Genomic DNA, 113,928 nt, shown 5'->3' with positions numbered 1-113,928 from the left:
CACTGTTCCATCGAACTTTCGGGAACGGCCACCCAATCGCGGAACGGCCTTCCCTGTCCGGAGGGGTCGAAAAGCTCCGCGCCGGGGCACTCCATGCCCCTGGCCATGGCCTTGCTGTCGCGGCCGACCTTGAACGCCATCCGGTCTTCCTGCAGGCATGCAATGGCCTTCGATTCGAACTTCAGGGCATCCTTGCCGAACATCTTTCCCGGCGTCACCCCTTCGCCGAGCAGGGCGCGGGCGATCCGCTGGTACTCGGCCATGGCCTCGGGTGTTGGAAATTGCATACTCATGACCCCATCAAACCCCGCTTTGGTCGTTTCGTCGAGGGATCGCGAACGGCTCTTTTCCCCGACGGTGCTTTGCCATGGGTTTTCCCTAGGCATCAGGTGCGGCAGTGCGTGCCCGGCGCTTCTCGCGCAGCCACCAGAACGGCAACAGGAAGGTCCCCAGGGCGCTGACCAGCCAAACCACCAACGTGCCAAGCACCCAGGTGCCCACGCCCGACAGGGAAAGGCCGCCCGGGAAAAGCTGGGCGACATACAGCGCCAGTGCCGTGGCGATCAGCCCCACCCCGCCCAGGAATGCCGAAGCGTAGCGCTTGGCCATGGTAGCCACGAAAGGCGTGATGACAGCCTGCACCACGGTGAACACCAGGACCGCGACGATGAACCCGGAAACGTGGATATTGAACCCGTCCAGGATCCAGCTCGCCACCAGCAGGCCGAGCACCGACGAGACGACGAAAATGGCAATCCGAATCAAGAAGCGAATCATGGTTCCGAGTGTACGGCCAACACTGTGACTTGGGGCGGCAGGACGGGAACCAGTTATTCCCGGGGCCGCCCTAGACTGGATCCCATGGCCCTGACCCGCGAACAACTCATCGACACCGCAGTGGACGTGCTTTCGAAATTCGGCCTGGCCGACCTCTCGATGCGCCGCCTCGCCCGGGAACTCGAGGTTCAGGTAGGGGCCCTGTACTGGCACGTGAAATCCAAGCAGGAACTGCTGGTGGATGTGGCGGCGAAATTGCTGGGATCCGTGCCGCGGCCGCAGACCCCGGACCCGGCCATGGCTCCGCTGGCCATCGCCTCGTTGTTGGAGCAGTTGCGCGCAGCGCTGATCACGGTCCCGGACTCCGCCGAGGTGATCCAGCTGGCGCAGTCCATGCGCCCCGACGCGTTGGCGCCGCTGGGCTGGCTGCTGGAGTTCCTCGAGCTGGCCGGGATCCCCCGTGACCAGGCGCCGTACGCCAGGCACTTGATGCTCAACCACCTGCTCGGCTCCATTGCCGCCCACCAGGAGGCCCAGGCGCTGGCCGGCTCGCCGGAAGCGGAAGGAACCGGCGGGGGCCTCGGGCCGGAGGCCTTCGAGTACGGTGTCCGGGTCATCCTGCAGGGGCTTTCGGTCGAACATGCCCCCGCCGGGGCCTAATCGCCTAGGCGGCCCCCGGAGGCCTCGAGGTAGCAGGCTCCGCACAGCGACTCGTACCAGACCTCGTCGCCGTCGATCGCCACCTGGTCTCCCGCGAAGATGATCTGCTCGCCCACCCTGCGCGTGTTGAACACGGCCTTGCGGCCGCACCGGCAAATGGTCTTGAGCTCCTCAAGCGAATGCGCGATTTCCAAAAGCCGCCGCGAACCGGGGAACGCGTGGGTGCGGAAGTCGGAACGGATTCCGTAGGCGAGCACCGGGACCCCGTCGAGCACCGCGATGCGGAACAGGTCATCGACCTGGCCGGCGGTCAGGAACTGGGCCTCGTCGACCAGCAGGCAGGCCACCGGCGGCGCGTCGACGTGTTGCAGGATCGCCGCGGGATCGTCCCCCGCCGCGTGCGAGGCGAAGAGCCCGCGCAGGTCCGCATTCGGCGGGATCAGGAAATCGACGTCGCGATTCATGCCCAGGCGCGAAACGATGCCGGAGTCTCCCTTGGTGTCGATGCCCGGCTTGGCCAGCAGCACCCGCTGGCCGCGCTCCTCGTAGTTGAACGCCGCCTGCAACAAGCCCGTCGACTTGCCCGAATTCATTGCACCATAGCGGAAATACAGCTTCGCCACATCGTTCCTTTCGTGTTGGACACCGTGGACGATTCTATGTGCTGGAGCCGAACCGGCGTCCCGTGGCCTTCGGGCGGCTGCCGTCAACGCCGATGGCCGCCGGGGTGCCGGCGGCCATCGGGTGGTTGGAGCTCGGTGTTTCGGAACCGGCTTAGGTAACGGCGTTGCGGGACTTGAACGCCGGGGCGTCCCAGGCGCGGGTTTCAAGGATGTCCCGCAGGATTTCCACCGCGTCCCAAATGTCCGTGCGGGACAGGTAGAGCGGGGTGACGCCGAAGCGCAGGACCTCCGGCTCGCGGTAGTCGCCGATGACGCCGCGGGCGATCAGCGCCTGGATGATTGCATAGCCCTCCGGGTGCCGGAAGCTGACGTGGCTGCCACGTTCCGCATGGTTTTCCGGGGTGATCAGCTCGAGGCCGAATTCACCGCACCGTTCCCGGACCAGCTCGATGAAGAGGTCGGTCAAGGCAAGCGACTTAGCCCGGACCTGTTCCATGTCGGCCTCGAGCGAGACATCGAGCCCGCATTCGACCATCGCCATGGAGGTGATCGGCTGGGTTCCGCAGAGGAACCGGCGGACGTCGTTGGCGGCGGTGTAGCTGTCGGCCATCGCGAACGGCGCGGCGTGGGACCACCAGCCCGTCAGCGGCTGCCAGAAGCGGCCCTGGTGGCGGGCGTTGACCCAGATGAAGGCCGGGGAGCCCGGTCCGCCGTTGAGGTACTTGTAGGTGCAACCCACCGCGTAGTCGGCGTTGGCGCCGTTCAGGTCCACCGGGACGGCACCCGCAGCATGTGCGAGGTCCCAGATCACCAGGGCGCCCGCCGCGTGGGCTGCTGCGGTGACCTTGTCCATGTCCCACATGGCACCGGTGCGGTAGTTCACGTGGGACAGGGCCAGGACGGCAACCGAGTCGTCGAGAGCTTCCTCGAGACCAAGGTTTTCGTCGATCAGGCGGACCTCGTAGTGCTCACCGGTTTCGGCGTTGACCGAGTTGAGGAAATCGCTGATGCCTTCAGCGATGTAGATGTCGGTGGGGAAGTTGTCGCGTTCCGTCAGGATGACGCGGCGACCCGGGGCGTCCTGCTGCTGGATGCGGACGGCGGAGGCAAGCGCCTTGAAGAGGTTGAGGCTCGTGGTGTCGGTGACGACGGTTTCGCCGTCATTGCCACCGATGAGCTTCGACAGCTTGTCCCCCAGCCGGGACGGCAGATCGAACCAACCGGCAGTGTTCCATGAGCGGATCAGTCCGTGCGCCCATTCGTTGTTGATGACTTCGGCCGCACGCTCCGCTGCACCCAGCGGGAGCGGGCCCAGTGAGTTGCCATCAAGGTAGATCAACCCCTCCGGCAGCGAGAACCGCTCACGAAAACGAGCCAAGCTGTCGTTGTTGTCGGCCGCCTGCAAGCTTGCACGATCGGTGCGAAGGGTGGGGATGCTCATGGAATTTGGTGCCTTTCTTGACGTGCCGAGAGCGCGTGGCGCGATCCACGAACCCTCAATGCCTGTTGGGCAATCATAGAATTATCCAGCAAACCATTGGTAGCTTGGTGAATAAGTGCTCAAAATACTAGGAGAAATTCGTGCTGAATTCGGGAAGTATCAGAAACCACCACCGGCAACAGAATCCAGTTCGACTCGACGACGCCGATCTGGTCATCCTCCGGGAACTCAGCAAGGACGCCCGGACCCCGAACAACCTGCTGGCTTCCCGGGCAGGGATTGCCGCCTCGACGTGTCTGGGTCGAGTGCGAGCCCTCCAGGACGCCGGCGTCATTCGGGGATTCCATGCCGACATAGACCCCAGGCTGCTGGGATTGCAGGTCACTGCGATGGTGTCTGTCACTGTTCGTCCCGATGCGCGAAACGAAATGCTCGAAGCTGCCAGGGAGCTACAAGCGCTACCCGAGGTTCAGGACGTCTTCGTCCTTGGTGGAACTCCGGACATCCTTGTCCACGTGATTTGCCAGTCGGTCGAGGCCTTGAGGGACTTCGTGGCCCAGAATTTCGGGGCCAAGGCAGTGTTTGCCTCAACCCAAACCAATCTCGTTTTTGAGCACCTTTCCCCGGAAGGATGACTGGCCACCGGCAAGAGTCAGGATGCCCAAGGCTTTATGGCGCGGCTTCCGCGTAGATTCTCAGTGCTTTGAGGGTCCCGGACTCCGAGTCCGCAATCGCGGCAAGCAATTCCCCGACCTCTTCTTCGAGCTCGGCAGCGGCAGAAACACTCACCATGAGTCGAACCGTGGTTTGTCCCGGCCCCTCAGAAAGCTCGTAGCTGTACAGAACGCTGATGTCCCCGCCGCCGGTCGAGAGCGTAATCGACCGCCCATCTTGCAGCTCACTAATCACCAGCTGGCGTTCGTGGGGCCCGGAGCGATAGTCAATGACCGCCCCAAGGCTCGTGAGCTGCTCGGCCTCCATGGAGTCAACGCCGGGCATCCATTTCGGTGCGGCTACCCAATCCGTGAGTAAGTCCCAGACCCTCGCGACGGGAACATGAATCGATTCCTGAACGTCCAACGCCTGAAAACGTGTCATGGCCGAATCGTGCCACGAAGCGGCCGGCAATGAAATGCTTACAGGAACCTCCAAGGGGCCCTCTGCAAACTCCGACAGCTCGACAATGCCTTCCGGCAGGCCATCGAACAGGCCATGGCGCACGACCCTGGAGCTGCTCTCTACAATGGGAAACTAGGTGACGAGCGACGTTCATCGGGGATCACGAAGCCAGCGGCCGTCGTTCGTATACGTCCTTCGAGGCGTACCATGTCAGATCAGGAGCCGCTTTCCCTGCTGCCGCGAAGTGGCGGGCCGTCACCACCGCGGAATCCACGGTGGTCGTCTCCCAGTTCGCAAATACTCCCTCCAGATCCCCGATCACGACGTCAACCTGCCCGTGTTCCGCTCCCGGCGTCGACAACATGCACCACAGCTTGTCATCCGATGTGTCCGGGGAGAAATAGACAACCATCGCCCCATTCGCATCCCCACAGCAATCCATCCTCGCGGTGCCCCTCAACGCACTGACCACGGACCGCTTGGACCCGTCAAGGGCACCGATCTTCTGCTCAAGTGTGGCTCCGGCTCCAGCGCTCTCCTCGAATTGCCTGCGCCCCACCTGCCACTGGACACGCAGTCCCGACGATCCTGCGCGCGCCTCATCCCCGGCATTTTTGCGGTCCGCAAGATACCGGAAATGGGCGCCGACAATGGACCCGCTGACTCCGCTAGGCAGCCATGTCGGCAGGCCAAGAACAAGCGCGCTCTTCATCGAAATGAGCACGGCCACCCCCACAAGGAAGCCAAGCACCAAGACCGCCCGGGCGGCATTCGGTGGCAGCACATAAAAGGCGGCGACTCCGTACACGAGCCCAACAATCAAAGCGAGCAAGACGACGGGGAGGGCTGGCATTCCTGTCGTACTCAACGTCAATGCGACAGCCGCCACCGGGGCAACGGCAACCACACCCCATTGAACTGGGTCAGCACCCGTCGCGTAGGGAGGTTTTTTCATCTCGCGATCCATCATTCACAGCTAGGCCAACTGCCTCGCGTTTCACCGGCGAAATCCGTGAAAGAAGCGAGCAGTCTTTTTCCTGTGAAGATTCGAGCGGGCAAACTTACGAAGTTCATCAATCAAGGCGTAGTAGTTATCAGTCTCAGCGCTGTCAGGTGAACCGTCTGGTTTCGTAATGTACCTGTCGCCGATGGTCATCGGCCCAGCCCGTAGTGACGACAACACATCATTGCAAATGTCATTTAAGCGGTCGTCGGTGACCCCTCTTTCGAGCTGACGCGCAAAATCCTCGAAGGCTTCCGCGGCCTGTGGTAAATGCACACTGTAAAGGTATCGAGCGAAAAGAAGCATCTTTCGAGAAATGTCCGCGAAGGAAATAGTCCTTGCCGAACCATTCATGAATCAACCTCCCTTTCTTCCATGATTCTCATATATCCGACTGACTCGAACGAAAAGAGCAGCAGGTAGCACCCTGGCCAGTCTGCTATCCAGAGACGAGTTGACTTAGTTCAATATGCACTCCGGCATCCACGATCCATAAAACCGCAAGCATCGAATTTTGTTCAATCCGCACTGTTGCCATGTTTATCGTTCTCATAATTCTTGGGCCCATGACTGGCTACTGGCATTTTGGGTTAGTCGTTTCGGAACGGTTCAGTCGTTGGCGATCTCGGCGATGAGCACCGGATTAAGTCAGACCGAATTGCCTCTCCCGGACCAGGCAAGATCGCGCGAACGCCAACCGGTCACCGCGAAGTGGCGTGCCGCCACATGCGCCCGACGCAACGATTCACCCCCCCCCCCACATGGTCCGGCGAAGCTGCAGCGGACATCTCGGGGCCCAACATCGTTCGCCCCGAGGCAACGAGCGTGTGCCACTCGGGCGATCCAACGTCATTCGTCTCATATACTTCGACGGCATCCGGTGCGATACCAACGGCATCCATCCGAGCCAAACCACGCCTCAGGGTAAGGACCGAGAAATGGCCATCAAGTTGCCCGAGTAACTCGTCGAGTCTCTCCCCACTGGGGTCCAGCTCTTCGAAACGGTCCTTGCCGATGGCCCACGTCGCCACCGTCGAGCCCGGCACCGCCATCGGGTCCGTCTCCGGAGCGGGAGGAACTTCAGCCCCCTCCCGCGCCGCCCGGCGTGCACGCCCGAGCGTCATTCCGAGAACGGCGCAACCCGACAACGCCGTGATCGTCCAGGTGATCGGCCCGAAATTGATCAACAACGCCAGAGAGAGGACGATCACCAGCGGATAGGTCATCTTGCGCTTGTAGGGGTCCTGCCGTGCGCCGGAAACGAATGAGAGCAGCAGAACTACTAGGTAAAAAATAGTACTAGAACCGGAAACGAACCCACCCCAAGCGGAATTGCCAGGCCAACCACGGCCGCAGCGAATGCAAGGACATACTGTAGTAGCGCAGGCGCCACCACTCGTGCAACCGGCGTCAATCGGCGCGCATCGGGGATCACGAAGCCAGCGGACGTCGCTCGTATACATCCTTCGACGCATACCATGTCAGATCAGGAGCCGCTTTCCCTGCTGCCGCGAAGTGGCGGGCCGCAACCACCGCGGAATCCACGGTGGTCGTCTCCCAGTTCGCAAACGATCCCTCCAGATCCCCGATCACGACGTCAACCTGCCCGTGTTCCGCTCCCGGCGTCGACAACATGCACCACAGCTTGTTATCCGATGGATCCGGGGAGAAGTGGACAACCATCGCACCATACGCATCCCCACAGAAATCCATCCGCGCAGAGCCACGCAGTGCGCGGACAAGCGCCCGCTTCTTGCCATCCAGAGACCTTACGCGTTTTTCAAGTGCCTCGACGGTAGCGGATTCGTCTTCGAACGACCTCCTCCCGCCCTTACCCATTACCACGAGTCCACGCGAAGCTGTTTACTTCGCCTTTTGCTTTTGGTCCGGGCGAAAATTCGCACCAATAATGGTTCCGGAAATTACGAGCATGAACCACGTCAGGCCGATGCCACCGGTTCCGCCCTGTATGTTCTGAAAACCTCGAATCCAAAGAAGAACCCCGATAAAAGCCACGAAAAAGAGCAAAATCTGCAATCGGCCCTTGGCAAACATGAACGTGCAGCCGCCAAACATGAACCCACTCAAGGCAACGGCGAGGACTGTAAAAACTCGTGCATCCCACCAGATAGTGGGAATCAAGATCCCCCCTGCGATGGCTAGCGCCGCGACTGTGATTCCTACGAAATCGGTACTCTTAGTGGAACTACGCACCATCATTGAATTCTCCTCCACGATCCACATGCACCTTTCGACGCACCGAAAGCGATTGACGCCAAGGTCTCTGCAAGAAAAACTGTGCCATGAATCGTCCCGGACAGAAGCACCATGTCATGCTGGCCACCAACGAGCTGGCCTCCGATCGAAATGGCAAGCACGGTCAGAACAAGCAGGCTCTACGCGACAAAATCCGACGCCCCAACGGCGGATATCGCCATGCCTTTGCATGCGGACTCGCTCCCATTTGAACTTCATCTCTGATCGAGTCCTGCAACTGCCTACCGTCGCCGGTCGCGGCAAACCGCAGATTGGCAGCCCCTTCTGCGGCAGAACCGTGCAATGCGCACCCGCCGTTTGCCTAACGGCTCCGAAGCAGCATCGACCCGTTAGATGAGGTCCTCCGCGCACAGTGACTGCCATTTGTACAACCCTCCGTCGTACTCCCTGAGAACCGCCCGCTTGAGTTCACCTTGAAACTCTGTTCCCAACAGCGGCTCGGTGAGTTTCGGGCTATCGTTCACGCGCTTCGTCCACTCCGGCCATCGCACCCCCAGAGGCGTGAATTCAACCTCCATGAACCGATGCTCCTGGCCTTGTTCCTTGGTAAGCCATCGCTGGCGCACCTTCGGCAGGTTCAAAGTATGCGCCCACGCCCACGCCTGATCGTCTTCCGGAACCCGCTCATAGACGGATTCCAACACCAGTGCGTCAACCCCATGCAGGCCGCCCAGACGCTCAAGGGCAAATGCGTGCCTCCGGGGAACCTCAACTTCCTCGAGGCAAACCGCGCGAGCCAATGCCTCCAACGCGGAGCGTGGGTCACCCGCCCCGATCAACGCATAAACCCGATGCAACGTATCGACGGCGACCAACTCCCGGAACCATTGGGCAAGCCACTGGACATCCATCAGCGCGCGCCGGGCTTCCGCGCCGTCAACCGGCCAGTGCTGCCCATCGTCGTTTGGCGTGGATGCGACCCACCCACCGACCCGGGACCCTTCGCCGCTTCTGGCCCAACGCAGCCGGTCAGCACGTGCGACAAGCTGGCGTGCTTCCTTGGCATCCATTCGAGGCTCGTTCGTCAGCAACACCGATGGCCATGACGTTGCGCTCATCAGCCCGATCGGGCTCTGCTCACGCACACGGAACGCTGGAATCATTGCGCCGGCGGGAGTGGCTTCCATGTCGTAGATGCGCCCCCTCAACATGTTGGAGGGACCATTGTTGATCCGGCGAACCCTGTATCGGGGAACCGCTTCGCTGGACGACGGCGTGTTTTCAGGCAACCCACTCATGGTGTGGTCCTCAGGTAGCTGTTGGGTTGGAAGTCTTGAACAAAGGACGGGTATACCCCGCCTTCCGGGCACTCAAATTGTTGGACAAGCGGCGCACCCCGGCGCACCCCGACTGCATCAACCCACCTCGCTCAGGAGGGCAAGGGGCGGCGGTCAAAGACCTCGGGGGAGGTTACCCACGTGAATTTGGGGTCCGCTCCCCCGGTCGCCGCAAAGTGCCGCGCAGCAGCCACCGCCGACGCTGCGTCCGTGCACTCCTCAAACGAGAACGATCCCTTGAGATCACCGATCACGACATCCGACCGGCCGGAATCCGCGCCAGGCGTCGTCAAGAAACTCCACCGCTCTTCACTCCTCGTGTCCGGGGAGAAGTAGACAACCATTGCACCGCGGGCATCACCGCAGAAATCCATCCGCGCAGTGCCCCGCAGCGCACTGACCACGGACTGCTTGGAACCGTCCAGGGCACCGATCCGTTGTTCAAGGGAGGCTGCAGTTCCGTCGCCCTCCTCGAATTGCTTGCGGCCCACCTGCCACTGGACACGCAGCCCCGACCCGCCCGTGCTTGGCTGGACAGCGGTTCCCTTGCGGTCTGCGAGATACCGGAGATGGGCGCCGACAATCGAGCCTGCTATGGAGCTGAGCAACAATGTCGGCAGCCCGACCACGAGTTCGTTCCGGCTGGAAGCCAGGACACCCACCGCGGCCAGGAAGCCCAACACCAGGACTGCACGGGCAGCATTCGGAGGCAGGACGAAGAACGTGACGATTCCGAAGACGAGCCCCACGCCAACTGCTGCCAAGGCAATGGGTAATGCTCCGGACCCAGCGGTTCCCCATGTCAGAGCAACGGCAGCGACTGGGCCGAGCACAGCGACACCCCACTGGACCGGGTCTGCACCCTTTGCGTAGCGGGGCTTTTGTGAAGCTTTCCCGGCCATTTTCCTATCCACCTGTTCCTTGTTCGACAAGCCAACGTGTCATATCGGCACCCGATCCGACGCCCGCGCCGACACCTGCGGAGGACCACAAGGCATGGCCGTTGGCTCCCGAGAATGCGCCGCTCAGCGTGCTGGGCTGGAAGTACGGCATCTGGCGCAGCGTAGTCATCTGGGTCGGTCCGCCAGGCAGTTGAGTGAATGCTCCGCCCGTCGCAGCGCCCCAGCCAAGATCCGCCAGAGTCAGTTCCTTGCCAGAGACGAGACTATCAACGGTAGTTCCCGACATGCCTCCGCTGGCTCCGACAGCGATGGTCGACAAGCGAGCCGTAACGCTTGTGGCCGTGGAACCCGTGAGCTTCGCGATAGATCCTCCGGCGGGCCCGGCCAACCCTCCAATGGCTCCGGCCGTGCCGCCACCGAGCATTGCACCGGCAAATTCCCGCGGGTTCTTGATTTGGAAGTCGTTCTTTGCCAGATACACAAATCCGCCACCGGCCGCGCCGACGCTTGCGTTCACGCCGACATTGATGGCCAGGCTTCCGGCGATCCGCGCGGCCGGTGTGGCCGCGGAGAATGCGGTCTTACCCAGCATGGCTGCACCGCCACCGACGCCACCAAGCACGGCTACGCCCGCCGTTTGCACCCAGTTGACCTTCCCGGTCGTTGCCTTTTGGATGATGGCATCGGCACCGCCAGCGACAAGCATCATGCCGGCCGGCCCACCCACACCCGTGGCCATCAATACTCCACCGGCGACAACCATCGCACCGCCGGCGACATACTCCCAGTTGTCGGCCATCCAGTCGCCGGCGGCGGCAAGCGCGCCGTTGTTGGCGTCCCGGTAGGCCTGCAGGTCCGCCTCGGTGACAGGGCTCAAACCCAGCGGGTCGATGGCATGCAGCGGGTCGTTTCCGGCATACGAATACGGGTTGCCCGCCCAGCCGGCGCCAATCACCGGATCCAGGGGGTCCACCGACAGGAACCCGCGCGTCAGCGGGTCGTAGGCGCGGGCACCGAACCAGTCCAGCCCCGCAACCTGCACGCCGCCGGACGCGCTGACGGACAACCCCGCGGGCAATCCCGAAACGGCGCCGGCGGACATGCCCCACGGGCTTCCCGCGTCTGTCGCGTGGCCGCTGCGCCAGCCGGCGTCAAGCACCGTCTGGCCCACGGCTGTCACACCGCCGGGCAGCGCCGCCACGGACTTGCCGCCCAGTGCCAACACGCGCGGGGCAACCTCGGCCGAATCCCACCAAACCTCGGTGCCGTTGACATCCCCCAGCTCGCCGAGGGCGTCAACCCACAGCTCGCTGCGCGAGGAGGCCCCGTCGGATGCCTCCGCGACAACGGCGCTCAGCCAGCCACGCTCGGACCACTCGAAGCCCCGGGCCGAACCGTCGGCCTCCACGACGGCGGTCCGCCGGCCCAACCCGTCATAGGCATAGGTGGTGGTCCCGGCAGCGCCGGTGCGCGAGCGCAGCTGCCCCGCCGCATCGTAGGAAAACTCGGTGGCGACGCCCCCGATGGACTCTGCCACCAGACGCCCGGCCAGGTCGAAACGCCACTGCGAGGCCTCGGCGTCGCCGCGCAGGGCGCGCTCCAGCTGGCACGCCGAATCATAGGCGAAGCGGGTCTCGGTGCCGTTGGCGAGGATCGCGGCGATGCGCCCGTCCTCGTCGCGGCGGATCACCGTCTCGTCGACGCCGTCGACGGTTGTCGTTGCGTGGCGCACCAGGGCGCCCTCTGCGTAGTCCCAACGCTGGACCGTGTCGCTGGCGACGGCCCCCACCAGGCGGCCGGCGGCATCGTGCTCGTAGGCGATGCGCCCGAAGACCGGGTGCTCTACTGTGGCGACGCGCCCTGCGGCATCGCGCCCGAATTCGGTGCGCACGCCCAACGGATCGACCATCGCGGTGCGGTTCCCGTCGACGTCGTACTCCCAGGACGGGCCGACGCCGTTGCGCAGCCGCTGGAGCATCTGTCCGCGGCGGTTGAAGCGCAGCAGGTGCTCGACCTCCACGACATCGGCGCGCGTGTGGTCCGCGACGACCATGGTCCGCGCGCGGGCATCCCGGGACATGCGCATCACCACGCGCCCGTTGACCACCAGCGAGGTCTGGCGACCCGCCTCGTCGTAGGTCCATTCGCTGCGCCGGCCCTCCGGGTCGCACTGCCAGAGCTGGCGGCCGGCCTCGTCGTAGCCCGCGGTGGTGGTCCGGCCCAGCGGGTCGGTTTCCGCGACGACCTGGTCCGCGTCGTTGTATTCGCGCAGCGTGGTGGCGCCCAGCGGGTCGGTGATGCCGATGACCCGTCCGCGGGAGTCGTAGGCGTAGCGGGTCTTGCCGCCCAGGCCGTTGACGGCCTCGATCAGTTGCCCGGCCGCGTCGTAGCGGAAGCTGCGCCGCCCGAAGGACGGGTCCTTGGCGCGCACCATCCGCCCGGCGAGGTCGTACTCGTAGCTGGAGGTGCCGCGCCCGGGGGTGTAGCGGGAGAGCACGCGGCCGACGGCGTCGTACCGCACGCGCTCGGTGTCCCCGCCCGGGAAGACGCGGGCGACGACGCGGGAGTCTGCGTCGTATTCAAGGGTGGTGCGCGCCCCCGAGGGGTCGGTGCTTGCCGTGGGGCGGCCCGCGGCATCGAACTCGAAGTGCGTGGCGGCCCCGCCCGGGGTCCGGTGTTCCACGACCCGGCCCGCGGCATCGCGGCGCAGCAGGGTCAGCCCGCCCTCGGCGTCGACGAGTTCCACCGGGCGGCCGCACCTGTCATAGGTGACAAGCTCGGTGCCGCCGTCGGCACGCTCAGCCGCCACGGGGCGGCCGAACTCGTCGAAGCGCATGCTGCTGCGCTCGAAGGCGTCCTGCACGGTGGCGGTTCCGGCCACGGCGTCCACCGCGTAGGCCTGGCGCACCCCGGTGGGGTCCGTGGTGGCGGTGAGCTCGCCGTTGCCGCCGTATTCGCGCGCCCAGGAGTGCCCGGCCGGATCCGTGATGCCTGTCAGCCGGGAGAGCGCGTCGTGCGTGAAGCGCCACTCGGCGCCGTCCGGGAGCTCGATGCCCGCCAGGTTGCCGAGGTCGTCGAGTGTGCGCGTCACCGCGCGACCCAGCGGGTCGACGGTGCCGGCGAGCTGGCCGTGGGAGCCGTAGGTCATCTCGGTGCGGGCGCCCAGCGGGTCAGTGACGACGGCCAGGGCGCCGCCGGGTGCGTATTCGAAGCTCCACAGGGCGCCGTCGGCGTCCCGGCGGGAGCGCAGCAGCCCGGCGGAGTCGTAGAGGTAGGCCGTGCGGGCCCCGCCCGGGGACACCGCCGCGGTGACCCGGCCGGCGTCGTCGCGTTCCAGGGTTGCGGTGTTGCCCACGGCATTGGTGATGGTGACAAGGTCGCCGAAGGAGTCGTAGCCGAAACGCACGCGCACCCCGACGGGGTCGGTGACCTCGGTGAGCCGGCAGTCCTGCCAGGTGAGCTCGGTGCGCCCGCCCTCGGGGTCGATGATGAGCGAGGGGTTGCGCGATGCGTCGTCGGAGTACTCGTACTGCACGATCCCGCCGGACTCGGTCACCACGGTGACCGGGCGGTCGGCGTCGTCGTAGCCGTAACCGATGTCCGCGCCGGAGGGGGTCACCGTGCGGGTCCTGCGGCCGCGCCGGTCGTAGGCATGGACAGTGACGGTGCCGTCGCGCTCGGTCACGGAGACGAGGTTGCCGTGCCTGTCGTAGCTCATGTTCTGCCGGTTGTCGTCGGCGTCGACGACCCCGACCAGGCGGCCCTTGGCGTCGGCCACCCAGGTGTTGGAGCGGGTTCCGTCCTGGTCGGAGATCACCGTCAGGCGGTTGGGAAGGTAGGCGAAGCGGGTGAGGCGGCCGAAGGCCGAGACCTGCGTGTACACGCGGCGGTGGTCGTCGTAGGTGTTTACAGCTTCCCTGACTCCGGCCGCGTCGGTGACGACGTCGATCAGCCCGTCATCGTTCCAGCCGTAGTTGCGCACGCCGGCGGGTCCGGCGGCGGAGACCAGCTGCCCGCGCCCGTCGTACTCGAAGCCGATGCGGCGCCCGTCCGAAGCCACGAGGGCCGTGATGCGTTCCCCCGACCATTCGGCACGGATCCCGCGCCCATGTTCGTGGACCAGTTCGGTGACGGCGCCTGCCGCATTCCTGCGGGCGGATACCGCGGTGCCCGGACCGGTGTCGCTCGAAAGCCAGGTTCCCGCGGGGGTGAAAACCCAGCGGGAGCCGGCGTTGTCGCGTGCCACCAGGACCTCGGCCGGGGCGGCACCGGTTCCGCCCTCCGGGATGGTGCCGGCGGCGGTTTCGCGGTCCAGCCAGAAGTTTTCACCGTCGGCCCGGTCCCACCCGGCGCCGAGCCGCGGGAAGCGCACGTGGCGGCCGTCGGCCAGGACCATCGAGGCACCCTCGTCGTCGAGTTCCAGGCGGGTTTCAAACACGGAGGCCCATCCGGGGCCGAAGGCGCTCACGCGCTCGTCCATCGAGTTGTAGGTGCGCGCCGCCGAAAGCGACGACGCGGCACCGGCAAAGCCGAGGTCGACCTCGGTTTCCAGGAAGTTTCCGGTGGAGGTGTTGACCGGGTCGTTCGAGTACCCGGTGGTCGGGGGCGCGCCAAGGGTCTGCGGCAGGTCGATCGTGAGGTCCTGCCGCTCCGCGTCGATCCCCTGCGAGGCAAGGGCCGCCAGGAGGGCGGCGTCGGAGACCTGCGAGACGTTTCCCTCGCCGCCGGCCGCGGCAAAGGCATCGGCAATGGTCCGCGCCCAGGCTGCGTCCTGGTCGTTGGCGGCCAGCCACCTGTCGAATCCGGTGACCACGCCATCGGCGTTAAGGGATCCGTGGGTGCAGCGCGCCGCGAAATCGGCAAGCTTGCCGCGCAGGGCACCGGGCTTGCCGGAAAGTTCCGCATTAAGCGTCGCCGAGCCGGTGGCGAAGGACCGCAGGTCGCTGGGGCGTGCGGCGGACACTCCGCCACCACCGCCACCGCTGCCCGGGGCCGGGGTCTGGCGCACGCCGGAACGCGGCGCGGCCGTTTCCACCCGCACCTCGGCGGCGGGCGGCCCGACGGGGGGATCCTCCGCACCGATGAACCAGTCAACCGCGCTGTCGAGCCAGTTCGCTTCGCGTTCGTCCCGGCGCTGTTTCCATTCCCGGGCCAACCGGCGTCGCTCGTTTTCCTTGCGGGCTTCTTCCTTCAGCCTGCGGGCACCTGTGGCAACCTCGCGCAACCTGTCGGAAAGCTCCAGTGCGTCGGCCGAAGCCACCCGGGCGTTGTCCGCGAACAGCTCCGAGAAGCGGCCCTTGAACTCGGTGCCCGCTGTCGCGACGTATGAGGCACGCGATCCCGCTTGCGACTCGATGGCCGACGCCGCGGTGGAGAAAGCCGATATCAGGGCATCGGCTGTCCCGTCGTCGAACGTAACATCGTGCGCAAAGACTCCCAGATCGGTCACGCGTGCATCTCCCTCATCAACAGCGAGGACCTCGCGGTCCTCTTATATAGCCACCCGAGAAGCCAAGTGGCCTCGAAAGAAACAAAATCGCCCCCGCCATCGGACCGGCGCCGTGCCGGCGACAACGGGGGCGATTGCAGAAAAGACTAGTTTCCGCCGCCCGCGGAGAAGATGTTCTGCGAGATCTGGTTCAGCTGGGTGCGCAGCTGCTCCAACTCCGTGCGGGCCTTGTCCAGTGCTGCCTTGGTTTCCGGCCAGGTCGCACCGCGGAACTGTGCAGCCAGCGGACCGTCCCAGACGTTGGGGTCGGAAAGGACGCGGCCCTGGGCGTCAAGCTGGCTGATCTGGTCGGTGAAGCCACCGTTGATGATCGCCTGCAATTGCTGAATAGCCGTCTTGGCCTGCTCCGTTGACAAAACACGAGACATGGGAAATCCTCCAGGAATCTTGATACGGCCCCCGTACGGACGTACTCCCGAGGGACTTGGACTGAATAACCCTAACAAGATGAATAGGTCCGTACCAAGATTTCGCGAACTACATTTCGCGAGGTCCCGCCTGAATTGCCTGATGCTCCACCACCGCTCCCCTCAGGCAGGTGCGGGCAACATTTTTCGATTCACGTCCCCCGCCCCCTATTATTCAATGGGATATTTGAACACGACAGGGGAATCAGTGACCGACACGCGCTCACGCCAGCACAACGCAGTTCAACGGACGCGCAGTCCGTATTTGGTCCGTACGGCGGGAGTGATCCTCACCGTTGCCGCGCTGGCGCTCACCACGTCGTGCACGAACACGCCCCAGGCGATCGGCACGCCCTCGCGCGTTCTTCAATCGGTCAACGTGTCGCTGGCCCCCAACGGGGCAATCACCACGGTCAACGGCACCGCGGTCTCGGTAGACGATGCGACGGGGAACTCCTCCAGCGTCGATACCGTCTACGAAACCGAAAAAGTGGCAAATGACCTCCCCGTCCGCGTGAGCACCCAGTACCGCACGGCGGAAAAGACCGGGTCGAACCTCGAGGAGCTTGCCGGCTACAACGGCAGGGTCGAGATCGAGCTGACCGTCGAGAACCTCACCGTTTCCTCGCAGGAGCTGACCTTCGATGTGGCGGGCGAGTCGCGCACGGCTCCGACCCTCGTGGGCGCACCCATGAGCATCGCGGCCTCCACGGTCCTCCCCAACGTCGCGCCCAGCCGGATCGTCGGGGAATCGGGCGACCAGGCCGCCGGCACCAACGGCATCGTCAGCGCCTCACCCGACGGCGAGACCATCGTTCAGTGGGCCACGCTCCTGGCTCCGCCGAGCGCCGCGGCCAGCACCACGCTGCGGCTCGTTGCGGACGTCACCGACTTCAAGACCCCGCAGATCGACCTTGCGGTGCAGCCCGGCATGGCCACCGACCTTTCCGTCGACGGCGTCCTGGATTCTGCATTCAACACCAGCCCGACCTCGGAACTTGCGCTCCAGCGCCGGACCATCGACCTCATCGCCGACGTCAACGACGTGCTCGGCCGCGCCGGCGCCACCATCACCGACGTGCGCACCAACCTCGAGAGCACCTCGAAGACCCTCGGTGTCAGCACCGCCGCGCACCTGAAGGAAAGCACCGAATCGCTCGCCGGGACCATGTCCGGTTTGAAGGACCAGCTCGGCTCGCTCAAGGGCGACCTCGACGCCACGGTATCGGGAACCGAATCAACCACCATCGCCCAGTTGAGCCAAACCGTCGGCACCGTCGACGCCATGCTCGGCGACACCAAAGCGGCACCGCCCCGCCCGGTACTCAACGGCAATGGCTGCTCCACGGTTGTCGCGCCGACGGACGAGTCTTCGACCGTTTATTCGAGCCTGGTGCTCATGTCGGCCCAGCTCGACGGATTCGCCCAGTCGACGGCAAGCTGCCGCGACGAGGTGGCGGAGTCGCTGAAGCGCACCGTCGGCCCCAATAAGCCGACTGCCGAGACCTGCACCGAGCCCTCGATGACGTGTGCTTTCTATGCTTCATCGGTTTCCGTTGTGGGAGCGCTCGTCAGCCTCGTCCAGCAGGGCGACGAACTGGTCGCCGCACTGGAACCGGAAATCCTTGCCGGCGCCCTGGCACGCCATGAGGATGTATCGGCCGGAATCGACGATCTGGCCGCCGCACTGGAGGAACTGGACAAGACCGCGTCAAAGAAGGACGTCAACCAGGCAATCGTCGCGCTCCGGACCTCGACTGACGAGGCGGACGCCGCGCTGGAGGACCTGGGTTCCGAGATCGACGAAACCCTGGATGACCTGCAGGACAACTTCGATTCGATCCACGGGCTGGCCGCTAAGAACAGCAAGAAGATCGGCGACAAGGACACCCGCGGATCGCTCGCCAAGCAGAATGCGAAACTCGCCGACGACCTGTGTGAACTTGTCAATGACGAGAAGATTGAGCTCAAGGACGCCGAGAAGGTCCTTCGCTACATGACCGATGCTCCGTGCGTCACCGATCAAGAAACCGAACCGGCCAAAGCCGCACTGTCCCTCGGGGAATTCCCGGCACCGATGGACGAACGCCTGCAGGAGCAGGGGGAAGCCTGGGATGACGTGGCATCGCTGGCCGGTATTTCCATCCCCAAGACCCCGGTGAACAAGGCCATCAAGAAAGCCGAGGCGAGCCTGGCGACGATCGATGAAAAGATCAACGACCTGGCAAAGGCTGTGAAGGGCGGCAGCGACAACGTCGGGGCCGGCATCACCGAACTCAAGACCCTCGCAACGGCCGCACAGAAAAACCGCGACGAGATGGGCGCGGGTCTCCTGGCCCTGGAGAAGCAGCAGTCCGAGCTCGAAAAGGGCATCAAGGACGCGCTGCGCAACACCACCGCAGAGGCGGCCTCTGACATCACCGATCTCATCGACAGCCAGATCCGGGTGGTAGCCGACCAGGCCACGCAGGGCACCAGCGCAGTGGTCGACTCCTTCGACCGCTCCGTCTCCGGCCTGACCACCACGGCAGCCGACGTGGCCAAGGGTGCCAAGGAATCCGTGGATGCCCAGCACGATGCCCTGGCCAAGGAAGGCGAGGCCCTGGCCACCGCCATCAGCGAGCAGACGGCAACCTCCCTCAAGGGAATCGAACAGAGCACCTCCGCTTCGACCCGTGATGTCGCGGGCGCCTCGACCCTGCTGGCCGCGGACCTCACCAAGGTCATGCTCGACCTCGGCGACCGCACCGTGAACGGTTCGGGCCTGCTCGGCTCGATGGCCACCAGCGCCGCCAAGGCCGACACAGCCGACTACCAGTTGGCGCTGGCCACCCAAAACGCGCAGGGCTACGCGAACATCCGCTCCGAGGACGTTGCCGGCATCCTGCAGCGCCAGGCACAGTTCAAGGCCTCCATGGAAGCCGCGACAACCCTGCCGAGCTTCCACCTGGAGGTCCCGTCCGGGGCTGCGTCGCAGACGCTCTATGCCTTCCGGATCGGAGGCCAGAAGTGAACCGCCGCAAGGCCCTGACCTTGGGCGCCGGCGCACTCGTGGCAATCGCCGCCGTCGTTGCACTTGTCGTTTTCCTCGTGCGCCCCGGCGCTCCCGTGGCGACGGACCCGGTGGCCACCAGCGTGCCCGTGGCCCTGAGCGCCACGGACGTCCCGGCCGGAACCCTCATCGGCGTCGTGGTGACGCTCGGCTCGGAAACCGGTGAAGGCGCACAGTGGAAGGATGCGGCACAGGGTGCCGCAGTCGCCGAGCGCCGCTTCGACATGGGCGGGACGCCCGTGGACATCGCCACCCGCAACGACAAGGGCTCGGCTGCCGGCGCCCGCGCCGCGGTCCAGGAGCTTGTCGCGGAGGGTGCCGCGGGAATCATCGTGGCAACCGACGGCAAACACGTGGGCGGAGCCCTCGAGGCGGCCCGCGACGCGGGTGTCCCGCTGGTGTTGCCCTACCTGTCCGGCGAGCTGGACACCGAGGCGCAGGCCTGGCGGACCGCCCCGGCGCCCGACCAGGTGTCCACGGCACTCACCTCCATGCTGGCCGGGTCCGAGCGGACCCTGCTGATCGATGCCGGCGGCGCCCCCGAAGGCGTCCGCGTCGCCTCCACCCTGGAAGTGGGCCCGGGCGAGGACGCCACGGCTGTTGCCGCGGAGGCCGCCCGCCTCACCGGCACTCCGTCCACGGAAGACGCCGGGGACACCGGGGACGGGAAGCCGGCGAAGACCGTTAGGAACCCCGCCGACGCGATCCTGCTCAGCGGCAGCGCCTGGCAGCAGGGGCTCCTGGTGCAGGCGCTGCAGGCGGCCAACGTCGCGGTCCCGGTCGTGCTGACCCCCTCGGCAACCAGCCCGGCGTTCGCCAGTTCCCTGCAGCAGGCCGGCGGCACGCTGTCCGGCCGCCTGCTCACCGTGGGCACCGACGCCGGGGATGCGGTGGCCCTGCGCTCGGACGCCTCCGGACGCGGCATGTCCGCCTTCCTGGCCGGGCTCCGCATGCACGCCAGCGACCCGCAGGCCCGCAACCTCACCGGCGACCAGGAGTTCGCCGCCGTGGCGGAGTCCGCGGATTCGCGCAGCCATGATGCAATGGTTGCCATGGTGCGCGCCGTCTCCGCGGCGGGCAGCAACGACCCGAAGCTGGTGGGCGCCGCGCTTGGTGGCCTGTCGGTCGGCCCGGCCGACGGGATCGCCGGCCCCGCGTTGGACTTCTCCAATCGCGAGGCCCTGACCGGCGAGCCGGTGCGGCTCAACGCCTCGGAACAGGACCTCGGGTTGCGCCCGGCCCCCGAAGGCGGCAAGAACGCCACCGGCACGGCCATCTGGTTCGCGGGAAACACCGCGGACTGAACCGGCGCACCGGCAGTGGCCAACAGGCCGTTGCCAACAGGTCCTGGCCCCACCGGCCCCGCGCGCCGCGCGAACCTCGACGAAAGGAGCGCGCGGTGCGCGTGCTGATCCAGCTGGGCGACCAGCGATTTGACCGGGAGCTCGAAAGCCACTCCCCCGCCACGACACTCGGCGAGCTGCTGGCCGCCGCCGGAGCACCGCTGCCCCCGGCCGGAACCACGCTGTACGTCGATGAAAGCCCGGCGCAGGCGGACACCCCGCTGGGCGAGCTGCTCCTTCTGGAGGGCAGCACCGTTTCGCTCTCCCCCTCCGAACCGCCGCACGCCCTGCGCCAGTGGAGCGTCACCGTCTCCGGCGGACTCGACGCCGGGGCCGTCCACCCGGTGCCGGCCCACCGCCCGCTGGTCCTGGGCCGTTCCCCGCAGGCGGACGTGGTGCTGGGCACCGAAAGCGCCTCCTGGAACCACGCCGGAATCGAGCTTGAGGGCGAGGGAGTCCGGGTCCGCGACGCGCACTCCACCAACGGCACCATGCTCGACGGGGCCCCTGTCGACGCCGACGGGACGCTGGTGACGGCCGCGGGCACGCTGGTGGTCGGCGGGACCACGCTGCTGCTGCGGCCCTCCCTCACCGAGAGCCCGGCCCCAAAACCCGGGTCGCTGAACAACCTCACCCCTGCGGGGACGGCCCCCTTCAACAGGCCGCCGCGCCCCGGCCGGCCGCCGGCCGCGGACCCGGTGGCCGCCCCGGTGCGCAAGGACGTCCCGCCGGCCTCCAAGTTCAGTTTCATCACGGTGTTGGCCCCGCTGGTGCTGGCCGGTGCCATGGTGATGATCCTGGGCGACGCCCGGTTCGCCATGTTCGCCGCACTGAGCCCGGTGATGGCGATCGGCATGTGGTTCGAGCAAAAGCACCGCCGCGCCCGGAACCTCAAGGAGGAGGAGGCCCGCTTCGAGGCGGCGCTCGAGGCCCTGGCCGGCGAGGTGGCGGAGGCGGCTGCGGCGGAGGTGGAGCGCCGGCGCACCGAGATCCCCGACCCGGCCACGGTGCTGCGGCGCGCCGCGATGCCCACCACGCTGCTCTGGCAACGCCGGGCCGGCACCGAGGGCTTCCTGGCGCTCAATGCCGGGGTCGGCGACGTGCCGTGGCGCCCGGAGCTCGACGAGCGTTCCGGCACCTTGCTGGATCCCCGGGTGCGCGAGGTGCTGGAGGCCGGCGTGCTGCCCGCCGCGCCGGTGCTCGTGGACCTGGACAACGCCGGGGTGGTGGGCATCGTCGGGAACCGCGAGGCGGCCCTGGCGCTGGCCCGCAGCCTGGTGGTCCAGGCGAGCGTGCACGCCGGACCCGCCGACCTGACGGTGGGCGTCTTCTGCGACGCCGGGCGGGCCGCCGAGTGGGCGTGGACCTCCTGGCTGCCACACACCCGGCAGCCGGGCTCGGGCACCGGGGAACGCTGGGTTTCCGACGACCGCGCCCGCAGTTCAACCCTGCTGCGCACGCTGCGCGAAAACATCGACGCGCACCCGACCCCCGCACTGCTCCTGGTGCTGGACTCCGAAGCCCTCACCGAGGGCCGCGACGCACCTGCCCGCGCCCTGCTGGGCCACGGGCGGATCCCCGAGGGAGGCACCACGCACGCTGCAGGCAACCGGGTCGGGGTCTCCGGCATCGTGATCGCCGGCTCCGAGGAGCAGCTTCCGGCCTCCTGCACCACGGTCATCACCCTCGGCCAGGACGCCGCGGGAACCGTGCACGAACCCGGAGACCTCTCCCACGTGGAGGACGTGGTGGTCGCCGGCCTCGGCCACGACCGCGCCGAACGCTGCGCCATGGACCTGGCCCGCTTCGAGGACCCGGAGCTCAGCGTGCCCGGCGCGGCGCTGCCGCCGCTGGTCAGGCTGCCGGAGCTGCTGGGCCTCGGAACGCCGGACGCCGCGGCGATCCGGGCCCTGTGGTCCTCCGCGAAGGGCTTCTCCACCCCGATCGGCACCTCCGAGTCCGGGCCGTTGAGCCTGGACCTGGTGGCCGACGGCCCGCACGGCCTGGTCGGCGGCACCACCGGCTCGGGCAAGAGCGAGTTCCTGCGTTCCCTGGTGGCGGGCCTCGCGGCCCGCAACGACCCGACCCGGCTGAACTTCATCCTCATCGACTTCAAGGGCGGCGCCGCGTTCGCCGCCTGCGAGCGGCTGCCGCATACCATCGGCACCATCTCCAACCTCGACGAGCAGCTCGCCGACCGGGCGCTGCGCTCGCTCGAGGCGGAGATGCAGCGCCGCCAGCGGGTCTTCGCCGCGGCCGGCGAGGACATCGACAACCTCGACGCCTACCTGGCCACGCACCCCGCCGAGCCCATGCCGCGCCTGCTGCTGGTGGTGGACGAGTTCGCGATGCTCGCCAAGGACTTCCCCGAGGTGCTCTCCTCACTGGTCTCCGTGGCAGCCGTGGGCCGCACGCTCGGGGTGCACATGGTCCTGGCGACCCAGCGCCCGGCCGGCGTCGTGAACGACGACATCCTGGCCAACACCAACTTGCGGGTGGCGCTGCGCGTGCAGAGCCGCGACGACTCCTCGAACGTGATCGGCGTGCCGGCCGCCGCGGGCATCGGTCGCGCGCAGACCGGGCGGGCCTTCATCAAGCTGGGCCAGGACGACATCACCCCGGTGCAGACGGCCCTTGTCACGGGCCGCGCAACGGGCCGGGAGGCCAGCGCGCTGGAACTGCTGGAGATCGGCCCGCTGGGTGTGCCGGTGCCGCGCCGGCGTATGTCCGGCGCCCCCGAGCCGGAGGCCAGCGACCTGGACCTGCTCATCGACGCCATCCGCGCGGCCCATGGCGATGCCGGGTTCGGCGCCCCGCGGCCCATCTGGCCCGAGGCGCTCGGCGCCCGCGTGGACCTGGCCGGCTTCACCGCGCCTGAGGCCATGGGGGCCGACGCGGTTGCCGATGCCGATACCGCACTGGACGGCCCCGCGGTGCCGCACGTCGGCGGCGTGCACGACGGCACCATCCGGGTGGCACTGGCCGACGAGCCCGAGCTGCAGCGGCAGTCCCCGGCCGGCTGGGACCTGGCGCAGGGGAACCTCATGCTGCTGGGCATCCCCGGCAGCGGCACCAGCACCACGCTGGCCAGCCTCGCCCTGGCCGCCACCGCGGAGACCGACCCCGGGGAGCTGGACCTGCTGGTGCTGGATGCGGGCTCGCGCGCCCTCGCCCCGCTCGCGGACCTGCCGCACACCCTGGCCTACGTGGGCTCCGACCCCGGCGCCGCGGAGCAGCAGGCCAGGTTCCTGCGCCACCTGCGCACCGAACTGGACAAGCGCCGCGCCGACCCCGCACACCGGCGCCCCACCCTGGTGCTGATCGACGGGCTTGCCACGCTGCGCGACGAGTTCCAGGACTACGACGGCCTGGCCCTGCTCGACGCCCTCCACCGCGCGTATGCCGACGGCCCGGCCCTGAACCTGTGGTTCGCCGTCTCCACCACGCGCGCCAAGGCCGTGCCCTCCGCCATGGACGAGGTCACCACGCAGAAGTGGCTCTACCGGCTGGCCGACCCGTACGACTACTCGGCGCTGGGGGTCCGCGGGCAGAACATCCCCGCCCCGGTGCCGGGCCGCTGCGTCGATGCCGGAACCCTGCGCCAGATGCACATCGCCTCCCCCGCCACGGACCTGCCCACGGCGGTGGCCCGCGTCGCGGCGCGCTGGCCGTTGGAGGCCCCCAAGGCGGCGGCCATCGGGCGCCTGCCCCAGGACCTGTCCGTGGCCGAGGTCGGTGCGGCGGCAGAGCTGGGTGCCGAGCCGTGGCGGATCCCCGTGGGCCTGCGCGAGGAGGACCTGGCCCCGGCCCTGCTGGAACTCTACGACGGCGAGCACGTGCTCATCGCCGGGCCGGCGCGCAGCGGGAAGTCCACGCTGCTGCTGGCCCTGGCGCAGTCGCTGCGCGCGGCAGGCGATGCGGGAAACCCCGTCGCCGTCTGGGGTGCCTGCGACAGGCGCTCCCCGCTGGCCGGCGCCGACCTCGACCGGGTGGCCGTGGGGCCCGAGGACCTTCCGGCGCTGCTGGCGGGCCTGCGGCTGGAACGCGGCCCGGTGGTGCTGCTCATCGACGACGCCGAGCGCTTCGAGGACACCGACCAGTCGCTGGCCGGCCTGCTGGCCGCCTCCCACGGGCAGCTGCGCGTGATCGCCGCCGGCCGCTCGGCGGACCTGCGCGGGTTGTACGCGCACTGGACCAAGACCGTGCGCAAGTCCCGCTGCGGCGTGCTGCTGCAGCCGGACGTCGACTACGACGGGGAACTGCTGGGCACCACGCTGCCGCGCCGTGCCCCGGTGGCGCTCACCCCGGGCCGCGGGTACCTGTGCGTCGGAGGCACAAGCAGCTTCGTGCAGACCATGAGCCCCGGGCGCGGCTAGTCGCGGGTGGTGATGCCGAAGGGCTCGCTGGCCAGGTCGGTGAAGTTGCCGACCACGGCGCGCAGCACGCAGCTCGGGGCCACGGACAGGGCCGTCACCACGAGCCCGTCGGAGGAGACGGCCAGCCCGCCGGAGCAGCCGTCGGAGAACCTGACGCCCTGCTCGCCGCCGGCCACGGCCGTGAGCATCTCGGAGGGTTTGCCGGTGGCAGGGCTCTTGTAGAGCGGCCCCAGCATGTCCGGCCCGCCGGGCCAGATGGGCACGAGCGTGACGGGCAGCGCCGTCTGGCTCACCGTGCGCGCCGGGGTCTGCACCTGGATGCCGCGCAGCCGCTGCACCGGGTAGGCAGAGCCCTCCACGCTTTGATCCATGACGGCCCCGGTGGTTGCCGCGGATGCAGCCTGGAGCCACCCGTCCAGGGCGTTCTCCCCGGTCAGGGCCACCGGGATCGTCGCAACGACCTGCACGCTGCCCTGCGCGGGGACGCTGAGGCCGCCCAGGCTCCAGCCGCACGCGGCCGACACGCCCGAGAGGCTCGGCTGGTTCCGCGTGGCGTCCGTGTTCTCCCAGGCCACCGGCGGGCACGCCGGGGAACCCGGTGCGCCGGGCAGGACCTCCAGGAACGGCCCGCGCAGCGGCGCCTTCTGGGCCGCGTAGGTGATGGTGAGCTTCACTTCGCCGGCGGCAGCGTCGTAGCTCGCCGCGCGGCTGACCGTCAGGCCGCTGGGCAGCGGGGCATCCTGCTGGCTGGCGGTGGCGCTGGCGGCCGGTGGCGCCGCATCGGGGGCGGCCTGGGGCAGCGTCGCGATGATTCCGGCCACCAGCCCGGCGGCCAGGACGATTCCCGCGGCCCCCAGCACGAGGGCCTTCGTGCCCAGCCAGGCGGGCCGGCGGGAGGCAGGCTTGTCCGGCGCCGCGACTTCTGCGGGGCGGGCGGCCTCGCGCCGGGGCATCGGCCGCACCACGGTGCGGGACCCCGCGGGGCCAAGTTCCGGGTGCGGCGATTCCGGGGCCCGGGTGAGCACCGTCGGCTCCTGCTCGGCCACGGCCCCGCGCAGCACCGTCGCCGGGCGGTCCATGGCCTCGAATTCCCCGGGGTCCAGGGAACGCGCCAGCGCCGGGAGTTCCTTGTACCGGCGGGCGAGTCGGCGGAACTGTGCGGCCGCCTGCGCGGCGCCGGGCCGTTCCCGCGGGTTCTTGGACAGGGTCTTTTCCAGTGCTTCCCAGAGCTCCCCGGGCACCTCCAGGCGCGGCGGGAGCGTCGTCACGTGGCGGTAGGCCAGCGTGAAGTCGGTGCCTGCGCCGGCAAACGGCGTCCGCCCCGCCATCAGCTCGTAGAGCATGATGCCCGTGGCGTAGACGTCCGACGCCGGCCCGACCTCGCCCTGGCTGAGCAGTTCGGGCGGCATGTATTGCGGGGTGCCCACCATGCCCGTGGTGTGCCGGGTGCGTTCCCCGACGACGGAGGCGATCCCGAAGTCGGAGACCTTCACGGCCCCCTGGCGCCCCGGCCGCCAGGGTTCGGCAAGCAGCACGTTGTCGGGCTTGATGTCCCGGTGCGTCGTCGATTCCGCATGGGCGCACGCCAGGGCGTCGAGCACCTCGGCGCACAGGGCCAGCGCCTCGCCCGGCGGAAGCGTCAGGCGGGATTCGAGCAGGTCGCGGACGGATCCGCCGGGCACGTAGTCCATGACGATCGCCAGCCTGTCGCCCTCGACGACGAGGTCCCTGACCGCCACGATGTTCGGGTGCCGCAGGGCGAGCAGCACCGAGCGTTCCCGCACGAACCGCTCGACGAGGGTGGGATCCTGCGCGTGTTCCGGACGCAGCAGCTTCGCGGCGAGGTCCGGTCCCCCGGAGGCGGAGCTGACCCGCCACACCTCGCCGACCGCACCGGAACCGAGGGGTTCCTCGAGGCGGTAGGAGGCCCCAAGCGCCTCGCCGGACTGCACGTGTGCCATTGTTTTCCTTTGCTCCTGCCTCGCGCCAGGGGTGACCTGTGGCGGGGCCCTTAAACGTTGATTGTTCGCGCCGACGCGGTGTCGGCACGAACAATCAACTGTCAAAACCGGTCTTGTTTCCCGGGTTACTCGGCCTCGAGGGCGGCAACCGCCAGGGGATCCGAGTCATTGAGGAAACGACCGATCCGCTCGACTTCCTCGGTTTCGCCGATAGCGGCCGCCGCGCGCTGCAGCGCATAGAGCGAACGCAGGAAACCGCGGTTGGGCTCGTGGCGCCACGGCACCGGACCCTGTCCGCGCCATCCCGACTTCCGCAGCGCGTCAAGGCCGCGGTGGTAGCCCACGCGGGAGTACGCGTAGGACTCGACCCAGCGGCCCTCGGCATGCGCCTCGTTGGCCAGCAGCGCCCAGCCCAGCGAAGACGCCGGGAAGGCTGCGGCGATGTCCACCGCCTCGTCGCCGGCGGCCAGGCGTGCGTTCACCTCAACCTCTTCGGGCAGCAGGGTTTCCGGGATGCCCAGCAGGTTTGCTCCAAGATCGGCCATGGCTACTTCAGGCTCTTTCCTGCGGAACCCAGCTGGACCGCGGCGGCGGCGATGCGCTGCGCCATCGATTCCTCGGCCTTGGCACCCCAGACGCGCGGGTCGTAGGTCTTCTTGTTGCCGATTTCGCCGTCGACCTTCAGCACGCCGTCGTAGTTGGCGAGCATGTGGCCGGCCACCGGGCGGGTGAAGGCGTACTGGGTGTCGGTGTCGATGTTCATCTTGATGACACCGTAGGCCACCGCGTCGGCGATTTCCTGGTCGGTGGAACCCGATCCGCCGTGGAAGACGAGGTCGAACGGGTTGGCCTTGCCGAGCTTGGCACCGACCTGCTCCTGGATGTCCTTGAGGATCTCCGGGCGCAGCTTCACGTTGCCCGGCTTGTACACGCCGTGCACGTTGCCGAAGGTCAGTGCGGTGATGTAGCGGCCGTTCTCGCCCGAGCCGAGTGCGGCAACGGTCGCGAGGGCGTCCTCGACGGTCGAGTACAGCTTGTCGTTGATGGCGTTCTCGACACCGTCCTCTTCGCCGCCGACGGCGCCGATCTCGACCTCGAGGATCTGCTTGGCCGCAGCGGTGCGCGGCAGCAGCTCCGCGGCGATGCGCAGGTTCTCTTCGAGGGTTTCGGCGGAACCGTCCCACATGTGGGAGTTGAAGAACGGGTTGCGGCCGGCGGCGACCTCTGCCTCGGATGCGGCAAGCAGCGGGAGCACGAACTCGTCGAGCTTGTCCGCCGGGCAGTGGTCGGTGTGCAGGGCGATGTTTACGTCGTAGCTCTTGGCGACTTCGCGGGCGAAGGCTGCGAAGGCCAGCGAACCGGTGACCATGTTCTTGATGGAGGCGCCCGACCAGTAGGCTGCGCCACCGGTGGAGACCTGGATGATTCCGTCGGATCCTGCTTCGGCGAAGCCGCGGATGGCGGCGTTCAGGGTCTGCGACGACGTCACGTTGACAGCCGGGAAGGCGTATCCGCCAGCCTTGGCGGAGTCAATCATGGCGTTGTACTGTTCCGGGGTTGCGATGGGCATACTGACTCCTGTGTAGATAAGGAATTGTGGGGAGTAGACCTCGTTGGCTACTCCCATCCTATCGACACGTGACGTTGATCGCTTGCGACATGACGGAGGGCGGCCCTGCGGGTGTCGGGCGGCCCGGACTCCGCAGGGCCGCAAGGGTCGGTTCTAGCCCTCCGCCGCGTCGTTGTCCTTTGCGTCCGGGGCATCCGACTTGCCGGCTCGGGCAGCTGCGTCCGTGTCCTTGCCCGCGGGCTCATCGCCCTTGGCGGTCGCGGGCTTGGCATCCTGCTCTGCGGCCTTCTCTTCCGGCTTTTCGGCCGGCTTTTCGGCCGGTTTCTCCGCCGGCTCCTCAGCTGGCTTTGGTTCGCTGGCAGGCGCTTCCGGAACAGTCTGCTTCTCGGGCACTGCCGCAGCAGTTGCCGTCGGCGGCTGTGCCGGGGTTGTATGTTCGGTGTCCGGGGTGGTGGCGGTAGTCGGAGGCGTTGAAGGCCCCGCCGGCTTGGGAGCTGGGGCCGACGTCGTTGGACTTGGCGCCGCCGGTTTCGGGGACTGCGTCGTCGGTTTCGGGGACGGTGCCGTGGGCTTCGGGGAAGGCGTCGCGGGCTTGGATGGTTCCGTCGGCTTGGTGGTTGGCGTAGTTGGCTTGGGCGTCTGGACCGGCTTTGGTTTTGGAACGGGATTCTTCTCAGGTTTGTCCGCAGGCTTCTTCCCCGGGTTCTTAACCTCCTCCTTCTTTGGGGGCTTCGGCTTCGAGCCGCTGTCCGATGAAGCCTCCTGGGCTTTCTTGGACGGTTTGTGTTCTGCAGGCTTTGGGGGCAAATCGATTTCCAGGTCATGCCCGGTCTCGATCACGTACTGAGGGGCGCCGGTGTTGCGGATCGGTTCGGCCGTGATCCTCGTGTCGCGAGAGTCAATCATCGGGTTCGGCTGCCCCGGGATGCCGGGCAGGAAATTGCGGGGGTCGTTCCATTTGCCGTTCACGATGACTTCGAAGTGCACATGGCAGCCAGTGGAGTTTCCGGTTGTTCCGCTCAGGGCAATGATCTGGCCTTGCTTGACTTGATCGCCCACCTTTGCGATCAGCTTCGAATTGTGGCTATAGCCGGTTCTCACGGAATTGCCATGGTCGATTGTCACTCTCATGCCGGAGTGGCCCGCCCATGCGGATTGAATGACAGTACCGTCGGCCGTCGCATACACCGGCGACCCGCATGGGATCGCGTAGTCCTGACCGATATGGACCTGGGTGCCCGCACCCGTCGGGTTGTTCCGCCATCCGTATGGACTCGTAATGTGCCGTGATGTCACCGGGTGGATCAGTTGGATCTGGCCGGGTAGCGCACCTCGCACGCCAAGGCGTTGGCCCGCCAGCATGAGAGCGCCCTGCCTATTACCCTCGAGGCCCGGATTCTCCGGCGAACCGGCGATCGACCCGCCGGTATTGATTTCATCAGCCAACCCAGACCCTGCGGGGGTACTCGTGAACTCCAGAGATTCCCAGCTGACGGCGTCGACATCGCTTAGGAGGGACACGCTAACGGGCTGTACGTAGACAGCTGGTGCAACCACCGCGGGCGGGATGACTTCAGCATCCAACGATCCACTCGCCAAGCCGAGTCCTGGTGAACCCGAAAGAGTGACCGCCGCGGCAACAACGATGCCAAGGCCGGAAATCCTGGATACCCGCTTTTTTGCTTGGCGTTTCCGGTGACCACCCCCACCACGGTTCACCTGGTGCTTCTTCACGATGAAATCCCCCATCCACATGTGAAACGTCATGCCCAGCAGCAATGCAAAAAGAGGATGGTTCTACGGTCGGAACCAGCCATTCGATCCAGTTACCCCAAGAACTGAACACTTAGGCTTCACCGTAGCCGACGTGGGTGGATGAGAGAATAGCCAGCCAGCCACTCTTTTGGGGTTTATCGGATGGGCAAGGTTTTTCCAAGCTTTAGCTGACTTTTTGGTTGAACACGTGGCGTCGGATCCAAGCGTGCATTGCAATGCCTGCGGCAGAGGCGGCGTTGATCGAACGGGTAGAGCCAAATTGTTCAATGGACAGCGTGGCTTCTGCCGCTTGGTGGACTTCCTCGCTCAGCCCGGGTCCTTCCTGCCCGAAGACAAGGACACAGTTTCGCGGCAGTTCGTAGGTCTCAAGCTGCACGGAGTCTGGGAAGATGTCGATTCCGATGATCGCGAGGCCTTCACTTTTCGCCCATGCCACGAAGTCCTCAACGGTGGGATGGTGACGGACATGCTGGTAGCGGTCGGTCACCATGGCACCACGGCGGTTCCAACGACGACGCCCGATGATGTGGACTTCCTTGGCCAAGAACGCATTTGCGGTTCGCACCACCGTGCCGATGTTCATATCGTGCTGCCAGTTCTCGATGGCAATGTGGAAATCATGCCGCCGTTCGTCCAGGTCGGCGATGATCGCGTCCATGCTCCAGTACCGGTACTTGTCGGCAACGTTTCTCCGGTCTCCCGTTTCTAGAAGCTCTCGGTCGTAGTGCTCTTCGGTCGGCCATTCGCCTTCCCAAGGGCCGACGCCCACTTCGGGGCGTTCCTCGAACTCGGGAACTAGTTCAGCGGGCACGACGGCGTTGTTTTCAGCGGAGGAAGTCACCATTCAAGGGTAGTCGCTCACTGTCACGCGGCGGCATTGAAGGCGTGCATGGTACTCGTCGGAAGCAGCGACCAATGGGAAATCAATGCATGCCGCGGGCGGGGATTTGGCTGCAGTGGTGGCAAACTGGCGAAAGGACCGAAATAGCGCCGGGCATCCATCCGGCCACTGTATCCGGAGGACTTATGCCCATCATTGACAATGCGATCTATGTGCAGGGCAAACGGGTCATCCACCCGCCGGACTTGAGCTCTACCTTCGAATCGATGAAGGAAACCGGGGGCATGGGATGGCTCGGGCTCTACCGACCGAACGCCCAGGAGATGCGAGAAGTCTCCGACGAACTGGGGCTCCACGAACTGGCCGTTGAGGACACCTTGGCCGGCCACCAGCGCCCGAAACTTGAACACTACGGCGACCACCTCTTTGTCGTCTTGCGCCCGGCCCGCTACCTCGACGATGTTGAGAAGGTGGAGTTCGGTGAGCTTCACGTATATGTCGGAGCCGATTTCGTCGTCACCGTCCGGCATGCCGAATCACCCAAGATCGGGAACGTCCGCAAGCGAATGGAAGATGAACGGGAACTCCTCGCCATGGGTCCGGAGGCCGTCCTCTACGCCGTCATCGACCAAGTCGTGGACGAGTACGAGCCCGTCGCCGCAGGACTGAGCAACGACATCGACGAGATCGAGGAACAGTTGTTTTCCGGCCAAGACAACGTTTCCCGTCGCATCTACGAGTTGTCCCGCGAAGTCATCGATTTCCAGCGTGCCGTGGCCCCGCTGGAGTCCGTGATCGAGCGCCTGCGCAAGGACCTCAAGCTCACGCATCTGGCCCCCGAAGACTCGTTGGAACTGGACAGGAAACTCATCGACGTACAGGACCACTCCATTCGACTGGCCGAACGCGTCGCGTCATTCAGGGCCGTGCTGGCGAATGCACTCTCACTCTCTTCAACCCTCGCTTCACAGCGGGCGACGGAGACGGGAGTCACCCAGAACGAACAGATGAAGAAGATCTCGTCTTGGGCCGCGATCCTGTTTGCGCCAAGCCTGATTGGCAGTGTGTACGGGATGAACTTTTCCAATATGCCCGAGCTCCATTTCGGGTGGGGCTACCCTGCAGCGCTGGGTCTCATGGTTTCGCTGAGTCTCGGCCTCTTCTTGGTCTTCAAGAAAAACAATTGGCTTTGACACATTCGCTTCACCCCTAAGTTGGAACCTGAAAGACTTGTCACCTCAGGTATCTGGAAATCCTCGAAAGGAACCCACAAGTGCCAACGCATGAACCTCGCACGGTGAATGACATTAACTGCTGGCTCACGGACATGGATGGGGTGCTGGTTCACGAGAACCAGGCAATCCCGGGCGCAGCCGACCTGATCAGGCATTGGGTAGAAACCGGCAAACGTTTCCTAGTGCTGACCAACAACTCGATCTACACACCTCGCGACCTGCGGGCGCGGCTTCTTTCTTCGGGGTTGGACGTTCCGGAAAAGAACATCTGGACCTCGGCCATGGCTACCGCTGAGTTCCTGCGTCGCCAGCGGCCCGGGGGCCGTGCCTTCGTGATTGGTGAAGCAGGGTTGACCACTGCTCTGCACGATGCGGGCTTCATCCTCACGGACCAGGACCCCGACTACGTTGTTCTTGGCGAGACCCGGACCTACTCCTTTGAAGCCATCACCAAAGCCATTCGCCTGATCAGCGACGGGGCCCGGTTCATCACCACCAACCCGGACGCCACAGGACCCTCGCCCGAGGGCTTGCTCCCGGCCACGGGTGCCGTGGCGGCGCTCATCACCCAAGCGACGTCTCGCGTTCCTTACGTGGTGGGCAAGCCCAACCCGATGATGTTCCGCTCCGCCTTGAACCGGATCGATGCCCACTCGGAGACCACGGCCATGATCGGTGATCGCATGGACACTGACATTATTGCGGGCATGGAGGCCGGCCTGCTGACCGTCCTCGTCCATTCGGGAATCACCTCGGCAAACGACGTCGCCTCGTTCCCGTTCCGCCCGGATCTGGAATATCCGTCCGTGGCCGAACTGCGCGCCGAACTTGTCCAGGGAGCCCAAGACGACGGATCCGGGTTCAACGAGGACTCCATCGAGGATTAGGACACCGTATACGGCACCAATATCAGTGAAGGGCCAGGGAAAATATCCCTGGCCCTTCACTGATATTCAAGCTAGCGCATGGACGCGCGGTAACCCTTGGCACGGGCCGCCGCTTCACTGGCAAAGCATTCTTCCGGGTTGGTCCTGCCGTAGAAGGAACCACCTGGCACGTGGTAGATCATGCTGCTGGCGTTGCCTTTGATCGGGTAGCCCGAAGGGCAGTTCCAGTTGGAGTCGCTGTATACCCAGCTCGGCTTCTTCTTGGTCTTTACCAAGAGCTCCTGGGTCCTTACCGAAGTCTTAGTGGCCTTCGTCCCGGGCACCTTGAACTTGACCGTCGTGGTGACCTTGTATTTGCCGGCCTTCAGCGCCACCGACTTCTTGTTTTTCGCAATAGTCTTTTTGCCCTGCTTGACAGTGAGAACCTGCGAGCTGATTTTGGTGCTTCGCTTCTTTTTGACCACCGGCTTGACGGTTGCCTTGGCGCCGGCCTTGACGTATTTGGTCGGGATCGTCTTGATCGTGACCGGCCCCACCGCCTTGGTCGATGCACCGACAGCCACCGAACCTATGGCCGTTGGCTGTGGTGAAGCGGTTGCAGCTACACCGCCACTCAGCACAAGTGATGAAGCTGCAATTAATGCGGCCAAGCCGCGCCCCCATGAAGTTTTCAAGATACTCCCATTTCGAAAATTGATTGCGAAACTTCAAGTTACCACCAACGGCATCCAGCCTGGCCGTGCAACAGGTACGTTACATGGCTCGCCTCGAAAGCCGAAAGCCGGATTCAGGGCACCGGCGCACGGCGTTCCGCGACTACGCCGCAGCTGCAATTCCCCCGCTCGCTCCGCCAAAGCTGCTCCCTGGAAAGTCCCCCACAGGACTTCCCTGGCTAGTCACTCTTGCCAAAAGTGAAGCCCAGGGCAAGCTCTGCATAGGAACGGACGTTTGCCCGCTTTTCCGGGCCTGACAGGCTCACACCCACCACGGCATAGAGGTCGTAGGCGTCTTCAAGGGCAATCAGGTTCTGTGCGATGCGCACGGAATCGGATTTCGGGAAGAACTCGCCGTTCTCCACTCCCACGTCGATGATTGCCGAATACAAGGTCACCTGGCGGTGGAAAATTGATTCCTGCAGGGTTTGCGCCTCGGGGCTTGCCGGTTTCAACGCCAGGCTCTCATACAACCGTGAAAGGTCTTCGCCGATGTCATCGGGTACACCCATCGCAATGAGTCGGGCAAGTCGGTCTGTGGCGGTTCCTTCGGAGGCCACGATGCGCAGACGCTGGGCGTAGTAGCGGTCGAGCACGCTTTCGAGCGTCCGGTAAAGCAACTCCTCGATTCCGGAGAAGTAGTAAAGAACCGATCCGACGCTTATTTGGGCTTCTTGCGCGACGGCCCTGACGCTGGCTGCTGCCAAGCCGTCGCGCACGACAACCCTTGTTGACGCCTCAATGAGCTCGGCGCGTTTTGATTCGGCCTTGCTACTGCGAGATGGCGACTTCATCGGCTACCTGCCGCTTGCCAAGGTTTGCGTAGGTCTCGGGTGAGCGGCGCTTGAGCCAACGCGTATAGAGGAATCCGCCTCCGAAGAGCAACGGGGTGGGAGCCAGCAGAACCCAATTGATGGCTCCTTCCATACCAGTGGTGATTTCGAAGTTCGTTACGATCATAGTAAAGCCGACGACCAAACCCAATGCACCCAACACCGGGGCGATGGTCACGCGCCAGATTCCGTGCCCCTTGCGGTCACGAAGGAAGTACACGACCACGGCGATGGCCGCCATTGCCTGCCCGAAGACCAGCCCCTGGACGCCCGTTGCATAAGTCCACATGGCCAATCCCATGTAGGCGTCGACGACCGTAAAGGCCGCAATTCCCACCGCCGCTGCACAGATGACACTGAGCGTGAGCGAGGCATTGGCCGGCGAACCGGACTTCTCGTTTGTGCGAGCAAATGATGCAGGAAGAATGCGCTCACGTCCCAACGAGAACATGTACCTTGTTGCCGCGTTGTGGAAGGCCAGGATGCAGGCGAAGAAGCTCGTCACGATCAGGATCTGGATCAGCGTTGCCGCCCACTGGCCCAGGTACTCCGCGCCGGCTACCAACACCATGCCTTCGAATTCGTCGCCCGTCGCAAAGGCAATAATGCCATCTACACCGAAGGCAACGGTGAGAACCCAGAACGTGAACGCGTAGAAGCAAGCCAGCGCCGCTACTGCGATGTAAGTCGCCGCCGGGATGGTTCGCTTTGCATCGCGGGCCTCCTCGGCGTAGATCGCGGTTCCCTCAAAGCCGAGGTATGCACCGAATCCGATCACCAGCAGGCCACTCACTCCACCGGTGAAGAAGATGTTGTATGGGTTGAAACCGGCACCCGAGATCGGCTCCGGGCCGCCCGAAAGCAGAACCGCGATGGAGATAGCCAACAGAATGGCTACTTCGGCGGTGACGATCACTGCCAGCAACTTCGCCCCAACGTCCACCTGGCGCACGCCCAGGAAGGCGATGATGAGCACGGCAACGCCTGCCCAGACCCACCACGGCAGGTCAATGCCGAACAGTTCGGACATCGTCAGTTGTGCGAAGAACCCCAGGAACGCGTAAAAGCTCACGCACAGGAACGCGTAGGCGAAGAGCGTGACGAAGGCCAGCCCCACGCCCGCCCCGCGACCCAAGCCATGCAATGCGTACGCGTAGAACGCTCCGGCATTCGGCACGTGCGCCGACATCGCGGTGAAGCCCACCGCGAAGAAGCCCAAGACCAAGCCGCAGAACATCAGGGCCCCTGGCGCACCGATGCCGCCCAACCTGAAGCTCATGGGCGCGGCCGAGACTACCACGGTCAACGGGGCCGCCGCAGATACAACCAAGAAAACGATTCCCCAGATTCCCAGGCGTGCACTCGAGAGTTTCCCCGCAGTGGAGGACGATTGCTGTTGTTGCGGCATGGCTCAGGCTCCGTTATGTTAGTGACACAGATCATGTTTGAACACTGATTCAAATGTATGGTTGGCACAGATGTCAATGGTCTAGGAGTTAATAGGGAGAATTATGAACACCCGTTCAGAAGCCACGGCCACCCGTCAAATTCGCGCTCGCGACTTGGGCATTCGTCTCGATGGAACCCCGGGAAAACACAACGCAGTGACGGATGTTCCCGGTCTTACTGTTGGATATGTGACGCTCAACCCGGGCGATGGATCCGCCTGCACCGGGGTGACCGCCATCCTTCCACGCGGCCGTGATGGCGTGGGTGTCCCGTGTGCCGCGGGCACGTACTCACTGAACGGAAACGGTGAAATGACCGGACGCGCCTGGATCGAGGAATCCGGTCAGTTCTCCACCCCGATCATGATCACCAACTCGCACTCCGTTGGCGCATGCCATACGGGCGTCGACCGCTGGATGCACGAAAACCACCCACGGGTCTCGGCCCAGTGGATGCTGCCCGTGGTCGCCGAAACCTGGGACGGCTACCTCAACCGGATCAACGACAACCTGGTAACCCCGGAGCACGCAGCCCAGGCACTTGACTCTGCGGTATCCGGTCCTTTGTCCGAAGGGTCCGTCGGAGGCGGAACGGGCATGAATTGCTACGGCTTCAAGGGCGGCACGGGCACCTCGTCGCGAAAGGTGGTGGCCTGCGGAAAGGAATACACCGTCGGCGTGTTCATGCAAGCCAACTTCGGAAGCCGCAAGGAACTGCGCATCAATGGCGTGCCCGTTGGCCGTGCCTCGCAGGCCCCTTGTCCCATCGAGAACACCAACTGGTTCGACAACGAACTGGAGATGGCATCCATCCCCGGTGGGTCCGGCTCCGTGATCGTTGTTGTGGCCACCGACGCCCCGTTGCTGCCCGCCCAGACCAAGGCATTGGCGCGTCGTGTTCCGTTGGGGCTGGCCCGGACTGGGACCACCGGCGGCCACTTCTCGGGCGACATCTTCTTGGCCTTCTCGACGGCCAACGCCGGCTCGCTTCGTTCCTCGCTGGCCAAGTCAACAGACTCCGTCCCCATGGATTCCATGGAATTCCTGCCTTGGGGGCAAATGGACGCCCTGTTCGAGGCAACGGTCGAGGCCGTGGAGGAATCCGTGCTCAATGCTCTGGTTAACAACACCGATATGACGGGCCGTGACGGCCACTTCTCACCGGCACTGCCGCATGAGGAAGTCATCGCTTCCACCCGGTAAACCTGTATGGCCCCGCGGCGGTCACCCGCAGGGCCATACATACGCCATGGGCCGAGATCCTGCGCAATCATTCGAGTCCGGCGCTGCCCCAGGCTCACCCTCCAGGTCGCCCACCCAACGACAGGCATGGGCGGCGTATCAAATTAACGAAAAGCGGCACGCCTCCTCGCCGGAGATGGCGTGCCGCCTGGCCGAAGCCGGGATTCCCTAGAGGCCCAGCTCTTCCTTGCCGAAGATGTAGAGGTAAGGCACGCCAGCCTCTTCCTCAATGCGCTCCTTGGAGCCGGTGTCGCGGTCGACGATGACAGCCACTGCAACGACGTTGCCGCCTGCCTTGCGCACGCCCTCGACTGCGGTCAGCGCCGAGCCACCGGTGGTGGAGGTGTCCTCGAGGACAACCACATTGCGCCCGTTCACCTCCGGGCCTTCCACCTGGCGGCCCATGCCGTAGGACTTCTGGGCCTTGCGGACCACAAAAGCGTCGATTGCGCGGCCGGCCTGACCGGCGGCGTGCATCAGGGCCGTACCCACCGGGTCGGCGCCCATGGTCAATCCACCGGCGTTGGTGAATTCGATTCCCGCTTCGTCGAGCATTTCCAGCATGACCGATCCGACCAGCGGTGCGGCCTCGTGGTGCAACGTGATACGGCGAAGATCGATGTAGTAGTCGGCTTCCTTCCCGGAGGAGAGGATCACCTTGCCGTGTACAACGGCGAGTTCCTTAACGAGTTCAAGCAGGCGGGTGCGCGCGGCGGTGTTGGTCATGGCTCCAATTCTAGTTTGTCGCCAACGGTGCATGCATCCCGCCACGGCGTTGTTCGCGTTGGGGCACGTCACCCGATTCTTGGCGGTTCTGGAAGGAACCGGGAAGACGCTAGAGACAGGCGAGCCGTCGCAGGGCTAGGCTGGGCTCATGAACGACCTTCGCCCCTTGGGTTACTGGCTCAAATTGGTAGACTCGCTCATTTCCGAGCAGTTCTCCAACTCCCTCGAAGAGCACGGAGTCACGCGCCGCCAATGGCAGCTGCTCAACGTGCTTTCCCACGGCCCCGCCACCGGAGGCGAGCTCACTGCGGCGCTCGCGCCGTTCTTCGGGGAAGCCCAAGCCGAGGACGAACCGTCCAGCCCTTCGGAGCACCTGGCCGAGCTCGTTGAATCCGGTTGGGTCTCGGAACAGGGCCACACCTTTGCCCTCACCGAACGCGGGGCGGTGTCACTGGACCGGCTGACGCAGATCGTCGACGGCATGCGGGAGGAGTCGAGCGCCGGGATCAGCCCCGAAGACTATGCCACCACGGTCCGCTCCCTGCAGCGGATGGCGGGAAACCTTGGCTGGGACCCGACCAACCCGCCTGCCGACGCCTGACGCACAGCCACGCCGGCCCCTGTCCGTGAAGCGAATCACGCTAGGCTAGGTCCATGCGCGAACTACAGGCCATTGTCATCAAGGAAATGGGCGTCAAGCCACTCATCGACCCTGCGGAAGAGGTGCGCGCACGCGTCGATTTCCTCAAGGAATACCTGCTCGCAACCGGGACCAAGGGATTCGTCCTGGGTATCTCTGGCGGGCTTGACTCCACGCTCGCCGGACGGCTGGCCCAGCTCGCCGCCGAGGAACTCCGCGCCGCCGGCACCCCTGCGACGTTCGTGGCAGTGAGGCTGCCCTACGGCGAACAGCTCGACGAGGCCGACGCCCAGGCTGCCATGGAGTTCGTGGCCGCCGACGTCAACCGCAGCTTCAACATCCAGGCCGGCGTCGATGGCCTCGAGGACGCGTTCCTTGCCGCAACCGGCACCCCCATTTCGGATTTCAACAAGGGAAACATCAAGGCCCGCATGCGCATGGTCTCCCAGTACGCCCTGGCCGGTGAAGAGAACCTGCTGGTGATCGGGACCGACCACGGAGCCGAATCCGTCACCGGGTTCTTCACGAAGTTCGGCGACGGCGGCGCAGACCTCCTACCCCTCTTCGGCCTGAACAAGCGCCAGAACCGTGAACTGCTGCGCCACCTCGGCTCCCCACGCAGGCTGTGGGAGAAGGTTCCGACGGCGGACCTGCTGGACGGGCAGCCGCTGCGGACGGACGAGGACGAGCTCGGCATCACCTACGACGATATCGACGACTACCTCGAAGGGCGGGAGATCCCCGAGGACGCGGCCCGGAACCTTGAGGGGAAGTTCCTGCGCTCGCGCCACAAGCGCACCACCCCCGTCACCATCTTCGATACCTGGTGGAAGTCCTGAGCCATCCGGAATCCCGCCTACGCTAGAGGCGTGGAAAACTTGGAAAACCCGGCACCTCCGGCCGTCGAAGCACTTGAACCCCTGGAGCACGAGGTACCGGAGTACCCGGTTCCGACCGGTGAACTGGTCCAGCCCATCATCCTGCTGGTGGACCGGGAGGATCCCTGCGCCGAGGATGCGGGGATCGCCGCGGCCGCACTCGCCTCGGTGAACGCCCTCCTGGGAAATCCGCGGCACCCCTATTGGCAGCCGTGGGCCCAGGGCGCCTTCGCCAAGAGCGTGCGCCGGGCGGACGCCAAGATGTTCGCGAAGGTGGCCAGCGAATTCCCCGACCACGCGATGGCCGAGATCGGTGACGCCAAGGCCATGGGCTTCGCTCCGATGCAGGCGGATTCGCTGCCCAAGCGCTTGGCCAAGCTGCAGGTTTCGGGCACCACGCTCCCGGCCGGAGAGAGCCCCGCGGCGACGGGCGTGCGGATCGTGCTCAACGATTCCCTCGGCATGAGCACGGGAAAGGCCGCGGCCCAGGCTGCGCACGCGCTCTTTGCCTGGGTGCTGGAAGCAGACCCCGACGCACTCGGGGCATGGCGGGCGGCAGGCTGCGCACTGTCGGTGGAACGGCTCGGCGCCAAGGAATTCGGGGTGGAGGCCCGCCGCGCCGACGGCCCGGTGATCCTCGATGCCGGCCGAACCGAGATCACCCCGGGCTCGGCCACGGCATTCGTGAAGGTCCCCTAGACGAAGGCAGACACTCCCGTGACTGCCCGGCCGACGATCAGCGAATTGATTTCGTAGGTCCCCTCGTAGGTGTAGAGGATTTCAACGTCCCCGAACAGCTTGGCCATCTCGTGGTCGCTGGTGACCCCGTTGCCGCCCAGCAGTGCACGCCCCTTGGCCGCCGATTCGCGTGCCAGCCGGGTGGCGGTCGCCTTCGCCAGCGCCGCCTGAACCATTTCCAGCTGCCCTCCTCCCTGCAGACGCGCCACACCGACCATCAGGGACAGCGATGCCATGGCGTTGCCCACGATCTCGGAAAGCGGCAGCTGCACCAGCTGGAACTTGGCGATACGCTGGCCGAATTGCTCCCGCTCCAGCGCGTACTTCCTGGCGATGTCGAATATCCCCAGCTGCACGCCGGCCGCCTGCCATCCCACCCAGGCCCTCGAGTGCTTCAGCAGCTCGTTGGCATCGGCAAAGTTCGCGACCCCCGGAAGCCTGTTGGACTCGGGGATGCGGACGCCATCGAGTTCGATGTCCGCATTCTGCATGACCCGCAGGCCGATCTTGTTGCAGATTTTTGTCGCGGAGAACCCGGGGCGGTCCGATTCCACGATAAAGGCCTTGACCTGGCCGTCGCCGGTGTCCCTCGCCCAGACCAACGCGAAGTCTGCGATCGTGCCGGCACCGATCCAGCGCTTCGACCCGCGGATCACCCATTCGTCGCCCTCCCGGGTGGCGGCGGTGGACAACCCGCCAGCGATGTCAGACCCGTGGTGCGGCTCGGTGAGCGCGAAGGCGCCGAGCGCCGAGAAGGTCCCGAGCCGGGGCAGCCAGGTGTCCTTTTGGGCCTCGGACCCGAACTCGTTGATCATGCCGACAATCAGTTCGTTGTGGATCCCCACCAGCGCCGAGAGCGAGACGTCGGCCCGCGCGGTCTCGACATAGACCAGCCCCTTGAAGAGGTCGCTGCTCCCGTCGGTCTGGAGGGAGCCGAGCCCGAAGGCGGCCATTTCCGGCAGCAGGTGGTGGGGGAATTCTTCCCGGTTCCAGTACCCGATGCTCTCCGGACGAACCCGGTTCTGGAGGAAGGCGCGGATCTCCCCGAGCCTCTCCCGTTCGGCGTCCCCCAGCAACTGCCAGAAATGCATCAGGTCTGCATCGGGGTGCGGAAGCGGGCGGCTGGCGATCATCGCGGCGCGGCCTGTGTCCTGACCCTGGTCGTGGCTCAATGGCACGGTGAGACTCCCTTGCTTGTTGCCTGGCTTGGCGGCTGCCCCGAGGCGCCCTTCCAAACACTTGGATATCCAACTATATTTGGAAGTGACTCAAATCACTAGGGCTTCCTAGCAATGGGCGCCCCTGCAGGGAGGGCACGACGACGATCCGCGGGCACCGGCGCGCGGAGCCCGACGAAAACCTCTCCTCGTCACTGAAGCCCTGGTCCGCCGGCGGTTTCGGTAAACTTGGGCCACACATCCACCTCGGAGGGAACATGAGCCAGCCGTTACCGCGCGACCCCATCCTGGATGCCCAGCGCCATTGGGAACGACGCGGTTGGGGCGACGTCGCCGAGCCCATGGCCGCGATCACCGCCTTGATGCGCACCCAGCAGATCATCTTGCAGCGCGCCGAGACGGTGCTGAAACCCTTTGGGCTGACCTTTGCACGCTACGAGATGCTGACACTGCTCAGCTTCGCCCGGGACGGCGCGCTGGCCATGAGCAAGGCCAGCGCATTGCTCCAGGTCCATGCCACCTCCGTGACAAACGTGGTGGATCGCCTGGAAGGTGCGGGGCTGGTGGCACGCACCAAGCACCCCACAGACAAGCGCACCACGGTGATCGTGCTTTCGGAGCGGGGCCGCGAACTGGCTGCGGCGGCTACCGAGGAGCTGAACGCCCGGGTCTTTGCCGAGTCGGGCTTTTCGGAGCGTGACGTCAACACGTTGATCCGCATTTTCGCAAGGTTCCGGCAGGAAGCCGGGGACTTCGGCGCACCAGCGGTCAAGGCCGGGGAACCCGGGACCGGCTAGCTGCGGCGCTATGCCGCCACGGTTTCGGCTGCGCCCAGCACGCCGTCGCGCATCGTTGCCACCGAATCGGTGAGCGCGATGAACTCGGTGTCGTGGGTGACCATCACCGTGGCCACGGAGAACTCCCGGGTGACCTCGGCCAGCAGGCGCACTATCGATTCGCTGCGTTCGTGGTCCAGGGCGGCCGTCGGCTCGTCGACCAGCAGCACCTTGGGCCGGCCCATCAGCGCACGGGCGATGTTCACGCGCTGGCGCTGTCCGCCGGAGAGCTGGTGCGGGCGCTTCTTGGCGCTGTCGGCGAGCCCGACCACCTCCAGCAGTTCCAGCGCGCGGGCCTTGGCCGCCTTCAGCGGCTTGCCGCGCAGGTGGTCGGAGATCATGAGCTGCTCGGCGGAGGTGAGCGAGGCCAGCAGGTTGGGCTGCTGGAAAATGATGCCGACCTTGTCGCGGCGCAGCGTGGTCATTTCCTTGTCGTTCAGATCGCTGGCGGTGGTTCCGTCGATGATGACCAGGCCGTGGGTGGGGCGGATGAGCGTCGCGGCGGCCGCCAGCAGCGAGGACTTGCCGGAGCCCGACGGGCCGATGAGCGAGAGCATCTCGCCCGCGCCCACGGCGAGGTTCACGGAGTCCAGCGCCTTGATGGTTTCCTGGCCGTCCGGGTACTCGAGTGTCACGTCGATCAATTGCAGGGCCTTGGCGCCGGTTTCGGTGGTGGCGGTGTCGCTGGGGTAGGAGGTCATGGTGCGCTGTGTCCTTTCAGACGGGCAGAAATGGGGAGGGCCCTGGGGCCGGGAAGGAGGCGCGGAGATCAGTTTCCGCCGAGGGCGATGAGTGCATCGACCTTTGTCACGCGGGAAACGGCGAGCGCGGCACCGGCCAGTCCCAGCAGGACGACGCCGACGATCGGCAGCAGTGTGGTGGCGGGGCTGATCATGAACGGCGCGGCCTTGGCGGCGAAGCTGCCGCCGATGAATCCGATGCCGCCACCGACGCCCGCGCCCAGCAGCAGCACGATGCCGGCCTGGGTCATGGCGTCGCGGAGTACGTAGGTCCCGGAGGCACCCAGGGCCTTGAGCACCGCGATGTCGCGTGTGCGCTGCACGGTCCAGACCGTCAGGAACGCCACGATCACCAGCGCGGAAATGCCGTAGAGGAAGGCCTGCATCATCAGCAGCGATCCGTTTTCGCTCTTGTAGGAGCCCAGTGCGGCGAAGGATCCGGTGCGGGTGGTGCTCACGGTGTTGGCAGCGACGTTTGCGGCGTCCTGGTCGACAGTTGCGCCCGGTTCGTTGGTCACGGCGACGACGGTGCCGACCTGGGTGGTCTCACCCAGGTGGGCGAGCTTCGCCCAGGAGTCCAGCGACGTGTACACGACCGAAGTGTGCGAGTACCAGGCATCCGCAGCGATCCCGCTGACCTTCAGGTCGACGCCGGCCATGGAAACGGTGTCGCCGACCTTCAGGGACAGGTCCTTGGCCACGGATTCGCCGATCACGGCGTCGCCCTCGGCCACCGGAAGCGGCGCCAGTGCGCTGCCCGCCGGAACACCGAAGACGGCCACGTTGGTGGTTCCGGTGCTGGTGTCGGAGCCGGCGGCACCGCCCTGGAAGCGGGTCTGGCTGATGCCCAGCGGCTCGGCCGAGGCCACGCCCGGCTGCTTCGCCCAGGCGTCGACCTGCGCGTCGGTCACCTGGCTTTCGGTGAAGGAGGCCTTGGGCGCGTTGCCCGTTGCCGCGCCGAAGGCGACATTGTCGACAAGCTGGTTCGCGGAGCCCAGGTTCTTCAGTGCCGAGGTGGACTGGTCGCCGAGGCCGGCAGTCAATCCCGAAAGCATGACGAGCAGGAGGGAGATGAGGGCGACAACCCCGCCCATGAGGGCAAAGCGGCCCTTGGCGAAGCGGATGTCACGGATGGCAAGAAACACGGGGCGGGTTTCACTTTCGGTGGATGATCGGGGCTCCTGCCGCTGGCACGATCCCCCTTCTTATCTCCCATCCTCCGTTTCGGGGCTCCCCCGCACATCAACCATATGGTCGATTGGAGTCAACTATTCCGGCAGGTCCCCGCGCACCCAGGACATGTAGCGTCGCAGCGACAGTTCCACGATGGCGTGTGCATCGACAGGCAGTTCCCCGAACGCGGAATACAGGCGGTCGAACCCCCGGGGGCAGCACCGTATCCAGGATGCGTTGGATGGCTCGCTCCGGCAGCGGAATGTTGTTCACGAAGGTGCGCATGGAGTTGGCCGATTGCCGGTCCGCCCCGACGGCGATCGTGTCCCCGGTGAGCAGTACGCCCTTGCCGGCATGTCCCGCAGGCCAGTGGAGCACGCGCGTCACAATCGCGGATACCGGGGGTGCGACTTGGCCCCTTGCGGCAGTCCTAGTCCTGCGAACGCCCCCTGATGTCGGTGATGATGCCGGAGAAATCCCGCCCGGCACCGCCCTCGTCGGCGAACTTCCGGTAGATCTGCGCGGCCAGCGGGCCAAGCTGGGCCGCGACGCCCGCATGTTCCACCGCGTTGAGCGCCAGCCCGAGGTCCTTGGCCATGAGCGCCCCGGCGAAGCCCGGGGTGTAGTCGCGGTTGGCGGGGGAGGTCGGAACCGGCCCGGGGACAGGGCAGTTGGTGGTCACCGACCAGCACTGTCCCGACGCCGTGGAGATCACGTCGAAGAGCGCCTGGTGGCTCAGGCCGAGCTTCTCGCCGAGCACGAACGCCTCCGCGGCCCCGATCATGGAGATTCCCAGCAGCATGTTGTTGCAGACCTTTGCCGCCTGCCCCGCGCCATGCCCGCCGCAATGGACGAGCTTCCTGCCCATGACCTCGAGCAGCGGCATGATGTGCGGAAGGTCCGCCTCCTCGGCGCCGATCATGAACGTCAGGGTCCCGGCCTCGGCGCCGACCACGCCGCCGGACACCGGGGCGTCGGCCGAGCGGTGCCCGGCGGCCAGCGCTATGCCCGCGGCCTCGCGGGCCTGGGCCACGTCGATCGTCGAGCAATCCAGGAACATGGTGTTGGCCGGTGCGCTCTCCAGCAGCCCGGGTCCGCCGACCCCGCGGTAGGCATCCAGCAGGATCTCCCCGGACGGGAACATCGTCAGCACGATGTCGGCCCCGGTGACGGCCTCGACGGCCGTGTCAACGCACGGAACCCCGGCGCCGCGTGCGGCCTGAACGGCCGCGGGAACCACGTCGAATCCGACGACGTCGAAACCCGCCTTGATGAGGTTCACGGCCATCGGCTCGCCCATGTGGCCGAGGCCCAGGAATGCGATGCGGCCGGAATCCGAGGGGCTTGTCTCTGTCATGGTGTCCTCCACTTTCAATCGATCGCGTCGCTGAGGGCGCTGGGGCCGAGCTTCAATTCACGTTCACCGAGCGGCGCAAAGTACCCCGCGACAAGATCGTCGCCGACCTCTTCCGGGGTTGCCGGGTGCCACACCGGCGCGTAGTCCTTGTCGATGACCTGGGCCCGGATCCCCTCGGGGAAATCCGCGGATTCCAGGAAGCGCAGGCCCACCCGGTATTCCTGCTCGAGCGCGGCCTCCAGCGAGTCGAGTCCCGCCGCGCGGCGCAGGGATTCGAGGGTGACAGCCAGGGCCGTGGGCGACTTCCCGGCCAGGGTGTCGGCCGCCCTCCCCGCGTCGAGGTTTCCCTCCGCGGCCAACTCCCGCAGCCGGGCCACGATGTCCCGGACCCGCGGCCTGCCGTAGGCGTCATCCAGCCAGGGCCGCCAGTCTTCCAGTTCCGATTCCGGCGCGGGCCGGATGAAGGCCGGAAGGACCGTTGCGACGGGGGTGGTTTCGAGGGCCTCGAACAGCTCGGCGGAGTGTCCGGAGTCGATGAGGTGGTCCGCCAGTCCCAGGTAGATGGCCTCGGCCGGGCCCAGGTGGGCGCCGGTGAGCGCCGCATGGAAGCCGCTGTGTCCCGGCGCCCGGGAGAGCAGGTAAGTTCCCCCGACGTCGGGGACAAAGCCGATCGTGGTTTCCGGCATGCCGCTTCGGGTCCGCTCGGTGACCAGGCGGTGGCTGCCGTGCGCCGAGATCCCCACGCCCCCACCGAGCACCAGCCCGTCCATGTACGCAATGTAGGGCTTGGGGTAGGAATTGATCAGCGCGTTGAGCCAGTACTCGGCCGCCCAGAACCCTGCGGTTTCCCCTCCCCCGGCAAGCAGGTCGCGGTGTATGGCGACGATGTCCCCGCCGGCGCACAGCCCGCGCTCACCCGCGCCGCGCACCAGCACCTGGGACACCGCTGGGTCGGTCGCCCAGGCCGCAAGTCGCTCCAGTATGGCATCGACCATGGCCCTGTTCAGGGCGTTGACCGCGCGGGGCCGGTACAGCGTGAGAACACCCAGGCTGCCGCGCACCTCGAAGATGACTTCAGGTTCGGTCATGGGATCGGTCAGCTTCCGGCCGGCATGATGAAGCTGGCGCCCTCGCGGATGCCAGAGGGCCAGCGCGTCGTGACGGTCTTGGTCTTGGTGTAGAAGCGGAAGGCGTCGGCACCGTGTTGGTTCAGGTCCCCGAAGCCGGAGGCCTTCCAGCCCCCGAAGGTGTAGTAGGCGATGGGCACCGGGATCGGGACGTTGACCCCGACCATGCCGACCTGCACCCGGGAGGTGAAGTTGCGCGCGGTGTCGCCGTCGCGGGTGAAGATCGAGACGCCGTTGCCGAACTCGTGCTGGGAGGGCAGCCGCAGCGCTTCCTCGTAGTCCTTGGCACGCACCACGCAAAGCACCGGCCCGAAGATCTCCTCCGTGTAGATCCGCATGTCGGCGGTGACGTGGTCGAACAGGGTCGGGCCCACCCAGTAGCCGCCCTCGTGTCCCGGCACGCTCAGCCCGCGGCCGTCGACCAGCAGCGAGGCGCCTTCCTCGATGCCCGCCTGGATGTGGTTTTCGATGCGTTCCTTGGCGGTGTGCGCCACGACCGGACCGAAGTCGGCGCTTGCGTCCATGCCGTCGCCGACCTTGAGTCGCTTGATGCGCTCCACCAGCTTGGCCACCAGGGCGTCGGCGGTTTCCTCGCCGACCGGGATGGCGACCGAGATGGCCATGCAGCGTTCGCCTGCCGACCCGTAGCCCGCACCGATCAGGGCATCGGCGACCATCTCCAGGTCCGCGTCGGGCATGATGACCATGTGGTTCTTGGCCCCGCCGAAGCACTGAGCGCGCTTGCCGTGCGCCGCCGCCGTGGCGTAGATGGACTGGGCAATGGGCGTGGAGCCGACGAAGCCGACGGCCTTGACGCGCGGGTCCTCGAGCAGCGCATCGACGGCCTCCTTGTCGCCGTTGACGACGTTGAAGATCCCGTCCGGCAGGCCCGCCTCGGTGAACAGCTCGGCCAGGCGCAGCGGGACGGAGGGGTCGCGCTCGGAGGGCTTGAGGATGAAGGCGTTGCCGGCGGCGATGGCCGGGCCGGCCTTCCACAGGGGAATCATGGCCGGGAAGTTGAACGGGGTGATGCCGGCGACAACGCCCAGCGGCTGGCGCATGGAATGGATGTCGATGCCGTCGCCGGCGCTGTCGGAGAACTCGCCCTTGAGCAGGTGGGGGGCGGCGGCACAGAATTCGACGACCTCGAGCCCGCGCTGGATGTCGCCCTTGGAATCGGCGAAGGTCTTGCCGTGCTCGCTGGTCAGCAGCGCGGCGAGCTCGTCCATGTGCTCGTAGGCCAGTCCCACGAACCTGTTCAGGATGCGTGCCCGGCGCTGCGGGTTGGTGGCGCCCCACCCGGCCTGCGCGGCCTCGGCCACGGCGACCGCGTCCCGCACTTCCCCGGCGGAGGCCAGCGGGAGCCGTGCCTGCACCGCGCCGAGCGACGGGTTGTAGACGTCCGAGTAGCGCCCCGAGGCACCTGCCACGTGGGCGCCGCCCACGTAATGAGTCAGTTCACGGGTCATGGGGAAGTTGCTCCTTCGCAAAACGCCTGGCCAGGGCCGCACCGTGTGATGCGCGCCACTCGATATGCACGAATGTACTCGGACTTCCTACTAAATGGCTAGGTGTTGCCCGAGGCCCACGGCTCCCGGCCGGGGCACCGCGCGGAGCGGGCCGGCGTCGGTACAGCGCCAGCGCCGGAGGGCAATCGGCTGCACGAACCTGACCACCGGAGCCAGAGTTGATAGGTTGGGGACGTGAAGATTGCTACTTGGAACGTGAACTCCCTCCGTGCCCGCGCCGACCGCGTCGAGGATTGGCTGCGCCGCTCCGACGTCGACGTCCTGGCCATCCAGGAAACCAAATGCAAGGACGAGAACTTCCCGTGGGAATTGTTCGAGAACAACGACTACGAGGTCGCCCATTTCGGCTTCAGCCAGTGGAACGGCGTGGCCATCGCCTCGCGCGTGGGCCTCGAGGACGTGGAGCGCACCTTCGAGGGCCAGCCGGCCTTCGGCAAGGGCGGCAAGGATCCCGTCCAGGAAGCCCGCGCCATCGCGGCGACCTGCGGCGGCGTGCGCATCTGGAGCCTCTACGTCCCGAACGGCCGGGCGCTGGAGGACGAGCACATGCCCTACAAGCTTCAGTGGCTCGACAACCTGAACCGGCAGGCCGCCGGCTGGATCGCCGAGAACCCAGAGGCCCAGGTCGCCCTGATGGGCGACTGGAACATCGCCCCGCGCGACGAGGACGTCTGGGACATCGACTTCTTCCGCGAAAACAACATGACCCACGTGTCGGCCCCGGAACGCGCCGCCTTCGAGGCGTTTATCGAGACCGGGTTCACCGACGTGGTGCGGCCGCACACCGACATCCCCAAGACCTACACCTACTGGGACTACACCCAGCTGCGCTTCCCCAGGAACGAGGGCATGCGCATCGACTTCACCCTCGCCTCCCCCGCGCTGGCGGCCAGGGTCACCGGCGCAAGCATCGACCGCGAGGAACGCAAGGGCAAGGGCGCCTCGGACCACACCCCGGTCATCGTGGAGCTGGACTAGGGATGCACCGGGCCAATGGGGAAAACAGGCGGGCCCTCCCGCCGACCTCATACCTGCGCGTCTTCGAACCGCTGAGCGCCTTTTCCGACGAGGACCAGATGCTGATCACCGGCACCCGGCACGGCGACCGCGAGACCCTCGAGGACGCCACGGCCGCCGATGCGCTCAAGCGGCTCACCCGCCAGCTCTCCGACCCGTTCCCGCACCAGCACGACGAGGTGTTCCGCAAGCTCAGCATCACCGGCTGGGACGGGGCGGCCCACACGCTGTACTGCCCGGACCAGTTGGCAGCCCGGGCCGTTTTGGCCTCCGAGCAGCTCGACGGCTCGATGCGCCCGCAGCTGCTCGAGCTGCTGGTGCCCGATGCGGCGCGCGCGGCGAACGCGCTGCGCATCGACGAGCAGCAGTTCACCCAGGACCTCGCGCACCTGCACACCCGCACCGCCACCTGGGGCATCCCCTTCGGCTGGTTCGTCCTGGTCCACGAGGACGACGAGTACGAGGTCGTCGAGGACGATGACGAGCTGATCTCCAGCCGGATCTACACCCCGCTGCACCAGGCCCTGAACCGGGCGCGCTACGCCGCGGCGACCCTGGCGATCCACGCCCCGGAGATGGACCTGCTCGACGAGCTGACGGCGCTGAGCGAATGGCTGATGCTCTTCGACAAGGACTCGATGCTCGAGCTCGACTACGGGCGCATCGCGGCGCTGGTGTGGCCCGACGACTCCCCGCACGACCTGCGCCTGGGCATCGAGTCCCTGGCCGACTCCGACATGGCCGGTGCCGCGGCCGCCTACCGCCGGCTGTCGAACCGCTGGCTTGCGGTGCGGCAGCTCGCGCGCGCGAACTAGGGACCTGCACCCCTCCCGCAGCAACCCCCGGCGGCGCTCCTTGGTAGGCTCGAGTCGTGTCATTGATTCCGGCGGTCCTGCTTTTTGCCCTGTACATCCACCTGCGCCGGAAGGACCGGCGGATGCTGCGCAACGGCGTGGTACTGGTTGCCGCGTGCTTCTTCGCCCTGGGTGCCCTCGGCGAGTTCCTGTCCCGGTGGTTCCCGGAATTCTCACTGGTGGTCTTGCTCCTGCTGGCCATGGTTCCGCTGGCCATCCTGGTGCTGGCGGCGACGCTGGTCCGCAACGGCCTGGTGATGATGCGCTCCGAGGGCCGCAGCCTGGGCAACCTCATGTCCCTGGTCCTCGGGATCCTGCTGGTCGTGCTGCCCGCCGTCGCCGTGGCGCTGGTGCTCAGCCTGAATGCGTGGGCCATCGGGCTTGCCGCACTGCTGTTCTTCCTCTGCAGCTACTTCGGCGTGGTTTTCGTCGTCTTCCTCTCCTACGCCGTCGCCTACGGCCGGATGCCGGGTCTGCACCGGCCCGCCGGGATCGTGGTGCTCGGTTCGCGCCTGATCGACGGCCAGGTCCCCCCGTTGTTGCGCAGCCGGCTGGACCGCGCCGTCGAACTGTACAAATCCACGGATCCGCGGCCGGTGGTGATCCCGTCCGGGGGCCAGGGGCACGACGAATCCCGGGCGGAGGGCACGGCCATGGCCGAGTACCTGCGCGCGGCAGGGGTCGACCCGGCCGACATCCTCGTCGAGGACCAGGCAGTGAACACCGAGCAGAACCTGCGCCTGTCCTCGGGCCTCTTCGCCGCGTCGGGCCGCACCGGCCCCCTGGTTGCCGTGACCAACAACTACCACGTGCTGCGCGCGGCGCTGCTGGCCCGGAGCCTGAAGCTGGATGCCGAGGTGCTCGGCGCACCCACCGCGAGGTACTACCTTCCCAGCGCGTTCCTGCGGGAATTCGTGGCGATACTCGTCGAGCACAAGTGGCTGCACCTGCTCCTGTGCATCCCCTTCATCGGGCTCACCGCCCTGCTCATCACCGCCATCCTGGCCCAGGGCTGAGCCGGCCGCAGCCACCGCTCACTGCACGCGGTCGCTGCGCGCAAAGCGCGCCCTTGCCCCGGCCGCCAGGTAGACGACGACGGGGCCGTCTGCCCCCAGCAGTTCCTGCGCCGCATGCGCGGCGTCGACGATCTCCCGCCCCAGCCGCCCCGGTTCCACGCCCTTGCGGGGCTGCACCTTGATCTTCAGCCCGGGTTCGGGCGAACGCTCCCAGACGCTCACGCTGAGCGAAACGACGTCGGTGCGGCGGCCCAGCAGGGAGCGGATCGCCTGCTCCACCGCCTCGCCGGAGATTTCCACCCGGCCGGGCATCGGCTCGTCGTCGAAGTAGTCGCTGACGTAGTCGTTGGTGCGCCCGCGACCCTGGACCGACATCCACCAGATCATCAGCAGGATGACCGCGATCAGCAGCGCGGCCACGATGATCCACAGCCAGGATTCCCGCTGCCCGGGAAGCGTGGTGGCCAGCAGGATCTGTTCCGCCTTGCCGTACATGCGCCCGGCAACGGCCCTCCATCCGCCGGCATATCCGGGAGCCAGGGCGATGAGCACCAGGTGGATGCCCAGGGCAAGCAGCAGCACGCCGAAGATCCCGAGCAGGACCCGGTTGAGCAGCCGCGGCGTCCGGTTCACTGTCCGATCACCCCGCTTTCGGCGACCCGCACCGTGATGCGGGGCATCGGCTCGACGTCGTTGAGGCGCAGCTCGTCCTCCATCCCCGCCAGGATCGCTGAGGACCCCAGCGGCGTTCCGGACGTCGGACGCACCTGCACCTCGATGCGCTCGCGGTTGACCACAACCAGCACCTGGCCTGGTCCGACGGCGGCCTCCAGCCGGGCCCGCCGCGCAAGCGCCGCGGCAAGCACCTGGTCGTCCATGACCAATACGGCGTCCTCGCACCCCATCGAGTGTCGGGCCAGGCGTCCGCGCCTGAACGCGTGGACGGTGAACACAACCCCCAGGAGGGCAATACCCAGGCCCGCAGACGCCAGTACCAGGGGGTCGGCGTTTCCCGGCAGCGCCGCCATCCAGGACCACCACGTCTCCGGCATGGCCACCAGGGGTTCCTGGCCGATGGCCTTGAGCGTCGCCTCGAACAATGCGTAGATGCACACCAGGATGGCGAGCGCAGCCAGCACGATGGCCGCCGGCGACCTGCCGCTGGTCAGCTCGCGCTCCCGGATCCCCTCACGTTCCGCACCGGTCATGGGGTTTCCCTGGCGTCGTCGGCCACGACACCTGTAATGCGGACATCCACCCTGCTCACCATGGCGCCGGTCAGTGCCGTGAACCTTTCGCCCAGCACCATGCGTTGTGCCCGCACGGCATCCAGCAGCGAGCCGCCCCGCCGGAGGGCGGCCCCGGTGAGGGGCAACGGCAAGTTGATAGTCAGCGCAAGGTACCCGGCGTCGTCCCGCATGAAGACGCGCACCACGTAGGGGTCGACTCCGAAAAGGTCTCCGGCGACGGCCCGGGCCGTGCTGTTCAGGGCCTGCGCACTCACCCTGGTATGGCCGGGCCATGGGGGCCCGTCCGGTGCCGGTCGCACCGCTTCGACGTGGACGCTCAAGACGAGGATCTCCTGCCGGTAAGTGCGTCCCGCAACGCGCGCATGTCCACGCGGCCTTCCAGGACGCGTGCCACAAGGGCGCCAACAACCATGAACAACGCCATCAGCAGGAAGCCGCCCAGCCCGAAGGAGAGTGCCGCCCACGCCAGGATCGCGCCCAGAAGGGCGCCGGTAAGTGTCGTCTTCATTCCCTATCCCCCCGTCGCGGTTCGTTCAGCCTCGAAGGGTGCCCCTCCGGAACCGGGATGTGAACGTCGCCGATCTCGATGTTCACCTCGATGACCTGCAAACCAGTAAGGTCCTGCACCGCGGCGAAAACGGCAGCCCGCACCCTGGAGGCCAGCTCGTGCAGGGGAACGCCGAAGCTGGCCGTCAGCACGACATCGATGGCCACCTGTGTCGTCCCGACCTCCACGCTGATCCCGTGGGCCGGTTCGTAGGCCGCACCAACGGCTCCGCGGATCGCGCCCAACGCGCGGGAGGTTCCGAGACCCAACGAATGCACGCCCTGAATATCGCGCGCGGCTCCTGCCGCCACCTTCGCAATCGCCAGGTCGGTCAGCTTGGTGGTTCCGCCGGCCTCCACCGCTTGTACGCCTCGAGGTGGAAGGTCGTGGTCGAGGGGTTCAACCATGTTTGCGCTCCTCACGGTCATCCGGATACTTGTCCCCAGACTACAACCGAATATGACTTGCGTCTCAAGATAGCCCTCGAGAAAGCGCCGGTGTGATCCATACCTATATATAGGAGTAAAAACGGAACCCGGCGCGGAGGCCGCAAGGAGGTTGCCCGAACTTCGGCAGCAGCCCAGACTCCGGCGTCTACCCCATTCGACGGTTCCTTCGGGCCCGAAGGGTCGAAGCCCGATGCTCGCTAACGATGCGGGCAATTCGTTAAAGCAAAAACCCCCTTGTTTCCAAGGGGGTTTTAGATGGTGGCTCCGACCGGCGTCGATCCGGTGACCTTTCGATTTTCAGTCGAACGCTCTACCAACTGAGCTACAGAGCCTGGCATCATCAGGCTAGATGATCACCCGATCTTCCGGCGAACCAGAAAACCAAAGCGACCCTGACGGGACTTGAACCCGCGACCTCCGCCGTGACAGGGCGGCGCGCTAACCAACTGCGCTACAGGGCCTTACTCGCGAAGTTTCCCTCGCTCACAAGACAAGAACTCTACCAGAGCTTTTCGCTCTTGTAAAATCCGCATTTCGTGCGTACCCCCAACGGGATTCGAACCCGTGCCGCTGCCGTGAAAGGGCAGTGTCCTAGGCCGCTAGACGATGGGGGCCAGGAACCTCTGCGTTGAATTTCTCCGCCGCAGTGGACTCCAATAACTATAGAGGTAAAAATCAGATCGTGCAAAACGAGGGCCGTCCACGGTCCGACAAGGCCCAAAAACCGCGCAAACAAGCGGATCCACTCGCCCGCCAAGCCGGCACCCGCTCCCAGATCGTGAAGATAGAGTTCATTTCATGGCTTTCGAAATGACCGATGACGAATTCGAGCAACTCACGGGACGAGCCCTGGATGAGATTCCCGGCGACCTCCTCAGGCTCATGGACAACGTGGTCATTTTCATCGAAGACTCTTACACGCCCTTGCCCGGCGAGGCACCGGACACGAAGTTGCTCGGCCTCTACGAAGGGACCTCACTGACCGAACGGGACGGAGGGTGGGCGGCAGGGGCCCTTCCGGACCGGATCACGATTTACAAGGATGCGATCCTGGAGATCTGCTCGTCCGAGAACGAGGTCGTCGAGGAAGTGGGGATTACGGTGGTTCACGAAATCGCCCACCACTTCGGAATCGACGACCAGCGCCTCCACGAGCTCGGCTGGGGCTAAAAACGTCCCAACCCCCAAAAAAGTTTTGTGATCCGCACCCCACCGCAGAATCCTGTGCAAAACCCCATATGAGCGACGGTTTTCCGAAAATCTTCAGGTCACGAAATGGTCACGAAACCCGCCCTCTCCGTGACCATTTTGAGATTTAAGCCTCGACAAGACTCGGATCGATCCTGCATGATCGTTATGCATTCGTTGCATTAGCCACCCCACCACTCCTACTTCTTGGGGAAGTAGTACAACCCGTGACCAAGAACGATCGGCGACCCTGCAGGATTCACCTGCACTGGCGTTCGCCCGGCCACGATTCCAAAACCTGGTTGTACTGCAAGGCAGTTAGGGAAATCCATGTCTATCCTTCGACAAATGGTCATTGCGACCAGCACAGCACTCGTAGCAAGTTCCGTTCTCACATCAACCGCAACAGCGGCCCCGACAACCACAGCTTCCGCGTCTCAGACTGAAACTTCGCCCGGTTCAACGTTGAACCCGAAGCTGATCGAGACCATCTCTGCAAGCCTGGCAGTCGCCTCAATTTCTCCGGCCAAGTCCGCACAATCCCTGGACGCCCAGATATCCCGGATTGACCTCGCACTTCAGAACGCCGAAGCCGCCGCCCTCGAAGCCGCAGGAAACGTCCTTGTAGCCGACGAAGCAGCGGAGCACTCCCCGGCCGACGCCGCATCGTTGGCGGGCACCTCGATTTCCCGGTTCACAACCACACCGGCTCAGCTTGACCGCCAGAAGGCCGCCGACCTATCCGCCACGGCGCAGTCGCTGTATGCACAGGCGAACCGGCAGCTTGGAACCAAGCGCACCGAGCTGGTTGCCGCATCCGCGAAGGCCCGAAACACTTCGGTAGCCGTTGAAACCGCGCGTCTTGACAAGGAATCTGCGAACCGCGGCGAGGCCGAATTGATGGCCGCGCTGGCCGAATCCGAAAAATCGGTCGCCGAGCCCGTCAACGACCCCAGCATCGATCCGGAAGCACTTGACGAGGCCGCCATGGCCACCGGTGCACTGGGCACGGCTTCCGTGGCCGGCGCATCCGTCAAGCTGCCGACCGCAGTTTCCCGCGCCAAGCGCATCGACACTTCAATCCGCTGGGCCAAGAAGGTCGCCGGCAACAACAAGTACAAGTACCGTTACGGCGCCACCGGACCGACCTACTTCGATTGCTCCGGGTACACCGGCAAGGCATTCTCCACCGGCGGCAAGAAACTCCAGCGAACCTCAGGAGCCCAGTACAAGGCAGCTCCAAAGAAGGTCAAGCTCTCAAAGATGCAGAAGGGTGACCTGGTCTTCTGGAGCTCCAACGGGGGTCGTTCCTTCTACCATGTGGCCCTCTACGTTGGCGCAGGAAAGATCGCACATGCCCGCAACCCCAGCGCAGGCATCTCTGTGACCAAGCTGAACTACGCAGGAATGCGCAATATCTACAAGTACGCGGGACGCTACTAAGGGGACTCCCCGCACGTCACTGCCCCAATTCGAGCTGGCAGTACGAAGGCCGCGCCGACCACGGAATATCCGTTTCGGCGCGGCTTTCCTGCAGTTTCGCGCAACCCGAATTCCCCACACTTTGCCTCGGATAACTACACCGTTGTAATTGTTGTTACCCGTGAGGCTGATGTTGCCAGTGGGAATGAATATCCCATATGGTGCTAAAGGAAGCAGCGATCTGGTCGCATTCTGAGGCCGTTTTTCCCGCGTCTATCGGGAGATTCTTCAGTGGATCGCCGCGGTAAGGAACACACGGCATGGTTTTCCGGGAAACCTTAGGCGTCGCTGCCTGCGCAATCGCATTGGCTGCCACCTGCCTCGCTGGTGCGAGTCCGGCAACAGCGGCACCGTCTTCGCCCCTGAGCAGCGTCGTCGTACCGTTGGAACCAGGCGCGGCCGAGACGCCATTGCCGACACAAGCCCAATTGGAAGCCGCCAAGTCGGATCCGGCCCAACTTCAGGCCTTGGTGGACCAGCTCGAGTCCAGCATCGAACAACAACGCACAAAGCTCGTGAACGCCGAGGCCCAGGCCCTCGATGCACAGGACGGGCTCCTGGCCGCCAATGAATTGGTGGAAGAGCGCTCACGGGTCGCCAAGGAAGCCCGTTCCGAAGCCGAAAAGGCCACGGAGTACCTCGCCTCGAGCAAGAAGAGTGTGGGTGAACTTGCCTCCGACCTCTACCGCAACGGCGGAGTAAATCCAGGGGTCGTCAACCTGCTCGACAACGACGCCGACAGCGACGTGCTCTACAAGGCATCAACCATGGGTGCCCTGACCGCGAACCGTGCGCGTACTGTCAGTACCGCGGAGGAAGCCGTCGCCTTGTGGACTGCCTGGCAGGAATACGCCGATGCCGCGGAAACTGCCGCGAATGAGGCCACGACGGCCCAGCTCGCCGCCGCCACCAAGGCAACGTCAACCATGTCCAACTACGAGTCCTCGATTGCGCCACAGGAAAAGCTGCGCTCGGATCTCATCGGGCAGTTGGCCTTCTTGCGCGGCGTCGACGCCAAGGACGAGGCCGCACGCATCGAGGCCAAGGAGGCCAAGGCAGAGGCCGCTCGCCTGCAAGAGTTGATCGACAGCACCCCGGAGACCCCGCCAGCAGCGGAAAAGCCGAGCAAGCCCGCAACGGTCAAGCCCCTGGCGGTACCGCCGAAGGTTCCCACGGAACAATCCCCGGGCAACTCGCTGGTTCCCAAACCATCGAAACCCAAGCCCCCCGAGAATATTTCGGTATCACCGGACCCGGAGGAACCGCCGGTAGAACCCGAGCCGGTACCGGAAACCCCCGAGCCCAAGCCCACGCCGGAAAAGCCCAAGCCCGAGAAGCCGAAACCGACCCCCACCCCGGAAAAGCCGAAACCCGAGAAGCCGAAGCCTAGCCCCAAGCCGTCTCCGACCCCGACGCCGGAGAAGCCGAAGCCGAAGCCCCCGGTTGACGAGGTCGCCCCGCCATCTTCCAACAGCTTCAACGCCGCAATTTCCTGGGCGCACATGATCGCGGACGACGATTCCAAGGGTTACAGGTACGGAGCGTCGGGACCAGACCTCTACGATTGCTCGAGCTACACCGGCGCCGCCTTCGCGAAGTCCGGCGTGTACCTGCCCCGAACCTCGTCACAACAGTATGCAGCCGCGCCCAAGAAGGTTCCGTTGAGCCAACTTCGCCGCGGGGACCTCGTGTTCTCCTCGAGCAACGGGGGAAGCTCCTTCTACCACGTGGCAATCTACCTCGGGAACGGCCAGGTCATCCACGCACGCAACCCGAGCAGCGGCATCTCCGTGACCCCCTTGTCGTGGGTCAACAACCTGCATCCCTACGCAGGCCGCTACTAGTCATCGTCGCCAAGCGAAGTCGGCTGCACCGGAATTTCCCGGTGCAGCCGACTTCGCTATTTCATTTCCTGCGGTTCCCGCGGAGTCCCGTTCCAGGGACCCTGGGGGTTTGGAGACCTACTGCCCGTTGGCCTTGTCCTCGAACTGCTGGCGCGTTTCCAGCCGCGGGTCGTTCCCGTCAGGAACGACCATGACCGGGCCCTTCGAATGGTGCAGGACCCCTTGGCTGGTGGATCCGAGCAGCATGCCGGCAAAACCGCCGCGGCCACGCGAACCCGTCACCAGCAACCGCGAGGTCTGCGATTCACGGATCAGCACCTCAACGGGCGATCCCTCGACAACGTCGGTTTCGATCTCGAGATCGGGGAAGTAGCTCTGCAGCCAGGCCTTGCCGATGGCCATCTGGTGGCGCACATCTGCGGTGACGGCTTCCTGGTCCACGGTCGCAGGCATCCAAGCCAAGGCGCCGCTGACCGGTGGCAATGCGCACACGATGCGCATTGACAGGCCACGGGAGGCAGCCATTTCAGCCGCAACCAGAACGGCCATCCGGGCACGATCCGAACCGTCCACACCCACGACGATCCTGTCCTGGATTTCCGGGTCGTCTTCGGGCCTGTTGGCAACACACACCGGCACCACCACGGTGGGGCATTTGGCATGGGCCGGTAGCGCACTGGAAACGGATCCAAGCAGGCGACCGACGAATCCGCCGCGGCCTCGGGTGCCGACGACGATCAGTTCGGCCTGGCGGCTTAGATCCAGCAGGACCCCGGAAGGATCCCCGGATTCGATGTAGGTGCGAACCGTCAGGCCCTCCTCGGAAACGGTTGCACGGGCCTGGCGAACCACTTCCTCCGCGCCGTTGCGGATCAACTGGTCGTCAAGCGTTGCGTAGCCGGCGTCCATGGAGGAGGCGGCAAACACCGGGATGGTGTAGGCGGTGACAATGTTCAGGACGCTGCCGCGCCGTTTTGCCTCCCGGGCAGCCCATTTCAGTGCGCACAGACCCTGGTCCGAACCGTCGACACCAACGACGATTCCCTCGATGGCCTCGGCATCTTCCTGAGGCACAGGTTTTTCGCTCATCGTCTTCACTCCTACGTGTCACGGTCTGCGGCAACACGGGTTTGCCCGATCGGGCCCCGTATCCCCATTGTTCACCACAGTGTGACGTGGGTCTATCAACGATCGGGTGTGGCGCAATTCCCTCCCGAACTTTCGCCTAAAGGCTTAAAACCGAACTATAATTCCCCCATGCCCAAACAGGATCACTCCCTCCAAAACAAGACGGACGTTTCCCGTCTTGACCGATACTTCAAAGTCACCGAACGTGGCTCCAACTTCTCGCGCGAGATCCGCGGCGGCTTCGCCACGTTCTTCGCCATGAGCTACATCGTCGTGCTCAACCCGCTCATCCTGGCTGGCGCCGATGCCAACGGCGATGAGCTCGGGTTCTCCCGCGTGGCAGCCGTGACGGCACTGGTTGCCGGCATCATGACCATCCTGATGGGCGCCTGGGCCCGTCACCCGTTCGCCATGGCAACAGGCCTCGGCGTCAACGCATTCGTGGCGATCACCGTCGCAACGAACCCGTCCCTCACGTGGCCCGACGTCATGGGCCTCGTCGTGATTTCCGGCATCACGATGCTGGTCCTGGTGCTGACCGGGTTCCGTACCGCAGTCTTCAACGCGGTTCCGGCGAGCCTCAAGACGGCAATCGTCGTCGGCATCGGCATGTTCATCGCACTGATCGGCCTTGTCAACGCCGGATTCGTGCGACGCATCCCGGACGCCGCCGGCACCACCGTCCCGGTGGGCCTGGGCTTCGACGGCACGCTGGCCGGCTGGCCGATCCTCGTGTTCGTTTTCGGCCTGCTGCTCACCATCGCCCTGGTGGTCCGCAAGGTCAAGGGTGCGATCCTCATCGGCATCGTGGCCTCGGCGGTCCTGGCGAACATCCTTGAGGTCGTCTTCAAGATCGGCCCGTCCTTCGACGCCGCCACCGGCAACGTCAACCCGCAGGGCTGGTCCCTGGTTGTCCCGTCGCTGCCCGAGTGGACCGCCCCCGACCTGTCCCTGCTGGGCCAGGTCAACGTGTTCGGCGCGTTCCAGCACCTCGGCGTGACGGCGGCCCTGCTGCTTGCCTTCGTCATCCTGCTCTCGATCTTCTTCGACGCCATGGGCACCATGGTGGGCCTGGCCAACGAGGCCGGCAGCGTTGACAAGGACGGCAACATCCCGAACGTGGACAAGGTCCTGCTGGTGGATGCCCTGGGCGCCATCGTCGGCGGCGGCGCATCGTCCTCCTCCAACCAGATCTACGTGGAGTCCGGCGCCGGCATCGGCGAAGGCGCACGTACCGGCCTGGCCTCGATCGTGACTGGCCTGCTGTTCATCGCCGCGATGTTCCTGACCCCGCTGATCTACCTGGTGCCGTTCGAGGCAGTTGCCCCGGCGCTGGTTGTCGTCGGCTTCATGATGATCTCGCAGGTGGGCAAGATCGACTGGAACGACTGGGGCGTGGCCATTCCCTCGTTCCTGACCTTCGTGTTGATGCCGTTCACCTACTCGATCGCCAACGGCATCGGCGCCGGGTTCATCTCCTTCGTCTTCATCCGTGCCATCCAGGGCCGGGCCCGCGAGGTGCACCCGCTGATGTGGGCCGTCGCCGCGGCGTTCCTGCTCTTCTTCGGCATCGGCGTGATCGAACAGGCCATGGGAATGTAACCTCCCACGGACGGCAAAGCCGGGGAACACCATGGTGTTCCCCGGCTTTTGCCGTCCCCGGGGCCGGCTTGTGCCGGGACCGGACTCTCCCGGACCCGGCTCGGTGCGCGGTCAGGGTCGCACGCGCAGCTTCCACAGGGAGGTGATTTCCGACGAGCGTTCGGCGTGGAAGGGGTCGCCGGCATCCGCGCTGCGGCCGTGGGTCGGGACGGTGTCCGCGCGCCCTGCGACTTCCAGCCCGGCGGCGTCGATCCAGCCCAGGAGCTCCGCCCGGCTGCGCAATCCGAGGCGTTCGGCCAGGTCGGAGATGACAAGCCAGCCCTCTCCCCCAGGGCTCAGGTGGCCGGGAAGCCCGTTGAGGAATTCGCGCAGCATGCGGGACTTCGGGTCGTAGACCGCGTAGTCGAGCAGCGTCTGCGGGGTTCCGGGCAGCCACGGCGGGTTGCAGACGATGAGCGAGGCTCGCCCTTCCGGGAACATGTCGCGCACTATCGCGGATGCACGGCCGTCCAGGCCCAGGTGCGCGAAGTTCTCCCGGGCGCAGGCAACCGCCCGTTCCTGCGAGTCGGTGCCGACGACTTCGGCCACCCCGCGCTTGGCCAGGATGGCGGCCAGCACGCCCGTGCCGGTGCCGATGTCGAAGGCCCGGTCCGTGCCGGGCAGCTCCGCCTCCGCCACCAGCTCCAGGTACTCCCCGCGCACGGGGGCGAAGGTGCCGTAGTGCGGGTGGATCCGAGCCCCGAGCGCCGGCACCTCAAGGCCGGTGGAGCGCCATTGCTGGGCGCCGACGGCGCCGAGCAGTTCCTGAAGTGTCACGAGCGTCGGTTCGGTGACGGGGCCGAAGGCGTTGAGCCAGGCCTCGGCAACGTCCGGCGCCCGGCGCAGGGCCACAGCCGGCCCGGGCACCACGGGGACCAGCAACATCGAGAGCATGCGGGAGCGTTGCGTGCGGGCCTGCCGGTACTTGTAGAAGCGTTCGGCGGTGGTCGCCGCGGCGGCCTTGCGCTTGGGCCTGCCGGCATCCGGCGCGCGCCGGCCCATGGCGCTGAGCAGCTGGCGGGCGTTGTGGTAGTCCCCGGTCCACAGCATGCCTACGCCCTGTGCCGCCATCCGGTGCGCTTCGTCGGCCGTCAGGCCGTCGTCGACGGGGACGATGCGGGCCGGCGGCTTGGCCCCGTTTGACGATGACCAGAGTGAGCTGCGGGTGCTGCCGTCCTGTTCCCAGGAAACATGTGTTGGCGTGCTCATGGGGGTTCGGGGTGCTCCTGCTGTCGAATAACCTGCCCGTTCCGGGACCTCGGCGCAATCCCCTTGCGGATCCGCCGGGCCGGCCGGCCGCGCCGGACCCGGATGTCCGCCGCACCCCAAGCCTATAGGGGGCGCGGGGTCCCGGCTCCTTCCGGCAAGCATTCCCCGTGGCGCATGTTTGCTAGATGGCGGTTGCGTGGCGGGCGAAAGCCCGGACCGCGGCGTCGTCCCAATGCTGTGCCGGAACCCCGCCGCCGAGCAGTTCCCTGGTGAAATCCGGGCCGGTAGGGATCGGTGCGTTGGATCCGGCGATGATGACGTTGCCATAGCGCCGGCCCTTGAGCATGGGCGGGTCTGCGACGATGGCGACGTGCTTGAAGACGGAGCCAATGGTTGCCGCCTCGCGCTTGGCGTTGTCCAGCGCCGGGGTGTCGCCGCAATTGACGACGTAGAGCCCGTCGGTATCCAGCACCCGGGCCACGTGCGCCGTGAATTCCAGCGTCGTCAGGTCCTTGGGGGTCTGGTCGCCGGCAAATACGTCGCGGATAACCAGGTCGCGGGTGGCGTCGGTCAGGCTTCGCAACACCTCGCCGGCCTCCCCCACACGCAGGCGCAGGAGCGGCGCGCGCGGCAGGTCGAACCAGGCCCTCACCAGTTCGGCAAGCTTCCCGTCGAGTTCCACCACCACCTGGCGTGCGTTCGGGTAGGTGGCTGCCGCCCAGCGGGCCATCGAGCAGGCCCCGCCGCCCAGGTGCAACGCCCGCAGCTTCGATTCGTTCCCGTCGTAGGCCACGGGGGCGAAGCGCGAGCGGACCAACGCGGCGATCCAGCGCATGTACTCGAAATCGAGCCGCTCGGGTGCAGCGAGGTCCACGTGGGAGGAGGGAACGCCGTTGACCTTGAGGATCCAGCCCTCCGGCGAATAGTGGTCGCGTTCCAGAGTCGCCGTGCCGGTATCGATCGGGTAGGTGCCCTCGACCGGCCCGGCGTCCGCGGCCTCGGCGGCGGCCTGTTCGGCGGCAGGGGCCTTGGCGCGCTTCCCGCGTCCCTTAGCCACGGCGGGTGCCCCGGCGAACCATGCGGACTTCGTTAAGGCCTTCCCAGTCGTCGGCGAGGGCCTCAACGCGGCCGTCGGCAACAAATCCGTGGCGGGCATAGAACGCCCGGGCGCGGGCGTTGCCCTCCAGCACCCAGAGAACCGCGTCGCGGCCAGTAAGCACGGTCTCGAGGAGCCGCTGGCCAAGTCCCGTGCCGTGGTGGTCCCCCAGGACATAGAGAAGCTGCAGTTCGATGCCCACGCCGGTATCCGCGTCGTCGTCGGCCGCAGGGCCACCGCCTGCGACCCCGACGATGTTGGACTGCCCGTCGGTGGCGATCCAGAGTTCTGCGCCCTGCGCCAATCCGCGGGTCCACCAGTCCTCTTCCGCCTCCATGCGTGCCTCGGCAGCGGAGAAGAAGGACTCTGGACGCTGGTCCTTGTACGTTTCGCGCCAGGCCCGGAGCTTCATGCCCAGGGTTGCCTTGACGTCTTCGGGCGCGGCGCGGCGGATCTCGTAGGTCTCGGTAGTCACGCTGCAAGCCTATGTGCAATCCAGGCACGCGGCCCAACCCCACGTCGTGGCCTTCGGCACGCGCTCTCAGCGCACGACGGCCAGCGCGAAGCCGTCCCAACCCTTGACGCCGACGGTCTGCATGGCCGTGGCGTCCAGCCGGGGGTTGCTTCCCAGCATCTCGATCCCGTCCCGGACACCCTTCAGCATGCGCCCGGCGTCGTCCACGGGCTCACCCGGGTGCAGTACCCCGCCCTCGCGCACCACATTGTCCACCACGATGACACTTCCCGGGTGCCCCAGCGTGATCGCGGACTGGATGTAGTGCGCGTTGTTTTCCTTGTCGGCGTCGATGAAGATCAGGTCAAAGGGTTCGCCGCCTTCGGCCAGCAGCGCATCGAGGGTATCGAGCGCGGGGCCGATGCGGATTTCAACCCGCTCTTCGACGCCGGCGGCGGCCAGGTTGTCCGCTGCGATCCTGGCATGCAGGGGTTCGAACTCGCAGGTCACCACCTGTCCGTCGATACCCACGCCACGGGCCAGCCAAGTTGTCGAGTATCCGCCAAGGGTCCCGATTTCCAGGACTCGTTTGGCCGAGGCGATTTGGGCCAGCAGCATCAGGAACTTCCCCTGGACTTCACTGACCTCGATCCGGGGCAGCCCTGCCTCGTGCGCCCGGCGGCGGGCGGCATCCATCCCGGGTTCCGGGTCCAAGAGCATTTCAACGAAATACGCATCGACTTCGGCCGGTGTGGCCGGTTCGGCTGGGCTGTCCATGGGAGCTACTCCTGCGCGTCAAGGGCCCTTTCCAGGCGCTCGATCTTTCCTGTCAATTCCCCGCTGTAGCCAGGACGGATGTCCGCCTTGAGAACGAGGGAAACCCGCGACCCGTAGGCCGCAACGGCCTCCGTCGCCCGCTTGATGACATCCATGACCTCGTCCCATTCCCCCTCGATCTCGGTGAACATCGATGAGGTGGAATTCGGCAACCCCGATTCGCGGACGATCTTGACGGCCGCGGCCACGGCGTTGTGGACCGATCCATCCGCGTTGTCGGTACTGGGGGCAAGGGAAAAGGCGACGATCATGGTTCAACTGTGCCACCGCCCACCCCTCATGTCACGGTGGCGCGTCCGAATGCCAACTCCGTCCCGCGGACACTGGACGGTGTTTAGCCCCAGCCGAGCCAGCGGAGCAGGGCGGCCGCAGCGGCCCCTGCGATAACAACCACCAGAAACGGCGCCCGAAGCACAAGTGCGATAGCTGCCGCAACGAGTGCACCGATCCGCGCATCGAGTACGACGCTGGTTCCGCTGGCTACGGTGTTGACCATCGTAAGTGAGGCCAACAGGCCGATCGTCAGCGCGCCGGCAGCCCTCGTCATCTTCTCGTTCTCCAGCAATTTCTCGGGCACCAGGAAGCCCAGCATCTTGATGCCGTATGCCGCGACACACCCGGCGATGATCCACCACCACAGTTCACTCACTGGGCATTCCCTTCACTCGCATGCGGCTCAACGTCGGGCTCGAGGCCTTCACTTGCCGGCCCTTTGCCGAAGTATCCCCATACTCCCGCGATGACCGCGGCAACCAAGATCGGAACTCCCGGCGGCACCAAGGGAACCACGAGAATCGTCGCCAGGGCGCACACCGAGGCGATGGCGATCGGCTCTGCCGACTTCAGCCGAGGCCACAGAAGACCCAGGAATGCGGCGACGGCGGCGCCGTCCAGCCCCCACGCCTTGGGGTCCCCCAGCGCGTCGCCAAGGAGTGCTCCGACGACCGTAAAGATATTCCACATCACATATATGCCAAGACCGGCAACCCAAAACCCGCGCTTCTGCTCAGAAGGTTCGCGCTGCCCCGCGGCGGTGGCTATGGATTCATCGATGGTGACATGAACTGCGGCAAACTTTCTCCAACCGCGCGGCTTGAGCATCGACTTGACCTGCATGCCGTAGACGGCATTGCGCACCCCCAGCAAGGTCGCCGCGCCGAATGCCGCACCGGGAGCACCGCCACCCGCGATCACACCGATAAAGGCGAACTGGGAGCCGCCGGTGAACATCAACAGGCTCAGGGCCGACACCTGCCACACGCTGAGCCCCGCCGCGACCCCCAGTGCCCCGTACGAAATGGCGTAAAGGCCCGTGGCGACCGCGATGGATAAGCCGACCTTGGTCGCGGGGGTCATTTTGGGAAGCACACACCAAGCTTAGCTGCCAAAAACAGGCTCCCACGAGGCGCTGGGGCGCACCCTGCGGCCTGCCGGCCATAGACTGGAAATCCGAAGCCGGTAGCGGATACGCCCCAAGACTAAGGAAAGCCAATGCTTGAAGGAACGATTGTGGTTGTCCCATCGAAACCGACCGGATGGTCCCTGATCCTGCGTGGCGCGCTTGCCGTGGTCTTCGCCGTGGTCATTCTTGCCTGGTCCGACATCACTGTCGCAGCAACGGTATTCATCTTCGGTCTTTTCACCCTGGCCGACGGGGCCCTGAGCCTCGGGCTGTGGTTTGCATCGCGCAAGGGCCGCAGGAGCCCATGGTTGCTCTGGCTGGGCATCATTTCGGTGGCCGCCGGGCTCGTGGCCATGATCTGGCCCAACAAAACCGCAATCGTTGTGGTGCTGATCATCGGCTGGTGGGCTTTGGCCCTCGGGGTGCTTCAGGTCGTTTCGGCGCTGGCCGCGCGCAAGGTGTTCCCGTTCTGGTGGGTGGGCCTGGTCAGCGGCGGCATCACCCTGGCGCTTGGCCTGTGGCTGGTGCTTGCGCCCGGGACGGGCATCCTTGCAATGCTCGCGGTAATCGCGACCTTCCTGATCCTTGCCGGTATCGCCATGGTGTTCGAAGGGTTCAAGACCCTGCGCTCCGCCTCTGCCTAGGGATCGACCGGGTCGGCCGGTTCCCGGTTTCCGGAAACCGGCCGGCTTCCTATGCGTGGAGCGATTCGTAGCGCACCTTCAGTGCGCCGCGCTTCACCTTGGCTTCGAGGATCTTGCTGTCCTTGAGGCATGACAAGTCCCGGACATGCGTGCCGCCACAGGGTTCTGCGTTAACCCCCTCGATCGCGACGGTTCGCACGCCCTGCGCATCCGTGGTGGCTGAAACGCCTGCGGAAGTTGCGACAAGCCGATCGAGCTCCGCCTGGAGTTCCGCGATGGCACCGGCTCGGGCCTCGGGATCCGAGAAGTCCTCCGTGAGGCTTTCCGGACGGAAATCAAGCCTGGCTTGTCCCGGGAAGTGGCTGTGTCCGCTGTGTTCCCAGCTTCGCTGTTCTCCGATGAACCCCACCAGGTGCCCGGCTGTGTGCAGCGCGGCATGCAAAAGCCGTGTTTCCGGGTCGACCGCCGAGGAGACCTTGGTGCCCACCGGAAGAGCGCCTGCGCCGCCCAGGACGACAAGTCCGTCCTCGTTGCGTGAGACGCTCACCTCGAGGCCGTTGACGGTCCCTGTGTCCTCGAGCTGCCCTCCGCCTCGCGGGTGGAAGATATTCGGGCTCAGGGCAATCCACGACGCACCTTCGGCGTCCGTTCCGTTGGCGATGACACTGGCCTCTGTCTCGAAGAGGTAGGTGTCCTGGTAATAGGCGTTTACTTGTTGATCCACGCGAAGATTCTACGCGCCGGTCAGGACGGCGGATCGCTGACCCGCTGCGGTTTCAGGAAAGTCCCAGATGCGCCTTGATGGCGGCCGGAACATTGCTTGTCAGCTGTGAAACCCCGAGGTCGACAAGGTACGTCGCGTCCCGCGGGTCATCGACTGTCCAGACCCTGAAGGTGGCGCCCCGGCGCATCCAGTCTTCGACTAGGGCCGGATGCTCACGCACATAGGCGACTCCCGGCCCGGCCAGCGCGGGGATACCCGAATCCAGCAATTCGACGCCCTGGGTCATGGCCTGCGCCAGGACCGCAGCGACCCCGGCCCTGTCGGTTTCGCCTGCCAGCACGAGTTCGTCGATCCATTCCTCGTCCACGTCCGTGACAAGTTGGCATACGTGACGTGCGGGGATCCGATCCAGCAGGTAGCGCACGGAACCTGGGTCGAAGCTCATGAACGTGACATAGATCTTTCCGATCATTGAGTCCTCGGCGTTCCAGCCGAGATCGGCGAGTACGGCCAGCGTTGCGTCCTCGAGCCTCCGCCCGAAGGGGCTGGGATGCTTGATTTCCACCGCCAGCCCAACGTCCCTGTCCGAACCCTGCATGAGCAGCACGAGTTCCCGCAAGGTGACCAGTTGTTCCCCGATCGTCCCGTACTCCGCGGGGATCGAGGGGTTCTTCCAGGACGAGAAGTCCAGTTCCCGCAGGTCCTCCAGCGACTTCTCGCCGACCCGCCCGGTGGAGTTGGAGGTTCTGTCGACGGTCGGGTCGTGGTGGCAGACCACGAACCCGTCGGAGCTCAGGTGCACGTCGCATTCGATGCCGTCGGCGCCCTCGGCAAGCGCCTGCAGGTAGGCCGCCCTGGTGTTTTCAGCATAGGCCTTGGACGATCCCCGGTGTGCGTAGACGAGAGTGCGCATGGGGATCACGCTACAACGAGGCCCGGGCCAGCGCGTAGCCGGCCACACCCACCGGCGGGTGAACTATCGTGGAATCCTGTTCCATCAACCCTCCAGGCGCGGGAGCCACCTCACATGCCAACTACTCGACCGTCCCTTGCGGCGGAAAACAATGCGGCGAAGGCCGCGTCGCTGCGCCACATGAAACGGGTGGCCACCGGGCTGCTCATCGTCATGGCGATCGTTTTTGCAGTGGCCTTTGCCCTGCAGCACCGCTATCCGTGGTTGGAGTATGTGCGGGCCGCGGCGGAGGGCGGAATGGTCGGTGCCCTGGCGGACTGGTTCGCCGTCACGGCACTCTTCCGCCACCCCATGGGGCTGAAGATTCCCCACACGGCGATCATCGAGCGCAAGAAGGACCAGATCGGCGAGAGCCTTGGCGAATTCGTCCAAGAGAACTTCCTCTCGCGGGAGGTCGTCGACGGCAAGCTGCGGCAGCTCGACGTGGCGGGAAGCGCGGGGCGTTGGCTGGCGAAGGAGGAATCGGCGGCACGGGTGGCCCAGGAGGCGGCGACCGTCATCGGCGCGGTGCTGGAGGTGCTCGACGACAAGGACGTGCTGGTGCTGGTCGAATCCCTGGCCAGGAAACACATGCTCGCACCGGAATGGTCCTCCACCCTGGGACGCATCATGCAGCGCGTCATCGAGGACGGGCACCACAAGCCCGCGATAGACCTGCTGGCCGAACGCGCGGAGAAATGGGTTGCCGCCAACCGCGGCATGATCGTTTCCACGGTGTCCCAGCACTCGCCCTCGTGGGTGCCGTCCCTGGTCGACACGTTGCTCGGGGAAAAGCTCCACCGTGAATTGGGCAAGTTCGTGGCAGGCGTCCGCGCCGACCCGTCCCATCCCATGCGCCAGAGCATCGATGCCTGGCTCCGCAGCTTCGCGGCGGACATGCAGAACGACCCGTTGATGGTCGAGAAGGTCGAGGCCCTGAAGCACTCGCTGCTGGGCGATCCGCAGCTGCGCGAGCTGGCGGCGGCGAGCTGGTCCTCGGTGAAGGCCGCACTGCTGGATGCGATGAACAACCCTGAATCCGAATTGCGCAGGTCGATGGTGGCGGGGATCCGGGATCTCGGCCGGAGGCTGGAAAACGACGAACGCCTTGCCGCGAAGGTGAACCTCTGGGTGTCCAACGCCGCGGGATACGTCATCGACAACTACCGGGGACAGATCACGTCGCTGATCACCGATACGGTGGCCCGCTGGGACGGCCGGGAAACCAGCGACAAGATCGAGCTGCAGGTCGGACGGGACCTGCAGTTCATCCGCATCAACGGCACTGTCGTCGGGTCGCTGGCCGGCCTGGGCATCTTCACCCTGGCCAACGCGCTGCTGCGCTGATCAGGGAGGGCCCTCAGCGGCCGGTGTTGCGCCGTGCCCGCTCGGCCTCGATCTGCGCCTCTACCTCCGCTGCAGCATCCGCTTCTCCGTCCGCGGCCCTGGCCGAGACCTCGGTGGGCGCGGATTTCGACCCGGGCTCGACCAGCAGCTGGCCGGGGATCGTGGTGGGTATCGTCCCGAAAGCGAGTCCCGCGGCCTCGACCACGCGCTTGCCCAGGTAGCGGTTGCCAACCCCTCCGATGGCGGCGCCGATCCCGAAGGGCACGATGCGGCCCAGCATCGAGGCGCCCTGCGTGGCCAGCATCTTCTTCATGAAGGTCTTCTGCATGGTGCCCTGCATGGTGGCCCAGAGGCTGGCGGGCTTGTTTGCCCCGAACATGGCGGCCCATCCCTTGACGGGTCCGGCGCCCCGACCCGCGGCCTGGTGGGTGAACGCCGCAATCATGGAACTTCCCTCGTCACCCAGCAGGATCGCCATGACGAGCAGGCGCGCCTTGTCCGGGTTCTCCGTGGTGATTCCGTGCAACTCGGCCAGCGACTGCCCATAGAGGGCGCTCGCCTCGAGGAATCCGACGGTCGCCGCGGCGGAAAAACCCAAGGCGGCAGCGGTTCCCACCACGGGCAGGGCCGCGGTGGCACCCACTGCGGCTCCCGAACCGGTGATGGCCAGGAGGTAGTCGCGCTCGACCAGCTTGGCGAGCTCGGCCGCCGTGTGGTTCGGGTGCTTGCGGCGCAATCGGCGCAGGTAGGCCAGGACGAGCGGGCGCTGGACCCCCACGGCCTTCATGATGGCACCTTGGATCCCGGCCACGGGCTTGCCGTCGGGGCCAATGACGCTGGAAGTGATCGGGTCCTTTTTCATTCTGGGATCAACTCTAGGCGCAGCAGGGGGCAGGAGGCACGGGTGTTTTTCGCAGGGCGAAAGCGGGACGTGCGCACCGTGCCGCCGGCGGCGGGGGCCAAGGGGCTCGCGTTGCCGCCCGGGGGCTATGCGGTTCGTGCGGCTTCGCGCGCCCCGCCGGCAACATGCCCCTTGACCGCTGCGCGCATCGCAACGAACAAGAGCACGACGGCGGCGGTGAGGCCGATGTGTCCCAGCCCGGCGATTCCGGCGAGCGCCGCGGATCCCGACCCGGCTCCCACCACCACGAGGGTCCCCTGCACGAGCATCATGCCCCCAGTCAGCGCCACGCCCGCGGTCCACATCCAGTAGAACCAGTTGAAGGCACGCGGTGCGGCTTCGGAGATGCCGAACACCTTTTCCAGTGCCATCACGATGAGCAGGAAGATGAATCCCAGGACCAGCAGGTGCGTGTGCACGAGCGGCAGCTGGGAGGCCGAGCGGTCCAGGAAGCCGTGGCCCTTGGTCAGTTCCCTGTAGTAGAGCCCGGAGAGCACCCCGGTGGCCCCGAAAGCAAAAGCCGTGTACAACATGCGCATCATCTGGGGTGACACTCCCGTTCGGTGGCGCCCGAGTGGTGGATGGACATCGGGTTGCGCCCTCGGGCTTCGAGCGCAACCGTCCCACCCTCCACCATGGTGCCGGCACCGGGTGGCCGCATCAACCATCCGGTTGATGGTGCGCGGGGTCGCCCCGGCTAGCGCAGGTAGTGCCGGAGGAAGGCAGCGACGTCGCGTTCCTCGGCCGCACCGAAACCGTGCCCCATGCCCGGGTAGCTGCGTGCCGTCAACGCCGTGTTCCGTTCCAGCCATTCCCGGGTGAAGTCCACGGCATCCGGGTTGATGACCAGGTCCTGGGGGTCGCGCCCCCAGAAGAACGGGACGCCCCGGCCCGGCTCCGGCTCGCTGTCGGTGAGGTTCAGCAGATCGTTGGACAGCACGAACCCGCTGAGCCCGACGATCGCGCGGTAGCTCCCCGGACGAAGCCGGTGCAGCGTCGTTGCCATGGCCATCCCCTGCGAGTGGCCCAGCAGGCTGATCGAGCGGTAGCCGATGGCGTACCTGTCCTGCCAGTCGAGCACCCGCTGGGCGGCCGATACCACCTCGGCGAAATCGTTGGCCAGGAAGTAGTCAAGCAGGAACCAGCCTCTGTCCCCGCCCACGTCCAGCGGCCCGCGCAGCGCGGCGCCCGTCGCCCCTGCCGGGAGTGCCGCAAACCACTGCAGCATGCGTTCGGGGTTCGACCCGTAGCCGTGCAGCATGAGCACCAGGTCCGTGTTGCCCCGTTGGCCGGCCTCCCGGGAATAGATCGCCTCGTCCATGAACCCCAGCCTAGCCGCCGGGGATGCACCGGCATTCCGCCCCCGGAATGCTGTAAGTTGAGGTCAACCCGTAGTGACGGGCGCCACATGCGCATGTTTGGCGAAGGAGATTGTCCGTGTTAAACGCAAGACCGGCAGACGGCACGGCCGGCGGGCCCGCCGCGGCAGCCCGCTTCGCGGCGTACGACAAGGCGCTGGCCGAGGCCGGCCTCGACGCCCGCCCCGTGGGGCTGCTTGACCTGGAACATTTCGAGTCCAACGCCCGCGACCTGGTCCGGCGCGCCTCCGGAAAGCCGATCCGGGTCGCCTCCAAGTCCTTGCGCATGCGCCGCGCCCTTCGGCACGCACTGGGCATGCCCGGCTTCGCCGGCGTCCTGGCTTTCACCCTCCCGGAGGCGATCTGGCTCGCCGAATCGGGCACCGGCGACATCGTGGTGGGCTACCCGTGCACGGATGCCGCGGCACTGAGGGCCCTGGCGGCCAGCGACACGGCGCGCGCGGCCGTCACCCTGATGGTCGACGACATCGGGCAGCTCGACCTGCTGGAACGGGCGGCCCCCGGCCATCCGGCGGTGCGCGTCGCCATCGACATGGACGCCTCCTACCGGCCCGTGCGCGGCCTCAGCATCGGCGCCGCGCGTTCCCCGCTGCGCACCGCCGCGGACGTCACGCGGCTGGCCATGGGGATCCTGCGGCGGCCCAACCTCCGGCTGGTCGGGCTCATGGCCTACGAGGGGCAGATTGCCGGCGTGGGCGACGGGGCCCCCGGGGCCCGGGGCGCCGCGGTGCGCGCCATGCAGCGGGCCTCCGCCGCAGACATCCTCGCCCGGCGGGCGGAGGCCGTCGCCGCGCTGGAAACGCTCGTGGAGCTTGAATTCGTGAACGGCGGCGGCACCGGGTCGCTGGAAACGACGGCGCGGGAATCCGCGGTGACGGAGGTCGCCGCGGGTTCCGGGCTCATCGGCCCCGGCCTTTTCGACGGCTACCGGGACTTCCGCCCCCGGCACGCCCTGCATTTCGGGCTGAACGTGTCCCGTCGGCCCGACCCCTCCACCGTCACGGTGCTCGGTGGCGGCTGGGTTGCTTCCGGCCCCGCCGGCCGGGACAGGCTGCCCACCCCGGCCTGGCCACCGGGCCTGCGCTACCGCGGCACGGAGGGGCCCGGCGAGGTGCAGACGCCGCTGGTCGGCGAGGCCGCGCGCACGCTGGCGCTGGGCGACACCGTCTACTTCCGGCATGCCAAGGCCGGCGAGGTAGCCGAGCGGCTGGCGGACATCGCCGTGTATTCCCACGGCAGCATCGTCGACACCTGGCCGACGTACCGCTCCGAGGGGAAGGCCTTCCTGTGAAGAACCCACGCATCCCGGGACTTGCGAAGTCCGGGACCTGGCGCAACTGGGCCTCGAGCGCCGTGGCCACCCCGCGTGCCGTTGCCGTGCCGCGGGACGAGGCTGGCATCGCCGCCGCCCTGGGTGCGGCCGCCGGGTCCGGGTCATCCCTCCGGGTGGTGGGCGGGGCGCATTCGTTCACGCCGCTCGCCGCGACGGACGGGACGCTGCTCTCGCTGGAGCACTTCAGCGGCATCGTCCGCGTGGACCCGCCCACCGGCCAGGTCCGCTTCCGCGCCGGGACCCGGCTGCGCGACATCGGCCGGCTGCTGGAGCCCTACGGGCTGGCCCTGGCCAACATGGGCGACATCGACCACCAGTCGCTGGCCGGCGCCATCAACACCTCGACCCACGGAACGGGCCTTGCCTTCACCGGATTCTCCGGGGCCGTCACAGCCCTGCGGATCATGCTGCCCAACGGCGAGGCCCGCGAATGCTCACCCACCTCGAACCCCGGGCTCTTCCAGGCCGCGCGGGTGGGCCTGGGCGCCCTGGGCGTGCTCACCGAGATCACCCTGCAGTGCGTGCCCCGCTTCAAGCTGCACGCCCGCGAGGAGCCCGAACCGCTGGCGGGGATGCTCGAGTCCTTCGTCGACCGCGTGGTGCTCAGCGACCACCTGGAGTTCTACTGGTTCCCCTACACGGAAACGGCCCTGGCCAAGACCAATACGCGGCTGCCCGACGACGCGGTGCCGGACCCGGTGCCGTGGCACGGCCGGCTCATCAACGACGAGCTGGTGGGCAACGCCGCGTTCTCCGCAATGTGCCAGGTCGGCGCCAGGATCCCCGCAACGGTTCCGTCCATCAACCGGTTCGCGGCGAAGGCGCTGGCCGTGCGCAGCTACACCGACCAGTCCGAGCGGGTCTTCGTCGCGCCCCGCCGGGTGCGCTTCCGCGAAATGGAGTACTCGATCGAGCTGGCCGCCCTGCCGGCGGTCTTCGCCGAGGTCCGCGCGGTGATCGAGGCCCACCCGCACAAGGTCTCCTTCCCGCTGGAGGTCCGGGCGACGGGGGCGGACGACACCTGGCTGGGCACCGCCTCGGGCCGGCAGAGCGCCTACATCGCCGTGCACCGCTACGCGGGCGAGCCCTCGCGGGAGTTCTTCGAGGCCGTCGAGCGGGTCTTCGTGCACCACGGCGGCCGGCCACACTGGGGCAAGCTGCACACCCGCGATTCCTCCTACCTGGCCTCCGCCTACCCGCACTTCAACGACTTCCTGGAACAGCGCGACGCCGCGGACCCGCAGGGAACCATGCTCAACGCGCACCTGCGACGGGTGCTGGGACGCTGAGGTTCGGGGCACGGGGTGCCGCGCCCCGGGGCGCCCCCGCCGAAATTCGCGCGCACCGCGCACCACGACCCATACTTGGCGCATGAGAATCGATTCGCTGGACGTGTCTTTGATCGAGCTGCTCACCGACGAACCCGGCATCGGGGTCATGGAGTGTTCCAAACGCCTCGGCGTCGCCCGCGGCACGGTGCAGAACCGCCTGAACCGGCTGCACGAGTCGGGGGTCGTCACCCGGATCGCCCCGCACATCGACCCCACGGCCATGGGGTACCCGGTGACGGCCTTCTGCTCGCTGAAGATCCAGCAGCGGCGCGGGCAGGTCGGGGTCGCCGCGGAACTGGCAACCATCCCGGAGATCCTGGAAATGCACACCGTCTCCGGTTCGAGCGACATGTTGGTGAAGATCGTGGCCCGTTCGACGAAGGACCTGCAGCGCGTCCTGGATGCGATTTCGGTGACGGAGGGCATGAGCCGTTCCTCGTCCTCGATCGTGCTGGAAACGCACTTTGAGAACCGCACCCTTCCGCTGGCCCGGGAGGCCGTGCGGCAGGGCCCCGGCGAGGACGGAGCGGCAGCGCCCGCACCGCGTGAACCGGCCGCCCGCAATGGCGGTAGGCTAAGTTCGGCTACGAAAAATGCTGGGCACAATGCCTAGCATTCAACTGCCAACGCTACTCTTCGTGTACATCTTGTATGGTCTTTCGCTGGGCAGTTGACCGGCGGACACCGGCTTCGTAGTTTATGTGAGACGCGTCACCGATGACGCGCCACCGGTATATTCCACGGAGGCACGATGACAATCGCCCAGCGCACTTCTCTCCAGGCGATCCCCGCTTACAAGCAGGGGGCCACCCCCGGCGAGCACGAACAGGCGTTCAAGCTCTCGTCGAACGAGAACCCGTTCCCGCCGCTGGCCCCGGTCACGACAGCCCTCGCCGCCGAGCTGGGAAACATCAACGAATACCCCAACGCCGCCGCCCCCGAACTCGTCGGCATGCTGGCCGAACGCTTCGGCGTGGACCCGGCCGCCATCGCCCTGGGCGCGGGCTCCGTGGAGGTCGCCGGGCAGCTGATCCACGCGACAACCAACCCCGGCGACGAGGTCATGTTCGCCTGGCGCTCCTTCGAGGCCTACCCGATCCTGGCCCACGTCGCCGGCGCAACCCCCGTGATGGTCCCGCTGGATTCCGCTGACGCCCACGACCTCGAGGCCATGGCCGCGGCGATCACCGAGCGCACCTCCCTGGTCTTCATCTGCAACCCCAACAACCCGACCGGCACCGTGGTGGACACCGCGGCCCTCGACGCGTTCATGGCCAAGGTCCCGGCACGCGTGCTCGTCGTCATCGACGAGGCCTACGTGCACTTCAACGTGCACGGCGACTCGGCGATCGGCATGGACTTCTTCCGCCGCTACCCCAACGTCGCGGTGCTGCACACCTTCTCCAAGGCCTACGGCCTGGCCGGGCTGCGCATCGGGTACGCCATCGCGCCGGTCGACGTCGCCGCGAACCTGCGCAAGACCGCCGTCCCGTTCGGTGTGACGGCCCTGGCCCAGCGCGCCGCAGTGCTCAGCCTTGAGCACGAGCCCGAGCTGCAGGTGCGTATCGACACCCTCATCGAGGAACGCACCAAGCTGGTTGCCTCCCTCCGCGCGGCGGGCGTGGAACTGGGCGACTCGCACGCCAACTTCATCTGGCTCAACACCGGCGAGCGGACTGCGGCGGTCGACGCCTCGTTGCGCGCCGCGGGAGTATGGGCCCGCGCCTTCGCCGGCGAGGGAATCCGCATTTCCATCGGTTCCGAACAGGCCAACGCGCTGATCGCCGGCGCCGTCGTTGCGGCACTGCAGGAGACGCCCGCGCATGTCTAGCACCACCACGGGTTCCGGCAGCAACCTCACCACCCGCCAGATCACCATGATGGGCATCGGCGGCGCCATCGGCGCCGGCCTGTTCATCGGGTCGGGGCAGGCCGTCGCGGTGGCCGGGCCCAGCGTCATCCTGGCCTTCGCACTGGCCGGCTTCCTGGTCATCCTGATCATGAACATGCTCGGCGAGATGGCTGCGGCCAACCCGTCGTCCGGCTCGTTTTCCGTCTATGCCACCAAGGCACTGGGTCCGAACGCCGGGGCGGTGATCGGCTGGCTGTACTGGATCCAGGCGGTCATCGTCATTTCGGCCGAGGCCACCGGGGCCGCGGCGATCATCGGCGGCTGGATCCCCGGGGTGTCCCAGGGAACCTGGTCGTTGATCTTCGTCGGCCTGCTGACCGCCGTCAACCTGGCCCACGTCTCGAAGTTCGGCCAGTTCGAGTTCTGGTTCTCCTTCATGAAGGTCGCGGCGATCGTCGTCTTCCTTGCCGTCGGTGCGGCCATGATCCTCGGCCTGGTGCCGGGCGTCGAGGCCACGGGCCTGAGCAACCTCGTCGCCCACGGCGGGTTCATGCCCACCGGCGTCGTGGGCCTGTGCGCAGGCCTGCTGATGGTGGTCTTCGCCTTCGGCGGCATCGAGATCGTCGCCATCGCCGCCGCCGAGAGCGAGAACCCGCGCAAGAGCATCCGCAAGGCGGTCCGCGGCGTTCTGGTGCGCGTACTGGTCTTCTACATCGGCTCCGCCCTGGTCATGGTGGCAGTGCTTCCGTGGGACTCCCCGGAGCTTGCCGCGGGCCCGTTCGTGGCCGTGCTGGGTGCCGCGAACATCCCGTGGATCGACACGATCATGGCGCTCGTGGTCGTCGTTGCCCTGCTTTCCGCCATGAACGCCAACATATATGCGGCTTCGCGCATGCTTCTTTCGCTCTCCGAGCGCAAGCTTGCCCCGCGCGTGGTGATGGTGCGGAACAAGAACAAGACCCCCTACATCGCGGTGCTCGGGTCCGTGGTCCTGTGCACCGTGGCGGTGGTCATGAACTACCTGGCGCCGGACCTCGTCATGCCGATCCTGCTCAACGCCGTGGGCTCCACGCTGCTTGTCACCTGGGGGTTCATCGCCGTGTCGCAGATCGTGCTCCGCCGGCGGGCCGACCGGGACCCGAGCATCGTCCTTCCGGTGCGCATGCCCGGCTTCCCGTACCTGTCGATCCTGGCCCTGGCCATGCTCGCGGGGATCGTGGTGCTCTCACTGTTCGATCCCTCCAGCCGCACCCAGCTCTTCGCCACCGCCGGCCTGGTCCTGGCCATCGCCGTGCTCAATGCCCTGGCACAGCGCCGGCGCCGGCGGCTCGAGGGCGGGAACCCGGAAGCCGGCGACGGACCGGGATCCGGCGGGGCAGCCGAACCCTCCGCCGAGATCGCCGCGGCAGGCACCGCGACAGGCACCGGGTCCGCGCAGCGAGCCTGACGCCCTTCCCCGTGGGGGGAAGCTACAGCAAACGCCTGAGGGGCGGCCGACAGGCCGCCCCTCAGGCGTTTTTGGGTTTCCCGTGTTCCCCGGCCGGCCGCGGCTGGCCAGGTTGGGCGGCCTGAGCGGCCTGCCCGGCTATCCGGGCAGGCCCAGTTCGACCCACACGAGCCGGTGGTCGCTGCTGGGCGGGGGCCATCCCTCGATGAGGTCCGAACCGCCCTGTCCGGGGCCCGGCCAGTAGACGCCGGCGTCGTCCACCCGGAACGAGGCGGAGGGCAGCACATAGTCGACGCGCATGACCCCGGCCTCACCGCGGCCGAAGTCGGCGGTGGGCCGGCCCTCCAGGGGGTCCGCCAGCAGCGGGTTTCCCCGCAGCGCGTCGATCGAGGCCGGGTCCGAATCGCCCGCCGCGGGATCCGAGTTCAGGTCACCGAGCACCACAAATGCACTCCCCGGTGCCAGTGGCCCGCGCACTCCCGCATCGTCGTAGATGTACGCGCCGCCGTCTCCCCCGCCGATGTAGTCGTTGACGAGCCTGATCTCATCGTGGTTGCGGCGCTTGTTGCGCTCCTCCGGTCCGTCGAAGGCCGGTGGCGTGGGGTGTGCCGCTATGACGTGCACGGTCTGCGTGCCGACCTTCACCGGCACGTCCCACATGGACTTGCTGGGCAACCGCAGCACTCCCTGCACCAGGTCGTCGTAGTACCCGGCAGGCAACCGGGAGTGAGGCATGTCCTTCCACAGGAAGTGCCGGAAGGTCCGGGCGTTCGACGCGTCGATCGGGTACTTCGAGTAGAGCACCATGGCGAACTGGCCCTCGAAGTCGCCGTAGCCGAAGGCGTCGGCCGCGCCGCCCACGACCCCGTCCCCGTCCAGGTCCGCCCCGCTGGGCACACCGGTGTTGGACGGCGCCAGGTAGATGTAGGGGTAGTCGACCGGGAGCTGCCCGCGCTGGGACACCGCGAGGTAGTTCTCCCTGAACAGGCCCGCCGCGTTGCCCGCGGCATCGAAGTCGAACTCGTTGAGCAGCAGGATGTCCGGGGCGTTGCGCTGGATGACCTCGGCCACGGCCCGCGCCTGCGGGTCGTCGGTGCCGGAGAGGTCCTGCTTCAGCTGCCCCTCGCTCTCCCGGTGCAGCGAGGCGTTGAAGGTGGCGACGCGCAGGCCGCGCGCCGGGCCGTCGAGCGAATCCGGGTAGGGAACTGGCATGGCGGCTTCCTGGCTCACGGGGGTGGCTTGCGCGTGGGCGGGGGCGAGCCCGATGGCCGCCGCCGCCGCGAGTGTTGCCACGCCAAGCGCCAGCATGTTCGGGTATCGCACCATCCCACCATAGACCCCTTACCTACCTTTGGGTAGGTTCCATTCGGCCCTCCCGGTGTTTTCACGTGAAACGCCACGTCGCCCCGGCCACGCAGTGCCGCGCGGCCGGGGCGACGCACCCCCCAAGGTGTTCCTGCTATCCGCGGGCCAACGCCGCCTTGCGGTTGGCCTCGAGGACTTCCTCCATGTAGGGGGCCCGCACCGACGGGCTGATGCGGCAGTCGACGAGGAAGACGCCCCGTGCGCCCTGCGCAACCCACTCGCGCAACTCGTCGAAGTCGCCCAGCGAGCGGACCTTGGTGCTCCTGGCGCCGAGGCCGCGGGCCACTGCGGCGAAATCGACCTCGGGAATGAGCATCGGCTCCTCGTGCAGGCCGATCGAGCCGTACTGGTGCACCTCTGCCCCGTAGCCGGCGTCGTTGTAGACCACGACCACTCCGCTGCGCACCGAGCGGATGACCGATTCCAGGTCGGCGAGGGCCATGAGGAAGCCGCCGTCGCCGGAGGCAAGCACGACCGTCTCGCCGTCCTCCGCCGCGGCGCCCGCGCCGACCGCCGAGGCAAGCCCCATGCCGATGCTTTGGTAGGCGGTGCCGACGAGGTTCAGCGCCCGCGGGGCCGGGATGTCCCAGTACATGGGCCCCCAACCGATGAAGTGCCCGCCGTCCTGGACCACCACGCGCCGTTCCGGGAGGATCGAGTTCAGTGTCCGGGCCACCGAGCGCGGGTCCAGCAAGCCGTCCTGCGCGGTCTGCGCACCCTCGGCGTGGTCGTTGGTCCTTTCGAGCCGCTCGCCGACCTGTCCCAGCCAGGATCCACCGGCATCCCGCCGGCCGACCATGCCGAGCAGCCCGCCGGCCACGTCCGCGGCGTCGGCGCGGATGAAGGAATCGACGCGCGCATTGGTGGCCGTCGGCGTGACATCGACCTGGATGACCTGCGCCGATTCGTTGAAGAGGTCCCCGAACCGCATGGTGAACTGGTTCAGCCGAGCCCCGAGCACCAGGACGGCGTCCGCCTCGTGGATCAGCGACGCGGTCTCCTCGGAGGAGAAGCCGCCGGCGATCCCGAGGTCCCCGTGCCGCCCGGACAGGAGGTTGGCGGCGAGCACCGTGCTGGAACTCAGTGCGCCGAGCTTGTCGGCGAGCGCGCCGATCGCCTCGGCCGCGCCGGACAGGCGGGCACCGCGCCCGTAGAGGACCAGCGGGCGCTTGGCGGAGTCAAGCACCGCCGCGGCCCGGGCCAGCAGTTCCGGCGCGGCCGCCGGGTATCCCGGGTCCAGGGTGAAGTCGGCGAGTGAAAGATCCGGTTCCCCCGCCGCTTCGTCGGCGACGATGTCGTACGGCAGGGAGATGACCACGGGCACGCGTTCGCGCAGGGCATGGGCGACGGCAGAAAGCGTGATCGCCACCGGGTTCTGCGCGTCAACGACAAAGGTCTTGGCTCCCACGGCGTCGTTGATGGCCGTCTGGTCCACGTCCCAGGCGCGGGCACCGGTCGTCGGCTGGTCACCGGTCACCAGGATCATCGGGATCCCGGCCGCCGCAGCCTCGGCCAGCGGGGTGACGGCGTTGGTGAAGCCTGCACCGTAGGTGGTCGTGGCCACCGCGGGCTTGCCGGTGATCCGGAAGTAGGCGTCGGCCGCAGTGACTGCGGCCGATTCGTGGCGGACGGCGGTGAAGCGGAATCCGGTGCGAACCGATGCGTCGAGGAAGTGCGCGTTCCCGTTGCCCATGACCCCGAAAATCTCGGAAGTGCAGGTTAAAAGGGCGCGGGAAACCGCGGAGGAAATCGTAGGCATTTAAGTGACTTTCGAATGTAGCAAACAACTGTGGTGGCCATATTCGTCTTCGGGACAGGAACCCGGATCTCGCCCATTTTTAGAGCGACGGCAGAAACTTCAGAAGTGTTTCGCCTGACCCATTAAAGATAGTGGAAAGAATGTGTGCCAGGCAACATTTCGCGATTTTGGCCATCCGTAACGCCGGCAGGGAACTGTGGGCGCAGCACCTCCGCGGATGGGCCCCGGGTCCCGCGCGAAAAAGGGAACCGGCGCCGCCATGCCGTAACTTATTGGGATATGCCCCCAGTTCCGCACCGAACCCAAACGCCAGCCGTCGACCTTTGGGGCGCCCCCTTGCTGGGGAGCGGCACTCACGAAGAATCCGGGTTCGTTGCCGATGGGTCTCGATTCATCGACGACCCATGGCTGTTGACCACCCTCCGCTACGATTCGAGCAGCGACAGGACCTGGGACTTCGAGGTTCATTCGGAGCACGAGCTGCTTTGGTCGGGCGCGGGCAAGGTGAGCCTGGAAGCAAACCAAACACTCTGGATGGTCCCGCCCACCCTCGGAATCTGGATTCCCTCCGGCGTCCCGCACCGGGTCCACGCCGAGCCGGGTTCCGTTACCTACGCGACGTACATCAAGCCCGAAGAGCACACGCCGGAATGGAACACGGTCTCAGGCATCGGGATGCCTGCGGTGCTCAGGGAACTGATGCTCGCCAACCAGACGCAAGTGATGCCCGACGATGCGCGGCTCCTCATGCAGCGCCTCACGCTCAAGCTCATCAGCCCTGTCGTTTCAACCTCACTCAACCTCAAGATGCCGACAAGCCCGGCCATTCGGGCTCTCGCGCAGCAGATTCTCGACAACCCTGCCGACGACCGCACGACCGAGGCATGGGCCTCGGCAATGGGAATGAGTTCCAAGACCTTGACGCGGATCTTCGATCGCGAGTGCGGACTCAGCCTGACGCAATGGCGCATCATGGCAAGGGTCAGGACCGGGCTGATCGAAATATCCTCCGGCAGGGCAGTGGCCACCGTCGCAGCTCGGCTCGGCTACGCGAACCCGAGCACCTTCATCGAGGTTTTCAAGCAAGTCACCGGGCACACCCCCGCAGCCTATTTTCGCTCGATTTCGCGCGAGTCCGACGGCATCAGTCCCGTAGTCGACGAGGCCGCCCCGGACCCGCTTGTCCAATTACCGGCATAAGTTGTCCGAATAAGGGTTACCGCAAAACCCTAATTTCAAAGTTAGGATACCCTTCCCACTGCTAGCCTGATTTCATGCGTCAATTCAGACGTATTTCACCTCGAAAGATTGAAATCATGGACATTCGCAGTACCCTCGCCCGCTTGGGTGTCGCAGTCACCGGCGCCGCGCTTCTCTTCTCCCTCGCCGCGTGCAGCCCTGAATCGAAGGCTGCCCCGGTCACGGAAAGCGCCACGCGGACCATCACTGACATTGCCGGCGAGGTGGAGATCCCCACACACCCAAAGCGGGTCGTTTCGGTGGACTACTATTCCCCCGCCATGCTCGTTGACCTGGGCATCACACCCGTGGGAGTCGTGGAGGGATTCGACGATGACGATGTGGACAACCGCCCTGCACAATACCCGGCAGCACTGCGCTCCGTGCCCACCGTCGGCACCTACTACGAAATCAACATCGAGGCGGTACTCAAGCAGAAACCGGACATGATCCTGGCCGAGACACGGTTCCTTGCGGAAGGCCAGCTTGAAAGCCTGAAGAAGATCGCTCCCGTGGTCCAGCTTGATGCTGCGGGCAAGGACGCGTGGAAGGAGCGGTCCATCATGATCGCCGACTCGGTCAACAAGCTTGACGAAGGAAAGTCGCAGCGCGCAGCCTTCGAGGAGCGGGCTTCAAAGGTTGCCACAGAGTTCGCGGATGTCTTCAAGGACCGCAAGGTGGCTGTCCTTGGGTCGAACCCCGAGTTCACCGAATGGGCGACCTACCCCTCGGGCCACTTCTACGTGGTGATCTGGGACTCGATCGGGGCTTCGTTCCGCGAATACACCGACGGCGAGGCAGGCAAGATCGAAGGCGGCATCGGCAATTGGCTGCCCCTGGAACAAATGGGCAAACTGTCCAACGCCGACATCATCATTTCCCCATACAGCAACGACGATTTCCTGGCCTCCCTCAAGGGCAACGCCGTCTGGGAGAACCTTCCCGCGGTGAAGAACGGCCAGGTCTTCAAGTCCGTGCCCGCCGCAGTCACTTCCTCGTTTGTCTGGGGCATGGACAACCTGGATGACGTTGAACCGCTCCTGGTCAAGATGCGCGAAAGCATGAACAAGTAAGTCCATGGGGCAGCCTCGGAACTACTTTCGACCCCGTGTTGTGGGCACACAGTGGGTCACACCCGGAATGATCAGGATCACCCTCGGCGGCGGGGACCTGCATGACTACCCCAGCACGGGTATCGGCGACGAGTACGTCCGCGTACATTTCCCCCTTCCGGACGGGTCACTCCCGCATCCACAAATACTGGAGGACGGCGCTTGGAAGTATGCCACCGACCAGTATCCACCCGTTGCCCCGTACACCATCAGGCGTCATGACCCGGTCACCGGTGAAATCGACATCGATTTCGTCATCCACGGCCATGGAAGCGCCACCGAATGGGCTCGGTCCGCACAAGCCGGCGATGAGATTGCGATAGGGCTGCCGCGGGGACTCTATGAACCTCCCCGAAATGCCGATCGGATGGTTTTTGTCACCGACGCAACGGGGCTGCCGGCCCTGGGTCGCCTCCTGGAGCAACTGGACCCCGCATCCTCGGCCACCTGCTTGGTGGAGGTGGCCGAGGAGAGCCATCGACAGGAACTCGTTTCTCCCGCGAATCTGCACGTCCAATGGATTGCGGGGAGGGGCAACGGCATCGCCCCGTCGGCGATGACCCAGCTGCTGCGGACCATCGAGCTCCCGGAGGACTGCTATGTGTGGGTGGCCGGAGAGTCCAAGGAACTACGCTCAGCCAGGCGGTACCTGAGGCACGAACGCGGGCTCGCCCCTTCCAGGTACACGGTGATTGGCTACTGGACCGACAAGCACGAACAGTGGTTGAACAGGTACCTCGAACTCGACCCGGACACCCTGACGCGCCTGGAAGGAATCTGGGTGCAGGCACCCGATGAGGAGTCGGGGCGGGATCTCTACGAACGCGAACTAGAAGAACTGGGGCTATGAACAACGCAATTACTGTCTCCTCCCCCGGCGAGGAGGCAGCCGACCCCGCGCGCATGCGCATCGGGCTGAGGGACGACCCGGATCCGGCCGCAGATGGCCTGGTCCGTTCCAATGCAGGACGAAGCGCGGGGCTCCTTGCCTGCCTTGCCGCATTGGCCATCATTGCCATCGCCAGCCTGCTCTTTGGCTCGAAGCATGTTGACCTCTCCGTGGCCTTGAGCGCGCTGAAGTCGGGCGACGGTTCCGAAGACGCCTACATCATCAGGGAAATGCGGGTCCCCCGCGCGGCACTTGCCCTGTTGGTGGGTGCGGCACTCGGAATCTCGGGGGCATTGATCCAGGCCCTCACACGAAACCCCCTGGCAGACCCCGGCATCCTCGGAGTCAACGCGGGTGCAGGATTCGCCGTGACAATCGGGGCCGGATACTTCGGAGTCACCTCGATTTCCGGATACATCTGGTTCGCATTCGTCGGAGCCATCGCGGTGACCGTGCTGGTATACATGCTGGGCTCGGTGGGCACCGCCGGCGCCACGCCGATCCGCCTCACCCTCATCGGCGTGGCAATCGGAGCCGTGCTCGGTGGCATTTCCACGGGAATCGTCCTGCTCAACCCTGACACGTTCGACAAGATGCGCACGTGGGGTGTGGGCTCCCTTGCCGGGCGCGGGTGGGATGTGTTTGGAACAGTGTTCCCCTTCATCGCCATCGGCCTGACGTTGGCCGTGATCGCGGCCCGACCCCTCAACGCGGTGGCCATGGGCGATGACCTTGCCCGTTCACTCGGCGCCCACATCGTCCGCACACGCGTGGTTGTCATTCTTGCCGTCACGCTGCTTGCCGGTGCCGCAACGGCTGCGGCCGGGCCCATCGGGTTCGTCGGGCTCATGGTTCCGCACATCGTGCGTTGGCTGGTCGGGCCGGATCAACGCTGGATCATGCCGTACACCATGGTCTGCGCCCCCATCCTGCTCCTGCTCTCCGATGTGATCGGCCGGCTGGTGCTTCGCCCCATGGAACTTCAGGTCGGCATCGTGACCGCCTTCATCGGCGCACCGGTACTTATCGTCCTCGTCCGTAGCAGAAAGGCCAGCGGACTGTGATCCCGGCACCACCCCTCCCCGCATCCTCTCCGGGCATCGTTCAAAATGCCGCGGGCCCCACCAGCCACCTCGATTTCGGACGTCGCACCCTGGTGGTGCGCAACGGCTTCGCGCAATTGCGCTTCGATGCCAGAACCGCGATCCTTACCCTGGCCCTGGCTGCGATGGCATTGCTGGTGTTCTGCCTTTCCCTTGCGTTCGGGGACATCGACATAGATTTCGGCCGCCTTCTCTCCATGCCGTTCGGCGGAGGAGATCCCCTCGACCGGATGGTGGTGATCGAGTGGAGGCTTCCCCGTGCGTTGCTTGCCCTGGTCCTTGGCGCGGCACTGGGCCTCTCGGGCGCCGTATTCCAGTCACTGACCCGCAACCCCCTGGGCTCCCCCGACATCATTGGTTTCTCGACGGGTTCCTACACCGGCGCGCTGCTGGTCATCCTGGTTTTCGGGGGCGGTTACTACGCTCTCGCCGCGGGATCGCTTGTCGGAGGAATCGTCACAGCGGCGGCAGTCTACCTGCTGTCGTGGAAGCGTGGGGTGCAAGGATTCCGCCTGATCATCGTAGGCATTGCCATCTCGTCGATGCTTGCCGCCGTCAACACCTGGCTCATTCTCCGGGCATCGCTGGATGATGCACTCATTGCCGCGGTTTGGGGGGCCGGTTCCCTCAACGGCCTGGGACTGGACAAGCTGTGGCCCGTTCTCAGCATCGCTGCGGTCCTGGTTCCGCTTGTGCTGATCCAGGCACCGGACCTGAGGCACATGGAATTGGGAGACGACACCGCCAAGGCCCTGGGTGTTCCCGAGAACCGAGCCCGTTTGGTCATGGTGATCCTGGGTGTCGCACTGACGGCCCTGGTGACGGCGGCTGCCGGTCCCATTGCCTTTGTCTCGCTGGTCGCCCCGCAGCTTGCCCGGCGGCTGACCCGGTCGGCGGGCGTGTCACTCCTTCCGTCGGCGGCGGCAGGGGCACTTCTCCTGGCCACCGCCGACTTTGCTGCACAACGGCTTTTCTCCCCCACGGTCCTACCCGTCGGCGTCCTCACCGTCTCCATCGGAGGCATTTACTTCGTCTGGCTACTCGTCCGCGAGTCCCGAAAGAACTAGGTTTCAATTCCCATGACTGCGATTCAGCACAGTACATCCCCGTCAGGTACCCCCGGCAACCGGCTGCGAGCGGAAGGAATATCCCTAGGGTACGAGGGGCGCGAAATTTCCAAGGACCTCAGCGTCGAGATTCCCGACGGTTCCTTCACCGTCATCGTCGGGCCCAACGCCTGCGGAAAATCGACATTGTTGCGCGGTCTTTCGCGTTTGCTGGCGCCAAGTTCCGGGCAGGTTGTGCTCGACGGAAAGGCCATTGAGTCCTACAAAGCCAAGGAGGTTGCCCGCCGCCTCGGGTTGCTTCCCCAATCGTCGTTGGCTCCGGACGGGATAACCGTTGCCGAGCTCGTTTCACGGGGGCGGTACCCGCATCAAAAGCTGTTGCGCCAGTGGAGCGCGGCCGATGAGGAAGCCGTGGTAACGGCGCTTGAACGGACGAACACTTCCTCACTCGCGAGGCGTCTTGTCGACGAGCTATCAGGTGGGCAGCGCCAACGCGTCTGGGCCGCCATGGTGTTGGCGCAGGAAACGCCGCTCCTCCTCCTGGACGAGCCGACCACATTCCTTGACATCGCCCACCAGATCGAACTCCTGGACCTTTTTGAAGACCTCAACACAGGCGGCCGCACGTTGGTGGCCGTGCTGCACGACCTGAACCATGCCGCTCGCTACGCGACACATATCATCGCCATGAGGGACGGGGGGATCGTCGCCCAAGGTGCGCCGCGAGAGATCATCACCGAGGATCTGGTCCGGGAAACCTTCGGCCTGCACAGCGTGGTCATCCCGGACCCCGTGTTCGGCACCCCCATGGTTGTACCCCTCGGAAGGAAGGCAGCCACCGCGAAGGCTCCTGTTTCCTGAATTCGCCCCAGTTCGCCCTGGGAACGGGAAGCGCTGGGCGTGCATGGGTTCGCCGGATCAGGGCCGCGCACTTCCTGCAGTCATGGACTGCAGGAAGTGCCGAGGGGTGCGAATCAGTGCGCTTCCTCGTGCTGGTGTGAGTGTTGGTGCTCGTCCTGTTCGAAGTGCCCGATATGCCCGTCGGTCCAGTACCCAACTGCAATGTGGCTGCGGCGCCCCAGCCCGACCCCCGCGCGCAAGTGCCGACGGATCCGACGGCTCGCGGCCGCCTCGCAGGCCACCCAGGCATAATCGAGTTCGGGCGGTGCGGCCCAGGCCTCGACGGCCTCCGGCAGTGCGCTAATAGACCGTCCAAGGCCGGTGCCGACGAGCCAGTCGATGGTGAGCTCCGCAGCGGAATCGAACACCTGCCGGTCGTCATCGGTCGGCACCTCGACGATTGCGTGCGCAATGGTCCCGGGCTCCAAGCCCTCGATGATCCGCCCGAGCCCCGGCAGCCCCGTCGCGTCGGCCACGAGCAGCAACCGCCGCTGGTTGGCCGGCGGTGCGTAGTAGGCCCGGGGTTCGGCCGTCGCAAATACCCCGAGCACATGACCGGGTTCCGCGCGGACGGCCCATTCGGACGCGACGCCTCCTTTGTGAACCACGAAGTCGATGTCGATGGCGGCTCCGCGATCGTGCACGCGGCGCACCGTGTAGTGCCGCCATGGCGGCTCATCCGTGGCGGTGCCCGTTCCGTAGTCGTCGCGGTTGAAGTAGTCGACGTCGGTTTCCGTCTCCCCGGCCCTCGGGAATGCGAGGTCGATCTTGTCGTCCCCGATTCCGTGGGTCGGCCAGCGCCAGTCGCCCAGGATCTCCAGGCGAATGCGGATCATGTGGGGGGTCAGGTATTCGGCGCGGGTCACGCGGGCGGGTTCGCAGAACTGCATTCCTCCACGCTAGCAACGCCGGTTGTTGCCAGACGGTCAGCCAATGCTTCCATGCGGCCATTCCCGGCGGTGGGTTCCCCGAACGCCGACGGATCAATTCGGGCAGCCGGCGCGACAGGCTTTCTCCCGCACAGGGGTGTGCAGTGGGCCTACGGCCGCCTTGCTTCAAGGCCGCAGCTGCCGCGCTTCGCCCGTGCCGCGGCCGGGTCGTCGCAACAACAGAAAACCCCCGCTCGCAAGGAGAACGGGGGTCGGTCTGTGCGCCCTGCGGGGGTCGAACCCGCGACCAATGGATTAAAAGTCCAGTGCTCTACCAGCTGAGCTAAAGGCGCATGGCACTAGGCCAACACCTATGTTAGCCGATTTTCCCGCGGGGTCCTGACAACCTTGCTAAATTCATGAAGTGTTTGAATACATAAGAATTGCCGTTGTCGTCCTTGCAATGGTGCTTGCGGCGACGGCCCTGCTGGCCCGCGCCGGGATCGGGCTCGGGGCGCTTCCCCTGGTGGCGATCCTCCGCGCCGGCGTCCAGCTGGCGGCCGTCACGTTGCTGCTGCGCGGGGTCGAATCCGTTCCCTGGACCGCCGCGCTCTTCGTCGCCCTCATGCTTTCGACGGCGTCCTTCACCACCGCGCGCCGTGCCTCGGCGCTGCCCCTCGGGGCACGGGCAGCGGTCGCGGGAACGGCAGCCGGCGCGTTGCCGACCCTCGCCATCGTGGTGGGAACCGGGCTGGTCGACGTGGGCGCGCAAGCGGTCATCGCCGTTTCAGGCATCGTCATCGGTGGATGCATGACAGTCTCCACCATGTCGTTGCGCCACTACCTGGTGAACGTGCGCGCCCAACGCGGCGAGGTCGAGGGTTGGCTCGCACTCGGTGCCCGGCCCCGGGAATCCACCCGTTCGGCGCGGCGCCTGGCGGTGCGCGAGTCCCTGATCCCGAACCTCGACCAAACCAAGTCAACGGGACTTGTCACGCTGCCCGGGGCATTCGTCGGCGCACTCTTCGGCGGAGCCTCCGCATTCGAGGCTGCGCAGTTCCAGCTGGTGGTCCTTGCCGGCCTGGCGCTGGGCGGGACTGTGACCGCCTTGGTCGCCACACACATCGCCGCGGGCTCCCCGCGCCTCCCGCTCGATGGGCAAGCACCCAGCTGAACAGAGTATCCTCGAGGCCATGAAGGGCCACCCAGCAACGACACCACCGGCAACCACGTTCCGCCACCACAAACCCAAGCCATTCGCCCCCATGGATTTCGATCCCTTCGAGGGCGGTGCGGATCCCGCCAGGATCTCCGAGGCCGCACACCTGAGTGCGCAGGCGCTGGTTCGCGCCGGCAAGCTCAACGCGGATCCCCGGGTTCGCGAGCGGCTGGTGACCCTCGCTGAGGACGAGGGCCTGGAGATCGTTGCCGAGCTCTGGTCCAAGACACCCGCGCATTCGCTGCCCGGCGCCCTCTGGCGGCTCTACGCAATTCGCGCCGCAACACTGGACAATGCGGAAGCCATGGCTTCCTTCTTTGCAGCGGGCGCCCCGAAGGCCGAGGTGGCCAGAGCCGTAGCCGGCGCCGCGGAACCCCCGGGGGCGGAGGAATTGCGCGAAATGACCAGCTCCATCCTGACCGGCGCCTTCGAGGGCGACTTCGACGTCGCACTGGAACGCACCGCGGCCTACTGCAGGGTCGTTGCCCTGGGGCAGGCCGAACACGCCGACGCCGCAGAGCTTGCACACGAGTCCCGCGCCGCGGTCATGACGCGCAGGGCCCACTCGCTGCTCAAGACCGCCGAGGACCTCGAGGCGTGTGCCGAGTTGTGGCGTCGCGGGGAACTCGACTGAGACCTCCTTCACGCTGAGCGCGTATCGACCCGTCCCGTGTTGACAGCGGGGCTCCGGTGCGAGAAAAATTGGTGTGTGGTGCCGGACCGCGGCAGCCCCGGGCTCCAACTTTCAGCCGCTACGAGCGGCCTTCCGCCGAGAGGCGCTCCCGGTTCGGCACCACACGACTTCACCCTCCCGGCTCCGGGATCCACGCGTCCCGCCTCCGCATCGCCGGGAAGCCCCGCATGTTAACCTTTGACCCGTAAACTGGGCACGACCTGTTTCCATACATTCGCACCCGGTGGTACTTCGTGAAGTTTAGATTTTTCCCTTCGGACACGCGCGGCCTCGAGCTCCTGCGCGAGCTGGCCACCGAGGTCCACCAGTGCGTCGGCATCCTCTCCGAAATGCTGGGATCCGACGAGGACCGCCAGGAGCACCTTGATGCGCTGAGTGCCTCCGAGGTGACGACCACGGACCTGCACTACGCGGTGCTCACACACCTTCGAACCAGCTACGTGAACCCGTTGCCGCGCGAGGACATCTACACCTTTTCGCGTTTGCTGCACGAGGCCGTCGAACAGCTCAGCGGGGCCGGCGACCTCATCGCCCACCTGGGAAACCGGCAGCTGTCCAACCGGGCGGCGGAGCAGCTGGAACTCATCGGCCGCCAGGCGGAGCTCACCACCGAGGCACTGGGCAAGCTGCAGCGCATGGACGACCTCGAGGACCTGTGGCTCGAACTGGTCAGGATATCCAAGCGCGCCCACCGCACGCACCGAACCTGGATCGGGGAAATCGGTGAATTGAGCAAGGCCGGCACCATCATCCGGCACCGTTCGGTGGCCGAACAGTTCCTTGCCTCTGCGCAGTCGCTGCGGGCCGTCGCCGACCACCTGGGACGCGTCCTGGTCAAGGAGTCCTGAGCCAGGCGATGAGCGGCCAATCCCTCATGATGTTCCTGGTCCTTGCCTGCACCTGCGGCTTCGCGTTCCTCAACGGGTTCCGCGACGCCTCGAACTCCGTCGCGGCGGCGGTGCGCACCAGGGCATTGACCCCCACCTACGCGGTACTTGTCGCGGCGTTCTTCACCTTCGTCGGCACCATGCTCTCCACGAGCTTCGGCGTCTACCTGGTTTCCGCCGTCGAACTCAATGTCCCGGACGGCACCCCCGGCCTGGGGTTGCTGCTTTCCGCGCTGCTGGCGGCCGGCGCGTGGGGAATCCTGTGCTGGTGGCGGGGCCTGCCGATTTCCTCGACCCACGCGCTGATCTCCGCGCTGGCCGGGGCCAGCGGCGCCTCGGCGATCCTGGGCAACGACGGGGTGCACGATGCATTGCGCATGATTCTTGGCGCCGTCCTGATCCCGCTGGTCCTCACGCCGCTGGTGGCCTACGCGTTTTCCTACCTGCTGGTGGTTCCGGCCACCTGGCTGGTGCGGCATTCGAGCGCAGCGGACGTCAACGGGGTCTCGCGGGCCAGCCAGGCCGTGGCAGCCTGCGCGGTGGCGCTCGGACACGGCATCCAGGACGGGCAGCGGACCGGCGCCATGCTCACGCTCGCCCTGGTGACGGCGCATGCGGCCGAGCCCGGCTCGATCATGCTCGGCGTGCAGCTGCTTGGCGCCACGTTCCTGTCCGCGGGCGTGTTGTTCGGCGGATGGCGCATCGCCCACACCATCGCCTACCGGCTGGTCAGCCTCGACCCGCTGCGGGGGATGATTGCCCAGTCGGTGTCCGCGACCATGCTGTTCCTCGGTGCCATGGTGTTCCACCTGCCGCTGTCCACCACGCAGGCCGTCACCAGCTCCATCGTGGGCGCCGGCGCCAACCAGCGCTTCGAGTCGGTGATCTGGCGGCACGTGAACCGGGTGCTGAGGCACTGGGTGGCGACCCCGGTGGTCTGCGCGGCGCTCGGCGGGGTGCTGTTCCTGGCCATGTACCCGCTGCTGGGCTGACGCTGTGGTCTTTCCAGGGCCACCGCCCAGCGGAATCGTTCCCTAGTCGTTTTCAGGGGGCTTCCGACGGTTCGTTCGACGGCTCGACCGGCTTGGTCGGTTCCTTGGGCGTTTCGGATTTCTCGTGTTCAGGGGCTCCCTGGACAGGACTTGGTGTAGGCGTGGTGCCGTCACCGTCCCCGTCCCCGGACTCCGAGGCCTTCGCACCTTCGGGTTCCACGGTCGGCTCCGTCGGCATGGTGGCCGGCGGCATGGCGTCTTTCCGCTGGGGCGTCGCCGGCGCGCACTGGCTCAGCAACGGCTGGACGGTGGCGTACGGCAGGGGCGCCTGAACGCGCCCCAAACCGGTTCCGTCGCCTTCGTACGGGTTTCCCTCCGTGACGTCCAGCGGGAAAATGTTCCATCCCTCGCCGGCGGAGACGAAGTTGCTCCGCACGCCGTAGAGATCTTCTTGGCGTTCCTTGCTGGGGTACGAGGAGTACTCGTCGTCGAATGGATTTACAGAGAGTTTCCTGCCGTCCTGGTCGAACAGCTGTACATTGCGTAGCGGGTTGCCGGCGCAGTCATAGGCGAAAACATTCGACACGTTGTCCCCGTCCATGGAGATGCCCCCTTGAACCGGGGAAACCGCGGTTGCGTAGTCGTATGAGTGGTCGGAGAGCGCACGATTGACTGAGTCAAAGGAGACGACCGTGAGAGGCAAGAGCAACAACGCCGCAACAACACTCGCGGTGGCCTTGAAGGCCGTACCGATCCGGCCAGTGCCCAGCCAACGCCCGCGGCCCCATTGGACGCTCACGGTGATCAAGGATACCCACAGGCTGAACTCGAAGAAGGTGCGGGGGAAGAACGGCCATTCCTGCTTCAACAGCACAACGAGCAGGCCGAAAACGATCCAACCACGCAGCACCCACCACACGGGGCGCAGGGCTGTCAGGAAACCGACCAGGGAGGCGGTGGACGGATGAGCCCTCAGGACGGCCAGGATCTCGCGGGCTTTGGTTGTCGCCGCACGACGCAGGGATGCGGCAGCCGGAAGCTCGGCCCTCGCGCCAAGGCCGGCCGAGGCGCGCAGCTCGGCCGCATACGCTGCAGGATCCCCGAGGTCCGACCCATCCTCCGCCAGGCGTTCGGCGAGGTCGGCCTCGAGGCCCTCGGTGAGCTCCTCGACGTCGAGAGCGGGAAGGTCGGACAGCTGGGCACGTACGGAGCGCGCAAACTCGCCGACGGTGTTCTGGTGGTTCATGTTCATCAGTTGGATCCGTTCAGGCTCGCGGCGGCTGCCGAGGATGGCTGTTGGTTGATTAGTGCGGAGAACACCGCGGCAAACTCGTTCCAGGTTTCCCGCTGTTCGTCGAGCATGGCGATTCCCTCCGCGTTGATCGCGTAGTACTTGCGGTTGGGCCCTCCTTCGGAGGGCACCACGTACGTTGAGAGCGCCCCCGCGGCGTAGAGCCTGCGCAGCGTTCCGTACACCGAGGCGTCCCCGATCTCAGCGATTCCGGCGGCGCGCAGGCGCCTGACAATGTCGTAGCCGTAGCCGTCTTCCTCGCGAACCACGGCCAACACCGCGACGTCCAGCACTCCCTTGAGCAATTGCGTGGTGTCCACCAGACACTCCCTTCTCCGCACACCACAGTATTACGCTTTGCACAGTAGTGCGCATATTGCGGCAGTTGGGTTTGGCGTGTCGCGCATTAAGCACGGCAGCGGCGGGGCACGGCGCGGTTTCCCGCGCGGTGCCCCGCCGCTGTGATCCCCTCCAGGATCCCCGGAAGATCCCCCTTCCGGTACCGCCCCTGGACCTTGGGGTCCGGGACGAAGCTATGTGGTTGTGTCCTCCGGGGTTATCCGAAGCGGCCCGAGACGTAGTCCTCGGTGGCCTTGACCGACGGGTTGGAGAAGATCGTCGCGGTCTCCGCGTACTCGATCAGCTTTCCGGGCTTGCCGGTTCCCGCGATGTTGAAGAAGGCCGTCTTGTCGCTCACGCGCGCCGCCTGCTGCATGTTGTGCGTCACGATGACCACGGTGAACTCGCTCTTGAGCTCGTTGATCAGGTCCTCGATGGCAAGGGTGGAGATCGGGTCCAGGGCCGAGCACGGCTCGTCCATGAGGATCACCTGCGGCTTCACGGCGATGGTGCGGGCGATGCACAGGCGCTGCTGCTGGCCGCCTGACAGGCCGGACCCCGGCTTGTCCAGGCGGTCCTTGACCTCGTTCCAGAGGTTGGCCCCGCGCAGGGACTTCTCCACCAGGTCGTCGGCGTCGGTGCGGGAGATCTTCTTGCCGTTGAGCTTCACGCCGGCCAGCACGTTGTCCTTGATGGACATCGTCGGGAACGGGTTCGGGCGCTGGAAGACCATGCCGATCTGGCTGCGCACCGTCACCGGGTCGACGCCGTTCTCGTAGAGGTTGTCGCCGTCGAGCAGCACCTCGCCCTCGACGCGGCCGCCGGGGATGACCTCGTGCATGCGGTTGAGCGTGCGCAGGAAGGTGGACTTGCCGCAGCCGGACGGGCCGATGAACGCGGTCACCGACTTTGCTTCGATTTCGATGTTCACGTCCTCGACCGCAAGGAACTTGGAGTAGTAGACGTTGAGGTCTTTGACGTCGATGCGCTTTGACATTGTGGTTTTTCCTTAGGAAGTGTGTGCGGGGAGGGTCCGGAGCGGGGTGCTCAACGGCCCTTCTTGGGGGCGAACAGCCCGGCGATCAGTCGGGCGCCCAGGTTCAGGACCATGACCATGATGATCAGCAGCAGGGCCGCGGCCCAGGCACGCTGGATCGACGGGTCGACGTTTGTCGGCGACGTCGGGGTCAGGATCTGGTAGTAGATGTAGGTCGGCAGCGTGGCCATCCAGTTGGCGAACACGTTCACGTTGATGTTGTTGGCCAGGCCGGCCGTCACCAGGATCGGCGCTGTCTCGCCGATGACACGGGCGATGGCCAGCGTGACGCCGGAGGCGATGCCGGAGATCGCCGTGGGGATGACCACCTTCAGCACCGTGCGCCACTTGCGCACGCCCAGCGCGTAGGAGGCCTCGCGCAGCTCGTTCGGGACGATCTTGAGCATTTCCTCGGTGGAGCGGACCACCGTCGGAATCATCAGCACGCTCAGTGCGACGGCCGCGACGATGCCCATGCGGGCCGTCGGGCCCAGCAGCACCGCGAAGAGCGCGGTGGCGAACAGGCCGGCGACGATCGACGGGATGCCCGTCATGACGTCGACGAAGAAGGTGATGGCGCGGGCCAGCGGGCCGTTCTTGCCGTACTCGACGAGGTAGATGGCCGTCAGCATGCCGACGGGTACGGAGATGACGGTGGCCCACAGGGTGATCAGCAGGGTGCCGACAACCGCGTGGTACGCGCCGCCCAGCACCGGGGTGCCGTTCTCCACGCTGGCGTTGTCGACGGCGCCGGTGATCCCGTTCATTGAGTGGAACAAGAAGTGCATGTTGATGCCCGGCAGGCCCTTTTGCAGCACCGTGAACAGCACGGAGGCCAGCGGGATAAGAGCCAGGATGAACGCGCCGTAGACCAGGTAGGTCGCCAGGGCGTTCCGGCCCCGGCGCGGGCCCTCCACAGCGGTGGTGGTGGCCGCAGCGGCCACGACGAAAATGACCGCACTGTAGATCGCTAGTGTGGCGACCGAGAAACCGGTGAGCGTCGAGGCCGCGGCGCCGAGCACCAGGGAGCCGGCGGCGATGGCCGGAACCGCGAAGCGCGGCAGCTGGCCCTTGGCCAGGGAGTTGCGCCGGCGCGCCTGGGGCGCCTTGGGCGCCTTCTGCGCCGGGTCCGGCACGCCGGGAACGTTGTTCGTTGTCTGCTTGGTCGTGGCACTCATCAGTTCGCTCCCGAGAATTCCTTGTGGCGGGCGATGATGGCCCGGGCAATCAGGTTGACCACCAGGGTGATGACGAAGAGCACCAGGCCGGCGGCGATAAGTTCGGACAGTCGCAGGCCGAAGGCCTCGGGGAAGTTCAGGGCGATTTCCGCGGCAATCGTCTGGTTGCCCGACTTGATGAGCGAGGGAATCAGCGCACCGGTGGAGAGCACCAGCGCCACCGCCATCGTCTCGCCCAGCGCGCGGCCCAGGCCGAGCATGACCGCCGAGACGATGCCCGGGCGGGCGAAGGGCAGCACCGACATGGTGACCATTTCCCAGCGGGTGGCGCCCAGGGCGAGTGCCGCCTCCTCGTGGAGCTTGGGGGTCTGAAGGAAGATCTCCCGGCTCAGCGAGGTGATGATCGGAAGGATCATCACGGCCAGCACGATGCCGGCGGTGAGGATGGTCTTGCCGGTTTGCGACGCGGGGCCGCCGAAGACCGGGATGAATCCGAGGTTCTCCGCCAGCCACTGGTAGCTGGGCACGAGTGCCGGAGCCAGCACCAGGTAGCCCCAGGCACCGTAGATGACCGACGGGATCGCCGCCAGCAGGTCGATGACGTAGCCCAGGCCCGCGGCCAGCTTGCGCGGTGCATAGTGCGAAATGAACAGCGCGACGGCGATGCCCACCGGTGTGGCGATCACCAGCGCGATGCCGGCGGCGATCACCGTGCCGATGACGATCGGGAAGATGTAGCTGCCGAATCCTTCGCCGCCGGTGATCAGCGCCGGGTCGGCGGTGAAGGTCGGCAGGGCCTGGATGAACAGGAACAGAGCCACTGCGAAAAGTGTGATGAGGATGAGGATGCCCGCGCCGAGCGCGGCACCGGAGAAGATCTTGTCTCCGGCCTGCCCGTTGGATCCTTGGCGCCGTAGCGCGTTGGTGGTCATGAGGGTGAGCCTTCAAGGGTTGTGCAGGCGGCTACGGGGATCGGGTGGCCGCTTGCGGTGGGATTCATGGAGGGGTTGGATATCCGGGACCGCTGCCGGATGCCGTGGTTTCGGCATCCGGCAGTGGGGACCAAGATCGGTTAGGAGCCGACCTTGATGGCTTCGACCGACTTGATGGCGGCTTCGCTCATCTTGCTGGAGAGCGGAGCGTTGCCCGACGAGGCTGCTGCTTCCTTCTGGCCGGCCTCGGAGAGGACGTACTTGCCGAAGCTCTTGACCAGGTCAACGGTGGCCTGGTCCTTGTAGCTGGAGCAGAAGATGTGGTATGAAACCAGGATGATCGGGTAGGTGCCCGATTCGGTGGAGTCGCGCTTCAGGTCAAGGGCGATGTCCTGGTCGCCGCGGCCGGTGACCGGGGTGGCGGACTCGAGGGCCTTGGCTGCGGCCTCGGAGGAGATCTTGGTGTACTCCTCGCCGACCTTCACGTTGACGGTGCCCAGCTTGCCCACGGCCGAGTGGTCGGCGTACGTGATGGCGCCTTCGGTGCCGGTGGTGGTTGCGACAACGCCCGAGGTTCCCTTGGCGTTTTCGCTGGCCAGGTCTGCGGGCCAGTCGCCGCTGACATCGTAGGTCCATACGTCCTTGGCCGCCTGCGACAGGTAGTCGACGAAGTTCTCGGTCGTGCCGGACTCGTCGTTGCGGTGGACCACGGTGATGGGGGTGTCGGGGAGTTCCACGCCCGGGTTGGCGGCAGCGATGGCCGGGTCGTTCCACTTGGTGATCTCGAGCTTGAAGATCTTGGCGATGGTCGTCGCGTCCATGTTCAGCGATTCGACGCCCGGCAGGTTGAACGCCACGGCGATCGGGGAAACGTAGGCAGGAACGTCGAAGGCGCCCTCGGGACCGCAGACGCTCTTGGAGGCCTCGATCTCCTCGGTGGCCAGGTAGGCGTCGGAGCCGGCGAACTGCGCACCGCCGGCCAGGAAGGCCTTGCGTCCGGCACCGGAGCCGTCCGGCGAGTACTGGACCATGGTGCCTGCGTTGGCGGCCTCGAAGCCGGCCTTCCAGGCTTCCATTGCCGACTTCTGCGAGGAAGCACCGCTGCCGGTGAGCGTGCCGGAAACCGCACCGGCTGCCGCGCCTCCGGTGGAGGCGCCGGTTCCTGCCGTGGCGGTCGGGCTGTCCGAACCGCACGCGGTCAGTGCCAGGGCGGCTACGGTCAGAACAGCAGCCGCGCTGCCAATGCGATTGAGCTTCACGAAATTTCCTCTTTCAAATACCTGTCAATGGTGGTTCGAATCGTCGTGGTTCGGACCCGTCGATGCACACGCTGGCGTATCGCTTCAATACGAAGTTAGATCGCGTAGGTAACCAGACATTGCGATGAAGGTGAACGGAAGGTGAACAAGCCGGGGACACTTTGGTGTTTCGGCTCACGGGCGCCGTGCGGAGCCCGGAAGTCCGGGCCGTGACAGACTGGGGGCATGGGCGTGAAAACTTCGTTTGCCGCAAGCTGGGGCTTCATCAAGCGCCGCAGCCGGGTCGGCATGCGCAGGGCCCGGAGCTCGATGCCGAAGATCATCCAAATGACCCTGTGCGCCATCCTGGCCTACTGGATCGCCGAGCGGGTACTGGGGCACGAAGGCCCCATCTTTGCGGCGACCAGCGGCCTGCTCGCACTTGGCTTCGGGGCCCAGACCACGCTGCGGCGCACCATGGAGGTGGCCGTGGGCTGCACGCTCGGCGTGGCCGTGGGCGACTTGCTGCTCACGGTCCTGGGAAACGGGCTCTGGCAAGCCGCCACCGTCCTCTTCCTCTCCCTGACCATCGCCCGCTTCCTGGACTCCGGGCCCATCTTCACCACCCAGCTGGGCCTGCAGTCGCTCCTCGTTGTCCTGCTCCCCATCGGCGAGGCAGGCCCATTCGCCAGGTCGCTGGACGCGGTGGTGGGATCCGCATGCGCCCTGCTGATCCTCATGATCCTGCCCCGCGATCCCCGCCGGACACCGATGGCGGACCTCGGCAAGCTTCTGGGCGAGCTCTCCGGCGTGCTCCAAGAGTGCGGGCGCGCGGTCGGCAATTCCGACTCCACCCTGGCCTTCCACGCCTTGATCCGCGCCCGCGCCACCCAGCCGCTGATGGATGCCCTTCCCGGTGCACTTGACCTGGCCCGGGAGGTTGCCACCCTGGCCCCGGCCCACCGGCGGCACCGGTCGGACATCGACAGGCTGGTGGTGACGGCAGACAAGACTGACCTTGCGGTGCGCAATTCCCGGGTCCTCGCCCGACGCCTCACCACCGTGATTGACAACGCCGCCCTGAGCGACAGGGGTGTGGAGACGGTGGCCGGGTTGCTGACCGAACTCTCGGAGGCTGTCGACGCACTTGGCCACGCAGTGCTTGAACCCACGGATTCGGGATATTCGCGCGCCATTTCTCGGGCCAAGCGCGAACTCTCGGATTGTGCGGCACGTCTGGACCCCAACGCCCTGCATATCAGTGGCATGCAGGGCGAAGGCATGGTGCTCCTGCTGCGCCCACTGGTTGTCGACCTGCTCGAGGCGACGGGAACCCGGCACGAGGACGCCGTGGCGCTGCTCCCCCGCCTCTAGCGAACGGCCCACCGGCCCTGCACAAACAGTCGGCACGAGGCACTAGCATCAAGCACATGGCTAAGAGCACACGCACCAAATCCACTCCGTCGTACCGCTGCGCGGAATGTGGATGGAGCACCGTGAAGTGGGTGGGACGCTGCGGCGAATGCCAGGCGTGGGGCACCGTTGAGGAAATGGGCGCAGTCAGCGCAAAGACCACCGTTGCCACGTCCATCGCCAGCCCCGCACAACCCATCGGGGATATCGACGCATCTGCGGCCTCCTACCGTCCCTCCGGCGTGGAGGAACTCGACAGGGTGCTGGGTGGCGGATTCGTTCCCGGCGCCGTGATCCTTCTGGCGGGCGAGCCTGGGGTGGGCAAGTCGACCCTGCTGCTGGACGTGGCCGCGCGTGCCGCCCGCGGAAACCGCAGGGTCCTGTACATCACCGGCGAGGAATCGGCTGCCCAGGTCAAGGTCCGTGCCGAACGCATCGATGCCTTGGCCGAAACGCTCTTCCTCACGGCCGAGACCGATCTCGGCATAGCCCTCGGCCAAATCGAGAAGATCGACCCGGAGCTGCTGATCGTCGATTCCGTCCAGACGCTGGCGTCGGGCGAGGTCGACGGCACCGCCGGAGGCATCTCCCAGGTCCGCGAGGTCGCGGCGTCCATCATCAACGCCGCCAAGCGCCGGAACATGACCACCGTGCTGGTTGGCCACGTGACAAAGGAAGGATCGATCGCCGGTCCACGGTTGCTGGAACACCTCGTCGATGTCGTGTGCCAGTTCGACGGCGAGCGCCACTCCCGCCTGCGCCTGCTGAGGGCGCTGAAGAACCGCTACGGACCCACCGACGAGGTTGGCTGCTTCGACCTGACGGAAACCGGAATCCACGGACTGGCGGACCCCTCCGGCTTGTTCGTCACCCGAACCAAGGACCCTGTCCCGGGAACCTGCATCACCGTCACGCTCGAGGGCCGTCGCCCCCTGGTGGCCGAGGTCCAGACCCTGCTCTCGCGCGCGACGGGAACCATCCCCCGCAGGGCCACCAGCGGTCTTGACGCCGCCCGCACCCAAATGATCCTTGCCGTCCTGCAATCCCGGGCCAAGATGGAGCTCGGCGGGCTGGACTCCTACGTGGCAACCGTCGGAGGCGTCAAGCTCAGCGAGCCGGCTACCGACCTGGCAACGGCCCTCGCGTTGGCTTCCTCCATGCACAACCACCCCTTGCCCCCGCAATTCGTGGCTTTCGGGGAGGTCGGCCTGGCCGGGGAGGTTCGCCCGGTACCGGAGATCGGCCGACGCATCACGGAAGCGGAGCGGCTCGGTTTCCGCTACGCGATGGTCCCGGACTCGCCCCAGCCTCCCAAGAACATTCCGGACTCCATCAGGGTTTTCAGCGTCTCGTCGGTCCACGAGGCCCTTAATATTGCCTTTGACCAACGCGTCAAGATCTAGGTTCTTGGACACATTGGTAACAAAGCGGTACCGAAACCGGGCATTTGCGTTCTTTTCCGCATTCGCCACCATGGGCATGGCCATACCATTGTATTAATCCCCCGGAAGGAAATGGCCATGTCCAAAAGCCCCGAAGATGCACTGCGCACCACCCTGGCGCGGGTTGCCCCGGGCACCGAGTTGCGCGACGGCCTGGAACGAATCCTGCGCGGAAGGACCGGCGCCCTCATCGTGCTGGGCCACGACAAGGTGGTCGACGCGCTCTGCTCCGGCGGGTTCGACATCAACATCAACTTCACCCCCACCAGCCTTCGCGAACTCGCCAAGATGGATGGGGCGATCGTCTGCGACAAAGACGGTTCACACATCCTTCGTGCAGGTGTCCAGCTGGTTCCGGACCACAGCATTCCCACCCAGGAATCGGGAACCCGCCACCGCACCGCCGAACGAGTTGCCATCCAGACCGGGTTCCCCGTGGTGTCGGTCTCCCAGTCGATGCACATCATCGCGATTTACGTCCAGGGCATTAGATACGTACTGGAAGGTTCCGAACCGGTCCTTGCCCGCGGCAACCAGGCACTGGCGACGCTCGAACGCTACCGTTCGCGCCTGGACCAGGTCACCAATGCCCTCTCGGCGGCGGAAATCGAGGCCGTCGTGACAGTTCGCGACGTTGCCGCGATGCTTCAGCGCCAGGAAATGGTCCGCCGCATTTCCGAGGAGATCGCCCAGTACGTACTCGAACTCGGCACCGATGGCCGGCTTCTCGCCCTGCAGCTCGACGAGCTCTCCGCAGGGCTTGGCCCAGGCTCCGACCTGCTTCTGAAGGACTACTCGTCCTTGGGCAAGAAGGAACTCGACATCGAGGCGGCCCTGCGCACCTTGCAGCACCTGGACAGCACCGACCTCATCGACCTGGGCAAGATCGCCTCGATCCTCGGCGTCAGCCCCGGAATCGATTCCCTCGAGGCTGTCGTTGCGCCCAAGGGATACCGCTTGCTCGCGGGTATCAAGTCCGTTCCTCGGGCCGTCGCCGACCGACTTGTCACGAATTTCGGCGGCTTGCAGCGCCTGATGGCCGCCAACATCGAGGACCTCATGGCAGTTGACGGCATCGGCGAGCAGCGCGCACGCACCGTTCGCGAGGGGCTTTCACGGATCGCCGAGTCTTCCCTGCTGGACCGGTTCATCTAACCACCATTCAGGGGCGGTCCAGGGGCGAGGGGTCGGGACCTATTTAAGTTCGAAGCCGGCCTTCTCGCTGGTGACGTTGCCCAGCTTCGCGGTGAAGCCGTACCAACCGGGCCGAGGCTTCGCGTTGACGACCTTGCATCCCGGGGCACTGCGTACTCGTTCCCACGTGAAGCGCGCGCTTTCGCTACCACCGGGCTTCATGGTGATTTCCATGTCGCCGGGATCAGCCAGGCAGTCGGCCGTTGAGAAGATCCTGTCGCTGCCGCTCATGACCGTGAATTCCTGCTGGCTCGTGCCGACGTTCACGATGCATTCGGACTTGCCGGTGTTCTTGATGGTCATGACGAGCAGCGGATTCTGCGATGGGCCATGCGTTGCCTGTTCGGTCGTCGCCACGACACTGACGTCGCCCTCGGTACACACCGCGGGCCCCGCCTTCGATTCCTCGGCCGGAGCCGTGCTTTTCGGCTCAACAGGTGCGCTGCTCGATGCTGCAGCCGGCGCGGGTGCATCCGGCTCGGCCTTCGGGCGCAGCGCCGAGGCCAGGGCGATTCCCGCCCACACCAGCAACCCGATCACCAGCAGCCCGACGACCAGAACCGCGAGGCGGCGTCGGCGGTACACCTTTGCTGAGGGGCGGGTGGAACGGACCTGCTTTTCTGCCATACCTCAAGGCTACGAACCCATGGCGCCCCGCCACGGCTCCCACGCCGCCCGTTAGAGTATTGTTGTCCCATTTAACGTTCCCGAGGTTACACGTGCCACACCCCCAGTTACCGGTGCTCCACCAGCAGATCGCAGACTGGTACTCCACGCATGCCAGAACCCTCCCCTGGAGGGAGGAATCGGCGAGCGCCTGGGGCATCATGGTCTCCGAATTCATGCTGCAGCAGACCCCCGTAGTCCGCGTCCTGCCGGTCTGGGAAACGTGGATGGAGCGATGGCCGACACCGGCGGACCTTGCCGCTGAACCGGTGTCGGAGGCCGTCCGGGCCTGGGGCCGGTTGGGCTACCCCCGCCGAGCCCTGCGCCTGCATGCCGCGGCAATCGTGATTGCAGAACAGCATGGCGGGCGTGTTCCAGAAACAGAGGCCGAGCTGCTCGCCTTGCCGGGGGTGGGTACCTACACGGCGGCCGCAATCGCATGCTTCGCCTACGGCGTGCCGACGGTTGTCGTTGACACGAACATCCGCCGGGTCCATGCGCGTCTTGTCAGCGGCAAGGCGCTGCCCGAACAGAACCAGAACGCCGCCGAGCTGGCGCTGGCCTCCCGGCTCCTGCCGCCCGTGGCTCCGGGAAACAACGAGGCGGCCGCGCTGGCCAACACTTGGAACATCGGCGTCATGGAGCTCGGTGCCCTAGTGTGCACCGCTCGTTCCCCGCGTTGCGAGGACTGCCCCGTCATCGACCAGTGCGCCTGGATCGCGGCCGGGCGACCCGAACCCCACTATGTCCCCAAAGGCCAGCCCTGGCACGGTACCGACCGCCAGGTCCGCGGGGCCATGATGGCGGTGCTGCGGCATTCCCCGGGGCCGGTCGCCCGCGAGGAACTGCTGGGTTCGCCCGATCTGGCATCCTCGGCCCACGGGGCGCGGATGTCCGTCTCGGCCCGCCAGGGCGACCCCGCACACGAGTCGTGGGTGACCCTGCACGCGCTCCCCGCACTTGCCGAACAGCGCACGCGGGCGCTTGAATCGCTGTTGGCCGACGGCCTTGCGCAACAGGACACCGACGGCATCCGGCTACCGGGCTGACCCCTCCCGCGAAGCGCCCGTGGACGGCTTCGGCGGCGGTGACCGGCTCGCTTAGGAAAGCGGGGGAAAGAGCAGCGTCCCCGCCGCGGCAACCACCAGGATGACCAGCGTTGCCAAGGCCGCAAGGACCAGCGAACGGCTGCCGGAGCGCATCAGGCCCTTGATGTGGACACCCAGGCCGAGGCCGAACATGGAGGCTGCCAGCAGGAAGGTCTGGGCCGCGGCGGCGGCCTCCAGCAGGTTCGCCGGAACTGCGCCGATGGTGCGCAGCAGCATCATGGCAATGAACCCCACCACGAACAACGGCACCAGCGGCGGTTTCTTGGCATCCGTCACATTGTGCTTCTTGCGCATGTAGATGCTCACGCCGGCCACAATCGGGGCCAGGGTGACCACTCGGGCCAGCTTGACCGTCACCGCCACGGCGAGGGCGCTGGAGCTCACGGCACCGCCGGCGGCGACCACCTGGGCGACCTCGTGGATCGAGGCACCGATGAACATGCCGATGGACTCGTCGTCCATGCCCATGAGGGTGCCGAGCGCAGGCACGAGCGGGATCATCAGGGTGCCGAAGAGCACCACCAATCCGATGGCAGTCGCCACCTGGTCCTGCTTGGCCTTGGTCGCACCCTCGGTGGCCGCCACGGCCGCGGCACCGCAAATGGAGAAGCCGGCGGCGATCAGCAGGCGCTGCGGCAACTCGATGCCCAGCCACCTTCCCATGAGCAACGCGGCGCCGAAGGTCACCCCGACGCTGAGCACCACCACCAGCAGGACGCCCGGGCCCAGGCCGAGGATCTGGGAGAGCGACAGTTGGAGCCCGAGCAGCACGATGCCCGTTCGAAGCAGCTTCTTGGATGAGACAGTCACTCCCAGCATCAGGATCGCGGGGACCTTCATGGTGTTGCGCCATATCGCGCCGAGCAGGATGGCAATCAGCAACGGGCTGGCCCCGGGCAGCAGCTTGGCTGACGCAAGGGCGACCGCACCGCCGACCAGGCAGGTGAGCAGGCCGGGAAGCACCCGGCGGAGCGCCGAGCCTGGCACCGGCCTCTCCCCGTCCACCGTCGTGGCCCTGTCTCCCGCCGGGACGTGGAGTAACACATGGTTCTTTCGCATACTACGACGCTTTCATGCCGGGGCCGGGGCGGGTAGGCACAGGCTGGCCATCACGGACATATGATGTTGATATGGAGAGTGCAACGGGTCCGACGCCCGGGATCGAACACTGGATACAGATGTCCTCCCTCGCCCTGCTGGTCGCCGTCGCCGACCACGGCAGCCTCAGCGCCGGCGCGCGCGCCGTGGGCATGGCCCAGTCGAACGCCACCCGGGCCGTGAAGACCCTCGAGCGGCGCCTGGGCTTCCCGCTGCTTGAGCGTGCGACGACGGGCTCGAAACCCACCCCGGAGGGTGCACTGGTCGTTGAGTGGGCGCGCGAGGCGCTCCAGGGCCTCAACAACCTCTGGACCGGCGCACAGGCGCTGGCCGCCCCGGCGGACCGGGAATTCACCTTCGCGGCGAGCATGACCGTCGCCGAGCACCTGGCACCGACCTGGATCGGCCGGCTGCACGAGGTCGACCCTCGCATCAAGACCAAGCTGAGGGTCATGAACTCCAGCGAGGTCATCGCCGCCGTGAACAACCGCGACGTCACGCTCGGATTCGTCGAAACACCCGACGTCCCGCCGCAGCTCTCATCCACGACCGTGTGGACCGACGAACTGGTGCTCGTTGTCCCGCCCGGGCACCTCTGGGCCCGGCGCCGGGAACCCGTCACCCTCGGTGAACTTGCACAAACGCACCTCGTCGAACGCGAGGCGGGGTCGGGGACGCGCGCCTTCCTGGACGAGCGGGTCGGCAGGCCCCGGGCAGCGCCGGTGGTGGAGTTCAACAGCAACTCGGCGATCTGCCAATCCGTCTCCGCGGGGATGGGGCCCGCGGTGCTGAGCCGCCTGGCGGTGGAAGGTGCCCTGCGCATGGGAAGCTTTGCCCAGGTACCCCTGCAGGAGGGAAACCTTGTCCGGGACCTGCAGGCCATCTGGAGGGGACCCGCCCCGACCGAGGGCCCCGCGGCCGCACTGCTGGCCATCTGTGCCCGGGCCAGGTCGCGCCCGCCGGAAGCAGCCGGGGACCGGCCTAAGAACTAGAAGCGGATGATCATCCGCGTGTTGCCCAACGTGTTGGGCTTGACCCTTGCCAGGTCAAGGAACTCCGCCACGCCCTCATCGGTGGAGCGCAGCAATTCCGAGTAGACCTCGGGATCCACCGCGGACTGCTCCTCCATCACGCTGAACCCGTGGCGGAGGAAAAACTCGACCTCGAAGGTCAGGCAGAACACGCGGTCGACGCCCAGTTCCCTGGCCTCGGCCAGCAGCCGGTCCAGGATCCGGTGCCCTACTCCCCTGCCGCGCCACGCGCCGTCCGCGGCGAGCGTGCGGACCTCGGCGATGTCTTCCCACATGACATGCAGGCCGCCGCAGCCGATCACGGTCCCGGATTCGTCCTCCGCGACGAAGAACTCCTGCAGGTTCTCGTAGTAGGCGACGGCTTCCTTTTCCAGCAACACCCTGTCCTTGGCCAGCGGCCTGACTAGTTCACGGATGCTTTTCACATCGCTCGTACGGGCACGCCTGACGGTAAAGGAGGTCATGCCTTCATCCTATGCCCGGAGCGCCCGGCTCCCGCGCTTTGTGTAACGCCACCGTGACGCGCAGAAAGCCCGCCATCCGGTTCGCGGATGGCGGGCTTTCTGCGTGTGGCTACTTCGGCGTTCAGCCTTCGATGGCGACCGGAGACGGTTCGCCCTCGAGCTGCGGGGTGCCGCCCTCGCCCTTGAAGGTGAAGGTTGCTTCGTCGCCTTCGCCCTCTACGTCGACCTTGATGTGCTGGCCCGGGTTCAACTCCCCGAAGAGGATCTTCTCCGAGAGCTGGTCCTCGATGTCGCGCTGCATGACCCGGCGCAACGGGCGGGCGCCCATCGACGGATCGTAGCCGCGCGTCGCCAGCAGCACGCGGGCCGCAGGGGAAAGCTCGATGGTCATCTTGCGGTCGACCAGGCGCTTCTGCAGGCGGGCAAGGAACAGATCCACGATCTGCACGATCTCGTCCTGGGTCAGCTGCGGGAAGACCACGACGTCGTCGACACGGTTCAGGAACTCGGGGCGGAAGTGCTGACGCAGCTCTTCCTGCACCTTGGCCTGCATGCGGTTGTACCCGGTGCGGGTGTCCGTGGCCGACTGGAAGCCGGTCATCACGCCCTTGGAGATGTCCCGGGTACCCAAGTTCGTGGTCATGATGATCACGGTGTTCTTGAAGTCGACAACGCGGCCCTGGCTGTCGGTCAGGCGACCGTCTTCCAGGATCTGCAGCAGCGAGTTGAACAGATCCGCGTGGGCCTTTTCGACCTCGTCGAAGAGCACGACGGAGAACGGGCGACGACGGACCTTCTCGGTGAGCTGTCCGCCCTCTTCGTAACCGACGTATCCCGGAGGGGCACCGAAGAGACGCGAAACCGTGTGCTTCTCCGAGTACTCGGACATGTCCAGGGTGATCAGTGCGTCTTCCTCGCCGAAGAGGAACTCCGCGAGAGCCTTGGCCAGCTCGGTCTTGCCGACGCCGGTCGGGCCGGCGAAGATGAACGAGCCACCGGGGCGGTTCGGGTCCTTCAGGCCGGCGCGGGTGCGGCGGATGGCCTGGCTGATGGCCTTGATTGCCTGGTCCTGGCCGATGACCCGCTTGTGCAGTTCCTCTTCCATGTTCAGCAGTCGCGAGGACTCTTCCTCGGTCAGCTTGATGACCGGGATACCGGTGGAGTTGGCGAGGACCTCGGCGATGAGTTCGGCGTCGACCTCGGCGATCTCGTCGAGTTCACCGTTCTTCCACGCCTTTTCCTTCTCGGCACGGGCTTCCTGGAGCTTGCCTTCCTTGTCGCGCAAGGCTGCGGCGCCCTCGAAGTCCTGGGCGTCGATGGCCGCTTCCTTCTCCAGGCGAACCGTGGCGATTTCCTCGTCCATCAGCTTCAGCGCCGGAGGGGCGGTCATCCGGCGGATACGCAGGCGTGCGCCTGCCTCGTCGATCAAGTCGATCGCCTTGTCCGGCAGGAATCGGTCGGAGATGTAGCGGTGCGCCAGCTGGGCCGCAGCCACCAGCGCGCCGTCGGTGATTGAAACGCGGTGGTGCGCCTCGTAACGGTCGCGCAAGCCACGCAGGATCTGCGTGGTGTGCTCCACGGAAGGTTCCTTGACCTGGATCGGCTGGAAGCGGCGCTCCAGCGCTGCATCCTTTTCGATGTGCTTGCGGTACTCGTCCAGCGTGGTGGCGCCGATGGTTTGCAGTTCGCCACGAGCCAGCATCGGCTTGAGGATCGAAGCGGCGTCGATGGCGCCCTCGGCTGCACCCGCACCCACGAGGGTGTGGATCTCATCGATAAACAGAATGATATCGCCGCGGGTGCGAATTTCCTTGAGGACCTTCTTCAGGCGTTCCTCGAAGTCGCCGCGGTAGCGGGAACCGGCAACCAGCGAACCAAGGTCGAGCGTGTAGAGCTGCTTGTCCTTGATGGTTTCGGGTACGTCTCCGCGGACGATTGCCTGGGCAAGGCCCTCGACGACGGCGGTCTTGCCGACGCCTGGCTCGCCGATAAGCACCGGGTTGTTCTTGGTGCGGCGCGAGAGGACCTGCATGACACGTTCCATCTCGAACTCGCGTCCGATCACCGGGTCGAGCTTCCCTTCGCGGGCAGCCGCGGTGAGGTTGCGGCCAAACTGGTCCAGCACGGCGGAACCCGCGGGGGTACCTTCGCTCTGGCCTCCTGAGCTGACACCGGCACCTGCTGTTTCCTTGCCACCCTGGTATCCCGAGAGCAGCTGGATGACCTGCTGGCGGACGCGGGACAGGTCAGCTCCGAGCTTCACCAGAACCTGGGCGGCGACACCCTCTCCTTCACGGATCAGGCCAAGAAGGATGTGCTCGGTACCGATGTAGTTGTGGCCCAACTGCAGCGCTTCACGCAGCGAAAGTTCAAGAACCTTCTTGGCACGAGGGGTAAAGGGGATGTGGCCGGACGGGGCTTGCTGGCCCTGACCGATAATCTCTTGGACCTGCTCGCGGACTGCACCAAGGGAGATGTTCAGCGACTCAAGGGCCTTGGCCGCGACTCCCTCGCCCTCATGAATGAGGCCGAGCAATACGTGCTCGGTTCCGATGTAGTTGTGGTTGAGCATGCGCGCCTCTTCTTGGGCAAGCACGACAACGCGACGGGCACGGTCGGTAAATCTCTCAAACATGCGGCACACTCCTAGCTAACACGTATTTCGATGCTACGCATCAATTTCCCGCTCGTGTGGAATGTTCGCCCAAGGGAAAACATTGTTCACCCTCGGCGTTTTTCCGCGGCATTAAACCTCAGGGGGACCGGGTCCAAATGGACCCGGTCCCCCTGCCGTCAATCTTTCCCTCAAGAGCCCCCACTGACAACAATGTAGAGACCCTTGGGGCACGACTACTTCGACTTCGAACGGGACTTCTTAGCCATCGCAGCATGGTAGGCGGCAATTACATCTGCCTGCAGACGACCACGGGCGTTGACCTTCACGTTGTTCTCCTTGGCCCAGGCACGAATGGCCGGGGCTTCCTTGGGAGTGAACTGCTTCGACGCACGCGCTACCTTGATGTACGGCTTCAAGGCCTCGCGGAACGCTTCTGCATGCGCTTCGTTTAGATCAATTTCATAGTGTTGCCCACCAATGCCAAAAACGATGGATTCGCTTGCCTCAGATCCGTCAATATCGTCAATCAATGCAATCTGAACCTGACGTGCCATTAGCTACTCCTTGTGTTGATGGGAAAACGCATGGACCTAATAACGGATTCGATCCACACGCTCACTCTTATCATAAACACAAGTCAGCATCGTCTAACAAGTAGAAATTATATTATTCAGGCAATTCACAGACTAGGAACTATTCCTTGTCTACTTCATCTGAGTTTGATTTCATTTCTGCGTCGACTTCGGCTTCCGCCAAGCGTTCAGTGCGGTCGACATTTGATACGGCTCGAATAACAAACCAAAATATCAGTGCCACAACAATCGTTGGGAGCAATGCCTCAAGATAGGGCATATTATGCCTCCGGCTTGAGCAGCGGGAATAGAATCGTTTCGCGAATTCCAGTGTCAGCAAAGAGCATCACAAGTCGGTCGATGCCCAACCCAATGCCACCCATGGGCGGTGCACCGTACTCAAGGGCGCGCAGGAAATCTTCATCCAGCTGCATGGCCTCGTCGTCTCCATCGGCAGCCATGCGGGACTGTTCGGTCAAGCGCTCTCGTTGTACGACCGGGTCGATGAGCTCAGAGAAGGCGGTGCCGCGTTCCATGCCACCAATGATCAAGTCCCAGGCCTCGATGACGCCTGGCTTGCTTCGGTGTGGGCGCGCCAGCGGCTGCGCTGCCGGCGGGTAGTCGTAGACGAACGTCGGATTGATCAAATTCGGCTCGACAATTTCGCCAAACAATTCCATGACAAGCTTCTGGGATCCCCATTTAGGATCGAACTTTACTTCATGCTTTTCTGCGATTGCGCGCAAGGTTTCCACGTCGGTGTCAGGAGTAATTTCCTGGCCCACCGATTCGGAAAGGCCCGGGTACACGCTGAGCCATGCCCACTCGCCGTCAAGATTCACGGTGCCTCTGGAAGTTTCCAGGACTCGACCTGCGCCAATTGTATCGGCGGCATTCAGGATGATCTCCTTGATGCGATCTGCCATAACGAACTGGTCCGCATACGCCTCGTAGCATTCCAACGTAGTGAACTCCGGAGAGTGGGTCGAATCCACGCCCTCATTGCGGAAGATTCGTCCCAGTTCGAAGACTCGGTCAATTCCGCCGACGACCGCGCGCTTGAGGTAGAGCTCGGTCGCAATGCGCAAGGTCATGGGCTGGTCAAAGGCATTCAGGTGCGTCTCGAACGGACGTGCCGATGCTCCACCGTGAATCAGCTGAAGCATCGGGGTTTCAACTTCGACGTATCCGTGCGAGTGCAAGGTGTCTCGTACAGCGCGGGTGATAGCGGCACGCTTGTAGACCATTTGGCGTGCTTCGTCACGCACAATGAGGTCGGCATAGCGCTGGCGAACACGGGTTTCCTCGTTGAGGTCGGCGTGCAGAACCGGCAACGGGCGAAGGGCCTTCGATGCCATCTGCCAGTCAGTGGCCATCACGGATAGTTCACCGCGTCGCGAAGAGATCACTTCACCGGTAATCAGTACGTGGTCGCCAAGGTCAACCAGCGACTTCCAGTCTGCGAGCTTTTCTTCCCCGACGTTTGCGAGAGAAAGCATGGCCTGAAGACGGGTTCCTGAACCCTCCGGGCCGCCTTCCTGCAAAGTGGCGAAGCAGAGTTTGCCGGTGTTTCGCATGAAAACGATACGTCCAACGATGCCAACCTGGACGCCGGTTGCGGTGTCTGGTTCGAGCTCCGGGAAAAGTGCGCGGACTTCTTGAAGCGAGTGAGTGCGCGCAACTCCCACAGGGTATGCTTCTTCGCCGCGCGCCAACAATGCGGCACGCTTGTCCATACGTACTTGACGCTGGTCGTTGGGATCGGTGGTGTTAGCTACGTGGGAAGTTTTTTCGGCAGTCACAGTCGTTAATTCTACGTTGCATTTGCTGAGTGTGGGCTGCGAGGTGTCCAGAGACACCACAATGCCTATTGACAGGCGCTTCCGATTATCAGGTTTCTTGTTCGAACGGAATCTAGAACGGTAGGACGTCTTCTTCTGGGCAGCGTCACCGCTGCGGGGCCTTGATCAGCCAAAGGGGTCGCCCGGTGCATCGGGGCTCTCACCAAGGGCTCACGGCAGGACTCTGGGCCGCGTCTTGGGCTGGATCAGGAGATGCGACTTCTCCGTTCCGAGAGAACCCAGTCCTCGAAACGGAGAAGTCATCATTGTTCGCAGATATCTGACTGCTGATGGTTCCGGTGTGCTACCAGATCTTCACGCGGTCTTCTGGATCAAGCCACATTAGGTCACCCGGCTTAGTCTCGAATGCTTGATGGAATGCATCCATGTTCTTCGGGACCTGGTTGCATCGGAATTCACCCGGCGAGTGAGGATCGGTCGTAATTCTTGTGACCATCGTTTCCGGACGCATCAGGGTACGCCAGCATTCCGCCCACGAGTAGAAGAAGCGCTGGTCTCCAGAATCTCCATCGATCGCTTCATCGATCTCCACTCCATTGGCTGCGAGGTACATTTTGTAGGCGGTGTAGGCGATGCCGAGACCACCCAGGTCGCCAATGTTCTCTCCCAACGTGAGCTTCCCGTTGACGTGATGCTCCGGCGCTTCCGGGGGCACCAGCGCGTCATACTGATCGACGAGCTTTCCGGTCAGCGCGTCGAATGACGCCCGGTCCTCGTCGGTCCACCAGTTCTTCAGCTCGCCTGTCCCGTCGAACTGGGACCCTTGGTCATCAAAACCGTGCCCGATCTCGTGGCCAATGACAGCGCCGATTGCGCCGTAGTTCGATGCGGCGTCGCGATCGGCGTCGAAGAAGGGGAAACGCAAGATAGCAGCCGGGAACGCTATCTCATTAAGCAATGGGTGGTAGTAGGCATTGACTGTTTGCGGGTACATGAACCACAGCTCGCGGTCCACGCCATCGTCAATCTTCTTCAATTCCCGCAAGAACTCAAACTCGTTGGAGGCGGCTACGTTGGCAATAACATCGTCAGCAACTGTGGCAATTGTCGAATAGTCAATCCACTCATTCGGATAGCCGATCTTGGAGCGGAACAGTGAGAGTTTCTCGAGCGCTCTTTCCTTGGTTTCCGGGCTCATCCATTCGAGATCGGTAATAGAAATCCTATAAGCCTCGATCAGGTTCCCAACAAGAGCTTCCATCTTCTCCTTGTTGCGATGTGGGAAGTGCTCGGCCACATAGAGCTGGCCAATATCTTCACCCACTGCACCTTCAGTAAAAGCGACGCCACGCTTCCACCGATCACGCAGCTCTTGGACACCGGACAACTTTGCCGAGTAGAAGGAGAAGTTCTCATTGACGAAGGCACTCGAAAGATACGGGGCATTCGACCGGATCAACTGAACGGCTAGCCAATGCTGCCACGACGCCAAGGGGGAAGCGCCCAGGACTTGCTCAAGGCCTGACAGGTAGCTGGGCTGCCAGACATCGACCTCGTTGTAGTACTTTTCCTCAATTCCGGCGCCCTCTAGCCAAAGCTCAAGAGACGGGACGAGCCCGAGTAGCTGCTCCTTGCTCATCAAGTTGTAGCGAGCTTGCGCATCCCTGCACTTCACTCGATCCCAGTGATAAGCAGCAAGCTCCGTTTCCAGTTCCATGACAGCCTGAGCTGCTGCATCGGTGTCATTCAGCTCACCCAGGGACATCAACCGCGCAAGGTGTTCCTTGTACTCACCGCGGAGTTCAGCAAACTGATCCTCACGATAGTAGGACTCATCGGGCAATCCGAGCCCGCCCTGCATGAAGGTAAGAAGATTTCGTTCTGGATCTCCTGCATCAGAACTAGCTCCCGCCTGGACGAATCCAGATACTCCGCGCCGATAGAACGAACCGCTCAGTTCAATGAGCTGCTCAATGCTTCTGGTTTCATAGATCGCCCGAACATCCGCCCGAATTGGCTCGAATCCGTTCGCTTCAATACTTTCTTCATCCATGAAGCTCGAATAGATATTGGCAATACGCTCCTTACGTCCATCGGCTTCGCCCTTGTTCTGCATCGTTGCATCCTGTGCAGCTTCGATGATGGCTCGTACCGCCAGCTCAGAGTCGTCGCGCAGGGCCATGAAGGACCCGTAGGTGCCTTGATCCGCCGGGATCTGAGCTGTGCTTAGCCAGGAACCGTTGGCATGACGATAGAGGTCATCTTGTGGGCGAACGTTCTCGTCTCGATGGCTCGTACGAAGAGTCAGAGCTGCTGTTTCAGCGGCTGAAGCTAGAGGTTCGGCATTCATCATTGTCATCCTCACATGAGCAAGCCCAATCCCTCAGATGGGATTTCGAGCAGTATGTCCTAGGTCTCAATCACTCACCTTACGCGTCTGAAAGAAGATTTTGAGACTATTCTCTTCGTTTACTCCAGCGGTGAACCTCGCACCGATTCCATTCCGACCAAACTTTCCACAGGGCTTGTGGATAACCGCCACCCGCAGCCCGACCCGCACCCCGGGCCCGGGAAGCGACCCGGGGCCGGCACCCCCGGGGGACGGCGGCCTGGGAGCGAAAGAGGCATTAAACACGGAAGGGCCCCGCGCGAATGCGCGGGGCCCTTCCCGGGGTGCGGTGGTTCCGGGGTGCGGTGGTTCCGGGGTGCGGTGGTTCCGGGGTGCGGGTGCCCCCGGGTTTCGGGGCAAGCCGTGCCAGGTGGCCGCCGGCCGGGGCAAGCCGTGCCAGGTGGCCGCCGGCCGGGGCAAGCCGTGCCAGGTGGCCGCCGGCCGGGGCGGAGGCACACGTTGTGGCCCATGGGCCCGGATCCGGTGCCGGGTCCCCCGGGTCCC

General features: G+C 65.7%; 105 protein-coding genes, 4 tRNA genes and 1 pseudogene (1 of these 110 only partly in view). 41 read left to right on the top strand and 69 right to left on the bottom strand.

The window, feature by feature from the left end; translation table 11 throughout:
• Both ACSYDW_RS17605 and ACSYDW_RS17600 read right to left on the bottom strand, forming a co-directional pair.
• On the bottom strand, positions 1-293 hold the 5' portion of the coding sequence (locus ACSYDW_RS17605; protein WP_438340033.1) for a hypothetical protein. 58 nt of this gene lie to the left of the window's left edge; 293 of the gene's 351 nt are visible here — the first part of the coding sequence; its start codon is at positions 291-293; its stop codon lies beyond the left edge, outside the window.
• Positions 294-378: 85 nt separating this feature from the next.
• Positions 379-765, bottom strand: coding sequence for a phage holin family protein (locus ACSYDW_RS17600; RefSeq protein WP_438340032.1), 387 nt, complete (start codon positions 763-765; stop codon positions 379-381).
• 96 nt (positions 766-861) lie between these two features.
• On the opposite strand from ACSYDW_RS17600, the gene ACSYDW_RS17595 reads away from it, so the two are divergent.
• Positions 862-1,437 (top strand): TetR family transcriptional regulator, encoded by a 576-nt coding sequence (locus ACSYDW_RS17595; protein ID WP_438340031.1) that lies wholly within the window; start codon positions 862-864, stop codon positions 1,435-1,437.
• On the opposite strand, the gene ACSYDW_RS17590 is transcribed toward ACSYDW_RS17595, so the two are convergent.
• A complete protein-coding gene (locus tag ACSYDW_RS17590) occupies positions 1,434-2,060 on the bottom strand; it encodes a thymidine kinase (protein WP_438340030.1) in 627 nt (208 codons plus the stop codon). The two genes, ACSYDW_RS17595 and ACSYDW_RS17590, sit on opposite strands and share 4 nt — an antisense overlap.
• 151 nt (positions 2,061-2,211) lie before the next feature.
• Positions 2,212-3,501, bottom strand: coding sequence for a kynureninase (gene kynU, locus ACSYDW_RS17585; RefSeq protein WP_438340029.1), 1,290 nt, complete (start codon positions 3,499-3,501; stop codon positions 2,212-2,214).
• A gap of 140 nt (positions 3,502-3,641) precedes the next feature.
• Between kynU and ACSYDW_RS17580 the strand changes: the two genes are divergently transcribed.
• Positions 3,642-4,136 carry an Lrp/AsnC family transcriptional regulator gene (locus ACSYDW_RS17580; protein WP_438340028.1) on the top strand — a complete coding sequence of 165 codons (495 nt, stop codon included), beginning with the start codon at positions 3,642-3,644 and terminating at the stop codon, positions 4,134-4,136.
• 34 nt (positions 4,137-4,170) lie between these two features.
• Here ACSYDW_RS17580 and ACSYDW_RS17575 read toward each other — a convergent pair whose 3' ends face one another.
• The 10 genes from ACSYDW_RS17575 to ACSYDW_RS17530 form a co-directional block, all read right to left on the bottom strand.
• Complete coding sequence (locus tag ACSYDW_RS17575) at positions 4,171-4,722, bottom strand: SRPBCC family protein (protein ID WP_438340027.1); 552 nt, start codon at positions 4,720-4,722, stop codon at positions 4,171-4,173.
• A 58-nt stretch (positions 4,723-4,780) separates the two neighbouring features.
• The gene (locus tag ACSYDW_RS17570; protein WP_438340026.1) at positions 4,781-5,575 is read right to left on the bottom strand and encodes a hypothetical protein; all 795 of its coding nucleotides are present in this window, start codon (positions 5,573-5,575) and stop codon (positions 4,781-4,783) included.
• Between the two features lie 42 nt (positions 5,576-5,617).
• Positions 5,618-5,977 (bottom strand): hypothetical protein, encoded by a 360-nt coding sequence (locus ACSYDW_RS17565; RefSeq protein WP_438340025.1) that lies wholly within the window; start codon positions 5,975-5,977, stop codon positions 5,618-5,620.
• Positions 5,978-6,324: 347 nt separating this feature from the next.
• Entirely contained in the window at positions 6,325-6,849 is a 525-nt protein-coding gene (locus ACSYDW_RS17560; RefSeq protein WP_438340024.1) for a hypothetical protein, read from the bottom strand.
• A gap of 205 nt (positions 6,850-7,054) precedes the next feature.
• Complete coding sequence (locus tag ACSYDW_RS17555; protein WP_438340023.1) at positions 7,055-7,462, bottom strand: hypothetical protein; 408 nt, start codon at positions 7,460-7,462, stop codon at positions 7,055-7,057.
• Positions 7,463-7,486: 24 nt separating this feature from the next.
• Entirely contained in the window at positions 7,487-7,858 is a 372-nt protein-coding gene (locus ACSYDW_RS17550; RefSeq protein ID WP_438340022.1) for a hypothetical protein, read from the bottom strand.
• A 371-nt stretch (positions 7,859-8,229) separates the two neighbouring features.
• Complete coding sequence (locus ACSYDW_RS17545; protein ID WP_438340021.1) at positions 8,230-9,138, bottom strand: hypothetical protein; 909 nt, start codon at positions 9,136-9,138, stop codon at positions 8,230-8,232.
• 131 nt (positions 9,139-9,269) lie between these two features.
• On the bottom strand, positions 9,270-9,941 hold the full coding sequence (locus tag ACSYDW_RS17540; protein WP_438340020.1) for a hypothetical protein: 672 nt from the start codon (positions 9,939-9,941) through the stop codon (positions 9,270-9,272).
• 142 nt (positions 9,942-10,083) lie between these two features.
• A complete protein-coding gene (locus tag ACSYDW_RS17535; RefSeq protein ID WP_438340019.1) occupies positions 10,084-15,528 on the bottom strand; it encodes a DUF6531 domain-containing protein in 5,445 nt (1,814 codons plus the stop codon).
• 146 nt (positions 15,529-15,674) lie between these two features.
• Complete coding sequence (locus ACSYDW_RS17530) at positions 15,675-15,956, bottom strand: pyrophosphorylase (RefSeq protein ID WP_438340018.1); 282 nt, start codon at positions 15,954-15,956, stop codon at positions 15,675-15,677.
• 322 nt (positions 15,957-16,278) lie between these two features.
• Between ACSYDW_RS17530 and ACSYDW_RS17525 the strand changes: the two genes are divergently transcribed.
• The 3 genes from ACSYDW_RS17525 (at position 16,279) to ACSYDW_RS17515 (ending at position 24,766) form a co-directional block, all read left to right on the top strand.
• Positions 16,279-19,008, top strand: a complete 2,730-nt coding sequence (locus ACSYDW_RS17525) for a hypothetical protein (RefSeq protein WP_438340017.1) — start codon at positions 16,279-16,281, stop codon at positions 19,006-19,008.
• The gene (locus tag ACSYDW_RS17520) at positions 19,005-20,351 is read left to right on the top strand and encodes an ABC transporter substrate-binding protein (protein ID WP_438340016.1); all 1,347 of its coding nucleotides are present in this window, start codon (positions 19,005-19,007) and stop codon (positions 20,349-20,351) included. The genes ACSYDW_RS17525 and ACSYDW_RS17520 overlap by 4 nt, the downstream gene beginning before the upstream one ends.
• A gap of 95 nt (positions 20,352-20,446) precedes the next feature.
• Positions 20,447-24,766, top strand: a complete 4,320-nt coding sequence (locus tag ACSYDW_RS17515) for a type VII secretion EssC family protein (protein WP_438340015.1) — start codon at positions 20,447-20,449, stop codon at positions 24,764-24,766.
• Here ACSYDW_RS17515 and ACSYDW_RS17510 read toward each other — a convergent pair.
• From ACSYDW_RS17510 to ACSYDW_RS17490, 5 genes are all read right to left on the bottom strand, one after another.
• Positions 24,763-26,727 (bottom strand): serine/threonine-protein kinase, encoded by a 1,965-nt coding sequence (locus tag ACSYDW_RS17510; RefSeq protein ID WP_438340014.1) that lies wholly within the window; start codon positions 26,725-26,727, stop codon positions 24,763-24,765. The two genes, ACSYDW_RS17515 and ACSYDW_RS17510, sit on opposite strands and share 4 nt — an antisense overlap.
• A 125-nt stretch (positions 26,728-26,852) precedes the next feature.
• Positions 26,853-27,272, bottom strand: coding sequence for a DUF3151 domain-containing protein (locus ACSYDW_RS17505; protein WP_438340013.1), 420 nt, complete (start codon positions 27,270-27,272; stop codon positions 26,853-26,855).
• A gap of 2 nt (positions 27,273-27,274) precedes the next feature.
• Positions 27,275-28,297: a class II fructose-bisphosphate aldolase gene (fbaA, locus tag ACSYDW_RS17500; protein WP_438340012.1), complete on the bottom strand. Its 1,023-nt coding sequence runs from the start codon at positions 28,295-28,297 to the stop codon at positions 27,275-27,277.
• Between the two features lie 153 nt (positions 28,298-28,450).
• Complete coding sequence (locus tag ACSYDW_RS17495; RefSeq protein WP_438340011.1) at positions 28,451-30,031, bottom strand: peptidoglycan DD-metalloendopeptidase family protein; 1,581 nt, start codon at positions 30,029-30,031, stop codon at positions 28,451-28,453.
• A 205-nt stretch (positions 30,032-30,236) separates the two neighbouring features.
• A complete protein-coding gene (locus ACSYDW_RS17490) occupies positions 30,237-30,917 on the bottom strand; it encodes a TrmH family RNA methyltransferase (RefSeq protein WP_438340010.1) in 681 nt (226 codons plus the stop codon).
• Positions 30,918-31,099: 182 nt separating this feature from the next.
• On the opposite strand from ACSYDW_RS17490, the gene ACSYDW_RS17485 reads away from it, so the two are divergent.
• On the top strand, positions 31,100-32,107 hold the full coding sequence (locus ACSYDW_RS17485; RefSeq protein WP_438340009.1) for a magnesium and cobalt transport protein CorA: 1,008 nt from the start codon (positions 31,100-31,102) through the stop codon (positions 32,105-32,107).
• 134 nt (positions 32,108-32,241) lie between these two features.
• Positions 32,242-33,036, top strand: coding sequence for an HAD-IIA family hydrolase (locus tag ACSYDW_RS17480; RefSeq protein WP_438340044.1), 795 nt, complete (start codon positions 32,242-32,244; stop codon positions 33,034-33,036).
• A gap of 71 nt (positions 33,037-33,107) precedes the next feature.
• On the opposite strand, the gene ACSYDW_RS17475 is transcribed toward ACSYDW_RS17480, so the two are convergent.
• The 3 genes from ACSYDW_RS17475 to ACSYDW_RS17465 form a co-directional block, all read right to left on the bottom strand.
• Entirely contained in the window at positions 33,108-33,710 is a 603-nt protein-coding gene (locus ACSYDW_RS17475) for a sunset domain-containing protein (protein ID WP_438340008.1), read from the bottom strand.
• 218 nt (positions 33,711-33,928) lie between these two features.
• Entirely contained in the window at positions 33,929-34,543 is a 615-nt protein-coding gene (locus ACSYDW_RS17470; RefSeq protein WP_438340007.1) for a TetR/AcrR family transcriptional regulator, read from the bottom strand.
• Positions 34,521-35,990 (bottom strand): APC family permease, encoded by a 1,470-nt coding sequence (locus ACSYDW_RS17465; RefSeq protein ID WP_438340006.1) that lies wholly within the window; start codon positions 35,988-35,990, stop codon positions 34,521-34,523. The genes ACSYDW_RS17470 and ACSYDW_RS17465 overlap by 23 nt, the downstream gene beginning before the upstream one ends.
• Positions 35,991-36,093: 103 nt before the next feature.
• On the opposite strand from ACSYDW_RS17465, the gene ACSYDW_RS17460 reads away from it, so the two are divergent.
• Positions 36,094-37,233 (top strand): DmpA family aminopeptidase, encoded by a 1,140-nt coding sequence (locus ACSYDW_RS17460; protein WP_438340005.1) that lies wholly within the window; start codon positions 36,094-36,096, stop codon positions 37,231-37,233.
• A gap of 207 nt (positions 37,234-37,440) precedes the next feature.
• Here the strand turns inward: ACSYDW_RS17460 and pyrE are convergent, their stop codons facing one another.
• Positions 37,441-37,998: an orotate phosphoribosyltransferase gene (gene pyrE, locus ACSYDW_RS17455; RefSeq protein ID WP_438340004.1), complete on the bottom strand. Its 558-nt coding sequence runs from the start codon at positions 37,996-37,998 to the stop codon at positions 37,441-37,443.
• A 148-nt stretch (positions 37,999-38,146) separates the two neighbouring features.
• Here pyrE and ACSYDW_RS17450 point away from each other — a divergent pair, with 148 nt between their 5' ends.
• Genes ACSYDW_RS17450 through ACSYDW_RS17440 form a run of 3 tightly spaced genes read left to right on the top strand, consistent with a single transcriptional unit; the run spans position 38,147 to position 40,215 of the window.
• Complete coding sequence (locus ACSYDW_RS17450; RefSeq protein ID WP_438340003.1) at positions 38,147-38,599, top strand: MarR family winged helix-turn-helix transcriptional regulator; 453 nt, start codon at positions 38,147-38,149, stop codon at positions 38,597-38,599.
• 53 nt (positions 38,600-38,652) lie between these two features.
• Positions 38,653-39,477: an NAD(+) synthase gene (gene nadE / locus ACSYDW_RS17445; RefSeq protein WP_438340002.1), complete on the top strand. Its 825-nt coding sequence runs from the start codon at positions 38,653-38,655 to the stop codon at positions 39,475-39,477.
• Between the two features lie 30 nt (positions 39,478-39,507).
• Positions 39,508-40,215, top strand: a complete 708-nt coding sequence (locus tag ACSYDW_RS17440) for a peptidyl-tRNA hydrolase (RefSeq protein ID WP_438340001.1) — start codon at positions 39,508-39,510, stop codon at positions 40,213-40,215.
• Here the strand turns inward: ACSYDW_RS17440 and ACSYDW_RS17435 are convergent.
• Entirely contained in the window at positions 40,212-41,387 is a 1,176-nt protein-coding gene (locus tag ACSYDW_RS17435) for an acyl-CoA dehydrogenase family protein (RefSeq protein WP_438340043.1), read from the bottom strand. The genes ACSYDW_RS17440 and ACSYDW_RS17435 overlap by 4 nt on opposite strands.
• 302 nt (positions 41,388-41,689) lie before the next feature.
• On the opposite strand from ACSYDW_RS17435, the gene ACSYDW_RS17430 reads away from it, so the two are divergent.
• Positions 41,690-42,229 carry a MarR family winged helix-turn-helix transcriptional regulator gene (locus tag ACSYDW_RS17430; protein WP_438340000.1) on the top strand — a complete coding sequence of 180 codons (540 nt, stop codon included), beginning with the start codon at positions 41,690-41,692 and terminating at the stop codon, positions 42,227-42,229.
• 8 nt (positions 42,230-42,237) lie between these two features.
• On the opposite strand, the gene ACSYDW_RS17425 is transcribed toward ACSYDW_RS17430, so the two are convergent.
• The 5 genes from ACSYDW_RS17425 to ACSYDW_RS17405 form a co-directional block, all read right to left on the bottom strand.
• Positions 42,238-42,969, bottom strand: coding sequence for an ABC transporter ATP-binding protein (locus ACSYDW_RS17425; protein ID WP_438339999.1), 732 nt, complete (start codon positions 42,967-42,969; stop codon positions 42,238-42,240).
• Between the two features lie 68 nt (positions 42,970-43,037).
• The gene (locus ACSYDW_RS17420) at positions 43,038-44,153 is read right to left on the bottom strand and encodes an ABC transporter permease (protein ID WP_438339998.1); all 1,116 of its coding nucleotides are present in this window, start codon (positions 44,151-44,153) and stop codon (positions 43,038-43,040) included.
• 458 nt (positions 44,154-44,611) lie between these two features.
• On the bottom strand, positions 44,612-45,538 hold the full coding sequence (gene mmsB / locus ACSYDW_RS17415; RefSeq protein WP_438339997.1) for a 3-hydroxyisobutyrate dehydrogenase: 927 nt from the start codon (positions 45,536-45,538) through the stop codon (positions 44,612-44,614).
• Between the two features lie 14 nt (positions 45,539-45,552).
• Entirely contained in the window at positions 45,553-46,626 is a 1,074-nt protein-coding gene (locus ACSYDW_RS17410; protein ID WP_438339996.1) for an enoyl-CoA hydratase/isomerase family protein, read from the bottom strand.
• Positions 46,627-46,634: 8 nt separating this feature from the next.
• Positions 46,635-48,134: a CoA-acylating methylmalonate-semialdehyde dehydrogenase gene (locus tag ACSYDW_RS17405; RefSeq protein ID WP_438339995.1), complete on the bottom strand. Its 1,500-nt coding sequence runs from the start codon at positions 48,132-48,134 to the stop codon at positions 46,635-46,637.
• A gap of 234 nt (positions 48,135-48,368) precedes the next feature.
• On the opposite strand from ACSYDW_RS17405, the gene ACSYDW_RS17400 reads away from it, so the two are divergent.
• From ACSYDW_RS17400 to ACSYDW_RS17390, 3 genes are read left to right on the top strand one after another with little or no spacing between them, the layout of a single operon-like run.
• Complete coding sequence (locus tag ACSYDW_RS17400; RefSeq protein WP_438339994.1) at positions 48,369-49,172, top strand: exodeoxyribonuclease III; 804 nt, start codon at positions 48,369-48,371, stop codon at positions 49,170-49,172.
• A gap of 2 nt (positions 49,173-49,174) precedes the next feature.
• Positions 49,175-50,026 carry a DUF8083 family protein gene (locus tag ACSYDW_RS17395; protein ID WP_438339993.1) on the top strand — a complete coding sequence of 284 codons (852 nt, stop codon included), beginning with the start codon at positions 49,175-49,177 and terminating at the stop codon, positions 50,024-50,026.
• A gap of 56 nt (positions 50,027-50,082) precedes the next feature.
• Positions 50,083-51,081, top strand: coding sequence for a YdcF family protein (locus tag ACSYDW_RS17390; RefSeq protein WP_438339992.1), 999 nt, complete (start codon positions 50,083-50,085; stop codon positions 51,079-51,081).
• An 18-nt stretch (positions 51,082-51,099) separates the two neighbouring features.
• Here the strand turns inward: ACSYDW_RS17390 and ACSYDW_RS17385 are convergent, their stop codons facing one another.
• The 8 genes from ACSYDW_RS17385 to ACSYDW_RS17350 all read right to left on the bottom strand — a co-directional run bounded on the left by ACSYDW_RS17385 (position 51,100) and on the right by ACSYDW_RS17350 (position 53,941).
• The gene (locus ACSYDW_RS17385; protein WP_438339991.1) at positions 51,100-51,714 is read right to left on the bottom strand and encodes an Asp23/Gls24 family envelope stress response protein; all 615 of its coding nucleotides are present in this window, start codon (positions 51,712-51,714) and stop codon (positions 51,100-51,102) included.
• On the bottom strand, positions 51,711-52,289 hold the full coding sequence (locus tag ACSYDW_RS17380) for a hypothetical protein (protein ID WP_438339990.1): 579 nt from the start codon (positions 52,287-52,289) through the stop codon (positions 51,711-51,713). The genes ACSYDW_RS17385 and ACSYDW_RS17380 overlap by 4 nt, the downstream gene beginning before the upstream one ends.
• The gene (locus ACSYDW_RS17375) at positions 52,286-52,585 is read right to left on the bottom strand and encodes a hypothetical protein (RefSeq protein WP_438339989.1); all 300 of its coding nucleotides are present in this window, start codon (positions 52,583-52,585) and stop codon (positions 52,286-52,288) included. The genes ACSYDW_RS17380 and ACSYDW_RS17375 overlap by 4 nt, the downstream gene beginning before the upstream one ends.
• A 62-nt stretch (positions 52,586-52,647) precedes the next feature.
• Positions 52,648-52,839: a hypothetical protein gene (locus ACSYDW_RS17370; protein ID WP_438339988.1), complete on the bottom strand. Its 192-nt coding sequence runs from the start codon at positions 52,837-52,839 to the stop codon at positions 52,648-52,650.
• Positions 52,836-53,285 (bottom strand): Asp23/Gls24 family envelope stress response protein, encoded by a 450-nt coding sequence (locus ACSYDW_RS17365; protein WP_438339987.1) that lies wholly within the window; start codon positions 53,283-53,285, stop codon positions 52,836-52,838. The genes ACSYDW_RS17370 and ACSYDW_RS17365 overlap by 4 nt, the downstream gene beginning before the upstream one ends.
• 298 nt (positions 53,286-53,583) lie before the next feature.
• A tRNA-Phe gene (locus tag ACSYDW_RS17360) sits at positions 53,584-53,659 on the bottom strand.
• A 55-nt stretch (positions 53,660-53,714) separates the two neighbouring features.
• A tRNA-Asp gene (locus tag ACSYDW_RS17355) sits at positions 53,715-53,788 on the bottom strand.
• A gap of 80 nt (positions 53,789-53,868) precedes the next feature.
• Positions 53,869-53,941: transfer RNA gene (locus tag ACSYDW_RS17350), tRNA-Glu, on the bottom strand.
• Positions 53,942-54,125: 184 nt separating this feature from the next.
• On the opposite strand from ACSYDW_RS17350, the gene ACSYDW_RS17345 reads away from it, so the two are divergent.
• The 3 genes from ACSYDW_RS17345 (at position 54,126) to ACSYDW_RS17335 (ending at position 57,841) form a co-directional block, all read left to right on the top strand.
• Entirely contained in the window at positions 54,126-54,497 is a 372-nt protein-coding gene (locus ACSYDW_RS17345; RefSeq protein WP_438339986.1) for a metallopeptidase family protein, read from the top strand.
• Between the two features lie 483 nt (positions 54,498-54,980).
• Entirely contained in the window at positions 54,981-55,958 is a 978-nt protein-coding gene (locus ACSYDW_RS17340) for a C40 family peptidase (protein WP_438339985.1), read from the top strand.
• 467 nt (positions 55,959-56,425) lie between these two features.
• A complete protein-coding gene (locus tag ACSYDW_RS17335) occupies positions 56,426-57,841 on the top strand; it encodes a C40 family peptidase (protein WP_438339984.1) in 1,416 nt (471 codons plus the stop codon).
• A gap of 117 nt (positions 57,842-57,958) precedes the next feature.
• Here ACSYDW_RS17335 and ACSYDW_RS17330 read toward each other — a convergent pair whose 3' ends face one another.
• Positions 57,959-58,930 carry a universal stress protein gene (locus ACSYDW_RS17330; protein ID WP_438339983.1) on the bottom strand — a complete coding sequence of 324 codons (972 nt, stop codon included), beginning with the start codon at positions 58,928-58,930 and terminating at the stop codon, positions 57,959-57,961.
• A gap of 168 nt (positions 58,931-59,098) precedes the next feature.
• Between ACSYDW_RS17330 and ACSYDW_RS17325 the strand changes: the two genes are divergently transcribed.
• A complete protein-coding gene (locus tag ACSYDW_RS17325) occupies positions 59,099-60,571 on the top strand; it encodes an NCS2 family permease (RefSeq protein ID WP_438339982.1) in 1,473 nt (490 codons plus the stop codon).
• A 111-nt stretch (positions 60,572-60,682) separates the two neighbouring features.
• Here the strand turns inward: ACSYDW_RS17325 and ACSYDW_RS17320 are convergent, their stop codons facing one another.
• The 7 genes from ACSYDW_RS17320 to ACSYDW_RS17290 all read right to left on the bottom strand — a co-directional run bounded on the left by ACSYDW_RS17320 (position 60,683) and on the right by ACSYDW_RS17290 (position 65,562).
• A complete protein-coding gene (locus ACSYDW_RS17320; protein WP_438339981.1) occupies positions 60,683-61,819 on the bottom strand; it encodes a methyltransferase in 1,137 nt (378 codons plus the stop codon).
• 181 nt (positions 61,820-62,000) lie between these two features.
• Positions 62,001-62,876 (bottom strand): spermidine synthase, encoded by an 876-nt coding sequence (locus ACSYDW_RS17315; protein ID WP_438339980.1) that lies wholly within the window; start codon positions 62,874-62,876, stop codon positions 62,001-62,003.
• Positions 62,869-63,390 carry a GNAT family N-acetyltransferase gene (locus tag ACSYDW_RS17310; protein WP_438339979.1) on the bottom strand — a complete coding sequence of 174 codons (522 nt, stop codon included), beginning with the start codon at positions 63,388-63,390 and terminating at the stop codon, positions 62,869-62,871. The genes ACSYDW_RS17315 and ACSYDW_RS17310 overlap by 8 nt, the downstream gene beginning before the upstream one ends.
• Positions 63,391-63,456: 66 nt before the next feature.
• Positions 63,457-64,146 carry an O-methyltransferase gene (locus ACSYDW_RS17305; RefSeq protein ID WP_438339978.1) on the bottom strand — a complete coding sequence of 230 codons (690 nt, stop codon included), beginning with the start codon at positions 64,144-64,146 and terminating at the stop codon, positions 63,457-63,459.
• 5 nt (positions 64,147-64,151) lie between these two features.
• Entirely contained in the window at positions 64,152-64,457 is a 306-nt protein-coding gene (locus tag ACSYDW_RS17300; protein WP_438339977.1) for a thiamine-binding protein, read from the bottom strand.
• An 83-nt stretch (positions 64,458-64,540) separates the two neighbouring features.
• Positions 64,541-64,855 carry an AzlD domain-containing protein gene (locus ACSYDW_RS17295; protein WP_438339976.1) on the bottom strand — a complete coding sequence of 105 codons (315 nt, stop codon included), beginning with the start codon at positions 64,853-64,855 and terminating at the stop codon, positions 64,541-64,543.
• Positions 64,852-65,562: an AzlC family ABC transporter permease gene (locus ACSYDW_RS17290; RefSeq protein ID WP_438339975.1), complete on the bottom strand. Its 711-nt coding sequence runs from the start codon at positions 65,560-65,562 to the stop codon at positions 64,852-64,854. Before ACSYDW_RS17290 ends, ACSYDW_RS17295 begins: the two co-directional genes overlap by 4 nt.
• A 135-nt stretch (positions 65,563-65,697) precedes the next feature.
• Here ACSYDW_RS17290 and ACSYDW_RS17285 point away from each other — a divergent pair, with 135 nt between their 5' ends.
• Entirely contained in the window at positions 65,698-66,252 is a 555-nt protein-coding gene (locus tag ACSYDW_RS17285; protein WP_438339974.1) for an HdeD family acid-resistance protein, read from the top strand.
• Positions 66,253-66,301: 49 nt separating this feature from the next.
• On the opposite strand, the gene ACSYDW_RS17280 is transcribed toward ACSYDW_RS17285, so the two are convergent.
• Positions 66,302-66,976, bottom strand: a complete 675-nt coding sequence (locus tag ACSYDW_RS17280; protein WP_438339973.1) for an alanyl-tRNA editing protein — start codon at positions 66,974-66,976, stop codon at positions 66,302-66,304.
• Between the two features lie 52 nt (positions 66,977-67,028).
• Positions 67,029-67,889, bottom strand: coding sequence for a glycerophosphodiester phosphodiesterase (locus ACSYDW_RS17275; RefSeq protein WP_438339972.1), 861 nt, complete (start codon positions 67,887-67,889; stop codon positions 67,029-67,031).
• 114 nt (positions 67,890-68,003) lie between these two features.
• Here ACSYDW_RS17275 and ACSYDW_RS17270 point away from each other — a divergent pair, with 114 nt between their 5' ends.
• Complete coding sequence (locus ACSYDW_RS17270) at positions 68,004-69,275, top strand: DUF445 domain-containing protein (protein ID WP_438339971.1); 1,272 nt, start codon at positions 68,004-68,006, stop codon at positions 69,273-69,275.
• A gap of 13 nt (positions 69,276-69,288) precedes the next feature.
• Here ACSYDW_RS17270 and ACSYDW_RS17265 read toward each other — a convergent pair whose 3' ends face one another.
• The 3 genes from ACSYDW_RS17265 to ACSYDW_RS17255 all read right to left on the bottom strand — a co-directional run bounded on the left by ACSYDW_RS17265 (position 69,289) and on the right by ACSYDW_RS17255 (position 71,497).
• Positions 69,289-70,137, bottom strand: a complete 849-nt coding sequence (locus ACSYDW_RS17265) for a hypothetical protein (RefSeq protein WP_438339970.1) — start codon at positions 70,135-70,137, stop codon at positions 69,289-69,291.
• Positions 70,138-70,262: 125 nt separating this feature from the next.
• Positions 70,263-70,709, bottom strand: a complete 447-nt coding sequence (locus ACSYDW_RS17260) for a DUF2871 domain-containing protein (RefSeq protein WP_438339969.1) — start codon at positions 70,707-70,709, stop codon at positions 70,263-70,265.
• A gap of 164 nt (positions 70,710-70,873) precedes the next feature.
• Positions 70,874-71,497 carry an alpha/beta hydrolase gene (locus ACSYDW_RS17255; RefSeq protein WP_438339968.1) on the bottom strand — a complete coding sequence of 208 codons (624 nt, stop codon included), beginning with the start codon at positions 71,495-71,497 and terminating at the stop codon, positions 70,874-70,876.
• A gap of 116 nt (positions 71,498-71,613) precedes the next feature.
• On the opposite strand from ACSYDW_RS17255, the gene ACSYDW_RS17250 reads away from it, so the two are divergent.
• From ACSYDW_RS17250 to ACSYDW_RS17230, 5 genes are all read left to right on the top strand, one after another.
• Positions 71,614-72,846 carry an alanine racemase gene (locus ACSYDW_RS17250; RefSeq protein WP_438339967.1) on the top strand — a complete coding sequence of 411 codons (1,233 nt, stop codon included), beginning with the start codon at positions 71,614-71,616 and terminating at the stop codon, positions 72,844-72,846.
• A complete protein-coding gene (locus tag ACSYDW_RS17245) occupies positions 72,843-74,177 on the top strand; it encodes a D-arabinono-1,4-lactone oxidase (protein ID WP_438339966.1) in 1,335 nt (444 codons plus the stop codon). Before ACSYDW_RS17250 ends, ACSYDW_RS17245 begins: the two co-directional genes overlap by 4 nt.
• 82 nt (positions 74,178-74,259) lie before the next feature.
• A complete protein-coding gene (locus tag ACSYDW_RS17240) occupies positions 74,260-74,832 on the top strand; it encodes an Lrp/AsnC family transcriptional regulator (RefSeq protein ID WP_438339965.1) in 573 nt (190 codons plus the stop codon).
• A 138-nt stretch (positions 74,833-74,970) separates the two neighbouring features.
• The gene (gene hisC / locus ACSYDW_RS17235) at positions 74,971-76,050 is read left to right on the top strand and encodes a histidinol-phosphate transaminase (protein WP_438339964.1); all 1,080 of its coding nucleotides are present in this window, start codon (positions 74,971-74,973) and stop codon (positions 76,048-76,050) included.
• The gene (locus ACSYDW_RS17230) at positions 76,043-77,518 is read left to right on the top strand and encodes an amino acid permease (protein ID WP_438339963.1); all 1,476 of its coding nucleotides are present in this window, start codon (positions 76,043-76,045) and stop codon (positions 77,516-77,518) included. Before hisC ends, ACSYDW_RS17230 begins: the two co-directional genes overlap by 8 nt.
• A 138-nt stretch (positions 77,519-77,656) precedes the next feature.
• On the opposite strand, the gene ACSYDW_RS17225 is transcribed toward ACSYDW_RS17230, so the two are convergent.
• Together ACSYDW_RS17225 and ACSYDW_RS17220 are read right to left on the bottom strand one after the other, a co-directional pair.
• Positions 77,657-78,844 (bottom strand): endonuclease/exonuclease/phosphatase family protein, encoded by a 1,188-nt coding sequence (locus ACSYDW_RS17225; protein WP_438339962.1) that lies wholly within the window; start codon positions 78,842-78,844, stop codon positions 77,657-77,659.
• Between the two features lie 133 nt (positions 78,845-78,977).
• Positions 78,978-80,642 carry a thiamine pyrophosphate-binding protein gene (locus tag ACSYDW_RS17220; RefSeq protein WP_438339961.1) on the bottom strand — a complete coding sequence of 555 codons (1,665 nt, stop codon included), beginning with the start codon at positions 80,640-80,642 and terminating at the stop codon, positions 78,978-78,980.
• Between the two features lie 411 nt (positions 80,643-81,053).
• Here ACSYDW_RS17220 and ACSYDW_RS17215 point away from each other — a divergent pair, with 411 nt between their 5' ends.
• The 6 genes from ACSYDW_RS17215 (at position 81,054) to ACSYDW_RS17190 (ending at position 86,913) form a co-directional block, all read left to right on the top strand.
• Positions 81,054-81,842 (top strand): AraC family transcriptional regulator, encoded by a 789-nt coding sequence (locus tag ACSYDW_RS17215; protein ID WP_438339960.1) that lies wholly within the window; start codon positions 81,054-81,056, stop codon positions 81,840-81,842.
• A 116-nt stretch (positions 81,843-81,958) separates the two neighbouring features.
• A complete protein-coding gene (locus tag ACSYDW_RS17210) occupies positions 81,959-82,954 on the top strand; it encodes an ABC transporter substrate-binding protein (RefSeq protein WP_438339959.1) in 996 nt (331 codons plus the stop codon).
• Between the two features lie 4 nt (positions 82,955-82,958).
• Positions 82,959-83,843, top strand: coding sequence for a siderophore-interacting protein (locus ACSYDW_RS17205; RefSeq protein ID WP_438339958.1), 885 nt, complete (start codon positions 82,959-82,961; stop codon positions 83,841-83,843).
• A complete protein-coding gene (locus tag ACSYDW_RS17200) occupies positions 83,840-84,946 on the top strand; it encodes an iron chelate uptake ABC transporter family permease subunit (protein WP_438339957.1) in 1,107 nt (368 codons plus the stop codon). Before ACSYDW_RS17205 ends, ACSYDW_RS17200 begins: the two co-directional genes overlap by 4 nt.
• Entirely contained in the window at positions 84,943-86,052 is a 1,110-nt protein-coding gene (locus ACSYDW_RS17195) for a FecCD family ABC transporter permease (protein WP_438339956.1), read from the top strand. Before ACSYDW_RS17200 ends, ACSYDW_RS17195 begins: the two co-directional genes overlap by 4 nt.
• 12 nt (positions 86,053-86,064) lie before the next feature.
• Complete coding sequence (locus tag ACSYDW_RS17190; RefSeq protein ID WP_438339955.1) at positions 86,065-86,913, top strand: ABC transporter ATP-binding protein; 849 nt, start codon at positions 86,065-86,067, stop codon at positions 86,911-86,913.
• Between the two features lie 113 nt (positions 86,914-87,026).
• Here the strand turns inward: ACSYDW_RS17190 and ACSYDW_RS17185 are convergent, their stop codons facing one another.
• Both ACSYDW_RS17185 and ACSYDW_RS17180 read right to left on the bottom strand, forming a co-directional pair.
• Positions 87,027-87,842, bottom strand: coding sequence for a siderophore-interacting protein (locus ACSYDW_RS17185; protein ID WP_438339954.1), 816 nt, complete (start codon positions 87,840-87,842; stop codon positions 87,027-87,029).
• Between the two features lie 259 nt (positions 87,843-88,101).
• Positions 88,102-88,174: transfer RNA gene (locus tag ACSYDW_RS17180), tRNA-Lys, on the bottom strand.
• A 71-nt stretch (positions 88,175-88,245) separates the two neighbouring features.
• Between ACSYDW_RS17180 and ACSYDW_RS17175 the strand changes: the two genes are divergently transcribed.
• The 4 genes from ACSYDW_RS17175 to ACSYDW_RS17160 all read left to right on the top strand — a co-directional run bounded on the left by ACSYDW_RS17175 (position 88,246) and on the right by ACSYDW_RS17160 (position 91,613).
• Positions 88,246-88,995, top strand: a complete 750-nt coding sequence (locus tag ACSYDW_RS17175) for an ABC transporter permease (RefSeq protein ID WP_438339953.1) — start codon at positions 88,246-88,248, stop codon at positions 88,993-88,995.
• Between the two features lie 19 nt (positions 88,996-89,014).
• Positions 89,015-89,674: a hypothetical protein gene (locus tag ACSYDW_RS17170; RefSeq protein ID WP_438339952.1), complete on the top strand. Its 660-nt coding sequence runs from the start codon at positions 89,015-89,017 to the stop codon at positions 89,672-89,674.
• A 293-nt stretch (positions 89,675-89,967) separates the two neighbouring features.
• Positions 89,968-90,582 (top strand): hypothetical protein, encoded by a 615-nt coding sequence (locus ACSYDW_RS17165; RefSeq protein WP_438339951.1) that lies wholly within the window; start codon positions 89,968-89,970, stop codon positions 90,580-90,582.
• A gap of 8 nt (positions 90,583-90,590) precedes the next feature.
• Positions 90,591-91,613, top strand: coding sequence for an inorganic phosphate transporter (locus tag ACSYDW_RS17160; RefSeq protein WP_438339950.1), 1,023 nt, complete (start codon positions 90,591-90,593; stop codon positions 91,611-91,613).
• A gap of 52 nt (positions 91,614-91,665) precedes the next feature.
• On the opposite strand, the gene ACSYDW_RS17155 is transcribed toward ACSYDW_RS17160, so the two are convergent.
• The 6 genes from ACSYDW_RS17155 to pstS all read right to left on the bottom strand — a co-directional run bounded on the left by ACSYDW_RS17155 (position 91,666) and on the right by pstS (position 97,648).
• Positions 91,666-92,865 (bottom strand): hypothetical protein, encoded by a 1,200-nt coding sequence (locus tag ACSYDW_RS17155; protein ID WP_438339949.1) that lies wholly within the window; start codon positions 92,863-92,865, stop codon positions 91,666-91,668.
• On the bottom strand, positions 92,865-93,224 hold the full coding sequence (locus tag ACSYDW_RS17150) for a PadR family transcriptional regulator (protein WP_438339948.1): 360 nt from the start codon (positions 93,222-93,224) through the stop codon (positions 92,865-92,867). The genes ACSYDW_RS17155 and ACSYDW_RS17150 overlap by 1 nt, the downstream gene beginning before the upstream one ends.
• Positions 93,225-93,460: 236 nt before the next feature.
• Positions 93,461-94,240 carry a phosphate ABC transporter ATP-binding protein PstB gene (gene pstB / locus ACSYDW_RS17145; protein ID WP_438339947.1) on the bottom strand — a complete coding sequence of 260 codons (780 nt, stop codon included), beginning with the start codon at positions 94,238-94,240 and terminating at the stop codon, positions 93,461-93,463.
• A 50-nt stretch (positions 94,241-94,290) separates the two neighbouring features.
• Positions 94,291-95,460, bottom strand: a complete 1,170-nt coding sequence (pstA, locus tag ACSYDW_RS17140) for a phosphate ABC transporter permease PstA (protein WP_438340042.1) — start codon at positions 95,458-95,460, stop codon at positions 94,291-94,293.
• Positions 95,457-96,389, bottom strand: a complete 933-nt coding sequence (gene pstC / locus ACSYDW_RS17135; RefSeq protein WP_438339946.1) for a phosphate ABC transporter permease subunit PstC — start codon at positions 96,387-96,389, stop codon at positions 95,457-95,459. The genes pstA and pstC overlap by 4 nt, the downstream gene beginning before the upstream one ends.
• Positions 96,390-96,529: 140 nt before the next feature.
• The gene (gene pstS / locus ACSYDW_RS17130; RefSeq protein WP_438339945.1) at positions 96,530-97,648 is read right to left on the bottom strand and encodes a phosphate ABC transporter substrate-binding protein PstS; all 1,119 of its coding nucleotides are present in this window, start codon (positions 97,646-97,648) and stop codon (positions 96,530-96,532) included.
• Positions 97,649-97,873: 225 nt separating this feature from the next.
• On the opposite strand from pstS, the gene ACSYDW_RS17125 reads away from it, so the two are divergent.
• From ACSYDW_RS17125 to disA, 3 genes are all read left to right on the top strand, one after another.
• Entirely contained in the window at positions 97,874-99,001 is a 1,128-nt protein-coding gene (locus ACSYDW_RS17125; RefSeq protein ID WP_438339944.1) for an FUSC family protein, read from the top strand.
• Between the two features lie 56 nt (positions 99,002-99,057).
• On the top strand, positions 99,058-100,443 hold the full coding sequence (gene radA, locus ACSYDW_RS17120) for a DNA repair protein RadA (RefSeq protein ID WP_438339943.1): 1,386 nt from the start codon (positions 99,058-99,060) through the stop codon (positions 100,441-100,443).
• 117 nt (positions 100,444-100,560) lie between these two features.
• Positions 100,561-101,637, top strand: a complete 1,077-nt coding sequence (gene disA, locus ACSYDW_RS17115; RefSeq protein ID WP_438339942.1) for a DNA integrity scanning diadenylate cyclase DisA — start codon at positions 100,561-100,563, stop codon at positions 101,635-101,637.
• Between the two features lie 39 nt (positions 101,638-101,676).
• Here disA and ACSYDW_RS17110 read toward each other — a convergent pair whose 3' ends face one another.
• The gene (locus tag ACSYDW_RS17110) at positions 101,677-102,303 is read right to left on the bottom strand and encodes a hypothetical protein (protein WP_438339941.1); all 627 of its coding nucleotides are present in this window, start codon (positions 102,301-102,303) and stop codon (positions 101,677-101,679) included.
• Between the two features lie 92 nt (positions 102,304-102,395).
• On the opposite strand from ACSYDW_RS17110, the gene ACSYDW_RS17105 reads away from it, so the two are divergent.
• Entirely contained in the window at positions 102,396-103,391 is a 996-nt protein-coding gene (locus tag ACSYDW_RS17105) for an iron-sulfur binding domain-containing protein (RefSeq protein WP_438339940.1), read from the top strand.
• A gap of 51 nt (positions 103,392-103,442) precedes the next feature.
• Here ACSYDW_RS17105 and ACSYDW_RS17100 read toward each other — a convergent pair whose 3' ends face one another.
• A complete protein-coding gene (locus ACSYDW_RS17100) occupies positions 103,443-104,510 on the bottom strand; it encodes a YeiH family protein (RefSeq protein WP_438339939.1) in 1,068 nt (355 codons plus the stop codon).
• Between the two features lie 71 nt (positions 104,511-104,581).
• On the opposite strand from ACSYDW_RS17100, the gene ACSYDW_RS17095 reads away from it, so the two are divergent.
• A complete protein-coding gene (locus ACSYDW_RS17095; protein WP_438339938.1) occupies positions 104,582-105,541 on the top strand; it encodes a LysR family transcriptional regulator in 960 nt (319 codons plus the stop codon).
• On the opposite strand, the gene ACSYDW_RS17090 is transcribed toward ACSYDW_RS17095, so the two are convergent.
• From ACSYDW_RS17090 to ACSYDW_RS17060, 7 genes and pseudogenes are all read right to left on the bottom strand, one after another.
• Positions 105,538-106,044 (bottom strand): amino-acid N-acetyltransferase, encoded by a 507-nt coding sequence (locus ACSYDW_RS17090; protein ID WP_438339937.1) that lies wholly within the window; start codon positions 106,042-106,044, stop codon positions 105,538-105,540. The genes ACSYDW_RS17095 and ACSYDW_RS17090 overlap by 4 nt on opposite strands.
• 121 nt (positions 106,045-106,165) lie before the next feature.
• On the bottom strand, positions 106,166-108,679 hold the full coding sequence (locus tag ACSYDW_RS17085) for an ATP-dependent Clp protease ATP-binding subunit (protein ID WP_438339936.1): 2,514 nt from the start codon (positions 108,677-108,679) through the stop codon (positions 106,166-106,168).
• 215 nt (positions 108,680-108,894) lie between these two features.
• Positions 108,895-109,215 carry a histone-like nucleoid-structuring protein Lsr2 gene (locus ACSYDW_RS17080; RefSeq protein WP_438339935.1) on the bottom strand — a complete coding sequence of 107 codons (321 nt, stop codon included), beginning with the start codon at positions 109,213-109,215 and terminating at the stop codon, positions 108,895-108,897.
• Between the two features lie 139 nt (positions 109,216-109,354).
• On the bottom strand, positions 109,355-109,513 hold the full coding sequence (locus tag ACSYDW_RS17075; protein WP_438339934.1) for a hypothetical protein: 159 nt from the start codon (positions 109,511-109,513) through the stop codon (positions 109,355-109,357).
• A 1-nt stretch (position 109,514) separates the two neighbouring features.
• Positions 109,515-111,035 (bottom strand): lysine--tRNA ligase, encoded by a 1,521-nt coding sequence (gene lysS, locus ACSYDW_RS17070; RefSeq protein WP_438339933.1) that lies wholly within the window; start codon positions 111,033-111,035, stop codon positions 109,515-109,517.
• Between the two features lie 343 nt (positions 111,036-111,378).
• Positions 111,379-113,388, bottom strand: coding sequence for a M13 family metallopeptidase (locus ACSYDW_RS17065; RefSeq protein ID WP_438339932.1), 2,010 nt, complete (start codon positions 113,386-113,388; stop codon positions 111,379-111,381).
• 274 nt (positions 113,389-113,662) lie between these two features.
• A pseudogene (locus ACSYDW_RS17060) lies at positions 113,663-113,928 on the bottom strand (hypothetical protein); the annotation flags it as partial.

It is taken from the genome of Paeniglutamicibacter selenitireducens (genome assembly GCF_051550675.1).
In the GTDB taxonomy this organism is placed as follows: Bacteria; Actinomycetota; Actinomycetes; order Actinomycetales; family Micrococcaceae; genus Paeniglutamicibacter.
This window is presented reverse-complemented; position numbering and strand designations above follow the sequence as displayed.

Bases quoted from the DNA above. Each gene is read 5' to 3' on its own strand.
- ACSYDW_RS17595 (WP_438340031.1), top strand. From the start codon at position 862: ATGGCCCTGACCCGCGAACAACTCATCGACACCGCAGTGGACGTGCTT.
- kynU (WP_438340029.1), bottom strand. From the start codon at position 3,501: ATGAGCATCCCCACCCTTCGCACCGATCGTGCAAGCTTGCAGGCGGCC.
- ACSYDW_RS17570 (WP_438340026.1), bottom strand. From the start codon at position 5,575: ATGAAAAAACCTCCCTACGCGACGGGTGCTGACCCAGTTCAATGGGGT.
- ACSYDW_RS17565 (WP_438340025.1), bottom strand. From the start codon at position 5,977: ATGAATGGTTCGGCAAGGACTATTTCCTTCGCGGACATTTCTCGAAAG.
- ACSYDW_RS17560 (WP_438340024.1), bottom strand. From the start codon at position 6,849: ATGACCTATCCGCTGGTGATCGTCCTCTCTCTGGCGTTGTTGATCAAT.
- ACSYDW_RS17555 (WP_438340023.1), bottom strand. From the start codon at position 7,462: ATGGGTAAGGGCGGGAGGAGGTCGTTCGAAGACGAATCCGCTACCGTC.
- ACSYDW_RS17545 (WP_438340021.1), bottom strand. From the start codon at position 9,138: ATGAGTGGGTTGCCTGAAAACACGCCGTCGTCCAGCGAAGCGGTTCCC.
- ACSYDW_RS17530 (WP_438340018.1), bottom strand. From the start codon at position 15,956: ATGTCTCGTGTTTTGTCAACGGAGCAGGCCAAGACGGCTATTCAGCAA.
- ACSYDW_RS17510 (WP_438340014.1), bottom strand. From the start codon at position 26,727: ATGGCACACGTGCAGTCCGGCGAGGCGCTTGGGGCCTCCTACCGCCTC.
- ACSYDW_RS17505 (WP_438340013.1), bottom strand. From the start codon at position 27,272: ATGGCCGATCTTGGAGCAAACCTGCTGGGCATCCCGGAAACCCTGCTG.
- fbaA (WP_438340012.1), bottom strand. From the start codon at position 28,297: ATGCCCATCGCAACCCCGGAACAGTACAACGCCATGATTGACTCCGCC.
- ACSYDW_RS17490 (WP_438340010.1), bottom strand. From the start codon at position 30,917: ATGGTGACTTCCTCCGCTGAAAACAACGCCGTCGTGCCCGCTGAACTA.
- ACSYDW_RS17485 (WP_438340009.1), top strand. From the start codon at position 31,100: ATGCCCATCATTGACAATGCGATCTATGTGCAGGGCAAACGGGTCATC.
- ACSYDW_RS17480 (WP_438340044.1), top strand. From the start codon at position 32,242: ATGGATGGGGTGCTGGTTCACGAGAACCAGGCAATCCCGGGCGCAGCC.
- ACSYDW_RS17470 (WP_438340007.1), bottom strand. From the start codon at position 34,543: ATGAAGTCGCCATCTCGCAGTAGCAAGGCCGAATCAAAACGCGCCGAG.
- ACSYDW_RS17465 (WP_438340006.1), bottom strand. From the start codon at position 35,990: ATGCCGCAACAACAGCAATCGTCCTCCACTGCGGGGAAACTCTCGAGT.
- ACSYDW_RS17460 (WP_438340005.1), top strand. From the start codon at position 36,094: ATGAACACCCGTTCAGAAGCCACGGCCACCCGTCAAATTCGCGCTCGC.
- pyrE (WP_438340004.1), bottom strand. From the start codon at position 37,998: ATGACCAACACCGCCGCGCGCACCCGCCTGCTTGAACTCGTTAAGGAA.
- ACSYDW_RS17450 (WP_438340003.1), top strand. From the start codon at position 38,147: ATGAACGACCTTCGCCCCTTGGGTTACTGGCTCAAATTGGTAGACTCG.
- nadE (WP_438340002.1), top strand. From the start codon at position 38,653: ATGCGCGAACTACAGGCCATTGTCATCAAGGAAATGGGCGTCAAGCCA.
- ACSYDW_RS17435 (WP_438340043.1), bottom strand. From the start codon at position 41,387: ATGATCGCCAGCCGCCCGCTTCCGCACCCCGATGCAGACCTGATGCAT.
- ACSYDW_RS17430 (WP_438340000.1), top strand. From the start codon at position 41,690: ATGAGCCAGCCGTTACCGCGCGACCCCATCCTGGATGCCCAGCGCCAT.
- ACSYDW_RS17425 (WP_438339999.1), bottom strand. From the start codon at position 42,969: ATGACCTCCTACCCCAGCGACACCGCCACCACCGAAACCGGCGCCAAG.
- mmsB (WP_438339997.1), bottom strand. From the start codon at position 45,538: ATGACAGAGACAAGCCCCTCGGATTCCGGCCGCATCGCATTCCTGGGC.
- ACSYDW_RS17410 (WP_438339996.1), bottom strand. From the start codon at position 46,626: ATGACCGAACCTGAAGTCATCTTCGAGGTGCGCGGCAGCCTGGGTGTT.
- ACSYDW_RS17405 (WP_438339995.1), bottom strand. From the start codon at position 48,134: ATGACCCGTGAACTGACTCATTACGTGGGCGGCGCCCACGTGGCAGGT.
- ACSYDW_RS17395 (WP_438339993.1), top strand. From the start codon at position 49,175: ATGCACCGGGCCAATGGGGAAAACAGGCGGGCCCTCCCGCCGACCTCA.
- ACSYDW_RS17380 (WP_438339990.1), bottom strand. From the start codon at position 52,289: ATGACCGGTGCGGAACGTGAGGGGATCCGGGAGCGCGAGCTGACCAGC.
- ACSYDW_RS17370 (WP_438339988.1), bottom strand. From the start codon at position 52,839: ATGAAGACGACACTTACCGGCGCCCTTCTGGGCGCGATCCTGGCGTGG.
- ACSYDW_RS17365 (WP_438339987.1), bottom strand. From the start codon at position 53,285: ATGGTTGAACCCCTCGACCACGACCTTCCACCTCGAGGCGTACAAGCG.
- ACSYDW_RS17345 (WP_438339986.1), top strand. From the start codon at position 54,126: ATGGCTTTCGAAATGACCGATGACGAATTCGAGCAACTCACGGGACGA.
- ACSYDW_RS17330 (WP_438339983.1), bottom strand. From the start codon at position 58,930: ATGAGCGAAAAACCTGTGCCTCAGGAAGATGCCGAGGCCATCGAGGGA.
- ACSYDW_RS17325 (WP_438339982.1), top strand. From the start codon at position 59,099: ATGCCCAAACAGGATCACTCCCTCCAAAACAAGACGGACGTTTCCCGT.
- ACSYDW_RS17320 (WP_438339981.1), bottom strand. From the start codon at position 61,819: ATGAGCACGCCAACACATGTTTCCTGGGAACAGGACGGCAGCACCCGC.
- ACSYDW_RS17305 (WP_438339978.1), bottom strand. From the start codon at position 64,146: ATGGACAGCCCAGCCGAACCGGCCACACCGGCCGAAGTCGATGCGTAT.
- ACSYDW_RS17300 (WP_438339977.1), bottom strand. From the start codon at position 64,457: ATGATCGTCGCCTTTTCCCTTGCCCCCAGTACCGACAACGCGGATGGA.
- ACSYDW_RS17290 (WP_438339975.1), bottom strand. From the start codon at position 65,562: ATGACCCCCGCGACCAAGGTCGGCTTATCCATCGCGGTCGCCACGGGC.
- ACSYDW_RS17285 (WP_438339974.1), top strand. From the start codon at position 65,698: ATGCTTGAAGGAACGATTGTGGTTGTCCCATCGAAACCGACCGGATGG.
- ACSYDW_RS17275 (WP_438339972.1), bottom strand. From the start codon at position 67,889: ATGCGCACTCTCGTCTACGCACACCGGGGATCGTCCAAGGCCTATGCT.
- ACSYDW_RS17270 (WP_438339971.1), top strand. From the start codon at position 68,004: ATGCCAACTACTCGACCGTCCCTTGCGGCGGAAAACAATGCGGCGAAG.
- ACSYDW_RS17265 (WP_438339970.1), bottom strand. From the start codon at position 70,137: ATGAAAAAGGACCCGATCACTTCCAGCGTCATTGGCCCCGACGGCAAG.
- ACSYDW_RS17260 (WP_438339969.1), bottom strand. From the start codon at position 70,709: ATGTTGTACACGGCTTTTGCTTTCGGGGCCACCGGGGTGCTCTCCGGG.
- ACSYDW_RS17255 (WP_438339968.1), bottom strand. From the start codon at position 71,497: ATGGACGAGGCGATCTATTCCCGGGAGGCCGGCCAACGGGGCAACACG.
- ACSYDW_RS17240 (WP_438339965.1), top strand. From the start codon at position 74,260: ATGAGAATCGATTCGCTGGACGTGTCTTTGATCGAGCTGCTCACCGAC.
- hisC (WP_438339964.1), top strand. From the start codon at position 74,971: ATGACAATCGCCCAGCGCACTTCTCTCCAGGCGATCCCCGCTTACAAG.
- ACSYDW_RS17230 (WP_438339963.1), top strand. From the start codon at position 76,043: ATGTCTAGCACCACCACGGGTTCCGGCAGCAACCTCACCACCCGCCAG.
- ACSYDW_RS17225 (WP_438339962.1), bottom strand. From the start codon at position 78,844: ATGGTGCGATACCCGAACATGCTGGCGCTTGGCGTGGCAACACTCGCG.
- ACSYDW_RS17220 (WP_438339961.1), bottom strand. From the start codon at position 80,642: ATGCCTACGATTTCCTCCGCGGTTTCCCGCGCCCTTTTAACCTGCACT.
- ACSYDW_RS17210 (WP_438339959.1), top strand. From the start codon at position 81,959: ATGGACATTCGCAGTACCCTCGCCCGCTTGGGTGTCGCAGTCACCGGC.
- ACSYDW_RS17205 (WP_438339958.1), top strand. From the start codon at position 82,959: ATGGGGCAGCCTCGGAACTACTTTCGACCCCGTGTTGTGGGCACACAG.
- ACSYDW_RS17200 (WP_438339957.1), top strand. From the start codon at position 83,840: ATGAACAACGCAATTACTGTCTCCTCCCCCGGCGAGGAGGCAGCCGAC.
- ACSYDW_RS17190 (WP_438339955.1), top strand. From the start codon at position 86,065: ATGACTGCGATTCAGCACAGTACATCCCCGTCAGGTACCCCCGGCAAC.
- ACSYDW_RS17185 (WP_438339954.1), bottom strand. From the start codon at position 87,842: ATGCAGTTCTGCGAACCCGCCCGCGTGACCCGCGCCGAATACCTGACC.
- ACSYDW_RS17170 (WP_438339952.1), top strand. From the start codon at position 89,015: ATGAAGGGCCACCCAGCAACGACACCACCGGCAACCACGTTCCGCCAC.
- ACSYDW_RS17160 (WP_438339950.1), top strand. From the start codon at position 90,591: ATGAGCGGCCAATCCCTCATGATGTTCCTGGTCCTTGCCTGCACCTGC.
- ACSYDW_RS17155 (WP_438339949.1), bottom strand. From the start codon at position 92,865: ATGAACATGAACCACCAGAACACCGTCGGCGAGTTTGCGCGCTCCGTA.
- pstB (WP_438339947.1), bottom strand. From the start codon at position 94,240: ATGTCAAAGCGCATCGACGTCAAAGACCTCAACGTCTACTACTCCAAG.
- pstC (WP_438339946.1), bottom strand. From the start codon at position 96,389: ATGACCACCAACGCGCTACGGCGCCAAGGATCCAACGGGCAGGCCGGA.
- ACSYDW_RS17125 (WP_438339944.1), top strand. From the start codon at position 97,874: ATGGGCGTGAAAACTTCGTTTGCCGCAAGCTGGGGCTTCATCAAGCGC.
- radA (WP_438339943.1), top strand. From the start codon at position 99,058: ATGGCTAAGAGCACACGCACCAAATCCACTCCGTCGTACCGCTGCGCG.
- disA (WP_438339942.1), top strand. From the start codon at position 100,561: ATGTCCAAAAGCCCCGAAGATGCACTGCGCACCACCCTGGCGCGGGTT.
- ACSYDW_RS17110 (WP_438339941.1), bottom strand. From the start codon at position 102,303: ATGGCAGAAAAGCAGGTCCGTTCCACCCGCCCCTCAGCAAAGGTGTAC.
- ACSYDW_RS17100 (WP_438339939.1), bottom strand. From the start codon at position 104,510: ATGCGAAAGAACCATGTGTTACTCCACGTCCCGGCGGGAGACAGGGCC.
- ACSYDW_RS17095 (WP_438339938.1), top strand. From the start codon at position 104,582: ATGGAGAGTGCAACGGGTCCGACGCCCGGGATCGAACACTGGATACAG.
- ACSYDW_RS17090 (WP_438339937.1), bottom strand. From the start codon at position 106,044: ATGACCTCCTTTACCGTCAGGCGTGCCCGTACGAGCGATGTGAAAAGC.
- ACSYDW_RS17085 (WP_438339936.1), bottom strand. From the start codon at position 108,679: ATGTTTGAGAGATTTACCGACCGTGCCCGTCGCGTTGTCGTGCTTGCC.
- ACSYDW_RS17080 (WP_438339935.1), bottom strand. From the start codon at position 109,215: ATGGCACGTCAGGTTCAGATTGCATTGATTGACGATATTGACGGATCT.
- ACSYDW_RS17075 (WP_438339934.1), bottom strand. From the start codon at position 109,513: ATGCCCTATCTTGAGGCATTGCTCCCAACGATTGTTGTGGCACTGATA.
- ACSYDW_RS17065 (WP_438339932.1), bottom strand. From the start codon at position 113,388: ATGATGAATGCCGAACCTCTAGCTTCAGCCGCTGAAACAGCAGCTCTG.